General features: G+C 38.9%; 75 protein-coding genes. 45 read left to right on the forward strand and 30 right to left on the reverse strand.

Annotation, left to right across the window (positions count from 1 at the left end; genetic code table 11):
• Positions 1-1,791: 1,791 nt before the first annotated feature.
• From metA to aceK, 4 genes are all read left to right on the forward strand, one after another.
• Positions 1,792-2,721, forward strand: a complete 930-nt coding sequence (metA, locus tag M992_RS04295) for a homoserine O-acetyltransferase MetA (RefSeq protein ID WP_053907462.1) — start codon at positions 1,792-1,794, stop codon at positions 2,719-2,721.
• Positions 2,722-3,075: 354 nt separating this feature from the next.
• A complete protein-coding gene (aceB, locus tag M992_RS04300) occupies positions 3,076-4,674 on the forward strand; it encodes a malate synthase A (RefSeq protein WP_053907463.1) in 1,599 nt (532 codons plus the stop codon).
• 54 nt (positions 4,675-4,728) lie between these two features.
• Positions 4,729-6,036 (forward strand): isocitrate lyase, encoded by a 1,308-nt coding sequence (gene aceA / locus M992_RS04305; RefSeq protein WP_053907464.1) that lies wholly within the window; start codon positions 4,729-4,731, stop codon positions 6,034-6,036.
• Positions 6,037-6,139: 103 nt separating this feature from the next.
• A complete protein-coding gene (gene aceK, locus M992_RS04310) occupies positions 6,140-7,867 on the forward strand; it encodes a bifunctional isocitrate dehydrogenase kinase/phosphatase (protein ID WP_053907465.1) in 1,728 nt (575 codons plus the stop codon).
• Between the two features lie 176 nt (positions 7,868-8,043).
• Here the strand turns inward: aceK and M992_RS04315 are convergent, their stop codons facing one another.
• From M992_RS04315 to iclR, 3 genes are all read right to left on the reverse strand, one after another.
• Positions 8,044-8,685 carry a bifunctional 4-hydroxy-2-oxoglutarate aldolase/2-dehydro-3-deoxy-phosphogluconate aldolase gene (locus M992_RS04315; protein ID WP_053907466.1) on the reverse strand — a complete coding sequence of 214 codons (642 nt, stop codon included), beginning with the start codon at positions 8,683-8,685 and terminating at the stop codon, positions 8,044-8,046.
• 76 nt (positions 8,686-8,761) lie between these two features.
• A complete protein-coding gene (edd, locus tag M992_RS04320) occupies positions 8,762-10,558 on the reverse strand; it encodes a phosphogluconate dehydratase (RefSeq protein WP_390892478.1) in 1,797 nt (598 codons plus the stop codon).
• 415 nt (positions 10,559-10,973) lie between these two features.
• Positions 10,974-11,804, reverse strand: coding sequence for a glyoxylate bypass operon transcriptional repressor IclR (gene iclR, locus M992_RS04325; protein WP_053907468.1), 831 nt, complete (start codon positions 11,802-11,804; stop codon positions 10,974-10,976).
• 268 nt (positions 11,805-12,072) lie between these two features.
• On the opposite strand from iclR, the gene metH reads away from it, so the two are divergent.
• Together metH and M992_RS04335 are read left to right on the forward strand one after the other, a co-directional pair.
• The gene (metH, locus tag M992_RS04330) at positions 12,073-15,756 is read left to right on the forward strand and encodes a methionine synthase (protein WP_053907469.1); all 3,684 of its coding nucleotides are present in this window, start codon (positions 12,073-12,075) and stop codon (positions 15,754-15,756) included.
• 130 nt (positions 15,757-15,886) lie between these two features.
• Positions 15,887-16,474 carry a hypothetical protein gene (locus M992_RS04335; protein ID WP_053907470.1) on the forward strand — a complete coding sequence of 196 codons (588 nt, stop codon included), beginning with the start codon at positions 15,887-15,889 and terminating at the stop codon, positions 16,472-16,474.
• 244 nt (positions 16,475-16,718) lie between these two features.
• Here M992_RS04335 and lysC read toward each other — a convergent pair whose 3' ends face one another.
• A complete protein-coding gene (gene lysC, locus M992_RS04340; protein WP_047257463.1) occupies positions 16,719-18,095 on the reverse strand; it encodes a lysine-sensitive aspartokinase 3 in 1,377 nt (458 codons plus the stop codon).
• Positions 18,096-18,406: 311 nt separating this feature from the next.
• Between lysC and pgi the strand changes: the two genes are divergently transcribed.
• The 3 genes from pgi (at position 18,407) to ubiA (ending at position 21,840) form a co-directional block, all read left to right on the forward strand.
• Positions 18,407-20,053 (forward strand): glucose-6-phosphate isomerase, encoded by a 1,647-nt coding sequence (gene pgi / locus M992_RS04345; RefSeq protein WP_053907471.1) that lies wholly within the window; start codon positions 18,407-18,409, stop codon positions 20,051-20,053.
• 390 nt (positions 20,054-20,443) lie between these two features.
• Entirely contained in the window at positions 20,444-20,950 is a 507-nt protein-coding gene (ubiC, locus tag M992_RS04350) for a chorismate lyase (protein WP_390892476.1), read from the forward strand.
• 35 nt (positions 20,951-20,985) lie between these two features.
• Entirely contained in the window at positions 20,986-21,840 is an 855-nt protein-coding gene (gene ubiA / locus M992_RS04355; protein WP_053907472.1) for a 4-hydroxybenzoate octaprenyltransferase, read from the forward strand.
• A 125-nt stretch (positions 21,841-21,965) separates the two neighbouring features.
• Here ubiA and plsB read toward each other — a convergent pair whose 3' ends face one another.
• On the reverse strand, positions 21,966-24,470 hold the full coding sequence (gene plsB, locus M992_RS04360; RefSeq protein ID WP_053907473.1) for a glycerol-3-phosphate 1-O-acyltransferase PlsB: 2,505 nt from the start codon (positions 24,468-24,470) through the stop codon (positions 21,966-21,968).
• 131 nt (positions 24,471-24,601) lie between these two features.
• Here plsB and M992_RS04365 point away from each other — a divergent pair, with 131 nt between their 5' ends.
• Both M992_RS04365 and lexA read left to right on the forward strand, forming a co-directional pair.
• Positions 24,602-24,979, forward strand: a complete 378-nt coding sequence (locus M992_RS04365) for a diacylglycerol kinase (RefSeq protein WP_053907474.1) — start codon at positions 24,602-24,604, stop codon at positions 24,977-24,979.
• A gap of 148 nt (positions 24,980-25,127) precedes the next feature.
• Positions 25,128-25,745, forward strand: a complete 618-nt coding sequence (gene lexA, locus M992_RS04370; RefSeq protein WP_047257458.1) for a transcriptional repressor LexA — start codon at positions 25,128-25,130, stop codon at positions 25,743-25,745.
• A gap of 154 nt (positions 25,746-25,899) precedes the next feature.
• Here lexA and zur read toward each other — a convergent pair whose 3' ends face one another.
• Complete coding sequence (zur, locus tag M992_RS04375; protein ID WP_053907475.1) at positions 25,900-26,427, reverse strand: zinc uptake transcriptional repressor Zur; 528 nt, start codon at positions 26,425-26,427, stop codon at positions 25,900-25,902.
• A 1,042-nt stretch (positions 26,428-27,469) separates the two neighbouring features.
• Between zur and M992_RS04380 the strand changes: the two genes are divergently transcribed.
• The 7 genes from M992_RS04380 to M992_RS04410 all read left to right on the forward strand — a co-directional run bounded on the left by M992_RS04380 (position 27,470) and on the right by M992_RS04410 (position 33,857).
• The gene (locus M992_RS04380; protein WP_053907476.1) at positions 27,470-28,048 is read left to right on the forward strand and encodes a fimbrial protein; all 579 of its coding nucleotides are present in this window, start codon (positions 27,470-27,472) and stop codon (positions 28,046-28,048) included.
• 93 nt (positions 28,049-28,141) lie between these two features.
• The gene (locus tag M992_RS04385; protein WP_248842487.1) at positions 28,142-30,628 is read left to right on the forward strand and encodes a fimbria/pilus outer membrane usher protein; all 2,487 of its coding nucleotides are present in this window, start codon (positions 28,142-28,144) and stop codon (positions 30,626-30,628) included.
• Between the two features lie 88 nt (positions 30,629-30,716).
• On the forward strand, positions 30,717-31,451 hold the full coding sequence (locus tag M992_RS04390) for a fimbrial biogenesis chaperone (RefSeq protein ID WP_053907478.1): 735 nt from the start codon (positions 30,717-30,719) through the stop codon (positions 31,449-31,451).
• 19 nt (positions 31,452-31,470) lie between these two features.
• The gene (locus M992_RS04395) at positions 31,471-31,959 is read left to right on the forward strand and encodes a fimbrial protein (RefSeq protein ID WP_053907479.1); all 489 of its coding nucleotides are present in this window, start codon (positions 31,471-31,473) and stop codon (positions 31,957-31,959) included.
• An 11-nt stretch (positions 31,960-31,970) separates the two neighbouring features.
• Positions 31,971-32,471, forward strand: a complete 501-nt coding sequence (locus M992_RS04400; protein WP_053907480.1) for a fimbrial protein — start codon at positions 31,971-31,973, stop codon at positions 32,469-32,471.
• Complete coding sequence (locus tag M992_RS04405) at positions 32,471-33,001, forward strand: fimbrial protein (protein WP_053907481.1); 531 nt, start codon at positions 32,471-32,473, stop codon at positions 32,999-33,001. Before M992_RS04400 ends, M992_RS04405 begins: the two co-directional genes overlap by 1 nt.
• A 7-nt stretch (positions 33,002-33,008) precedes the next feature.
• The gene (locus M992_RS04410) at positions 33,009-33,857 is read left to right on the forward strand and encodes an MrpH family fimbial adhesin (RefSeq protein WP_053907482.1); all 849 of its coding nucleotides are present in this window, start codon (positions 33,009-33,011) and stop codon (positions 33,855-33,857) included.
• A 127-nt stretch (positions 33,858-33,984) separates the two neighbouring features.
• Here M992_RS04410 and M992_RS04415 read toward each other — a convergent pair whose 3' ends face one another.
• From M992_RS04415 to M992_RS04425, 3 genes are all read right to left on the reverse strand, one after another.
• On the reverse strand, positions 33,985-34,464 hold the full coding sequence (locus M992_RS04415; protein WP_053907483.1) for a FidL-like protein: 480 nt from the start codon (positions 34,462-34,464) through the stop codon (positions 33,985-33,987).
• A complete protein-coding gene (locus tag M992_RS04420) occupies positions 34,464-35,384 on the reverse strand; it encodes a winged helix-turn-helix domain-containing protein (protein WP_053907484.1) in 921 nt (306 codons plus the stop codon). Before M992_RS04420 ends, M992_RS04415 begins: the two co-directional genes overlap by 1 nt.
• A 1,054-nt stretch (positions 35,385-36,438) precedes the next feature.
• Positions 36,439-37,260, reverse strand: a complete 822-nt coding sequence (locus M992_RS04425; RefSeq protein WP_053907571.1) for a class I SAM-dependent methyltransferase — start codon at positions 37,258-37,260, stop codon at positions 36,439-36,441.
• A 687-nt stretch (positions 37,261-37,947) separates the two neighbouring features.
• Between M992_RS04425 and gntR the strand changes: the two genes are divergently transcribed.
• The 6 genes from gntR (at position 37,948) to fghA (ending at position 44,053) form a co-directional block, all read left to right on the forward strand.
• Positions 37,948-38,943, forward strand: a complete 996-nt coding sequence (gene gntR / locus M992_RS04430) for a gluconate operon transcriptional repressor GntR (RefSeq protein WP_053907485.1) — start codon at positions 37,948-37,950, stop codon at positions 38,941-38,943.
• Between the two features lie 309 nt (positions 38,944-39,252).
• A complete protein-coding gene (gene gntK / locus M992_RS04435) occupies positions 39,253-39,789 on the forward strand; it encodes a gluconokinase (protein WP_053907486.1) in 537 nt (178 codons plus the stop codon).
• A gap of 26 nt (positions 39,790-39,815) precedes the next feature.
• Positions 39,816-41,153, forward strand: a complete 1,338-nt coding sequence (gene gntU, locus M992_RS04440) for a gluconate transporter (protein WP_167308877.1) — start codon at positions 39,816-39,818, stop codon at positions 41,151-41,153.
• A 297-nt stretch (positions 41,154-41,450) separates the two neighbouring features.
• On the forward strand, positions 41,451-41,726 hold the full coding sequence (gene frmR, locus M992_RS04445) for a formaldehyde-responsive transcriptional repressor FrmR (RefSeq protein ID WP_053907487.1): 276 nt from the start codon (positions 41,451-41,453) through the stop codon (positions 41,724-41,726).
• A 243-nt stretch (positions 41,727-41,969) separates the two neighbouring features.
• Complete coding sequence (locus M992_RS04450) at positions 41,970-43,088, forward strand: S-(hydroxymethyl)glutathione dehydrogenase/class III alcohol dehydrogenase (protein WP_053907488.1); 1,119 nt, start codon at positions 41,970-41,972, stop codon at positions 43,086-43,088.
• Positions 43,089-43,219: 131 nt separating this feature from the next.
• Positions 43,220-44,053 carry an S-formylglutathione hydrolase gene (gene fghA, locus M992_RS04455; protein WP_053907489.1) on the forward strand — a complete coding sequence of 278 codons (834 nt, stop codon included), beginning with the start codon at positions 43,220-43,222 and terminating at the stop codon, positions 44,051-44,053.
• 495 nt (positions 44,054-44,548) lie between these two features.
• Here fghA and M992_RS04460 read toward each other — a convergent pair whose 3' ends face one another.
• The 10 genes from M992_RS04460 to M992_RS04505 all read right to left on the reverse strand — a co-directional run bounded on the left by M992_RS04460 (position 44,549) and on the right by M992_RS04505 (position 59,183).
• Positions 44,549-45,916 (reverse strand): GntP family transporter, encoded by a 1,368-nt coding sequence (locus M992_RS04460; RefSeq protein WP_053907490.1) that lies wholly within the window; start codon positions 45,914-45,916, stop codon positions 44,549-44,551.
• A 31-nt stretch (positions 45,917-45,947) separates the two neighbouring features.
• Positions 45,948-46,715, reverse strand: coding sequence for a DeoR/GlpR family DNA-binding transcription regulator (locus M992_RS04465; protein WP_053907491.1), 768 nt, complete (start codon positions 46,713-46,715; stop codon positions 45,948-45,950).
• 8 nt (positions 46,716-46,723) lie between these two features.
• Positions 46,724-47,506, reverse strand: a complete 783-nt coding sequence (gene otnI, locus M992_RS04470) for a 2-oxo-tetronate isomerase (RefSeq protein WP_053907492.1) — start codon at positions 47,504-47,506, stop codon at positions 46,724-46,726.
• Between the two features lie 21 nt (positions 47,507-47,527).
• Positions 47,528-48,169 carry a 3-oxo-tetronate 4-phosphate decarboxylase gene (otnC, locus tag M992_RS04475; protein WP_053907493.1) on the reverse strand — a complete coding sequence of 214 codons (642 nt, stop codon included), beginning with the start codon at positions 48,167-48,169 and terminating at the stop codon, positions 47,528-47,530.
• Positions 48,166-49,440, reverse strand: a complete 1,275-nt coding sequence (gene otnK, locus M992_RS04480; protein WP_053907494.1) for a 3-oxo-tetronate kinase — start codon at positions 49,438-49,440, stop codon at positions 48,166-48,168. The genes otnC and otnK overlap by 4 nt, the downstream gene beginning before the upstream one ends.
• A complete protein-coding gene (ltnD, locus tag M992_RS04485) occupies positions 49,437-50,345 on the reverse strand; it encodes an L-threonate dehydrogenase (RefSeq protein ID WP_053907495.1) in 909 nt (302 codons plus the stop codon). Before ltnD ends, otnK begins: the two co-directional genes overlap by 4 nt.
• Positions 50,346-50,986: 641 nt before the next feature.
• The gene (locus tag M992_RS04490; protein WP_053907496.1) at positions 50,987-54,163 is read right to left on the reverse strand and encodes a type I restriction endonuclease subunit R, EcoR124 family; all 3,177 of its coding nucleotides are present in this window, start codon (positions 54,161-54,163) and stop codon (positions 50,987-50,989) included.
• A 15-nt stretch (positions 54,164-54,178) separates the two neighbouring features.
• Positions 54,179-55,417, reverse strand: a complete 1,239-nt coding sequence (locus M992_RS04495; protein WP_053907497.1) for a restriction endonuclease subunit S — start codon at positions 55,415-55,417, stop codon at positions 54,179-54,181.
• A gap of 1 nt (position 55,418) precedes the next feature.
• The gene (locus tag M992_RS04500) at positions 55,419-58,010 is read right to left on the reverse strand and encodes a type I restriction-modification system subunit M (RefSeq protein ID WP_053907498.1); all 2,592 of its coding nucleotides are present in this window, start codon (positions 58,008-58,010) and stop codon (positions 55,419-55,421) included.
• 258 nt (positions 58,011-58,268) lie between these two features.
• Entirely contained in the window at positions 58,269-59,183 is a 915-nt protein-coding gene (locus tag M992_RS04505) for a restriction endonuclease (RefSeq protein WP_053907499.1), read from the reverse strand.
• A gap of 559 nt (positions 59,184-59,742) precedes the next feature.
• Between M992_RS04505 and M992_RS04510 the strand changes: the two genes are divergently transcribed.
• Positions 59,743-60,708 (forward strand): IS256 family transposase, encoded by a 966-nt coding sequence (locus M992_RS04510; RefSeq protein ID WP_053907500.1) that lies wholly within the window; start codon positions 59,743-59,745, stop codon positions 60,706-60,708.
• Between the two features lie 762 nt (positions 60,709-61,470).
• Here the strand turns inward: M992_RS04510 and M992_RS04515 are convergent.
• From M992_RS04515 to M992_RS04540, 6 genes are all read right to left on the reverse strand, one after another.
• On the reverse strand, positions 61,471-63,120 hold the full coding sequence (locus M992_RS04515; RefSeq protein WP_053907501.1) for a DUF262 domain-containing protein: 1,650 nt from the start codon (positions 63,118-63,120) through the stop codon (positions 61,471-61,473).
• Positions 63,121-63,750: 630 nt separating this feature from the next.
• Entirely contained in the window at positions 63,751-64,974 is a 1,224-nt protein-coding gene (locus tag M992_RS04520; protein ID WP_053907502.1) for an SGNH/GDSL hydrolase family protein, read from the reverse strand.
• Complete coding sequence (locus tag M992_RS04525) at positions 64,946-66,118, reverse strand: SGNH/GDSL hydrolase family protein (RefSeq protein ID WP_053907503.1); 1,173 nt, start codon at positions 66,116-66,118, stop codon at positions 64,946-64,948. The genes M992_RS04520 and M992_RS04525 overlap by 29 nt, the downstream gene beginning before the upstream one ends.
• Positions 66,105-67,523: an MBOAT family O-acyltransferase gene (locus M992_RS04530; RefSeq protein ID WP_053907504.1), complete on the reverse strand. Its 1,419-nt coding sequence runs from the start codon at positions 67,521-67,523 to the stop codon at positions 66,105-66,107. The genes M992_RS04525 and M992_RS04530 overlap by 14 nt, the downstream gene beginning before the upstream one ends.
• Positions 67,524-67,668: 145 nt before the next feature.
• Positions 67,669-68,463: a protein bax gene (locus M992_RS04535; RefSeq protein WP_053907505.1), complete on the reverse strand. Its 795-nt coding sequence runs from the start codon at positions 68,461-68,463 to the stop codon at positions 67,669-67,671.
• A 550-nt stretch (positions 68,464-69,013) separates the two neighbouring features.
• Positions 69,014-69,211 (reverse strand): hypothetical protein, encoded by a 198-nt coding sequence (locus tag M992_RS04540; RefSeq protein WP_053907506.1) that lies wholly within the window; start codon positions 69,209-69,211, stop codon positions 69,014-69,016.
• A gap of 157 nt (positions 69,212-69,368) precedes the next feature.
• Between M992_RS04540 and M992_RS04545 the strand changes: the two genes are divergently transcribed.
• The 9 genes from M992_RS04545 (at position 69,369) to M992_RS04585 (ending at position 82,249) form a co-directional block, all read left to right on the forward strand.
• Positions 69,369-69,839, forward strand: a complete 471-nt coding sequence (locus M992_RS04545; protein ID WP_047256550.1) for a regulatory protein RecX — start codon at positions 69,369-69,371, stop codon at positions 69,837-69,839.
• A 512-nt stretch (positions 69,840-70,351) separates the two neighbouring features.
• Entirely contained in the window at positions 70,352-71,767 is a 1,416-nt protein-coding gene (locus M992_RS04550; RefSeq protein WP_053907507.1) for a carbohydrate porin, read from the forward strand.
• A gap of 427 nt (positions 71,768-72,194) precedes the next feature.
• Entirely contained in the window at positions 72,195-73,553 is a 1,359-nt protein-coding gene (gene dcuC, locus M992_RS04555; protein WP_053907508.1) for an anaerobic C4-dicarboxylate transporter DcuC, read from the forward strand.
• Positions 73,554-74,133: 580 nt separating this feature from the next.
• Positions 74,134-75,408: a bifunctional O-acetylhomoserine aminocarboxypropyltransferase/cysteine synthase gene (locus tag M992_RS04560; protein ID WP_053907509.1), complete on the forward strand. Its 1,275-nt coding sequence runs from the start codon at positions 74,134-74,136 to the stop codon at positions 75,406-75,408.
• Between the two features lie 352 nt (positions 75,409-75,760).
• Entirely contained in the window at positions 75,761-77,395 is a 1,635-nt protein-coding gene (arnT, locus tag M992_RS04565) for a lipid IV(A) 4-amino-4-deoxy-L-arabinosyltransferase (protein ID WP_053907510.1), read from the forward strand.
• A gap of 580 nt (positions 77,396-77,975) precedes the next feature.
• Positions 77,976-80,069 carry a lipase family protein gene (locus tag M992_RS04570; protein ID WP_390892477.1) on the forward strand — a complete coding sequence of 698 codons (2,094 nt, stop codon included), beginning with the start codon at positions 77,976-77,978 and terminating at the stop codon, positions 80,067-80,069.
• Positions 80,050-80,814 carry a hypothetical protein gene (locus M992_RS04575; RefSeq protein ID WP_053907511.1) on the forward strand — a complete coding sequence of 255 codons (765 nt, stop codon included), beginning with the start codon at positions 80,050-80,052 and terminating at the stop codon, positions 80,812-80,814. Before M992_RS04570 ends, M992_RS04575 begins: the two co-directional genes overlap by 20 nt.
• A gap of 237 nt (positions 80,815-81,051) precedes the next feature.
• Positions 81,052-81,270, forward strand: coding sequence for a hypothetical protein (locus M992_RS04580; protein WP_053907512.1), 219 nt, complete (start codon positions 81,052-81,054; stop codon positions 81,268-81,270).
• Between the two features lie 202 nt (positions 81,271-81,472).
• On the forward strand, positions 81,473-82,249 hold the full coding sequence (locus M992_RS04585; RefSeq protein ID WP_053907513.1) for a hypothetical protein: 777 nt from the start codon (positions 81,473-81,475) through the stop codon (positions 82,247-82,249).
• A gap of 88 nt (positions 82,250-82,337) precedes the next feature.
• Here the strand turns inward: M992_RS04585 and M992_RS04590 are convergent, their stop codons facing one another.
• Together M992_RS04590 and M992_RS04595 are read right to left on the reverse strand one after the other, a co-directional pair.
• Positions 82,338-83,417, reverse strand: a complete 1,080-nt coding sequence (locus M992_RS04590) for a T6SS immunity protein Tli4 family protein (RefSeq protein ID WP_053907514.1) — start codon at positions 83,415-83,417, stop codon at positions 82,338-82,340.
• Positions 83,410-85,092, reverse strand: a complete 1,683-nt coding sequence (locus M992_RS04595; protein ID WP_053907515.1) for a lipase family alpha/beta hydrolase — start codon at positions 85,090-85,092, stop codon at positions 83,410-83,412. Before M992_RS04595 ends, M992_RS04590 begins: the two co-directional genes overlap by 8 nt.
• Positions 85,093-85,499: 407 nt before the next feature.
• Between M992_RS04595 and M992_RS04600 the strand changes: the two genes are divergently transcribed.
• Both M992_RS04600 and M992_RS15325 read left to right on the forward strand, forming a co-directional pair.
• Entirely contained in the window at positions 85,500-85,685 is a 186-nt protein-coding gene (locus M992_RS04600; RefSeq protein WP_053907516.1) for a hypothetical protein, read from the forward strand.
• Positions 85,686-86,158: 473 nt separating this feature from the next.
• Complete coding sequence (locus tag M992_RS15325; RefSeq protein ID WP_211257333.1) at positions 86,159-86,386, forward strand: hypothetical protein; 228 nt, start codon at positions 86,159-86,161, stop codon at positions 86,384-86,386.
• 481 nt (positions 86,387-86,867) lie between these two features.
• Here M992_RS15325 and M992_RS04610 read toward each other — a convergent pair whose 3' ends face one another.
• A complete protein-coding gene (locus tag M992_RS04610) occupies positions 86,868-87,584 on the reverse strand; it encodes a hypothetical protein (RefSeq protein WP_053907517.1) in 717 nt (238 codons plus the stop codon).
• Between the two features lie 426 nt (positions 87,585-88,010).
• Here M992_RS04610 and M992_RS04620 point away from each other — a divergent pair, with 426 nt between their 5' ends.
• The 3 genes from M992_RS04620 (at position 88,011) to rnz (ending at position 92,254) form a co-directional block, all read left to right on the forward strand.
• On the forward strand, positions 88,011-89,735 hold the full coding sequence (locus tag M992_RS04620; RefSeq protein ID WP_053907519.1) for a lipase family alpha/beta hydrolase: 1,725 nt from the start codon (positions 88,011-88,013) through the stop codon (positions 89,733-89,735).
• Positions 89,729-90,799, forward strand: a complete 1,071-nt coding sequence (locus tag M992_RS04625) for a T6SS immunity protein Tli4 family protein (RefSeq protein ID WP_082335390.1) — start codon at positions 89,729-89,731, stop codon at positions 90,797-90,799. Before M992_RS04620 ends, M992_RS04625 begins: the two co-directional genes overlap by 7 nt.
• Before the next feature lie 540 nt (positions 90,800-91,339).
• A complete protein-coding gene (gene rnz / locus M992_RS04630; RefSeq protein WP_053907520.1) occupies positions 91,340-92,254 on the forward strand; it encodes a ribonuclease Z in 915 nt (304 codons plus the stop codon).
• A gap of 165 nt (positions 92,255-92,419) precedes the next feature.
• Here rnz and deoR read toward each other — a convergent pair whose 3' ends face one another.
• Entirely contained in the window at positions 92,420-93,199 is a 780-nt protein-coding gene (gene deoR / locus M992_RS04635) for a DNA-binding transcriptional repressor DeoR (protein WP_390892479.1), read from the reverse strand.
• Between the two features lie 49 nt (positions 93,200-93,248).
• Complete coding sequence (deoC, locus tag M992_RS04640) at positions 93,249-93,917, reverse strand: deoxyribose-phosphate aldolase (protein WP_053907521.1); 669 nt, start codon at positions 93,915-93,917, stop codon at positions 93,249-93,251.
• A 322-nt stretch (positions 93,918-94,239) separates the two neighbouring features.
• Between deoC and rbsK the strand changes: the two genes are divergently transcribed.
• The 6 genes from rbsK to M992_RS15550 all read left to right on the forward strand — a co-directional run bounded on the left by rbsK (position 94,240) and on the right by M992_RS15550 (position 115,140).
• Positions 94,240-95,160 (forward strand): ribokinase, encoded by a 921-nt coding sequence (gene rbsK / locus M992_RS04645; RefSeq protein WP_047257113.1) that lies wholly within the window; start codon positions 94,240-94,242, stop codon positions 95,158-95,160.
• A 185-nt stretch (positions 95,161-95,345) separates the two neighbouring features.
• A complete protein-coding gene (gene fucP / locus M992_RS04650; RefSeq protein WP_047257114.1) occupies positions 95,346-96,674 on the forward strand; it encodes an L-fucose:H+ symporter permease in 1,329 nt (442 codons plus the stop codon).
• Positions 96,675-96,791: 117 nt separating this feature from the next.
• Complete coding sequence (locus M992_RS04655) at positions 96,792-97,805, forward strand: aldose 1-epimerase family protein (protein WP_053907522.1); 1,014 nt, start codon at positions 96,792-96,794, stop codon at positions 97,803-97,805.
• A gap of 284 nt (positions 97,806-98,089) precedes the next feature.
• Positions 98,090-107,038: a C80 family cysteine peptidase gene (locus tag M992_RS04660; protein WP_053907523.1), complete on the forward strand. Its 8,949-nt coding sequence runs from the start codon at positions 98,090-98,092 to the stop codon at positions 107,036-107,038.
• Between the two features lie 222 nt (positions 107,039-107,260).
• Entirely contained in the window at positions 107,261-109,183 is a 1,923-nt protein-coding gene (locus M992_RS04665) for a C80 family cysteine peptidase (RefSeq protein WP_053907524.1), read from the forward strand.
• Positions 109,177-115,140, forward strand: a complete 5,964-nt coding sequence (locus M992_RS15550) for a calcium-binding protein (protein ID WP_053907525.1) — start codon at positions 109,177-109,179, stop codon at positions 115,138-115,140. The genes M992_RS04665 and M992_RS15550 overlap by 7 nt, the downstream gene beginning before the upstream one ends.
• Positions 115,141-115,343 lie beyond the last annotated feature (203 nt).

Here is a 115,343-nt window from a genome sequence, read left to right on the forward strand (position 1 = left end):
GATAGAAAAGATAAAAATAAACAACTAGTTAGAGGGATAAAGTGTATTTTCTCTGCCTATTCATAGCCGACTTCATTGAGTGTCTTATAATTTAATTATTAATAAGCCTCTATTGATATCAAATTACTATTGATTCATCAATTAAAATTCTCGCCTATTTTAGATTACTCGGTTTTACCAGTAAATGATCTAATCTTTAATCTCCTATTCATGCGTTCTGCAAGTAAATATTGATAACAGTCATAAGCTATAGATGATTGAATATTGGAGCTTACATATTTGATAAACTTCTTAATATTCACTAGAGTCTATTGCTACCCTAGAACGATAGAATTATAGCGATACATTTTCAATGTGTTCAATAACGCTTTCTTTATAATCTTTATTTTTATATTAAATAATAACTCACTATTTTTTAAACAAGTTTTTGAATAAGTATTAATAATTAAATTCAAATTGATATCAGCTTCAGTACCGTAGATGAATAATAAATAAGTAATATCGGTAATTTAAAACTATTATGGCTAAGAGATTAAAAACTGATTTAACTAGACTTGGATTGCAATAAAAATAATAACAATTGAATATTGTTTAATAATATAATCAGATAAAAATTAATATTCTTTTAGTAATATAAATAATCAATTACGGCTAATAACAATTTATTATAGCTACAGTATGATTAAAATCCATCATCGCTTTTTAATAAAATACATTAGATCTTTATAATAAGTATTAAGTAATATAATTTATTGAAATTATAGATAAAAATAGCTCTGTAATCGGATTATTTATGCCTTATTTTCTGCAATAATGATTAATTATTCTCATAACTAAACTAAACTAAACTAAACTAAATCAAGTTGTTTGGTGTTCAGTTAAATTATCGCCTCAATCTATTACGCTAAGAATTCCTTTTTTTAGATGATTTTTCCTCATATTAAACTAAGTTATTGAAATAATTGAATAAAATAATATCTACTAGTCAATTACTCATAGTTAAGAAATCTATATCAATAAAATAGAACATTACTCTTCGTAATAAAAATATCCTCATACATATAAGTATAAGAAATTAAATTTTAATATTTGATTTGTCTAAGTTAATTCGTTGGTTTTGCGATTAGCTTCATAGGCTGATTTTAAGAATTTATCTGGTACTCAATATACTGCGAAGTGTTTCGCAAAGCTTTAATGATTTATTTAAGATTCATAGTACTGAGTATTAGCTTGATCTATAATTTATTGAGTAAAAAATATCATATAGTTATTTGAAGATTTTACTGATAGGGTAATAATTTGATCTTAATAATATATTATTTATCACTATCACTATCACTATAGATTAGCTAACTCTATAGATAATACTTTCTAGTCAATTTTATTTAAATTAAATAATTATATAAAACTTAGCAGGGAAGAATTATTTGTGATTTAACATAAATGTGTTGTATTTGACTTGCAATATTTTAATATTAATAATTTTTTAGAATAAATATCAATATAATTAATTTATTTTCCTTAATTAGTCATTAAATATAATCAATATTATAAAGATAATTAACACAGATAGCATTTAATCTCAGTTTGTATTCAAGCATATATAAACCTCTAATCTCTATATTTACATAAAATGAGATTATTAACGTAGTGAAATTAATTTGTACTGGAATTCATATGATTGAATAAAATTCATATTGGGATGAATTACTCGACAAATCAAATTAGTTTGGCTAAATTATTTAGCATTCTAGAAGTCTATACGGTTAAAAATAAAAAAGGGGTTTAGTGATGCCGATCCGTTTACCTGATGAATTACCTGCGGTTAATTTTTTGCTCGAAGAGAATGTTTTTGTTATGACATCAACAAGAGCACGATTTCAGGATATTCGACCATTGAAAGTGCTGATCCTAAATCTGATGCCTAAAAAAATTGAAACCGAAAATCAATTGTTACGTTTATTGTCTAATACTCCTTTACAGATTGATATCCAATTATTACGGATCGATCAACGGGAATCTAAAAATACCCCAGCAGAGCATCTAGATACTTTTTACTGTGATTTTGATGATATTAAGCAGCAAAATTTTGACGGTTTGATTATTACGGGCGCACCATTAGGGTTGGTTGAATTTGATGATGTAGCTTATTGGCCGCAAATTGAAAAAATTATTCATTGGGCTAAGGAGCATGTAACATCAACCTTATTCATTTGTTGGGCTGTACAGGCAGGATTAAATATTTTATATGGACTGCCTAAATTAACCCGAAAAGATAAATTATCGGGCGTATACAAGCATAATACTTTGCAGCCTCATGCATTATTGACTCGTGGTTTTGATGCGAGTTTTTTTGCACCTCAATCACGCTATGCAGATTTTCCTGAAGAATATATTCGTGAGAATACAGATCTTGATATTTTAGCATCATCAGAAGAAGCGGGCGTGTATCTCTGTGCAACGAAAGATAAAAGGATGGCATTTGTTACCGGTCATCCCGAGTATGATGCTGGTACGTTAGCTCAAGAATTTTGGCGTGATGAAAAGGCTGGTTTATCTCCGGTTATTCCGTGTAATTACTTTACTGATGATGATCCTAATAAAGATCCTTTATTAACTTGGCGCAGTCATGGGCATCTGTTGTTTTCAAATTGGTTAAACTATTTTGTGTATCAGATCACACCTTATGATCTTAGTGATATGAATCCAACACTTGATTAAGTTCAATTCTTTATTCTATAAATAAATAATATCCAGTCTGTTAATAAAATAATATACTGTAGATATTCTTATTTTTGGTGTTAAATGCTAATATTTACTTGAGAGTAGCCGAATAGACATGGCTATATCGGTGAATCTTATTAGTTCAGTTAAAATCAAGAAAGTATTAGTTAACATTTACTTAACACTATTATTTAAATTCTATATTTCTAACAGTTATTTATCATAATTACATTTATTTATTTAATATCATTGGGTTAAACTAATTTAAGTGCTAAAATGGAAACCGTTTTTGATTTTATTTACTTTTAGGTTAGTCTTAATTTATCGCTCGGGATAAATAAGGATCAACCGATGAATGAACAGCTATTAACATCTCAATTGTTTTTTACTAAAGCCCCCTCAAATCAAGCTAAAGAAATTTTAACCACTGATCTAATTGAATTTATCACATTACTGTCTGAGTGCTTCTCAGTGCGCAGGAGGTTATTATTAGAAAAGCGCAAAGTTTATCAGCAGCGAATTGACAAAGGTATTCTTCCGAATTTTATTTCGGAAACAAATTCCATTAAAAATGATGATTGGAAAATACAAAATATACCTGTTGATTTAGAAGATCGTCGTGTTGAAATTACCGGTCCTGTTGATCGCAAAATGGTAATTAATGCATTGAATTCACGAGCAAAAGTCTTTATGGCTGATTTTGAGGACTCTCTTTCTCCGGCATGGGAAAAATTAATCGATGGTCAAATTAATTTGCGGGATGCAATTAATGGGACTATTTCTTTTCAGAATGAGCAGGGGAAAGTTTATCAATTAAAGTCAGATCCTGCGGTATTAATTGCTCGAGTACGCGGGCTACATCTGGATGAAAAACATGTCTTATTGGATGGCCAACCAATTCCTGGCGGATTGTTTGATTTTGCGGTGTATTTCTTTCTCAATCATCAGGCTTTATTGAAGAAAGGTAGTGGCCCTTATTTTTATCTTCCAAAATTAGAATCATGGCAGGAAGCACAATGGTGGAGTGATGTTTTTAGCTACGCTGAAGATCAATTCTCCCTTCCACGCGGTACGATTAAAGCGACTGTTCTAATTGAAACATTACCGGCTGTTTTTCAAATGGATGAAATCCTTTATTACCTTCGCCATCACATAGTGGGGCTTAATTGCGGGCGTTGGGATTATATATTTAGTTATATCAAGACATTAAAAGAATATCCTGACCGCGTGTTACCCGATCGTCAAAGCGTTACGATGACTCAATCATTCTTGAATGCCTATTCTCGATTATTGATTAAAACCTGCCATAAACGAGGTGCTTTTGCTATGGGAGGAATGTCGGCATTTATTCCAAGTAAAGATACGGCGCTCAATCAGCAGGTGCTGGCAAAAGTGACCGCTGATAAGCAACTGGAAGCTGATAATGGGCATGATGGTACATGGATTGCTCATCCAGGGCTGGCCAGTTGTGTATTAGCCATTTTTGATCAGGCGCTTGGAAAGCGTAAAAATCAGCTAGATATTATGCGTGAGGGAGAGGCTCCGATAACGGCAGAACAACTGCTTGAGCCTTGCGAAGGTGAGATAACTGAAGCGGGCATGCGCGCCAATATTCGTATTGCAGTGCAGTATATCGAGGCTTGGATCGATGGTAATGGGTGTGTTCCTATTTATGGTTTGATGGAGGACGCAGCAACGGCCGAGATATCAAGGACATCTATTTGGCAATGGATCCGTCATGGTAAGACACTGTCTAACGGTCAAAAAATCACTAAATCGCTGTTTATTGAAATGTTGGATGAAGAACTACAAGTGATCCAACAAGAACTTGGCGACGTTCGTTTTCAAAGTGGGCGTTTCAAAGAGGCAGCAGAACTGATGCGCACAATCACGACGCAAGATGAGTTAATCGAATTTTTAACTGTTCCTGGTTATCAATTATTGGATTAGCCCTTTGATGATAGTTATTTGCTAAATCGTTATTTGCTAAAAAGGAACAGAACAATGACAACGTCAAGAGAACAACAAATTGCGCAATTAGAGAAAGAATGGCTGTCAGATCGTTGGGCAGGGATTAAACGTTCTTACAGTGCACAAGAGGTGATTAAGTTACGAGGCTCAGTTCATCCTGAATATACTTTCGCGCGGCATGGAGCTGAAAAGCTGTGGGCATTATTGACGGGGGGAGCGAAGAAAGGTTATGTAAATGGATTGGGGGCATTGACAGGGGGACAAGCCTTACAGCAAGCCAAAGCAGGGATTGAAGCGATTTATTTATCGGGCTGGCAAGTCGCAGCAGATGCTAATACCGCTTCGAGTATGTATCCTGATCAATCGCTATATCCCGTAGATTCTGTCCCTGAAGTAATTAAACGTATTAATAATAGTTTTAGACGCGCAGATCAAATCCAGTGGTCTAATGGAATTGGCCCTGAAAACGAAAAATACATCGATTATTTTTTACCTATTGTTGCTGATGCTGAAGCCGGTTTTGGTGGGGTATTAAATGCGTTTGAATTGATGAAGGCCATGATTGAGGCAGGAGCGGCCGCAGTTCACTTTGAAGATCAGCTAGCAGCAGTAAAAAAATGTGGTCACATGGGGGGGAAAGTTTTAGTTTCGACACAAGAAGCGGTACAGAAATTAACCGCTGCTCGTTTAGCCGCTGATGTGTCAGGTATTCCTACTTTGCTGATTGCACGTACAGATGCTGATGCTGCAGATTTATTAACCTCAGATTGTGATCCGTACGATAAACCATTTATTACCGGCGAACGTACATCTGAAGGATTCTTCCGCGTAAAGGCGGGTATCGATCAAGCGATTAGCCGCGGTTTGGCATATGCCCCGTATGCGGATTTAGTTTGGTGTGAGACTTCGAAACCTGATCTGGATGCTGCACGTCGTTTTGCTGAGGCGATCCATGCGGAATATCCAGGGAAATTATTGGCATACAATTGTTCTCCGTCTTTTAATTGGAAGAAAAATCTGGACGATGCAACCATTGCTCGCTTTCAAGATGAGTTATCAGAAATGGGCTATCGCTTCCAATTTATTACTCTTGCTGGCATTCATAGCATGTGGTTTAACATGTTTGATTTGGCACATGCGTATGCTCGAGGCCAAGGCATGAAGCATTATGTTGAAAAAGTACAGGAACGAGAATTTGCCGCGCAGCAACAAGGCTATACTTTTGCGTCTCATCAGCAAGAAGTCGGTACCGGTTATTTTGATCAAGTGACCAATATTATTCAGGGAGGTAATTCGTCAGTGACGGCGTTAACCGGATCTACGGAAGAAGATCAATTCTAGTTGACTCTTTAGAAAAGCGATTGCGCTCTGTTTATGTACAGAATAATCGATTCATGATGATATCAGGCACTTACTTAGTGCCTATTTTCTGCTGGGGACGACGATGAAATTATCGATACAGCAAATAATCGCACAAACTATTTTGCAAGGATTCGATGCGCAATATGGGCGTTTTCTAGAGATAACATCTGGCGCACAAAAGCGTTTTGAACTCGCAGACTGGCACAATGTACAACATGCAATGAAGCAGCGTATTCAGCTTTATGATCATCATGTCGGTTTAGTCGTAGCGCAATTGCGTTGCATGGGCTTAATTGATGGATTAACACCGCATATTTTAGCTGAGATTAAACAGCTATATTGCCAATTATTGCCTGATTATCCACGATTTGAAATTGCAGAGAGCTTTTTTAATTCGGTGTATTGTCGTTTGTTCCAACACCGTGATCTTACCCCCGATAATTTGTTTATTTTTACCTCTCAGCCAGCAGATAGATTTCGTGATATTCCTCGTCCTTTGGCACGTGACTATCTGATAAAAGATAATATTTCAGCAGTATTAACTCAAATACTTTCTGGGCTTTCTTTACGTTTAGCGTGGCAAAATTTAGCCCGAGATGTGGAATATATTTACCAGCATTTAGCTCATCAATTTATTTTTCAACAGCGTTATCCTACCCAATTACAGATTGCTAATGAGCTGTTTTATCGAAATAAAGCGGCTTGGTTAGTCGGTAAAATTTCTATCGATCAGCAAATTTATCCTTTTTTGTTACCGATACATAGAGATGAACATGGGCAGATGTATGTTGATAGTTGCTTAACTGATTTCGATGAAGCGAGCATTGTATTTGGTTTCGCGCGATCTTATTTTATGGTTTATGCCCCATTTCCTGCCGCTTTAGTCTTTTGGCTACGTGAAATTTTACCCTGTAAGTCAATCGCTGAACTGTATATGGCGATTGGCTGCCAGAAGCATGGGAAAACAGAATATTACCGTGAATATTTAGCATATATTAATTTTTCAAGAGAACAATTCTCGATTGCGCCCGGCGTTAAGGGAATGGTGATGCTTGTATTTACATCCCCATCATTTGATAGGGTTTTTAAGATTATAAAAGATAAATTTTCACCGCAAAAAGAAGTCACCAAAGAGCGGGTATTGGAGTGCTATCGTTTAGTCAAAGAGCATGATCGCGTTGGACGTATGGCGGATACGCAAGAGTTTGAAAATTTTGTGATCGAGAAAAAATTTATTAGCCCATTATTGTTCGATGAATTATTGAATGAAGCCCCCTCTCAGATAGACGATCTAGGCGATCAAATACGGATTAAACATTTGTATATGGAACGTAAGATGATCCCTCTAAATATTTATATGGATCAGGCTGACGATCAGCAATTAAAAAATATTGTTCAGGAATATGGTCAAGCGATCAAACAGTTAGCTGCCGCAAATATTTTCCCTGGCGATATGCTATTTAAAAATTTTGGAGTGACACGGCATTCTCGGGTTATTTTCTATGATTATGATGAAATTAATTATATGACAGCAATGAATTTTCGTCGCATTCCAGAGGCATTATCACCGGAGCAAGAGTTAGCTTCGGAACCTTGGTATAGTGTTGCAGAGAATGATGTTTTTCCTGAAGAACTGGCACTATTTTTATGCTATGACCCGCAAATCCGCGATTATTTTACGCGTTGTCATTGTGAATTATTTACGGTGTCTTATTGGCAAGCATTACAGCAACGTATCCGCGATGGATATATTGAAGATGTATTTGCATATCCACTTGAACGTCGTTTTTGCCAGCAATTTACAGACTAAAATATGCAGTTATTACAATACGTAATAGAGCGGGAAGAAGGGGATAAGTAATAAGGGAGCAAAAAGAAAATCCCAATGGCTGAATTATGATAATAATACTTAAAACAGCCCATTGGGATAATAGATTAGCCAGTTAACTTATTATTTAGAATAATTGATTATGCCAAAGCTATTAATTAAGCAGCCGCACCCGCAACAGCGTCTTTAGCCAATTGAGTGATCCGTGCATAGTCACCTTGTTGTAAGGCATCAGCAGGAACAATCCAAGAACCGCCAATACATAGCACGCTATCGAGTGCTAAATAATCGCGGTAGTTAGCGGGCGAAATTCCCCCCGTTGGGCAAAAACGGACTTGAGAAAAAGGTCCAGCGATAGCTTTGAGGGCTTTAACACCTCCATTCGCTTCAGCAGGGAAAAACTTGAATTCAGTTAATCCATAGTTCATGCCAAGCATTAATTCAGAGACTGAACTGATGCCCGGGATCAATGGAATAGATCCTTTAACCGCGGCATCGAGTAGGTTATCTGTTAAGCCTGGGCTGATAGCAAACTGCGCACCAGCCTCAGTAACTGCTTGTAATTGTTTTGAATTAATAACTGTGCCTGCACCGACGATCGCTTCGGGAACCTCTTGTGCGATTAAGCGAATAGCGTCGATAGCACATTCTGTTCTCAGTGTAACTTCTAACACTTTAACGCCACCGCTAATTAATGCTTTTGCCAGAGGTACGGCTTGAGAGAGTTCATTAATTACAATCACCGGAACAATAGGGCCTGCAGTTAAGATTTGTTCTGGTGTCAATTTCCAATTATTCATCATTTTATCCTATAAAGTATCTGCTAGATATTGCGACATATATACAGTCATATTGCGCTAATTATGTTTTTAGAAACTAAAAGTGAACACTACAGGCTCCCTCTTCAGCGCCGGTTAAATTAGTGCGTAGCGCGGCAAATAGCTCTCGGCCAGAACCCTGTCGTTGTTGGCTCAAATCTATTGGATAAGGCTGTCTCGTCGCAAGCTCTTGTTCATCAACTAATAAAGTGAGTTCGCTCGTTTTTCCATTTACTCGAATAATATCGCCATCGCAGACTTTAGCTAATAAGCCGCCTGAATACGCTTCGGGGGTAACATGGATAGCAGAGGGGACTTTGCCCGAAGCGCCGGATAATCTACCATCAGTGACCAAGGCAACTTTATAGCCGCGATCCATTAACACACCTAAAGGTGGCATCAGTTTGTGTAGCTCAGGCATACCATTTGCGACGGGGCCTTGAAAGCGAACTACAATGACACAGTCGTGATTTAATTCACCGGCTTCAAAACGGGCAGTAATATCATGCTGGCTATTAAATACCACCGCAGGCGCTTCAATGATTTGATTTTCATCAGGAACTGCTGAGGTTTTCATTACGGCACGGCCTAAATTACCGCAAAGCACCCGGGTTCCACCGTGAGCAGAAAACGGCTGGTGGATATCAGCAATAACTTGATTATCTAAGGATGTTTGTGGGCCTTCGCGCCAATCTAGTTGGCCGTCATTCAACCAAGGCTCTAAGGTATAATGTGATAGTCCAAAACCGGCGACGGTGTGCACATCATTATGCAGCAGGCCTTTGGTCAGAAGTTGTTTAACTAATAAAGATACCCCTCCCGCAGCTTGGAATTGATTAATATCTGCTGGGCCATTTGGATAGATTCGGCACATTAATGGAACGATGGACGATAATTCAGAGAAGTCATCCCAGTTGATGATGATACCAGCAGCGCGAGCCATCGCGACTAAGTGCATGGTTAAATTGGTTGAACCGCCTGTTGCAAGTAAGGCAACGATACCGTTGACAATAACTTTTTCGTCGACTAATTTTCCGACAGGCAAATAATTGCCCGATTGTGCGGTGAATCGAGTGACTTGGCGCGCTGCCGCTTTAGTTAATTCATCGCGTAGTTGAGTATCAGGATGGACAAATGATGAGCCGGGTAGATGCAGCCCCATGATTTCCATCACCATTTGGTTGGAATTGGCGGTTCCATAAAAAGTACAGGTCCCGATACCATGATAAGACGCGGCTTCTGCTTCAAGCAGCGCTTGGCGATCGACTTTACCTTCTGCATATAATTGGCGAATACGCACTTTTTCTTTATTAGGCAGACCTGTTGTCATCGGGCCAGCAGGAATAAAAACCGCCGGAAGATGACCAAATGACAGGGCGCCTATCATCAGACCGGGTATAATTTTATCGCATACGCCCAAATATAATGCCCCATCGAACATATTATGAGAAAGACCAATAGCTGTCGCCATTGCAATCACATCACGGCTTAGCAGGGAGAGCTCCATGCCATCTTGCCCTTGAGTCACTCCATCGCACATTGCAGGCACACCGGCTGCCACTTGCCCTACCGAGCCGCTTTCATGTAATGCGGCTTTAATAATTTCGGGATAATTTTCGTAGGGACGATGCGCAGAGAGCATATCGTTATATGAAGTCACGATAGCGATATTGGCGTGAGTCATGCTTTTCAGCGCGGCTTTATCATCAGCTTGGCAGGCGGCAAACCCATGAGCCAGATTTCCGCACGCCAGTTGTGAACGATGCACAGTCTGGCTGCGAGATTGTTCAATCTTAGCGAGATACTGTTCTCGGGTGTGTCTAGAGCGCTCAATAATACGTTTAGTGATCCGCATTATTTCTGAATGTACAGGAACTGTGATGGAAGATTGGTGTTGATTTTTCATTAGAATACCTTCGTTTTGCCGTCTGCCTACGCTTTGAATTATTTAGGGATTATCTAAAAACATAATGGGCACTTGGCCACCCTAAGTATTTTATAGATTGTTATGGCGTATGTTACCGGTAACATTGTTGAATGAAAAACCTCAGGATGCAATAACTGTTGACAAGTATCGTGTTTATCTGTGATCTCGGTCAATCTTCAGCGCTGAAACGTTAAGATTACTGATTTAGAGGATAGAGAGAACAATAAATTGAGGGAGAATTAGCCGAGATATTGGCGATAACCCGCTACACAAGAGAGTGACGATTGTTTTGATTTCAGACCCCCGCTTATTGGTCTGAAATCAATAGGTTAATGGTATAAAATTAACGGATCGCCCCGTATTCACGGCTAATTTCTTTAGCGGCTTTAATGACCATTGCACCTAATTCAGTGATCCTATCATCAGTAATACGTGATAATGGACCGGAGATAGAGATCGCGGCAAAAGGTTCTTTATGCTCATCATAAATACACGCGCCAATACAACGTAATCCTAATGCATGCTCTTCATCATCGTATGAAAAACCTTGTTTTTTAGCTTGTTGCAGATTTTCTTTTAGTGCAGATGGGTTGGTTAAAGTCAGCGGTGTATATGCATGCAATCCTTTTCTACTTAACAGTGGGAATAGCCGTTCTTCAGGTAAAGTGGCCAAAAAAGCTTTTCCGGCACCTGAGGCATGCATCGGAAGTTTGCCTCCGATAGGCGCGGACATACGCATTAACGCGTTACATTGGACTTGATCGACGATCACTGCATCGTATTCGCTATGATCTAAAATCGCTAGATTAACCGTTTCGCCCGATTCTTCCATCAAACGGCGCAAAATAGGATGTACCAAGGCTAATAAATTGCGACTTTCTAAGAAGCTACTGCCAATAATAAAAGCATTGGAAGCGATAACCCATAGACCGAGATCGCCGGTTTGGCGCACAAAACCATGCTGCTCTAATGTCATTAATAGGCGGTGAGTGGTCGAATTGGGCAAACCTGCTTGTAATGCTAAATCTGTTAATGAGACCCCACCAATTGATTCAGAAATATATTCCAACAAGGTCAGGCCTCGGCTGAGGGACTGAACTTGCCCAGCAGCCGGAGCACCACTTGCGGGGCCCTTGGCTTTTTTTATTTTTTTACTGATTGGCGCAGTACTCATTGAGGACTCTCCTAATTGGAAAACGTATTATCGTCTATTATGAATGATATCAGAGTAAAACACTCATCTGATCAGTTGAACGTTCGCTATCCTGCAACCTGAAAAACTCTCAAGTATATAACGCATTTAACTTTAGTCAGTTGTGATAGGATAAATATTTATACACATTTCTCCCCTATAGGCGTCCAGTATTAGCGGTATTCTTAGTTGTTAGAATGATATTCGGGCGGTATTTTATTTACAGATTTTTTAGTTGCTGGAGGCAAGGGTGTCCAATAAAATCAATGCATTAAAACAACAATTACAACAAAGGATTTTAGTGTTAGATGGTGCGATGGGCACGATGATCCAGCATCATAAATTAACGGAACAGCAATATCGCGGGCAACGATTTGCAGATTGGCCTTGCGATGTTAAAGGAAATAATGACCTTTTAGTTTTAACTCAACCAGACATTATTCGTGATATTCATGATCAATATTTTGCGGCGGGCGCAGATATTGTTGAAACTAATACCTTTAATGCAACACCCGTGGCAATGGCCGATTATAAAATGGAAGCACTTTCCGCGGAGATAAACTATACCGCGGCTAAAATAGCCCGTGAATGTGCCGATCAATGGACCGCCAAAACTCCGGATAAACCCCGTTATGTGGCGGGGGTATTAGGCCCGACTAACCGTACTGCATCTATTTCACCCGATGTTAACGACCCTGCCTACCGTAATATTTATTTTGATCAGCTGGTGGAGGCTTATCGAGAATCAACTCGTGCGCTCATTGAGGGCGGGGTTGATCTGATCATGATAGAAACTATTTTTGATACTTTAAATGCTAAAGCCGCGGTATATGCGGTTGAAACTGAATTTGAGCAATTAGGTTATAAGCTGCCGGTCATGATATCAGGTACGATCACCGATGCTTCAGGACGAACATTAACCGGACAAACCACCGAGGCTTTTTACAATTCGTTACGCCATGCAAGACCTATTACGTTTGGCTTAAATTGCGCACTAGGCCCAGATGAATTACGCCAGTATGTGGCTGAATTATCTAGAATAGCTGAATGTTATGTGAGTGCTCACCCCAATGCAGGATTGCCTAATGCCTTTGGTGAATATGATTTAGATGCTCAAAATATGGCTCAGCAAATTGGTGAATGGGCTGACGCGGGATACCTAAATGTGGTGGGAGGATGCTGTGGAACCACACCGCTGCATATTCAAGCGATGGCGCAAGCGGTGAAAGGAAAGGCTCCCCGTAAAATTCCTGAATTAGCTATTGAATGTCGGCTTTCAGGGCTTGAGCCGTTAAATATTGGGCAAAATTCATTATTTGTTAATGTGGGTGAACGTACCAATGTCACCGGCTCGGCCAAATTCAAGCGTCTTATCAAAGAAGAAAACTATCAAGAAGCGCTGGATGTGGCACGCCAACAGGTTGAAAGCGGCGCTCAAATTATTGATATTAATATGGATGAAGGCATGTTAGATGCAGAAGCCGCGATGACGCGGTTTTTGAATCTGATAGCCGGTGAACCCGATATTTCCCGTGTACCAATTATGATCGACTCCTCAAAATGGGACGTGATTGAAAAAGGGCTAAAATGTATTCAAGGCAAAGGAATTGTTAACTCGATTTCGATGAAAGAAGGCGTCGATGTTTTTATTGACCACGCGAAAAAACTGCGAAAATACGGCGCCGCAGTAGTCGTCATGGCATTTGATGAAGACGGACAGGCTGACACTCGTGAACGTAAACTTGAGATTTGCCGCCGAGCGTATCGTATTTTGACCGAACAAGTGGGTTTTCCTGCTGAAGATATTATTTTCGATCCTAATATTTTTGCGGTAGCCACGGGGATCGCTGAACATAATAATTATGCAGTTGATTTTATTGAGGTTTGTAAGGATATAAAACAGCAACTACCGCATGCTTTAATTTCAGGCGGCGTATCGAATGTGTCATTCTCGTTCCGTGGTAATGAGGGAGTTCGCGAAGCTATTCATGCTGTTTTCCTGTATTACGCTATTCGTAATGGCATGGATATGGGGATTGTTAATGCCGGACAATTGGCAATTTATGATGATTTACCACAAGAATTAAAAGACGCAGTCGAAGATGTAGTGCTTAATCGTCACGAAGATAGCACTGAGCGCTTATTAGAGTTAGCAGAAAAATATAAAGGCAATAAAGGCGAAGAACAGCAAAAAATTCAGCAAGCTGAATGGCGCGCCTGGGAAGTAGAAAAACGGCTAGAATATTCTTTAGTCAAAGGGATAACTGAGTTCATTATTGAAGATACGGAAGAAGCACGCCAGCGAGCTGAAAAGCCGATTGATGTCATTGAAGGTTCATTAATGAACGGCATGAACGTGGTGGGGGACTTATTCGGTGAAGGAAAAATGTTTCTCCCTCAGGTGGTTAAATCGGCACGAGTAATGAAACAAGCGGTGGCTTATTTAGAACCTTATATTGAGGCGTCAAAACAGTCGGGCAGAGCCGCGGGAAAAGTACTGCTGGCGACAGTCAAAGGCGATGTTCATGATATTGGCAAAAATATCGTTGGGGTCGTTCTGCAATGCAATAATTATGAAATTATTGATTTGGGCGTAATGGTGCCGTGTGAAACCATCTTGAAAACTGCCAAGGAACAAAACGTTGATATCATTGGCCTATCAGGGCTGATAACCCCATCGTTGGATGAAATGGTGCATGTGGCCAAAGAAATGGAGCGCCAAGGGTTTTCATTGCCCTTATTAATTGGCGGTGCAACCACATCAAAAGCACATACAGCGGTAAAAATAGAGCCTAATTACAGCGGGCCAACAACTTATGTGCAGAATGCTTCACGTACCGTCGGAGTGGTTGCCGCTTTGCTTTCAGATGCGCAAAAAGACGAGTTTGTCGCACGCACTCGGCGCGAATATGACACCGTACGTGAACAGCATGCACGCAAAAGACCACGCACTCCACCGGTCTCTCTAGACGCCGCTAGAGCCAATGGATTGGGCATTGATTGGCAAAATTATACGCCACCGGTACCGCAATTTCTTGGCGTACAACACGTCGAAGCACCCATCAGTATTTTACGTGAATATATCGACTGGACCCCTTTCTTTATGACGTGGTCTCTCTCCGGTAAATACCCAACCATCTTTGATAATCCGGTGGTGGGTGAAGAAGCCCGTAAATTATTCAATGATGCGAATAAATTATTAGATCAACTGGCTGAAAATAAAAAATTAACGCCAAAAGGGATCTTTGGATTATTCCCAGCTAATCGCGTTGATGATGATATCGAAATATATACCTCAGAATCCCGTGATTCAGTGGCACTGTTAGCGTGTCAGTTGCGTCAACAAACCGAGAAAAAAGAATTTCCAAATTATTGTTTGTCTGATTTTGTGGCACCAAAGAGCAGTGGAAAAGCTGATTATATCGGCGCATTTGCGGTGACGGGGGGATTAGAAGAAGACGCACTAGCGGATGCTTATGAACAGCAGCATGATGATTATAATAAAATTATGCTGAAATCTATTTGCGATCGTCTCGCCGAAGCGTTTGCCGAATACTTACATGAGCAAGTTCGTAAACATTATTGGGGATATGCAAAGGATGAAAATCTGCCTAATGAACAGCTTATTCGTGAGAATTATCAAGGGATCCGGCCGGCTCCGGGCTACCCAGCCTGCCCAGAGCATACTGAAAAGGAGAAGATCTGGCAGTTGCTGGATGTTGAGCAGCGTATTGGCATGAAATTGACATCATCCTATGCAATGTGGCCGGGAGCATCGGTATCAGGATGGTATTTCAGTCATCCTGACAGTAAATATTTTGCGGTAGCCCAATTACAACGTGATCAGATTGCTGATTATGCCGCACGAAAAAAGATGTCGATAACCGAACTTGAACGTTGGCTAGCCCCTAATTTAGGGTATGACGCTGATTAGTCAGACCGATAGAGAGTCAACATTATCGCTGGAATAAAAGCCTATTTTGTTTCAGCGATATTTCGGGTGATAGATTGATTTTTGGGGATTAGCCTCCATGTAGTAATAAAGATCTTAATGAGGCAGCAAAATGAGCTACGAATTTATTATTGAAGATGTACTTTCTGCCAATACTCGCTTTCCTTATCAGGTTCAAAATAGTCTGACGCCTGAATGTTTTCAATTAAGTGAAGCCATGGTAAGCGCAATGATTAGCTTATTGCAGATGATGGATAAATTAGATACCGATGATTTTCTTGATGAACATTGTTTTAATCGTATCTGGTTAAGAAGTGAATTAACTCCGGCGCGTGCCGAGGAAATTTATCGTTATCTGGAAGAACAGGCGCAAGTTTGTCCGACGCCTTCAGAGGAAGAAATCGCCTCATTCCATCAAGCTCAACAAGATGAACATGTATTACTTTCGCAGGAAAGTGCTAAACAGGGAATGATCCCAGTACATAAATTTGCGACTAATGACGGCTGGTTAGTGACACCAAAAGAGTGCGAGATTATCGCTGAGGTTTTTGCTGAACAATTAGTTGAAGATAATGGTTTTGTAATTAATAAGATTGCAGAACTTTGCAAAGTGAATAGCCAGCAGTTAGAACAACAATTAATTCAATGGGGTAAATTTAATTACTTTGCGATCACTCATGGCGGATATCGAGTTAATTAAGTGTATTTGTGACTGACTTCGCGATATTAATTAACAGGCAGAGAGGTTTAACTGGCTCTGCCTAATTTTAATGAGTAAGCTGTTTTTACTTTTTATATTAATTAAATATCTCATTTAATGCTTATATTTATTTACTAAAAATTATCCTAATCTTATTAAGATAAAAAACAATAATAGAAAAAATAATAATAGAAAACCCCAATGTGCCATTCTAGCGCATTGGGGTTTTAATAGTCTGAATTATTTATTCGAACAAATTTTTGTGGAGCGTACGCACTATTTCTTCTGCGTCATCACCAGGAACTAATAGACAAATATTATGGGTACTTGCACCATAGCTGATCATGCGAATATTAAATGATTCCAATGCGCCAAAAATTTGTTTACCTAGGCCATTTACCTGAGACAGTGAATTACCAATAATAGCCACCAAAGCTAGATTCTCTTCGACTTCCACTCGGCATAATGCGGACAGTTCAGTCATTAACGCATTGGTTAACAAGCTGCCATTGGTATTTGTCGAGCCAGTGGTATCCAGCGTTAAGGCAATACTGACTTCTGAAGTGGTGATAAGATCGACCGAAATATGATGGCGCGATAAAATAGTAAATATTTCAGCCAAAAAGCCGCGTGCATGCAGCATTTTCAAACTGTGCAGTGTTAACAAGGTTTGTTTACGGCGCAGAGTCAGCGCGCGGAATTGAGGTGGATTTTGGGTTTCGTCACACACTAACGTTCCACCGGCTTCTGGCGCTTTACTTGAGCCAACAAATACGGGAATACCCGCCCGCACTGCCGGTAATAAGGTGGCTGGGTGCAATATTTTTGCACCAAAGGTGGCCATTTCAGCCGCTTCATTAAAGGCGATTTGATCAATACGTTGTGCAGAAGGTACTACGCGAGGATCAGTCGTATAAATGCCGGGTACATCAGTCCAGATATCAACACGATTGAGATTAAGTGATTCACCGAGCAATGCTGCGGTATAATCACTGCCCCCACGCCCTAATGTCGTGGTTCGTCCTTTATTATCTTGCCCGATAAATCCTTGAGTAATCACGATAGCGTTAGCTAATTTAGGTTGAATATGTTCTTTGGCTAGCGCAGATAACTGAATTAAATCCGGTTCAGCCCGACCAAACTGGTCGTTAGTTTTCATCACGCGGCGGATATCCAGCCATTCTGAATTGGCATTGCGTTGGCGCAGCAATTCGACAAACAGTAGCGTTGACATCAGCTCACCATGACTGACCAGTTCATCGGTTAATGCGGCGGACGTCGCCAATGAGGCGGCATCGGCTAGACGGGCAATATTATCGAGCAGTCTATCAATTTCTTCACGAATAATATTAGCATTATCGAGATGATCAACGATAGAGTATTGAATATCACGAACTTGTTGCAGTAATTCGTCTCGTTTATCGATTTCGCAGCCTTCTGCTAGGGCAACGAGTAAATTAGTAATGCCGGCAGAAGCGGATAAAACTACAATGCGTACATTCTCATTGGCGAGAACGACATCGGCGCTTTTATTCATCGCGTGGTAATCGGCGACACTGGTGCCGCCAAATTTAGCGATAACAAATTGATTATCTGACGAGGGCGAGGCAACTGCATTCATGGTATTAATCCCTTTAGGTGACGAGTTCTACCTCTAGAAATATCGGTTTAGTGGTACTTCGTCAATGAAGAATCGATTCAAATCAGTAATATTAATGATGGTGAGATAATTATCGTTTTTAGCAATGACTCACTCGATTAATTGAATGATAAACAAGATTTCTTTGAATTATTTAGCCCAGAGTCATAATTAGCTCTGGAAAAATTGGCTGGAATTGACCAATATCAGCAAAGCACAAAAAAAGAGTCTTTATCTGGTTTTGACAGGTTACAATCTGTCCTCAAATTAAAATTGTCTGGAGAGTATTATCCATGAAGAAAATCAATCCAAGTCAAACAGCTGCCTGGCGTGCATTGGAGCAGCATTTTGCTGAAATGAAAGACGTTCATATGCGCGATTTGTTCAAGCAAGAAACGGATCGTTTTACCCAATTTTCGGCAACGTTCGACAACCAGATTCTGGTGGACTTCTCCAAAAACCGAATTACTGAAGAAACGTTGACCAAATTGCAGGCGTTAGCGCAAGAAACCGACGTAGCCAGTGCAATTAACAGCATGTTCAGCGGTGAAAAAATTAACGGAACGGAAGACCGCGCTGTTTTGCATATTGCTTTGCGCAACCGGGCGAATACGCCAATTTATGTCGATGGGCAAGATGTTATGCCTGACGTGAATGCGGTGCTGGAAAAAATGAAGCATTTTAGTGAGCGTATTATCAGTGGTGAATGGAAAGGATTTACCGGTAAAGCCATTACGGATGTAGTGAATATTGGGATCGGAGGCTCTGATTTAGGGCCATTTATGGTAACAGAAGCATTAAGACCGTATAAAAATCATTTAAATATGCATTTTGTTTCCAATGTTGATGGCACTCAGATTGCTGAAACACTAAAATCTCTAAATCCAGAAACCACGTTATTCCTTATTGCGTCTAAAACATTTACTACCCAAGAAACAATGACTAATGCGCTTTCAGCGCGTGATTGGTTATTAGTAAAAGCAAAAGATGAAGCACATATCGCTAAACATTTTGTGGCTTTATCCACCAATAAAGAACAAGTTGAAAAATTCGGCATCGATGTCGATAACATGTTTGAATTCTGGGATTGGGTCGGCGGACGCTATTCTTTATGGTCAGCGATTGGTTTATCCATTGTTCTGTCGATTGGTTATGACAACTTTGTGCAATTACTCAGTGGCGCACATGCCATGGATAAACATTTTACTAGCACACCGTTTGAAAAAAACATTCCCGTATTACTCGCCTTGATTGGTATTTGGTATAACAATTTCTTTGGTACTGAAACCGAAGCTATCTTGCCTTATGACCAATATATGCATCGTTTTGCCGCCTATTTCCAACAAGGAAACATGGAATCAAACGGTAAATATATCGACCGTAATGGACATAAAGTCAGTTACCAAACGGGCCCAATTATTTGGGGTGAGCCAGGGACTAATGGGCAACATGCGTTTTACCAATTAATTCACCAAGGAACTAAAATAATTCCTTGTGATTTTATTGCACCAGCGGTAAGCCATAATCCATTAGGTGATCATCACAGCAAATTACTCTCTAACTTTTTTGCTCAAACTGAAGCCTTGGCATTTGGTAAAACTCGCGAAGTTGTAGATGCAGAGTTTGCAGCTCAGGGCAAAGATCCGGCAGCGATGGAATACGTTGCACCTTATAAAGTGTTTGAAGGTAATCGCCCAACTAACTCAATTTTGCTCAAGGAAATCACGCCTTATTCACTGGGGGCATTGATTGCTATGTATGAGCATAAAATATTTGTTCAAGGTGCGATCCTCAATATCTTCACCTTTGACCAATGGGGTGTTGAGCTGGGCAAACAATTAGCCAGCCGTATCCTGCCTGAATTAGAAAATGAAGCTAAAATCGACAGTCATGACAGTTCAACTAATGGATTGATTAATAGCTATAAAGCATGGCGTTAATCGATTAAATCATGCCTGATTAAATGGAAACAGCCTGACTCAGTTCAGGCTGTTTTTTTATGGTGTATTCACCATTCCATTTTATTATTTTTTTGAGAACCATATTTCTGTTTACTTTTTTTTAATAAATTGTTTTGTTATCAACTTTTTATATAATTTATTGCCAATCTTTAAGCGTGTGATGAAGCAACGTGATATCCTTTTAGTATTGAAATAATAGAGTTATTAAGCGTTAATTAATTGATCTACGAGAGATAACTTATTCGACAGAGATCCTATTTCATAAAACTTATCAGATGGCATTTTGTCGATTTTTAGTTATTAGTTTTAAATTCAATTAATATTTAGATAGTTATAATGGCCAGACTTATATTGGTAGTGGAATAAATAATGATAGATGAAACGGTTTTGACCTCCCGTCCTATTGCATGGCAGGTAACCGAAGAAATATCCGTACCGGAAAAAATACACGACTGGTTAATGGAATTAGGGTCGATGACTCGCCGCTTTGAGCAATATTGTCAACAAGTGACTGTCGAGCCATACCAAGAAAAATTTATCACTGCGGCTGAATTAAATCCGGGTGAGGCCGATTGTTTATCTGTCAGTCAGCGATACTGGCTGCGAGAAGTTATCCTATATGGTGATAATATTCCTTGGTTATTAGGGCGTACTTTGGTTCCTGAAGAAACATTAGTCGGTGATGAACAGCGATTAGTTGATTTAGGCACGATTCCGTTAGGAAAATATCTTTTTAGCGGCAATAATCTGACACGAGATTATATTCATATAGGCAAACAGTGTGAACGCTGGGCTCGACGTTCTCTGTTACGGCTTTCAAATAAGCCCTTGTTATTAACTGAATTATTTTTACCCGAATCACCTGCGTATAAATAGAATAGATTAAGGAGCGCAATAAATTGGAGGGACGTATGACGCTGAGCAAATGGCAGGCATATAGCCGTTTAATGCGTATTGATAAGCCTATTGGCTCATTATTGCTGTTATGGCCGACTTATTGGGCCTTATGGATGGCAGCCGAAGGAATGCCAAGTTTTCATCTGCTGGTGGTATTTACTGCCGGGGTATTTTTTATGCGGGCTGCGGGCTGCGTTATTAATGATTTTGCAGACAGAAAATTTGATGGTCACGTTGAAAGAACGAAACATCGACCTTTACCTAGCGGGCATGTAACTGAAAAAGAAGCCAAGATATTATTTATCTCGCTGGTGCTGATTTCATTTTTATTAGTTTTAACACTGAATACGATGACCATTTGGCTATCGATTGCAGCGTTGGCATTAGCCTGGTTGTATCCTTTTGTTAAGCGAGTGAGTAACTTACCACAAGTGGTATTAGGCGCCGCTTTTGGTTGGTCAATTCCAATGGCATTTTCTGCCGTTGGTGGAACATTACCGCTCGTTTGCTGGTTGCTGTTTATGGTCAATATTATTTGGTCTGTGATTTATGATACCCAATATGCGATGGTTGATCGTGATGATGATTTAAAAATAGGGGTTAAATCGACGGCTATTTTATTTGGTCAACACGACAAAATTATTATCGGTATTTTGCAATTAATCATGCTAGGGATCCTATGTGTGATTGGTCAGCTTGCTGGGTTAGCGGGGATTTATTATTGGACATTATTATTGGTGATGGCCTTATTTGTTTATCAGCAAAAATTAATGACCGATCGAGAACGAGCTCCGTGTTTTCAAGCATTTAAAAATAATAATTATGTCGGATTAGTTTTGTTAATTGGCATTATATTTAGCTATATCTAAGCTAAGCAAATTTAAGCGCAGTAGCTATTAAGCTAGCTTATCAATAAAAAAAGGTCTGGCATCTGCCAGACCTTTTTTATTCATCAATTAAAATAGAGTTAATGTGATGATATTTTATAATTTAACTATTTTTCGTCTTTATCGCGAGTAGCTATCGAGTCATCCTGAGGGGGAACAGAGAGTTCGCTGGGGGATATCTCTTCAGGTTGACTCACGCTTTCAATAGTTAATCTGATTTCTGGTGACATCAGTTTGGCTATCACGCTGTAGAGCAACTTAGCGTTGGCTGTAAAGATTTCATTATTGGTATTATCAATATAACCTTCGGAGCGCAGTGTTTCGACCAGAGTAGAAAAGACCGCTTTATCGAAGAACTCCGGGGCATTAATTCCATGCAGTACCGATAAACGCTGAGCCAGAATACGGCTCTCTTTTTCCAGCGTATTACGGCTAATCTCCGGCGTGGCATTTAATAACGACAAGGTAATAGCATACCGTTGTAATGTTTCACGAACGCCAGCCGCCAGTAATTGAAGTGGACGAATACGATGCGGATTATGCACCAACATATCGTCTTCTTTTAGAGTAATTAACCGCTGATTAGCTAACTCATCTAGCAGAATATCAATAACTTCAGACAGTGACTGTTTATCATAACGCATAAACAATTCAGCTTTCAGGAATGGATAAATTAACTCAACCTGATAATGAATATCTTCGCGTCCGATCCGCCCATGATGCAGAATAATACAGGCTATCAACGATGGTAAAACCAAGAGATGATGAATATTATTACGATAATAAGTCATCAGAACAGCATTTTCTCGCGGCAGAATAATCAGATCGCCCATGCTGTCTTTTTCGACTTCGAACTTATCCATCTGTAATGCGTGATTTAGCAGTTCATCCGCGGTTTTATTTGGCGTAGTAGCATCTGCGGTATACGGCACGTTACGCAGTAATTGCAGATAACAATCCACCTGTTCAACCAGTTGCTCACGGGTTAATGCGCGTTGTCGTGATGCCAATAATGCGGTTGAACATAAGTTGATCGCATTAGCTGCGGCTGCATTATTGATATTTACCATAATGCTTTCGGCTAAATCACTGACAGCTGGGTTTAACCAACTTGGACGTTGTGGCTCGATAGGATCGATAGATTCACGCCAGTTTGGAACCTGCTGATTTAAATAGTGACTTAAGGAAATGGGCTGACCAAAGTTAACATATCCTTGGCCTAGTTTACGCAGTTTACGCAAACCACGGATCATAGAGAAAAAGCCTTCTTTCTCTTTCTCAGCGCCTTTGAGTTCCTTCGCATAGGTTGCAACTTCCATCACATGCTCATAGCCGATATAAATAGGCACGATAGTGATAGGGCGAGAATCGCCGCGTAACATGGCCTGTAATGTCATCGACAAGGTGCCGGTTTTCGGCTGCAATAATCGACCGGTACGAGAACGGCCGCCTTCGACAAAGTATTCAATCGAATAGCCGCGAGCAAACAGTTCGCTTAGATATTCACGAAAAACAGTCGAATAAAGCTTATTGCCTTTAAAGGTACGGCGAATAAAAAAGGCGCCTAAACGTCTAAAAATAGGACCTGCCGGCCAAAAGTTCAGATTAATCCCCGCGGCGATATGCGGTGGCACAAGCCCTTGATGATAAAGCACATAAGATAATAAAAGGTAATCCATATGGCTACGATGTGAAGGAACATAAACAATTTCATGTCCATCTTGTGCCAATTGCCTAACGCGCTCAGCGTGCTGAACATTAATACCTTGATATAAACGGTTCCATGTCCAACTTAATACCCTATCTGACAGACGAATAGCTTCATAAGAGAAGTTAGCGGCTATTTCTTCCATCATATTTACAGCATTTTGTTGTGCTTTTTTAAGCGGGATTTTCTTGCTGCGAGATTCATCCTCAACGGCTTTTTCAATCGCTTTTGATGTTAGCAATTTATTGAATAAATCTTGGCGCACCGGCAGTTTTGGTCCAACGGCAGCTAACCGTTGACGAGAATAGTGAATACGGGCGACGCGTGCCAATTTATTGGCAATAATCGAATCGGTGCCGTGTTCTTCAGCCATAACGCGCATTGATACTGGTGGGGAGAAGCGTACAAAGCTATCTCGACCTAGCCACAGAGCGGCAAAAAATTTCTGCACTCCATTAAGTAAGCGTAATTGCGGGGCTGAGTTATGTCCTTCTCGACCTGGCGAGCGACCAAACATTACCGAAGCCGGTAGCATTTGAATATCCAGATTTGGATTATTACGATGCAAATCAAGATACGCATGAAAGGTTTTGACCGAGTCTTTGCGAGGGTCTGGGGAATAATAGCGGAACACCCGCGGGCCATCATCAATAAAGACATAAGCCGGTAATTTAGTGCCATTAATATCGACAGAATTTAGTGGATCCGGTAATCCAATAGCCAGACATTGTTGTCTTAACGTCAATAAGTCAGCTTTTGAATGATACGGCAACACATACAGCGTCGGGCTCGTGGTATTGAGTCCTAATTCTGTAATGGGATCTGTCGGAATAAGTTTACTTTTTACCAAAAACTTTAATGGTAAATTCAACATGTTATAATATAGTTTACGCCAAAGTGACATAAATTGTTATAGCCTCTTGTTAGCAATACTGCGCAAGCATACCAGAAATCAACGAGTAGATCTGTTGAACCGAGACAACTTTTTATCACTTAATAGATTTTATTTTCCTTTATTAATGAGAGCGTTTATTGATGGCAAACCAAACAAAAGGGTTAACAAGGGTTATAAAAGCAGCTGGATACTCGATGAAAGGGTTGAAAGCGGCTTGGATTAATGAAGCGGCTTTTCGCCAAGAATCAGTTGCGGCAATTTTAGCCATTATTTTAGCTTTTTACCTCGATATAAATTATCTCGAAAGAATTTTATTGATTAGCGCCGTAGTTTTGGTGGCAATTATTGAGTTGATTAATAGTGCTATAGAAGCCGTTGTTGACCGTGTTGGCAGTGAATACCATCAATTATCCGGTAGAGCCAAAGATATTGGTTCAGCCGCCGTATTTGTGTCGATTGGCTTGGCATTATTTATTTGGGCAATGGTTTTGTGGCAGCGTTATGGCACGAGTTATTAAATCAATAATAATTATTACTGACGCTTATTGTTTATTTATTATATCAATAATGCATAGGAATCCAGAGATTTCACGTATTTAACGGTTTCCAATCGCCATTTACCTGTATATACTCACAGTCAGACTGTATAAACAAACAGGGGGCGAGATGAAAGCATTAACTGCAAGGCAACAGCAGGTTTACCAGCTGGTGCGTGATCACATTTCGCAAACGGGTATGCCACCAACGCGTGCTGAAATAGCGACAAGTTTAGGATTCCGATCGCCGAATGCGGCAGAAGAACACCTTAAGGCATTAGCACGAAAAGGGGTGATAGAAATCGTTTCTGGCGCCTCCCGTGGTATTCGTTTGCTGCTAGAAGAACCAACAGAAACGCCAGGACTACCGCTGATTGGCCGCGTGGCTGCGGGTGAACCATTATTGGCAGAGCAACATATTGAGAGCCATTATCAGGTCGATCCAGTATTGTTTAAGCCACACGCGGATTTTTTACTGCGGGTTAGTGGTATGTCGATGAAAGATATAGGGATTATGGATGGCGATCTGCTAGCTGTGCATAAAACTCAGGATGTTCATAACGGGCAGGTTATTGTTGCGCGTATTGAAGATGAAGTCACTGTAAAACGTTTTAAACAAGTCGGCAATAAAGTTGAACTAATAGCTGAAAATCCTGATTTTGAGCCTATTGTTGTCGATCTGCGTGAACAGAGCTTTACTATCGAAGGATTAGCTGTCGGTGTTATTCGTAACGCAGATTGGTATTAGTTTTTGATAGCAAAAATAACCTAATTAACCGCGATAAATGCATTGTAGTTATTGATGTATAGTTATTGAGGTATAGTTAAGGTTATCACATAGATTATGTTCCGAGGCAGATGCGCTATTTTCCTCAGTGAAAATAAACCATCTGCCAACTATCTTAGATTTTCTTCTTTATATTGGTCTGACGTTGTTGATGGCTATGATCATGCCCACAATGTTCCGGATGAGCACAATTTTCTTTTTCGTAGCACTGATGACATAAACCATGATTTTCAACCACCGTATGGCGGATATGAAAATTAGCGTTTTCTGCAAGGTTAACAATCGCCGCTTCAATGACTGAACAATCACTCTCGGTGACACTGCCACAACCATCACAAATTAACATGACGGAAATATGGCTAGGATTATCCAGATGGTGACAAATAACAAAACTATTTGTTGATTCTATTTTATGGATAAATCCTTGTTCTAGCAGAAACTCTAGCCCTCTATAAACCGTCGGTGGCTTAGCCTGCGGCTCTATTTCACGCAATAAATCCAGAAGATCATAAGCACTAATCGCGCCCGGTTGTTCTGCAATGAGGCGCAATACAGTTGCACGTTGTGGCGTTAGTCTGACGCCTCTTGATTGGCAAATAGTCTCTGCCATGACGAGTAATTTATTGCCGACGATATCTTTCATTACGTGGGTATCCGGAAACAGAAGTCTGCCGATATGCTATCACAGATCTCAGCCAAAACAGATAGTAGGCACAAGAGGACTTAAGTGAGTTAGCAGGGAGTAAAAAGCACGAGAAGTAATAATAAAAAAACAAAAAATTATATTCGTATAGAAATTATGAATATCAATAAAACAAAAAATGAAACACTCATTACTATGTTAATTTTAATATTAACATATATAACAAATGAGTCACACTAAGACTAGAGAATATAGCTTTAACAAGAGGATTAATTAACGTATTGATTAATGCTAATACGATGGCTAGTAAATATACTTAATTTAATATTAGTTTATAACCTATATATTGTAATAAATAAAAAATCTCACCAAATAAGATTTTTCCTACCTCGTGTTTATAACACGCGATTTAAAATTGTCTAATGTTGTTTTATAGGAATTATATGTTTCCATTAGTTAAATTTTAAAATCGTTAATCTAAATAAATCTTTTTTCTTAGATTGTACTTTTAATTAAATCAACATTAATGAAACTAAATATATCTATATTTTACTTTATCGATAAGTGGATATTTATATAATTAGTTGAATATTTAAAATTTTAAAGTCTATAAATAATAATTTTTCAGTATTTAATTCTATATTTTCTTGTTAAATATATTTTTATGTTATAGGTAGTCATTAAACGTGTTTTTTTGACAAATAATTCTAAAGGAATATTATTGATTCCAAGTGAAAGAGAGTATTTCTAAATATTTTATTTTTTTGATGTAGTCATTGAAAACGACTTTTAATCCTAAAAGTGAAAATTAAGAAAGATCTCTTTACTGACTAAATAAGTATTTTAGTAAATATCAAAAATACATAAACCCATAAAAGGCTAGATAGCTTTTTATGGGTAATTATGTCAAGTCTAGTAATGCTCTATTGTATTAAGGAATGTACGAAGAGATTTAATAAGGATATATACCCTCAAATATTGAGATATAGATAACTAGATTAGAATTAATATAATTTTAGATGAGAGAATGAAGGAAATTATTATGAAAACTAAGGCATTAGTATTTGGTCTGTCTGCAATGATGTTGTCTGGTGTAGCATTGGCTGATGAGCCAGTTCCTGAGGCTGGTACTACTTATGGCACAGTGACATTCCAAGGTGCTATTAATGATGTTCCATGCTCTATAGATGAAAATAATAAAAATCAAGTTGTGAGATTTGGTGATATCGCTTTACATGAACTGACTTCTAATAAATTCCGTTCAGACAGTGAGAATTTCGATATTATCCTGAAAAACTGCTCAACTGAAACCTATAAAACCGCAAAAATTACTTTCAGTGGTGCAACTGTTAGTGGTTTCACCGGCTTTACTGGTGATTTATTAGGTTTAGGTGGTCGTGTAGAAAATGCGGGTATCGTTATTACTGACCGTGCAGGTTCAAATATTGAATTTGGTACAGCTTTCCCTGCAGCAGGTAAAGAATATCAACTAAATAACGGTGAAGGCACAGAAACTAAATTAGCATTCTCTGCTTATGTAAAAGGTAATGAGGATTCAGCTAAAAAAGCCACTACTGGTAATTTCGACACTGTAGCTAACTTCAAAATTAATTATCAATAATTATTTTGTATAAAATATATGGCGCTAAGGCGCCATATATTAACTAATTATTTTCTTACTTTGATTGATTTAAGGTGATAATAAGTGATAAGCATGAAATTAAATAAAATAACAAAAATCATGCTAATGCTACTTATACCTACTTTCGTATTGGCTGAAGAATCAGTTGATTTTAATACCGACTTTTTAGATGATATTAATTCACAAAATACCGACTTTAGTAAATTCTCCCGAGCAAACTATGTATTGCCTGGAAGTTATACCCTCACATTACTGGTTAATAAACAGCAAGTTTCTGGTGAACAGTTAATTAATTTCTTTATTCCTACTTATGATAAAGATGCTTCTATTCCTTGTATCACCAAACCGATGTTTAGTTTATTAGGTTTAAAACCTGAGTGGGATACAAAAGTAGCTTGGCTAGAGAATGATACGTGTTTAGACCCTCGTTCAATACCCGAAATGACTTTATTTACAGATTTGGGTAAAAACACATTAAATATTGGTATTGCACAAGCTTATATAGAGTATGACGATCCCAATTGGGATCCGCCTTCGCGTTGGGATGACGGTATTCCTGGTTTTTTTGTTGACTATAATACCAATGGTAAAATCACCAAATTTCAAGGTGATAATACTTCTACGGGTAGTCAATCAGGTTTAACTACCATTGGTACTATGGGATTTAATGCCGGGGCATGGCGGTTACGTGCAGATTGGCAGTCTCAGATTGGTAATGCTAATTCTGGCGATAAATCTTGGGCGTGGAATCAATTTTATTTATACCGGGCAATTCGTTCGCTAAGCGCTAAATTAACATTTGGTGAACAGTTTTTATCATCAACATTATTTGATAGTTTTCGTTATATTGGTGCGAGTTTAGAAACTGATGAATCAATGTTTCCACCACGTTTAATGGGCTATGCACCTGAAGTTGCTGGTGTTGCTAAAACCAATGCAACCGTAGTGGTTAGACAAAATGGCAGTATTATCTTTCAAACTGAAGTATCTCCAGGGCCTTTTAGGATCCAAGATATCAATTCATTTGGGGGAGGTACTATGCATGTTTCAATTAAAGAACAAGATGGTTCAATACAAAAATTTACCGTTGAAACATCGTCACTGGGCACATTAACTCGTCCTGGACAATTTATTTATAAATTGGTGGTTGGTAAATCATCACAAGGTGATCACAAGACTCAGGGGCCGGCATTTAGTCTGGGATCATTCTCATGGGGAGCAACAAATAATACGACCATTTATGGGGGATTAATTGCTTCTGGAGAATATCAAAATATAGCCTTTGGTATAGGGCGTGATTTAGCCCCCTTAGGAGTATTATCAGCAAATATTTCTCATTCTAGAGCACAAATGGGAAGTCTATTTAATGACCAAGTATTATCGGGTAACTCTTATAATATTAACTATTCCAAACGATTCGATTCAATAAATAGCCAGATTACATTTGCGGGTTATCGATTCTCTGAAAAGAATTACATGAATATGAATCAATTTATTGATAAACGTTATAATAGCTATAGTACGGATAATGGTAAGGAACTGTATACGATAATATTTGGTACCGCATTTCCTGACAGTAAAACTAACGTTTATCTTAATTATTCTCATCAGACCTATTGGAATAAACCTACATCTGATCAGTATAATATAACATTATCGCAATTATTTGATCTCGGTCCTCTGAAAAATTTAAGTGCGAATATTTCCGCATATAAAATGAAATCTAAAGATTCTAATAATGATGGCGTTTTCTTAAGTTTAAATGTTCCATTGGAAAATAATAAATCTAGCGTTAGTTACTCTACATCAATAACTGGCGGATCTATGGATAATACGGTGAATTATTATCAGCGCCTTGATGATAGAAATAGTTATTCATTAAGTGGCGGTACTTATGGCGGTGATAAAATAAATACTTCAGGTATTTATAATTATGACGGTGATTCTACCGCACTTTCTCTGAATGGTAGCTATATGCAAGATAATCAGACCTCATTATCGATGCAAGTTAAGGGCGGAATGACAGTAACCGGGGAAGGCGGCGCATTTCATCGAATGATGACCGCAGGTTCTTCTCGTATTTTAGTTGATACCGATGATGTGGCTGATGTTCCTTTTGCTATAGGAGTTAATCCAGTAAGAACCAATCATTTTGGTAAAGCGGTATTAAGTGCTAATGCTGGAAATTATAGCCGAAGTAATATTCGTATAGATCTAGATAATTTGCCTGATAATATAGAGGCGATAAATTCAATGCAATATGCAACGTTAACTGAAGGTGCGATAGGATATAGAAAATTCCAAGTACTTGAAGGACAGAAAGTGATGGCAGTTATTACAGACAAAAATAATCAACACCCTCCTTTTGGGTCAACTGTTGTTAATAAAAATAATATCGAAGTCGGAATTATTGCAGATAATGGATTTGTATATATTTCAGGCGTTAAGCCACAGGAACAATTAAATGTTTTGTGGGGTGATAATAAATGTGATATCTCATTACCTGAGATAATCGATAGTAATTTATCAAATACAATATTACTTCCTTGCAGTAACTAATTTTTTTATTTTTTATTTTTTGTTTTTTGTTTTTTGTTTTTTGTTTTTTGTTTTTTTGTTTTTTACGTCAATAATTATGGTGAATTATATGAATTTAACTAAAATAAGTTTAACATTATTTGTTATTATTTCAGCTGTTTCTGTTCAAGTTTCTTATGGAGCTATTGCATTAGATAGAACCCGAGTTATTTATAATGAGGGTGAAAAATCAGTAAGCATAGGGCTGACTAATGAAAGTAAAGATAAGCCTTATTTATCTCAAGTTTGGCTTGAAGATGATAAAGATCAAAAAATAAATTCACCTTTTATTATTACACCGCCAGTGCAGAGAATTGAAGCAACGTCAAAAAGCCAAATTAAGATTCAGGCAATTGCAAATATTACTGCATTACCAAAAGATAGAGAAAGTGTTTATTATGTGAATGTTAGAGAAATACCACCAAGAAGTACTGATATTAATGTGTTACAAATAGCATTACAGACACGGATTAAATTATTTTATAGACCAAAAGATATTGGTTCAAATGAACGTATGGAAGAAAATCCATTAGCAAAAAAAGTTACATTAACTAAAAGTGGTTCAAATTATATTGTGAATAATCCATCACCTTATCATTTAACTATTACTCGAGTTGATGCTAATGATAAAGAATTAACTAATTTTGAAGCTTTAATGATTTCACCATTTACACAAGAAAATTTAGGTTCTAATGTGACTAACCTTGGCGTCTCTCCATCACTTTATTATCTTAATGACTTTGGTGGTTTAGCTAAATTGACATTTAATTGTCAAGGCCTGCAATGTACAGTGAATTCTAAGTAATTATAAGGTAATTAATATTATGAACATGATAAGAAAATTCTGTGGTGCTATTTTATTGTGTTCACTACCTTCTATTGTGTTCTCCTTTGCTGGTTTTCTCGATGTAAAAATCAGTGGTGAGGTTTTAGCCCGTCCATGCACTATAAATGATGGCGAAATGATCACCGTTGATTTTAAAGATGTACTCTATAATGATATTGAGAATGAGAATTACATCAAAAAAATTGATTATTCTGTAAATTGTAAAGGTGCAGTCAATCCTGCGATGAGAGTCAGTATTAAAGGCGTAGGAACTTTATTTGATGATCAATTATTGAAAACCAGTATGGATGATTTAGGTGTAGCATTTAAAGCGGGAAGTAATCGTTTTTCAATTAAAAATAAAATTAATTTTTATTATAAAAATCCACCTATCCTTTATGCCATATTAGTAAAAAATTCTAATGGGGGAACGCTACCGGGTGGCCCATTTCATGCTAATGCAACTTTACAAGTTGAATATCAGTAAAGGAATAATGCATGCTAAAAATATATAATATGTTTGTTTACTTATTTTTATTAATGAGTGTTTCAGTAACGTTTAACGCTTTTGCTAGAGATAATGAAACTGATTTAAATATAATTGGAAATATTCTTATTCCCCCCCCATGTAAAATAAATCAAGGGGGAAATGTAGACGTTAAATTCGGTCAAGTAGCGATAAAATCAATTAAAGGTACTGAACAAAAGAAAGAAGTTAATTATCAAATTGAATGTGGTAAGAATCAGAATAACTGGAAAATGTACCTAAGTGTAAATGGAACTAAAAGTAATTTTGATACTAATGGATTGAAAACTAACATTAATGATTTAGCGGTCAAGTTCCAACTTGGAAATAATATTATAGACTTAGGAACTAAATATGCCATTGATGAAAAATCCCCAGGAAAACTTTGGGCTATATTAGTTAAAAAAGAAAATAGTACATTACCTACTGGAGATTTTGTAGCTAATGGTACATTGTTAGTGGAGTACCAATAATGGTTAAAAAATCGCTATATTATTTAATTGGAATATTATTTTTTTATTCGTCAATTTCATTAGCTGAAAACTTAAATATATCAGGCTCATTGGTAAATTCACCGTGCAAATTACTACCAAGCGATAGTGAAGTTATGATTAAATTTGAGAACCTAATTTTGCGTGAATTATATGAAAATACTGCCGGTTGGGAAAAGAAAGAATTTATCATTGCATTGTCAGAATGTGATTTATCTGTAGGCTCTAGTTTTAAAATTAAATTTACTGGTGATGATAGCCCGAATTTAAAAGGTTATTTAGCTTTAGATCAGGAACAATTTAAAAATAAATTAGCTATTGGGATTGAGACAGACAGTGGGCTTTTTTTACCACTTAATGAAAAACCTTCTCTTATCCAGATTAAAAATAATGGACGTAATGAAATTAAATTTCGCGCATATCTAAAACCGACAGCAGAAGCTATTGCCAATAAAAATATACCTATCGGTAATTTTACAGCGAAAGTTGTTTTCACTCTTGCCTACGATTGAGGCTATTATGAAACATAATATTAATTTTCTTTTAATATTTATCTCAATATTAATGCTACCCTTTTATAGTGTCGGAAATGCCTATTTTTCGTATGTTACGGATGTTACTCAGACCGGTAGTAATAAATGGCGCTATGATTTTGTCATGGAATACTGGACGATCACAGGACAACAGCCTAATCCTTGTAATAGATTATTACCGGGTAAAAGATGTTATCTTTCGATAAACCATTTACATTCTGCTCCCGATCAAGGAGGCGGTTCAGGATCAACTCGTGTTCCATGGAAATGTAATATTGATTTTTCTAAATATGAAACGTTGAACCAAATCTATTCTGATGCAATTAATCGATGTGGTTTAAGATTACCGTTGTCAGCTTCGAGTACTCATTCTGGTACTATAACAACGGATGAATGTGTTGGTTTCTTCTTGGATACTTCAAGTGCAGGCTCATATGGAAGAATGCTGCCCGGTGGAATTTGTGGAATTGCGCCGCCGCCCGCGGGAAAATGTTATTTTTCTGGTTCAAATGAGCTTAAATTAAACCATGGTAAATTAAATGACTTTGAAGTTAATGATAATTATAAAGTTGATAGTTTTAATGTGATTTGTAATCAATCGATGTCAGTGAAAATTCGCTCAAATATGACGGATAGTATGATAAATTTGAGGCCAGATGGAAGTATTCGTTCTGAAGTTAAAATTGATAATATTCCTGCAAATATAGGTACTACGATTAAATTAATTGCTAATTCTCCAAAGAATGTAACGATTTCATCGTTATTAAAAACAGCGGGTCCAATAAATGCAGGGGCATTTAATGGAACTGTGACATTAATTCTGACTATTCCTTAATTAGATTGTACCGCTATAAGCATTATTAGTACTATAAAAATAAAAATTACCATGTTGACGGTTTGCCTGATTTATCGATATTTATATTGATAATTTCAGGCTTTTTTTTAGGAGCAGATAAAGGTAATTATTCAGAATAGCAAATAAATTTTGATGAATCTTCACTCCTTAATACATAGATACCATCTTCATATTTAAATAGTCGAGCATAATAACTGATATCATTATTGCCAATTTGCATAAATTCGGCTAATACATTATCAGGAATGTTATCATTAGATTTTATGGTTGAATTAATAAATTTTATTTTATAATTTCCTTTTTTATTTATTTCTTCAAATGTTAAATAAATACTTCTATTGATTAAATAATCTTGATCGCCTTGTTTTACGATGCCATGAATACTAAGGATACCCTCTTTATTATCAGATACGATCACTTTACTTGTTGTTGACATAACTACAGGTTTATTATAATTAATTTTTTTATACCAAATACTATTAGTCTCACAGGTATAGACCGTTGGTTTTAAATAATAAAAAGTAAAAGATATTAAGCTTATTGGTATACAAATAGCCATTGTTGTGAGTATACTTTTTTTCATCATTAGAGTCTCTGTTGATTAATAGAGATACAATTCATTTTTTTGTTATTTATTGCATCGCAAATTCCAATAAAATAATCTCTATTTATATCAATACTTGTATTACTGTATGAAAGGAATACAAATTTATCACCTTGAGAACAGGATATATTATTCTCATTAAGTATTTTTTTTATCATTGTGATATCGTAATTATCTAAAGTTCTATTGCGTTGTGGTGATACTTGTAAACTACAATGATCTATTTTTGTAAGTTCATTGTATTCCACCAGTTGAGTGAACGAAAAATGATCTTTTGAAACAAATAAAAATAGACTATATAAAAAAATCATTATTATAATAATAACAGTTAAAGTTTTATTTTTTATACTACGTTTGAATACTCTTATTTTATGTGGATTAAAGGGATTAGTATTTACATCAGGGATCTGGGTAATAATATCCACATGATGGTTGTCAATAATTGGTTGATAGGTTTTTACACTATCATCTGTGTTATTATCATTTGAACTGTTAATTTGAGGAGCAGCTATTGTTTGGTTTTTATCAATAGATAATGAGCTATCCTCTGCCAACAAATATTCGGTTATTTCACCCTCTAATCGAAACCCTTTTTTAGGTATCGTAACTATAATTCTAGGATTCTCACCTAAATTTTCTATTTTTTTCCGAATCTCACTGATATAAGTATTCAGATTATTATTTGAACCGACTAAACCATAATTTTCCCATACATTGATTAATAATTCGTCTCGAGTCGCTAAGTGTCCATTATGATATAATCTAATTAACTCATTAAATAATCTAGCTGCAGGTTTAGATAATAGCTCACTATTCTTTTGATCATCTTTTAGACTTAAGACACCGTCTTCAGGGGAGAATAACAGCGTGTTATTAATTAAGTAGGTTAAATTATTAATCATAGTAATATGCTGTATCTCTGTGGTTAGTTGTAATAAAAAAACAAATTAAAAAAAACAAGATTAGACAAGGTATGTTACTTACCTTATTTAATCTTATTCAAGTGATATTATTTAGTATTGTTACTTAATTATTCGAGCTTTTATGTGCCTAGTTTAATTACAATAATTTACAACTTCAAGTTTTCTAATATGTAATAACTCACTAATTTTGGTTATTAATTTTGATATAGATGATTAAATGTTATTTTTTATACCGAAATGATAGGTTTTTTCAACAATTTTAGCCGACTTATGTGATTTTTAAGGTTTTTTAACTATGTTTGTTGTTGTTTTATGATAATGACACTTTAGCTTAATTAAATTTTAAATAAATGTTTTTAAGTTAAAATGCTTCTTTAAGGTAAATATTTTGATATTTAATTCAAATTGTATTTTTTGTGTTGTAGCTCTCATTTTTTAATTTTATAAAAGTTTAACGATTGGATTTTTATATTTTATTTGTGGGTATTTAAGAGAAAAGTATTGTTTTTCTTATTTTTATGGTTTTTAATAAAACCCCAATCTTGACTAACTCATAACTATAGCTTTATTCAGTATCGTGATAGGGACAATGAATCTAGCTTTTTAATGGATTATTGGCCAAGATATTGTTTGATAAATCAGAGCATCAGTCATAATTTATTTGTAGATCAGTGTTAGTAACCTTTATAACTGTTTTATTTAAATCGATATTTTTATATATCAGTATTTCCACTTATTTTTACTGGAGAAAAATAGATATTCTATTTTATTTTAAGAAAATTAGAATTAATAAATAAAAAAACAGGCTTTATTTAATCTTAGAAGAAACCTTTAGTCTCTGTAATGATAAATAATTAAAATTATTCAGGAGGTAGGTGAACCTTTATATATTGTAGTGCAGCATAGTAGGGCGCAGATGTGATAGATAAAGTTATTCCTGTTTAGCGGTCTATATTCAAGGTGTGAGTGGTGACATCGTCATAACGAATATCCTCGAGCAGTCATTGGTCGATTAATGCATCAGATAGGTAGATCATAAATGTAGCTCCGATTCATCAACAACCTCCCAAGCGACCATCGCCCAATCGCGAGCAGAGTAAGCCACCGGTTGATTTGATTGACAGCATTTTGCGTAATAGTGATGTAATTTTTCCTTCTCTAAAGCGGTTAAATCTTTGAGCGACCGATTTATACTTTCTACAAAATCATCGAAGTTAGCGAATTCAGGGCTATTTTGAGATCCACGAATATAGTTAACTTGTGGATTAATTCCTAATTGCTGCAATATGTTGACGGCATAAATATAGGTTGGTAGGCCGATAACTTCGCGACCAATGGCCTGAAGAATTTTAGTGTCGATAAAGGTTGGGTTGACCCTATGGGTAGTATAAACCCGCGCAAGGGCTTGTCGATTGAGCTTTAATAGCGCGGTTTTTAAATCCATCACTAAGGTCGAACGCGATGCAACGGCAATATCGACTTGAGGTAAATCACTCCAGTCATCTTCCCAGGCTTTGCAATGGAATTCAGCATGATGGATGGCTAAAGAGTCCGCGCGTTTTTGTGCTACATACAGCATACCTTGGCTATAATCGATACCAATTATTTTTTGAAATTTATCCGCAATACTGAGGCATACGGAGCCAGGCCCACAGCCGACATCCAATATCGACTGTGCACCGTTAAAATTCATTAGTGACTGAAAATCCTGCAAATAACAGTCTTGTGGATTGAAAACAGTCGTGGCCATTTTTTCTGCTTTCTGATCCCAATGAATGGGATCTTTACGGCTTCTATTAGCTTGCTTCATATGTTGCTGATACATCTCAGCAAAATTAAGTTGATCAATAATTATCATCGCAATGTTATCCCTGTATCGGCGGCGCAGGTGTAAAAAATATGATGCTGTGTGGGATTATTAATATCAAATAAATATAGTTTTTTAGTGAGCGCTTACATGTATTTATTAAGCCATCTGAGGCGTTAAGTGCTAAATTTGTCATATAATAAAACTGTGTCCGACACGGACTTGAAAATCAATAGGCTATAGCAAGTAGCAATTGCTAACTCAAAGAATATCGACTCTATATTATTGCGGATCGTATTCTATCAATGTGTTAGCGATTGTCTTTGGTTTGGTGGTTTACTCAGTATGTAGGCACTTACTAATATATTGTGAATTTTGAAAATATTTTCAACACAATATTTCAGCACAATATTTCAACACAATATTTTAATACAATACGACCTATAGATAAGTTAAAAGATATTATCGTTATATTTTTATGGATATGGCTCAATAAAATTAACTGAGACGAGTCGCTGAATCAATTAAAAAAACAAGAAAAAACAAGAAATAACAAGGTTATGTGATATAAATCAGCAAGCAAGAATTGCTATCTCATCTATGATCACAGAACATACTCTTCTGTTCTGTGAATAGACTTTCAGCGCACAGAATATAAGCTTAGATAGGACAATCTACTTTCAGATAGCATAACATGCGCCTAAAGGTGTGGTATCAGGATAACTAAAATATTATATGAAGAAAAAAAGACCCTCTTTACAGGATGTTGCTGATCAGGTCGGGATCACCAAAATGACCGTCAGCCGCTTTTTACGTAATCCGGAACAAGTTTCGGCATCATTGCGTACGCGTATCGCTCAAGTGGTTGATGAATTAGGTTATATTCCTAATCGAGCGCCCGATTTACTCTCCAACGCGACCAGCCATGCTATCGGTGTTTTGCTTCCATCACTAACCAACCAAGTATTTGCGGAAGTTATTCGAGGTATTGAATCAGTGACCGACCGTCACGGTTATCAGACCATGCTGGCTCATTATGGCTATCGACCAGAGCAAGAAGAAGAACGCTTATTATCGTTACTGTCTTACAATATAGATGGACTCATTCTGGCGGAAAGAACGCATACCGAGCGCACCTTGAAAATGTTGAAAACCGCCGGTATTCCAGTGGTGGAAATCATGGATAGCGTGTCTCCTTGCCTTGATGTTGCGGTGGGGATCGATAACTTTGCGGCTTCGCAGCAAATGACCACAGCGATGATTAAACGAGGATGTCGGCGGGTAATCTATCTAGGTGCGCGTCAAGATGAACGTACATTGATTCGGCTCGCAGGATATGAAAAGGCGATGCACGATGCCGGATTAGTGGCTGGTAATGTCATGACGCCGGTCAGTTCATCCTATTCATTAGGGGTTGAATTACTGCATACCGCCCGTGAAAAATACCCTGATGTTGACGGTCTATTTTGTACCAATGATGATATTGCGATTGGTGCTATTTTTGAGTGTCAGCGATTGGGGATCAAAATTCCCGCGCAATTAGCTATCGCCGGTTTTCATGGTCACGATGTTGGACAAGTCATGAGCCCAAAACTGGCGAGTATTCTAACGCCCAGGGATAAGTTAGGACGCAAAGCCGCAGAAGTGTTGTTAGCCAGAATAAAAGGGAAATCACTACCCCGTAAATTATTTGACGTCGGTTTTGAGTTGCTGCCAGGGGAAAGTATCTAATTAGTAAGACGGTTATCCGCTGATTAGTGAGATAACCATCACAAATCCATCTCTTTTTTAGGGTCTTTGATTGCCAAACACAGTTTGGCTACTGATAATGTACTCGCTACTGTTACCGGTAACAAAAATAAAAAATTAACTAGAAAAGTATTTATAGCCACCATAATTTGCGCTGTAGAAAGCCAAATAAGACTAACTGCTCCCAGCACTCAGGTTAATTCTTGATGGACTAGCTCTAGTTTTCCCAAGAAAGTGGGCTATCTACAGGCAAAGATTGCTGGATATTAAAAAAATACCAAGGAGTTTTTAATGAGTGATACCCAAAAACAACACTATGCATTTGTCCTGATGGGGGTATCAGGCAGCGGTAAATCAGCGGTTGCAAATGGCGTTGCACAACAGCTGGGGGCCGCATTTTTAGATGGCGATTTTTTACATCCAAGGGCTAACATTCAGAAAATGGCTGCGGGCCATGCACTCAATGACCAAGATCGTACACCGTGGTTAACCGCATTAAACGATGCTATTTTTGCCATGCAACGCACCAATCAAGTGTCTTTAATTGTCTGCTCTGCCTTGAAAAAAGAATATCGAGATAGACTAAGAGACGGCAATAAGAACTTGTTTTTCCTCTATATGCAAGGCGATTTTGACTTGATTGAACGCCGGCTTAAAAGTCGTAAAGGACACTTCTTCAAACCTGAAATGTTAGTTTCTCAATTTCAGACGTTGCAAGAACCTAGCCAGGATGAAACTGATGTCCGCGCAATAGATATTCGTTTACCACTCGATGAAGTGATCGCGAATACGGGTGCTGTCATCCAACATATTGTTTCTGGAGAATAATTATGACAGTCCCCACAGTTGAAGCGCTGAGTACCATGACACTGGTATTAACCGCGGTTGGATCGGTTGTTTTACTCTTATTTTTAGTCATGTATGCCCGTTTACATGCATTTGTGGCGTTGATGATTGTATCGATTGGCGCGGGGTTATTCTCCGGCATGCCAGTACAGCAAATCACTGAAACCATGCAAAAAGGAATGGCAGGTACCTTAGGGTTTTTAGCCATAGTGGTCGCATTAGGCGCTATGTTCGGTAAAATTCTGCATGAAACCGGAGCATTAGACCAAATCGCCGCCAAATTATTGAATACCTTCGGAGAAAAGCGCGCTCACTATGCCGTCGGTATTGCCGGGCTGATTTGTGCATTACCTTTATTCTTTGATGTCGCTGTCGTGCTATTGATTGGCGTGGTTTTTGCGGTGGCAAATCGTACCGGCCATAACGTTGTTCGCTTAGCTATCCCCTTGTTTGCAGGGGTTGCGGCGGCCGCAGCATTCTTATTACCGGGACCAACACCGATGCTGGTTGCCTCACAAATGGGGGCTGATTACGGCTGGATGATCTTGATTGGGGCGTGTGCCGCGATCCCCGGTATGATCCTCGCCGGTCCATTATACGGTAACTTTATTAGTAAATTTGTGACTATTGATATTCCAGCAGATTATCAGGCGCCCAATACAGACCACACTAAAATGCCAAGTTTTGGGTTTAGTTTATCTTTAGTGCTATTCCCATTAGTGTTAGTCGGATTAAAAACCATAGGTACACATTTTGTCACCGCAGGCTCTACGGTTGAACATTGGTTAGAATTTATTGGCCATCCCTTTACCGCTTTATTATTAGCGTGTCTATTAGCGATTTATGGCCTTGGATTCCGCTACGGTATGAGCAAAGATAAAGTGATGGAAGTGTGCTCCTCGGCTATCCAACCGGCAGGTATTATTCTGTTAGTCACTGGGGCGGGTGGGGTATTTAAACAAGTCCTGATTGACTCGGGTGTAGGCCCAGCACTCGGTGATTCATTGATTGGTGCCGGCCTGCCTATTGCATTTGCTTGCTTTATTTTGGCGGGGGCCGTGCGAGTGATCCAAGGCTCTGCGACAGTCGCATGTTTAACCACAGTAGGCTTGGTTCTGCCGGTGATTAGTGAATTAGGTTACTCTGGCGGACAGCTAGCCGCATTAGCCATTTGTATCTCTGGGGGATCTTTAATTCTTAGCCACGTCAATGACTCAGGTTTCTGGCTATTCGGTAAATTTACCGGCGCTACGGAAGCTCAAACCCTGAAAACGTGGACCATGATGGAAACTATTTTGGGCACCACGGGAGCGATTGTCGGCATGATCTTCTTTGCTTTCTTATAAGCTAACTCTCTTATAGGCTAATAAGCTAAGCACTGAAACCAGAGGCTAGATGAGACAGTTATATCCATCTCATTGATTCAATCGAGTTCAAAACATGGCTCTGTTAGGTTAATCACCGGCAGAGCCATTTTTTATATCTAATTTCATGCAGTTCACACATTTCGATGTGAGCCCCATTCAGTACTCTCCCCGTGTTAACTCTGCGCCAATGATGCTCACACCGTGACAGTCGGTAAATCTTATACTATACTGCAAGTAAATATGTATACTCCCCCCGAGTATATTAAAGGGATCACGATGCCACATTCACCGAAAGAAAAAAAAGCGGTTTTGACCCGCGTTCGTAAGATTAAAGGGCAAATGAATGCCTTGGAAGTGGCGTTAGAAGCCCATGCAGACTGCCGTGCAGTATTGCAGCAGATTGCAGCTATTCGTGGGGCGATCAATGGCTTAATGGCGGGAGTATTGGAAAGCCACTTGCGCGAAGAATTAACCAATATTCATCCTGATCCAGCACAGCAACAAGATTCTATTGAAGATGCGGTCGCGTTGATTCGAACATATTTACGTTAAGTTTGGGCTGTTTTTCTAGCGACGTCTGTTCGGATAAACCACCCACAATTCACCCAATAACTCATAGAGAGACTCAACATCGCGCAATATGCCATAGCATACAAACCGTAGCCTATCGGTAGCTTAGCACCGCGCAGTTTTACCAGATAATGGTAACAATCTGCCTATGTGCTTTATATCTATGCGCTTTATGTCTATGCGCTTTATTCATTACCCTGTTGAGCCTCTTTACAAGGAGCATTTATGAAATCACGCGCAGCGGTAGCATTCGGCCCAGGACAACCCCTGAAAATTGTTGAAATTGATGTTATGCCCCCACAAGCCGGCGAAGTGCTGATCAAAGTGAGCCATTCCGGGGTTTGCCATACCGATGCCTTTACATTATCCGGTGACGACCCTGAAGGCGTATTCCCAGCGGTTCTGGGCCATGAAGGTGCCGGCGTCGTGGTTGAAGTCGGCGAAGGCGTGACTAGCGTAAAACCGGGTGACCACGTGATCCCACTATATACCGCAGAATGTGGCGAATGTTTATTCTGTAAATCAGGCAAAACTAACCTGTGTGTCTCGGTACGCGCCACCCAAGGCAAGGGCGTCATGCCTGATGGCACTACTCGTTTTTCTTATAATGGCGAGCCGATTTATCATTATATGGGCTGCTCAACCTTTAGTGAGTACACCGTAGTTGCTGAAGTATCTTTAGCGAAAATTAATCCCGAAGCGAACCATGAACAAGTATGCTTATTAGGCTGCGGTGTAACCACCGGGATTGGTGCGGTACATAATACAGCAAAAGTACAACCGGGAGATTCTGTGGCTGTTTTTGGTCTCGGCGGCATTGGTCTGGCGGTGATCCAAGGTGCGCGCCAAGCGAAAGCCGGCCGTATTTTTGCTATCGATACTAACCCTGAAAAATTTGCGTTAGCCCAGCAATTTGGTGCCACTGACTGTTTGAATCCCAAAGATTACGACAAACCTATTCAACAGGTTCTGATTGAAATGACAGAATGGGGCGTTGATCACACCTTTGAATGCATCGGCAACGTTAATGTCATGCGTGCTGCGCTAGAAAGCGCACATCGCGGCTGGGGACAGTCAATTGTGATTGGAGTGGCGGGCGCGGGACAAGAAATTTCTACCCGGCCTTTCCAGTTAGTGACGGGCCGCTCATGGCGTGGAACCGCGTTCGGTGGCGTAAAAGGCCGTAGCCAGTTACCGCAAATGGTTGAACAGGCGATGAGTGGTGAAATAGAACTTAAGCCATTTGTGACCCATACATTACCTTTAGAGCAAATTAATCACGCTTTTGATCTGATGCACGAAGGTAAATCTATTCGTACAGTTATTCATTTTCAGCCTAAATAATTAGGCTAATAACGGCTATATTGCTTAGGTATTTCTGCGTGAGCTGTGCCGTAACCATCACTTGGCTGGATTAATTAAACCATGACGGCGGGTTGACCTCCGTTATGGTTGATTTTATACCGAGGTAAATAATGGAAAGAATCGAACGCCACGCCTGTTTCGGTGGCTGGCAAGAAGTGCATCAGCATCCTTCGGAAGTATTGGGTTGCACTATGAATGTTGCGGTTTATCTGCCGCCACAAGCAGAGTATCAAGCCTGCCCGGTACTGTATTGGTTATCCGGGCTAACTTGCAACGAACAAAACTTTATTACCAAGGCGGGCGCGCAACAATTTGCGGCTCAATACGGCATGATCATCGTTGCGCCAGATACCAGCCCACGCGGCAGTGACGTAGCTGATAGCGAAAGCTACGATTTAGGCCAAGGGGCGGGATTTTATCTTAACGCCACCGAACAACCTTGGGCGACCCATTACCGTATGTACGATTATGTGGTCACCGAATTGCCAGACTTAATTGAACAGCACTTTGCGGCAAACCAACAGCGAGTGATTTCAGGACACTCAATGGGCGGGCATGGTGCATTAATGATAGCGCTGCGCAATCCTCTGCGTTATCAAAGTGTTTCCGCTTTCTCGCCGATCATTGCTCCCTCACAAGTTCCGTGGGGACAAAAAGCGTTTAGCGCTTATTTAGGGACCGATAAAACAGAGTGGCAGCCCTACGACACTTTGCAACTACTGGCTGATCATGCGCAGGAAATTCCGCTATTAATTGATATCGGCAGTGCTGATCCGTTCTTAAATGAACAATTAAAACCTGAATTGTTACAAGCAATATGTGAGCAAAAACAGTATCCGTACCAGTTAAATATGCGCGCAGGATATGACCACAGCTATTACTTTATCGCCAGTTTTATCGGTGAACATTTTGCCCACCATGCACGGGCATTAAACCGCGCTTAGTCGAAAACATTGAGCGCGATCTCACGGAATGAAGTTAGTTTAGCTTGGGGTAATGAAGACCGAAAAATTCGAGCCATGATAGAAAGCTTCGACGTCTCGGTTAAACAGAAGCATCTGCGGTTATTATCGTGGGTGCTTTTAGACAAGCCGAGCGTGGCGAAGTCGATGTGGAAGATGAAGTTAACCCAGAACGCGGCAGATAACATTAATTACCGGCATGATAACAATAAAAAATTCGAACCAATCTGACGACGGTTTTCTCGTATTAAAATTGGTCCGTTAACGGGTATCGGAAAGCCGTAGTGACTTAGTCATTATCAAGCTCCTACCTTGTATTCCCGCTGTATCGATTCGTGTCATGGTTTAATGTACTTAGCAAGGCCCGTGCTGTGCTCGCTAGCGTAGTGATCTCGGAATAAATGGTTGATTAAATGATGAGGCAATCGGACGAAATAAAGCTCCTTGTATCAAAAAAGGAGCTTTACGTGGGTAGGATTAAATTATCATCCAAATTAATCCGATAAAAAGGAAACCGAGTAACCCTAATAAAGTGGTTAATACTGTCCAGGTTTTTAAACCATCACTGACAGATAAGCCTAAATAACGAGTAACAATCCAGAAACCGGAGTCATTAACGTGGGATAAACCTAACCCACCAAAACAACAGGCCAGAGTCACTAATACCAGCTGTGTACCGTTTAATCCTATTACCGCTTCACTTAATAATCCGCCGGTGGTTAAAATTGCTACGGTGGCAGAGCCTTGAGAAGCGCGCAAAACTAATGAAATAATAAATGCAGCAACAATAATTGGCATATCAATCATAGCTAAAGCATCAGAAAGTGCTTTACCCACGCCAGATTCAACTAAGACTTTACCAAATACGCCACCTGCACCGGTGATCATAATGACTACTGCCGCCGCAGGGATAGCATCGCCAATAATATTATTGGTGTGCTGCATGGTCCAATTACGTCGTAATGCTAAGAAATAAACCGCCAGAATTAATGCAATTAATAAAGCAATAATAGGAGAACCAATAAAGGTAAATAACGTTCTTATTGGATCGCCTTTTTCTAATAAAGTCGATGAAACAGTTCCCAACATAATAATTAAAATTGGGACAAGAATCATTGCAATAACGGTAGCCGGTTTGGGTGGATTAGCTCTATCGGTATAAACAATATTTTCTTTATTGGGTTCATCTTTGGCTAATTGTAATTGCTCTAATACTTCAACAGATAAATGGTAGTTTTTTCTATTAATATATTTTGCGATGTAATAACCAATAATGGCTACCGGAATACAAATAGCAAAACCAATTAAAGTTAATAAACCGACGTCCGCATGTAAAATACCTGCCGCAGCAACGGGGCCAGGATGCGGCGGTAAAGCCACGTGTACCGTTAACATCACACCAGCAATTGGTAATCCATATTTTAACGGTGATATTTTGGCGACTTTGGCAAAGCCATAAATAATTGGTGCTAAAATAATAAATCCAACATCAAAGAAGACTGGAATACCTAAAATGAAGCCGGCAATAGTTAAGGCGGCAATAGTTTTCTTTGCCCCCAGTGATTTTCCAGTTGTTATGGCTAAATTTTCTGCGCCCCCTGATTTTTCAATTAATTGACCGAGCATGGCGCCTAAACCAATAATAATAGCAACGGAGCCGAGGACACCACCCAGCCCATCTGTAACGACTTTAACCACGTTATCTAATGGAATACCTGTTGAAATGGCAACAAATAAACTAACAATTAATAAGGCAACAAAAGGATGAATTTTAAATTTAATTATCATTAATAGGAGTATAAGGATCCCTATTAATGCAATCATTAATAAAGAAAAAGTTGTCATATTGTATTCTCTATCTAGGGTTTATTTTTTTCTAAACGTTAATCGGATAGAAATTTATATTGGTCTCTTCTAATTTTTTAATAATATTTTCAGGTAAATGATTATCACAAATAATGTCATCCAACTGTTCCAACGCACAGACGCGGAACATGCCATATTTTCCAAATTTATTGCTGTCTGAAACTAAAATACTTCGGCGAGATCGCTCTAATAATGTTTGCTTTAATAGAACTTTTTCTTCATGAGGGGTCGAAACGCCATGTTCAAAATCCCATGAACTGGTACTGATAAAAGCAATATCAATATTAAGACTTTTTAGCATCATTACGGCAATATTACCGGCGCTGGAGTGATTACGTTTATCAACTCTTCCTCCCGTGTGGAATAAATTTAATTGTGGCTTATTCATCAGATACTGGACGATTGAAAAATCGTTAGTCACGACAGTTAAATTAAACCGTTCCCCTAGAACGCGGGCTATTTCGAATGTTGTTGTCCCTGCATCAAGGTAAACAACTTGGCCATCTTCCACCAGCGATGCGGCAAAATGCCCAATTTTACGTTTACTTTGACAATGAAGGCGCGCCTTTTCATTCCACGGTAATTCTTGATGCAAGGCATTGTTTAACCTGACACCACCACTAATACTGACGACTTTCCCTTCTTCTTCCAGAGCGCTAATATCACGGCGAACCGTCATATGCGAGACGTTCATTAACTCCACTAAACTGCTAATAGAAACAGTTTGGTATTCATAGAGATAACCATAAATAAAGTCTCTGCGCTCTGATGGGGTCATATTAATTCCTATTCAGTTTGTAGTTTTTTAAACCAACCCAGACCATCTTCTGTTTTTCCTGCGGGAATATATTCACAACCTAACCAACCCGGGTAGCCCATTTCATCTAATTTAGCAAAAATCCATGAATAATTAACTTCTCCCGTATCGGGTTCATGGCGAAATGGTACAGAGGCAATTTGAATATGACTAAATTTACGCCACAGTCGCTCAATCGTTTTCAGTAAATCACCTTCCATTATTTGGCAGTGATACAGATCTAACTGAATGAAAACATTATTACGATTGATTTCTGGTAACAGGGCCTCAGCTTGCTTTTGAGTTGTCAGAAAATAACCGGGCATATCACGAGTATTAATAGGCTCGATTAATACTTTAATGCCATGCTCTGCCATCACATCTGCCGCGTACTGAATATTTTGAATAAAACATGCTTGCTGTTGTGCCGGGGTAAATTTGCTGTCTATTTTTCCTGCCATTGCATGAACTTGCTTACAGTTCAATGCCAAAGCATATTCAAGCGCTTTATGAACGCCTTGTTGAAATTCTTGCTCGCGCCCTGGTATTGACGCCATACCCCGTTCACCCGCAGCCCAATGACCCGCAGGCATATTAAACAACACTTGAGTTAAGTCATGTTTCTTGAGCTGTTCAACAATTGCTTGAGGGGATTCTTCATAAGGAAATAAATATTCAACCCCATGAAAACCCGCATCAGCTGCACGTTCGAAGCGTTGAATAAAGGGAACTTCGTTAAACATCATACTAAGATTTGCTGCAAACTTTGCCATGTTATATTCCTCGTTATAATATTATTTTTGTGGATAACGATTGTTCAGTTCTTGCACATCTGTATCGGTTAATGTTTTAAATCCAAGCGGTAACAGTGTTAGATATAAACGTGCGGTATCTTCAAGCTCTTCGGCATTAAAAAATGCCTGCCTTAAAGTTGTTCCTCCGACAACGGGCCCGTGATTGGACAGTAAAACGGCAGAGTGCTGTTGGGCTAATTTGGCGATCTCTTCACCGATTTTAGGATCCCCTGGGGCAAAATATTCCACCAGAGGTAATCGCCCTACACGCATCACATAATAGGGAGTGATAGGGGGTAAGCAATTGGTTTTATCCACATTTTCTAAACATGACAATGCTGTTAGCCAAGGTGAATGTAAGTGTACAACAGCCTGACAATCAGGGCGCTGCTGGTACATAGCCATGTGCATAGAAACTTCTTTCGTCGGCTCATCGCCATCAATCCAATGCCCTTGTGGATCTAATTTACTTAAACGTTCAGGGACGAGATCACCAAAACTGGAGTTAGTTGGCGTAACAATCAGTGTGCCGTCCGGCAGTTTGGCGCTAATATTTCCGGCGCCACCGCTACTATAGCCCCGCATAAACATCGATTTTGCCCATTCGCATAATTCAACACGCAGTGCTTGCTCTGCACTCATAAATACATCTCCTGCGCCTGTTGAAAGAAGTTTTCCTGGCCAAAATTGCCTGATTTTAACGCTAGCCAATCTCCGCTTAGTCGGTCTTTTACCCACGGTACGCCAGGAACAATCGGAGCACCAATACTCAGTTGTTGTGTCCCAAGGCTTTGTACTACTTTTCCTGAGGTTTCGCCTCCGGCAATAATGAAGGTATTAAAGCCGTGCTGTTTTAACAGAATGACGACTTCACCGAATAATTTTTCAACGCTTTCACTGGATTGTTGTACTCCGTATTGCTGTTGAATTTGCTTTAGTTTATCGGCGGGCAAAGTGGCATACAGCATTGGCGCTAGGCCGGTAGATTGATTTTCTACTGCCCAGGCAGAGAGAACTTTCGCATACTCAGGATGAGATAAGCATTGGCCAATATCAACCTGATGGCTGGGGGCTATGGCCGCGTAAGCATTAACTTGAGCATTGGTCATTTGTGAACAACTGCCTGACAGAATGACCGCTTTGCGCTGCGCTGATGGGGGCTTCTCACCTAATGTAGTATTGCGTTGCCAGGCTATCCCAGTTTTTACTGTCGCTATTGCTGCACCTAAACCAGAGCCTCCGGTTAATAAAGGCAAATCCTTCGTTGCTTGAGCAATGGGCAACAGATTTTCCATGGTTATCGCATCCGTCACGGCATAACGGATCCCTTGATTTTGCAATGCAGACAGCTGCGCTTTTATTGCTTCGGCACCTAATTCTACGGTAACTAAATCTATTAAACCGGCATGGCCTTGGGCTTGTTTTTCCATGACACGTAATAAATTAGCATCGGTCATCGGAGTCACGGGGTGGTCTTGCATTCCGCTTTGATTCAACAATTTGCCATTCACAAATAAGTGACCATGAATTACCGTACGACCATTGACGGGCAAAGCCGGGGTGATCACCGTAATATCAGCCTTCAGCATATGCATTAGTGCATCGGTTACTGGACCAATATTGCCTTTTGCAGTGGAATCAAAGGTTGAGCAATATTTAAAGAAGATTTGTTGGCAGCCTGCGATATTTTTTAGCCAATCGCAGGTAGTTAGTGAAGCATTGACTGCTTCATCCACGGGACAAGAACGGCTTTTTAAACTGACGACAATGGCGTCAACATCTTGCGGAACAGCCGTATTTTCATCAGGTTCATTCAGTAACTGAACAACTTTCCAGCCACTTTGTACCATAAAGCCGGCAATGTCTGTCGCGCCTGTAAAATCATCGGCAATAACGCCTAATTGAATACTCATTCCTTCACCTTCTTAGGCAATTGAATACCTTTAAAGGTTTTGATCACGGCGCTATCGTCTTCGTTACCCAGACCTTCATTACTTGCGGCAGTAAACATTTGGAGCGCAGTTGACGCTAATGGAAGCGGAAAATTCAATGCTTTTGCAGTTTCCATCACTAAGCCAAGGTCTTTAACGAAAATATTGACCGAAGATTTCGGTGAGTAATCGCCCTTTAATACATGCTGCATGCGATCCTCAAACATCCATGAGTTACCCGCCGCATGGGTGACGACATCATACATTAAGTCTAAATTGATCCCTGCTTTTGCCGCAAGCGCCATACTTTCTGCGGCCACCGCAATGTGAACACCGGCTAATAGCTGGTGGATAGTCTTCACGGTTGACCCCATACCAATCTCATCGCCCACTTGGTATAAACGTTCGCTAGTTGCAGCGAAAATCGATTTCAGTGCAACAAATAAGTCAGGGTGGCCTGAAGCCATAATGGTGAGTTTGCCATCGTTGGCTTTAATTGCCCCACCAGAAATCGGCGCATCTAGCATTTTGAGTTGATATTGTTCGAGTTTTTGCTCAATTTGCTTAGCTTGTTCAGCAGCAAGGGTACTGTGCAATACCACCACAGTATTAGGGCGCAGAGCCGCCGCTAGTGGCGTTTCGCCATTAAACAGAATGTGTTCAACTTGTTTGCCGTTAACAACAACCAGTAAAACCGCCTCTAGCTGATCGGCGTATTCAGTCGCATTTTGGCCAACTTGTTTGGCGCCATAGGCTTTTAATTCATCACAGGCGGCAAGATTAATGTCAAAACCGTAAGTTGATACGTTATTTCTAATGAGGGATTTTGCAATCCCCATGCCCATTGAACCGAGTCCAATCACGGCAACCTGATTAATTGATTTCATCGTATTCTCCCGAGGTTGTGAATCTTTGTTATTGTGAGACAGGATCACACGATAGAATTCACATTAAAATGACAGTAATCACATAAAATTTATTTTTAAAATCAGGCGAAATACTTATAATTATTTGTTTTTAAATAATTAAATCGTAATTCATCCTTAAACTGTCTTCACAGCTTAATGTGAAAAATAATGTGATTTTTATCACTATTTTAACAAGGATCAATAATCGATTAGTTTAAGATAATTTGTTTGTGTCTATTTTTCTGATCTAAGAGATGTTTTTTTAACTATCTGATTATTAATAAATAAAATTTATCACTAGCTCATTATTTTTAGTTAAAGAAGCCACGATGAGGGGGGATGCTTAAGGAATAATCACTGTTCTTGCTGATAAAAGCCATTACATTTTAATGGTAATGATGAGGATAAGATCTATCGGAAGGTATCCACGGTGCTTTTTATTGTACTCTTGATGGTACGACTGGAATGTGCGATTGCTCTTGATGATAGAGCCGTCAAACTCATAGATAACGCGTGAGGGTTGATGACTCGCCCCATCACGCTTTCAATATCGCCGGTGCTTAGATTTCAGGCTCTCAGGCTTTTACCATTGACCCACCGAGTATACCCATAATCTCGGGTTACTCATCATCCTGCCGGGCAAGGATCAACTGTTTTAAGTACTGTTCAATGCGAATATTCAGTTTAAATGGCGGCAGAGTTACGCGGTCTTGTGTTTCAAAATAGATCTTGGCTTTGGCTTTATCGACAGAATCTTTTAACGCATCGAAGCGTCCAAAATTGTTGAGATTGCTCTCATTAACGCTGTCCGCCATCAATGCGATAAGCTGTTGTTTATTTAACCCCAAATTATCAACAATCGCCTTTAAGTGGTCATTTTCAGCCTGATCTTTGTAACTGTTGATATAGTCTCTAAACGTATAGCCGTCAATTAATTGTGCATCGCCGCGTTGTAACTCGTGCAAAAATAGCTTGGCATATTTTTGGTCACTTTGGGTAAGCGATGCAAATGATTTATGCAGCTCATTTAAAGTGGCATCCAGGCTGACAGAATTTGGATGGGTATCTAGTTGCTTTAAATATTTATCAAAGCGGCTGTTCATGTAATCGGCATCAATTTTACCGGTATCTATTTCTGTTAAATACCCATTGATATCAAAAGGCACATCGCCACCCCCCGCATCACAGCGCTCACTTTTTCGGGCTAATTCTTTGTAGCGTAAGGCTAGGCTTAAGTAGCTTTGTTGGTCTATCTCTAGCGTCACCTCATGTTGGTTATCATCATCAGTCAATGGAGAGGCCGATTGATCCCAACTCATGCCTTGGATTTTGGCGGCTGCTAAGTGTTGGTTAAAGGTATTGAATAATTTAGCAAATTTAGCGCAGGCGTTGATATCGTCTGGCAGCTTGTCCAAATTCTCAACCCCCGCGCTGACAAACAGCTCGCGGATCTCAGCCTGTAATTTATTCATGGCTTCAAGATTGCTGGCTAATTTATCCACAAATAAGCCGATAGGTCGGTCACCGGAGTAGAGTTTTACCGCCTGATTAATGTGCTGTTCCATGGTGTGTGGGTAGCGATAATAACGAATGATGCCGTGGGGTTTGTCAGGGCCAAACAAGCGATTAGTGCGTGAGAAGGCTTGAATAATATTTTGGTATTTAATGACCTTATCTAAATACAAGGTATTCAGCCATTTAGAGTCAAAGCCAGTGAGCATCTGGTCGACTACAATCAGTAAATCTAATTGTTTTGCAGGCTCAGTATGAATGCGCTCGTAGGGCTTTTTATGTGCCAGGCGGGCGGCGATATCTTTTTTGAACGCTGCATGGCGAGCAAAATCAAAATCTTGACCATATTGCTCATTATAGTCGGTCATAATTTCTTCTAGCCCATCGCCTTTAAAATTGAGGCCACGGTCGCCCGTGCCGTCGTTATCAATGTGCGGATCAAATAGCGCCGAGACTTTAAGCTCAGGTTTAGTAGCTTTTAACCGGCGGTAATAGTCAATGGCTTCGGCAATGCTGTTAGTGGCGAAAATAGCATGGAATTTATGACCTTGGCTGAGGACATCCCATTCAAGCAGAATATCTTCCACCACTTTGTCTTGGTGGGCATCGGTTAGATATTGGCTTTTAGGCACATAATCTTCGATGCCTTTATGATACTTGCCTGTGTCATCTTTATAGCCTGCCATTGGGACTTCATTCATAAAGTAGTTAAATTTTTTCTTTTTGGCAGGGTCATTCATGGCATCTTGCACCGAGCTGGCCTTGGCTTGCTGTAACGCGATCGATTGTTTTATATCACGGTCTTTAAAGGTGACTATTTTATAAGGGTCAAAGCCCAGAACGTTGCCATCGCGGATCCCATCGGCAATGCTATAGCGGTGCAGCTCATTACCAAACACCGTGCTGGTGGTATTGCCGTTTTTTTGGTTTTCTTCTTGGATCGGCGTGCCGGTAAAGCCAAAAAATAAGGCGCGCGGAAAGGTACGTTTAATAATAATCAGCATATCGCCAAAGGTAGAGCGGTGAGCCTCATCAATAATAAACACCAAGCGCTTGGCGCGGATTTTTTCAATATCATTTGAGTTTATTGCCATGCCTTCATCGTCTACAGCTTCAAAAATATTACTCATTTTTTGAATCGAACTAACAATCAAGGTGTCGGCGGGGGCGGTGCTGGTTAATTTGGTGATCAGAACATGGGTATTTTCGGTGGCTTGCACATCTTCGCCATCGTCAGCAAAGTTGCGATATTCTGCCAGCGACTGGGTGCCTAGCTCAATCCTGTCCATTAAAAAAATCACTTTATCGGCATCTTTCGATTGGGCAATTAATTGCGCCGATTTAAAGCTGGTCATGGTTTTGCCTGAGCCAGTGGTATGCCAAATATAGCCACCAAGGCGGTCGGGGTTATTGGCGGCACTGCCCAATTTCTGCCAGTGGGTTTTGGCCACTTTATCCGAGATAGCATTGGCGGCGTAATACTGATAGCTACGCATCACTTTAAGGATGCCGTCAGTATCGTCAGCGACAGTATAAAAGCCAATCAATCGGTGCGCCATCGGGATTGACAATAAGGTTGCTACGATGTCCTTCCAGTAGTTCATCGGTTCATTATTAAAATCTGCCCAGTGAAATTGATAGTCAGAGTTAAATTTACCGTCTAGCCCGGGATTGGCAAAGTATTGGGTCTCTTCTGGCTCCATGGCGACAAATACTTGGATCAGCGAGAACAAGCCGCTAAAGACTCTCTCGCTGCTGTACTTTATAATTTGATTGACCGCTTGGCTCACCGGAATGCCGCTGCGCTTTAGCTCGACATGGATCACCGGCATACCATTAATCAGTAATAACACATCGCCACGGCGGTCATTACGCAGCGGGCTGCCGCGTTCGAATTTGGGTTGCTGTACAATTTGGTAACGGCTTTGCCCGGCGGCGATTTCTTGGCGATCGTATATTTTTAAGCTGATTTCTTTGCCGAGGTGCAAGCTATCAGCCGGATTATCGCGTTTAATTGCCACGGTTTTACCGTTAATTAAACCATTCAGTTTGAGCGGGGTTTTTAGTTCTTTGATTTGCTCAATAATTTGCTGCATTTCGGTGTCGGTTAACGGCACATCGTTTAACCTGTCTTGCTGGCGATTATTTTCAAACAGAATGGCCGCCCAGTTTTGCAGTAACTCGGCTTCAGTTTTATTTTTAAGTATTTTATCTTCCCACCCTTTGTGGGTGAGTAACTGAACAAATGCCTGCTCAAATTGGGCTTCGGTTTTAAAGGTGGTCATTATTTTTGCCCTCGGCTAAACAAACATTTTACTTAAGCAAGCTTGCTTGATGGTATTCAGTTTGCTGATTTGTTGCTGGTGCTGGTTGATTAGGGTATCGAGTTTTTGGAAATAGTTGCCGATGGCGGTTTGTTCTTCTTTATTAGGAATATATAAACATTCTTCTTCTAAAGCACGACCTTTAATATTTCCGATAGCTCCGTTACCACCAGACACGTTTATAGAAAGAAATCTATCGTACCAATATGTACACATTGAGGCATTTAAGAAGTAAGGTTCTTTTGTTTCAACCAATAACATGAAGCCTCCGTGTACGGCATCTACGGTTAAGCTATTCACTACTGCATGTTTTCCTACTAATTGACTAGACCCATTAGCGGATGTTATTAAAATATCGCCATTTTTAGTAGAATTAATATTGATAGCGCTTTTATTAACCCGTATATCGTCTTTTCTTAGTTCAAACTTGTCTATGTTAATATTCGAGGAGCGTAATACAACTGTTCCTTTCTCAGAGATATCATTTGGTTTATAAGTAAGTCCTCTTCTTATTTCAGCTATTTGCTTTAATTGAATCTCCTCCCACGCCCCACTAAACCCCTTAAAGCGAATTTCAGGCACAGTTGCGCCTGGTTTAGGAAACATTTTTTCCAGCATGGCTTTTTTAATGTTGTTCAGCTTGGCATGCTTTTGCTGATGTTGATGGATCAAGCTGTCAAGCTGTTGGAAGTAGTTGGCAATGGCGGTTTGTTCTTCTGATTTCGGTAAAGCCACCAATAGATTTTTTAACGAATCAATTCCAATATTTCTTTGAGAACCAGTGTTTATATCTAATTCTATTTGGTTTTTAGTTCTGTTTGTCTGAAAGAAATAGAATAAATATTTACCATAAGAGGTATTGCTCGTTTTTAAAATTGCACAAGAATAAGAAATTAAGAAATTAATTTCCGTTTCAATATATCGAACAGCCCCAACTGATGCATAACGAGCAAATATTATATCGCCATATTCAGGCTTTATTTTTTTTGATAATTGCTCGTAATCTTCAATGGATATTAACTTAGCACTTTCAAAATTAAGACCGTTAATTCCACAGAAGTCTCCTGTCATAAGGTAGGGAATGCCTGTTGTTTTAGATTCAGGCATACGATGATCTATATCACCAATGAGGCAGAGGCTTCCCAAACATCGACTATCCCACTCCCCACTAAATCCCTTAAAGCGGATCTCTGGCACTTTCTTCTCGACACTCATCTTATTCCCCCTTCAATAAACGGGTGAACTCATGCAAGCCCTGCAGATCAAACTCGTTGCCGGTGAGCTCGCTCATCATCTGCGCTAGTTGTTGCTCGGTGGTTTTGATTTCATTGGCCACTTGCGAATAAGTGACGGCATATTTATCCGCCAGCGCTTGTACTTGGCTAGTGAGCTGGCTAATTACCGCACTTGGCATGCTGGCAAGTTCAGTGCTTAATGGGGTGATCCATTTTAGCTGCAATAGCTTATTTACTTGCTCATCGGTTAAACCTTCAAGGGTGGTTTTGGTTTTTAAGTGCAGCGCCGTGGCGGCGTCTTTGACGGTTTTTTTCAGGGCTTTTTCTTGGTCGATAAGCTCGCTGACACGAATAATTTTAGCCTCGTAGCTGTCTTCGGCAAACTTGATTTTTGTGTCTTTTTGCTCTTTCAATAACGCTTTCGCTGCCTTGTTGACCTCGGCATTGGCAAAGCCGTCTTTGCTCTCTTTGACTGTCTCTTGTTCTTTTTCTTCTTCGTTGAGTGATTCGAAAATTTCTTCCAATTCGCTGGCGATTTCCATCAGGCGATTTTCTTGTTTTGCTAAGGCTTGTAACTCCTCACTCAAATAGGTTTGTTGCACTAAATCAAACGGCAGGATATGGCCTTTCCAACCCTCTTGGACTTCGATATCTTGGCCATTTTTCTTCTTGATAACGATGTTCGCGTCAACTTGTTTGGTCGCGGCAAACTTTTCGGTTTGCATCATTTCCAAATCAGCGCTGATAATTTGCCATTGGTTACTTAGAAATTGATAAGCTTGGTATTTATCGATTAAGGCGATAGGGGCTAAGCGGCTAAATAACTCGGCACTTAATACCGCCTCTTGCTGATGACGGTGGACAGTTTCCCAGTTTGTGATTAATTGGCGGTGCAGAAGGTCATCAAAGCCGTTAAAGGCTTGGTGATAGGCACTGATAAATGCTTGCACTTGAGGGTGCTGACTAATGCAGCCATTAACCGCTTGCTTATCAATCGCCAGCGTACTGTAAGCGGCAGATTTTGGCGTAAATAGCGTATCATGCAATTGCGGGAAAGCTTGCCAATACTCGGCTAACTCCGCAATTTCGCGGTTCGGGATGCCGCCAAGCAGGGTGGCGTGTAAATCCCAGTGTGGTGCTGGCGCAGAGGAATCAACATAGCGCGGTATATTGAGATTGTAGTCGTTGGCTTGCAGCGTTTCTTTACTGACCCGTTGCGAAAATTTATCAATGCTTTCGCGGTTAATCACCGCATCGGTAATCCGTTTGATATCACTGGCTTGCAGTTTGTTGTTTTTGCCTTCTTTGACAAAGTGCTTAGAGGCATCAATCACCAAGACATCGGTATTTTGACGTTTTTGCTTAAGGACCAATATCACCGTAGGAATACCGGTACCAAAAAAGATATTGGCCGGTAAACCGATAATGGTATCAATGTGGTTTTGCTCAATCAATTGCTGGCGAATTTTACCTTCTTCACCGCCACGGAATAATACCCCATGCGGTAACACAATGGTCATAATACCATCCGGTTTTAAGTGGTAGAGGTCATGCAGTAAAAAGGCAAAATCGGCTTTGGTTTTGGGGGCTAGGCCAAAACGGGAATAGCGTGGGTCGTTATCTTTAAAGCTGGGATCCCAGCTTTGCGAGTAAGGTGGATTAGAGACTACCGCATCCAGATACAAGGTATGGTAGGAGCCTTGAGGATCGTTTTCGTCAAAATAGGGCCAATCCTCTGCTAGGGTATCGCCATTGCGAGTTTTAATATTGCTGGCTTTAATCCCGCGCATGATCAGGTTCATTCGGGTGAGGTTGTAGGTGTTAGCTTTTAACTCTTGAGCGTAATAGGTGATGCTGTCTTTGTTTTTAGCGTATTTTTCTACCGCTTCACCGATGTTGATCAGCAACGACCCGGAGCCAGACGTGGGGTCGTAGATTTCGAGAGTCTCTTTGTGTTGTAACTCGTGAGCGACGATATTGGACATCAATACCGAAACTTCATGGGGGGTATAAAACTCACCGGCTTTTTTACCGGCATTGGCGGCAAATTTTTCAATTAGGTATTCATAAATATAGCCCAGCACATCATAGCCATGGTTTCCTTGCATGGGGATGCTTTTGATCAGGTGCAGTAAGTCGCTGATGGCTTTGGTGCGTTTGCCGGCACTTTCCCCCAGTTTACTTAATCCGGTTTCTAAGGTGGTAAAAATGCCTTCAAACAGTTTTTTGTAGGTGGGCGAAATTAAACGGCTAAATGCCGAAAGGGCATCGCGTACGTTAGATTCATCAAAATCAGACGTTGGGTCAACCCAGGTAGAAAACAGGTTATCGTAGGCAATAAAATAGCCCAAATTGCTTTGGATATATTCAACGGTGTCGGCGTCTGTTTCATTGAGTGCTTGGATATCGGCAGCCGTCATTCCAGCTTTGGTCACAAACTGCACCAGTTGATCGCTAAGGTACTTATAGAAAATAAAGCCTAAAATATAATCTTTATAGTCGTTGGCTTCAATTTTAGATCGCATTTGATTAGCCGATTCCCAAATCTTGGCGGCCAGTTGTTGTTTGTTCATATTTTACTCTAATAATGTTCCATGGGTAACTAAGCAATAGATGTAAATCCGGCAATGCCGCGATCAACAGCGCAGACCCGCTATTAAACCCCATTGGGGTCATAAAGTCTGTCAACTTGGTCGGTTAGTCGGGTCGCGCGGTGATTAATTGATCAACAGACGGTTATTAAGCGACTGTATATTAAGGTCATAGGTGATTAACCGCCTCTTTTAAAAAGAGTGTATTTTCTACCGCCAGCAGTTAACTCCTTTTAGGGGCTACTCGAAATAATCAGTATCCAGCTTCGGTAATTTAATCAACTGTGAGCTAACGCCAATTTCATTATCCATCATCAGGTTAACTAAGCGGTTACCATCAATAAGCACTAATCCCTCAACCGATTTGGCGAATTCAATCGCATGAGCAGTATAACCCGAGGTGGTAATAAAAATCCCACGTTTGGCTTTTTGTCCTGCCAGTGCGCCGTAAAATGCTTGTAAATCAGGACGTCCTACGGTGCCTTGCCAGCGTTTTGCCTGAACATAAATCCGTTCTAAACCGAGTTTATCTAACGAGATGATCCCATCGATCCCTCCATCTCCGGTGCCGCCGACGCGTTGTAGATCATCGCGATGGCTGCCATAACCCAGTTTGTGCAGAACATCCAATACAATGAATTCGAAGCGAGTGGGCGAGACTTGAAGTAAATTAGCCAGTAAATCAATGGCAACAGATTCACGGATTTCTTTCAGTGCATCATTTAGCCGATCATCTGGGCTGCGAGCTTGCGAAGGGGTATCTGAATCTATGGGCGTATCTTCATCTAGTAGAACTGCATCAGGATCAGTTTTGAGTTTTACGTTCATAAAATCAAAGGCTAAGTGATCAACTTGTTCTTTGGCCAGCGGAAAAGAGTTATTTTTAATCCAGGCTAACCCTTTTTCTGTTAAGCACCATTTGCCGCGTGATAAGCTTTGTGAAAGCCCAGCGCGTTTCAACCGGTCATGCGCCCAACCCGCACGATTTTTATACACTAATTGACCGCTTGAAAGCACCTCCGCCCGTTGAGTATCATCTAAGCCTAAAATATCTGCTGCGCTTTCATGGACGGCTTTAGCTGCCAGGCCTTTAGGGTGAGGAGCTAAACAGCGTAATACTGGTTCAATAAATTTATCGTAGGTTGGGACGGCCATATAAATCCTCTATAAGCGATACTTAACATGAAGTTACATACTATGGCATTTAACCCTGCAGATGTTAAGTTGGATTTAGTTATAATCATGTTGATCGCCTGCCTAATCATGGATACGTTTTTCTCTGACTCACTTTTAATACTGCTATTTATGGATATCTATTATAGATAGCTATTTTTAGTCAGCTACTTATCAATGCCTATCTTTAAATACTTATCTATAGGCAATTATTGATAGACCTATTGCTAGAAAATGTCTTAATTTAAAAAAATATAATTATTTATTTAAATGATGATAGCTTAGTTTGACTAAGTTCTTTATGAATATATGATTAAATATAAAAGTTATAATTGCGTGGTGAACTACAAAGATAATTTTTATATGGGTAATTAATAAATAATAAAAAATATCCTATATTACTGAATTAATATATTAACTTACTATTTTAAAAATAAATTTAATTATTAAATCTTATATAATTAGCTGGCGACTCGTATTTATGAGAGATCTCCGTAAGATAATAATTCGACAATCTATAAACGGAGAAAATTATTATATTATGCAATTAGAAGATATAGATAGTGAATTAATTGAGCCACAAGATATAACTTTTGAGAATATAACTGAAAAGATTATTCGATTATTTATGCACAATCCCGATTACGAGATTATCCAACGAGAGATGAATAAGAAGTATGGGATGAGTGTTAGTACCAAACAGATCAGTGTAATTATGTCTAAGTTAATGCCCGTGATGCACCAGTGGCAAATTCGGCCACTGAACCAGATCTATCCTTTTGTTTGGCTGTATGGGGTGAGCTACAAAACCCGTGAAGCCAGGCGTTATGTGAATAAAATGTTTTATTGTGTTTTAGCGTTAGATCTTAAAGGCAAAAAAGAGGTTTTGGGGGTATATTTTAGCGAAAAGCCGCAAATGACTTTTTGGCGATCGGTTTTTAGTGATCTAAAAAGTCGTGGAGTTGAGGATATTTTAATTGTTAATCAGAACGGCAGTGAGGGGATCTCTGAAGGTATTAATGCCGTCTATCCCCAGTCAAAAATGCCTCTTTGTATTATGGATCAGCTGCATATTTCGCTAAAGAACATCGCTATTGCTCAGCGTCAATCCTTTATGATTGATGTGAATCAGATGCTTTGTGCGCCCTCGCGCAGTGAAATAGACGAGGCATGGGGGATTGTTGAGCAGCAATGGGAAGAAATTTATCCTTCAATTATTCAATCGTGGCGTCGTAAATGGTCGCAGTTTGAGGAGTATTTCGATTATCCTTTGCGGATCCGTCAAGGGATCTATAACACCAATATGATTGAGTCTTTTCATAAAAAATTAAGTTTTTTAGTTAATTCAAGGATGATTTTTCCTAATGAAAAGAATCTGATGAAGTTGGTCTATCTTGGGATTATGAAAATAGAGAAATCTTCGAGAGTCTCGGTTAAAGAGTGGCATCCGGTATTATCCCAATTGGTGCTTCATTTTGAAGGGCGTTTGGATAAAGCGCTCTTTTAAGGCGATGCATTAAGATCATGGTTTAAGGTCATAGTTTAAGAACCGAGTTTAAAGACAGAGTTTAAAGACAGTGTTTAAAGACATGGCTACCAGAAATATAATTATTCTTTGAGGATTGTGTGGCACAGGCGGCACAATCCTTTTTTTATTATTCATATTTTTATTTAGGTAGGGGGCTGAGCTAGTCGATTTTAAGCATATGTAATGCCGGATCTTAACGATGGAGGTTAATTATGGCAGATAGTATGAAACGAGGATTAAAAAATAGGTGAATACAGCCGGTGGGGATTAAAATCGGGAGCAAATAGCGGATAATCTCACTATATTGGTGCTTGATCGGCTTGAAATGAGGGGGTTCGCGAGAGGTGCTTTTAACATTATGATTTTATAGGGTTTTATTTTATTTTTGTTCGCCTCGATTCGCCTCGATTCGCCTCGATTCGCCTCGTTTCACCTCGTTTCACCTCGTTTCACCTCGTTTTGCCTCGTTTCGCCTCGTTTCACCTCGTTTCGCCTCGTTTCGCCTCGTTTCACCTCGATTCGCCTCGATTCGCCTCGATTCGCCTCGATTCGCCTCGATTTACCTCGATTTTCCTCGATTTACCTCAATTTTTATTTCAATTTATTTGGTATTAAATCGCTATTATACTGAGGGGTAAGCTATATTAATTATCTATGTGGATTTTTCAATGATATTATAATAAAATAATTAATATATGGATTGGTCGGATGTAATTTTAGATAATATTACATCCGATTTATTTAAATTATATTTAGTATTTTATTTAATTTTGATAATAGATATATTTTTCTTTCTTTTAATTGCGTAGTTGTCCATTCATCATAATCAAGTATTTCTTGTGTTATAAGGAAAGAAGTAATTTGATTATCTTTTGTTTTGTATGCTTTTTTCTTTTCAATAAATGAAGCATTTGTTGCCTGACAATTTTTTCTTAATGATAATAAGGTTAAATTAGCTAGAGAATTACACCATAAATCTTTTTGTTCTTTATTGAAAATAGTGTCCCAGTATTCATTTCCTGTTCTGGGTAATATATGTTCTATTTGCAGCTTATTATTTATCGAGATAAAAGTAGGTTTACTTTCATCTGATGAGTAATATTCAATTAAAAGGAGTACGGGTTTATCCCAGCTCAGCCCATAAACCTCACTATTATTTAATGATTTCTCATAGTCCTCATTGGTTTTATAACGAGAGATGTTATTTCTCATTTCTTTTAAAATAGACTCAATAGGTTTTTTTTCTTTTACTAATCTTAATATATTAAAAGATGTTTGCTTTATTCTTGCAACTGTAGCACCTGCAATCCAATTCTGATAATAATAAGATAATAAATATTCTTTTAGTTTTTTTATCTCTGGGTAATTATTATAAATTGCACATGTGAGTATGCTGCTCCAATAAACTCGGTGTCGTAAATACCTTAAGCAATAAATTATTTTATCTTGGCTAGTCATTAACTCGATATAGCTTACTGAAAAATCTTTAATTTCTTTTATTATTTCTAAAGGACTCTTGCTTTCTAAATTAAAAATATTTAATAATTCTTTATCTAATCTTGATTTTGGATTGGTCGTAATTTTATAATACATGTAAATGGTTAACATGAACTCTAAATCTAATTTTATCTCTGATGTTGTAAGTGAAATATTTATTGATTCCCAATGAGCTTTGAAAATTTTCCTGTCTTCTTTTGATAATTTTTGCATTAAAGATGATTTAAGTATATCTGTTGAACTTAATGGCATTCCTCTATTATTTAAAACATTAAATATCTGAATTGCAGTATCTTGATTTGGACAGGTGATTACAGTTAGTACTACACTTTCATATAACCAAAGTACAAAATAATTAATATTAATATTGAGTTCATTTACTTTATCTATGAGTATATTTTTCATAGTAATAGCATTTTTCAAATAACGATTTTTATTTAATGTTTTGGTTGAATTTTGTTCAAAATCTATTTTTTTTAATACCGTATGTTCAAAGTCAATTTGCTCATATTCTGATGTTAGGAATTTTAATTTTCGTTTGCTTTTTTCATACTCATCTTGAATTGATGTGATAATGTATTTGGAATTTTTTTCATTTAAAGCTTCACCATAATAATCTCTTATGACACAGGCTAAAATTGTAAAGGTTGTAATTCGTTGTTGTCCATCGATAATATCAAGTCGATTATCTGATTTATTTTTAACTAAAACTAATGAACCACAGAAATATTTTTCATCGATAGAATTCTCAAATGCTGTTACTAGATCATCGATTAATGCTTCAACATTATCATTATCCCATGAATAGGGTCTTTGATAATCAGGTATTTGATAAAATAATTCATCATCAGTAAGAATTTTTTTCAAACTTTTAATTTCAGCTTCTATTTGCACCGTTCTATCCTCTTTATTTGTATTACTTTATAATTAAGTTACTTTTCTAGTTTATGAAATTTAATAACTCAATATAATGTTTGAAGTCATGATATATTGAATATAATAATTTAAAATATTTTATTTGATGATTTCTTATGAATTTAGAGTAATAAGTTGTGTTTTTTATGTGGTAAATAGTGAATTATTTATATACCACTATAGTCATTTAAAATATCTTATATAAGATGCCATCAATAGATAACTCAATAATATGTATGGTGTAACGCGATAAAATAACGCATCTATTCTTATGCTGAAAAATTCACGTTTAGCAAGGCTTTTCTCGCGAATATCAGAAAACGTTAGGCTGTTTAGTTTATCTGTATTGGATAACTAAAATTGTCTAGTATATAGATCAGTTGTGAAATCTTTCACTATTAAACTAATAGCAATATATTGGCAACTTCGGCGGAGATAGACTGTACGCCATAAATCGGCGATTAAAGGAGCAGTAATTTTCTTTTAATCCATCATGTGCTACCCAGATAGCGATCACCTGCATTTTGTGACACCGCCGGAAAAATCCAAACGGTGGCGGTATTTTTAGTTATTTCATCGATGCGAATCGGTTTAAACGCGTGGGTTAACTCAGCGTAATAATTGATTTAATTGAGAATAAAGCGCTTGGGCACTTTTTTCATATCCAGAGGCGGATAAATGAACCCCATCCGGACGGGCTAACTCTTGGGCTGACCAGGTTTTAATCGAGCATGATCCGCCCATAAATTCGCGCCAATCCCAAAATAATGTCCGTTCTTCACTGGCGACGGCTTTTTGTGCGGCAATCACATTATTAAGATGTACCGGTTGCTGGGCGGCGCAGCCGTTGGCGGTTTTAAACTTCAGTGAATCATTGGGACCGACTAATAAAATCACTGCGTTAGGCATTTGTTGGCGAATTAAACGGATTTTATCTTTCAGTCCTTGACGATAGGCACTGATCTCTAAATTATCGTTAAACGCTTCATTGGTACCATAGGCTAAAATCACCATGTCGGGGGATAATTGCGCTAAGGTTTGTTCCCAGCCGGTTTGCCATTTATCCAGCATATTAATGGTGGCCCCATTAATGCCTAAGGCGGATAAAATGACGCCGGGATGTTGGGATTTGATAAACCATCCACCCAGTTTAATCTCATTATATTGAGAAAACGTAGCCATTGCAGGGAGTTGAGTACTTACAGGGGCAGAAAAACGCCACTCAGCGCCAGTGGCCGGTAAAGAAACCGCGCCATTAGGGGAAGGTTGTACGCTTAGCTTCGCGTTTAGTGGTGATTGATAAAGAGCTTGTAATTGATAGCGATCACCGGTCGGTTTAAACTCTTTGAGCTGAACTTCAGCGTTCTTGGTGCGGGGCTGAGCAACCGATCCTCCGAGGGGATAATCACTGCGATTGTCTTTACGGCTGGTAAATAGGGTCCATTTTTTATCGGCGGTGATGCGATTAATGGTGGCAGTGCGTTGCCCAGGGATAGACACCGGGGGCACAAAACCGGGGCCGGCATTGCCATAACGTTGCTGAAACAGCGTTCTTAATGTTCCGCTAAAAAAATCAGCGGCGGTATGTGAATCGCCGATTTGTACAATATGAACTTGCTGATGGCCTTGATGTAGCTTAGTGGCGAGCCGGCGTAAATTGGGTTCAGCGTAGTTGATCAGTTGCTGATTTTTATCACCGTGGACTGTTTTTTCAGGCAGAATAGGGGTATTAATGCGCTCTTTCTGGCAAGAAAGTAACCCCAGAGACATAACAGAAATAATCACTGCTGCCCCTAGACGGTATTTAGTGCGAGGCTGTCTGTTCAGTTTCATTGGATCCTTCAGCTTGCGGTTTAAATTTGATGAATGAGAAGACTTGGTCTGAAATGGCTTGTTGCCCTTTCAAACTGAAATGGATGCCATCGCCACTGCGTAATTTGATTTGGCTGCTGCCATCACCAAAGTAGTCTGAATATGAATCATCTTGGTATTTGAATATATCATTTGTCGAGAGATAGATATCGCCGTTTTGTTCAACTTCAGATTGATACAATGCACGCAGATATTTCATTCCCTCAGAGAGAGAGTTTTTCTTCATATTCGGTGGGCCAATCCAGATAACATCTACATTATGCAGGCGAGCAGTCGATAGAATAGCATTAATGCGTTGCCTATACATTAACTCCCAAGCTTCACTTTTAAATTTGACATATTTGCCGCCGGTGTCTGGCGGCATATCCCACGGGTCATTGGGGCCCAAAAATATGACTAATAATCGAATATCTGGATTGTTTTCTAAGGCATCATTAATGGTTTGTGGCCAATTGAAAAAACGCGGATAAGCCAGCCCTGTACTTTGTTTGCTGAGGTTCAGGCTATCAATACCGTAGTTTTTAAATAGAATGCGCTTTAAATGTGGTGCCACACCCTGCATCATCGAATCCCCAGCAAACAGGACTTTATCTCCCGGGGCCAATACTACCTGTGTTTTTGGTTCAATCGGCCGTGTGTGTGCGGGGCTGTCGGTAAGCAAAATATTTGTTGCGGGTAATGAGGTTTTTCGATTAAGCAATTCAGGAAAGGTTAACGATAGGCTGGTTGCCGGGCGTGTATAGCCATTAATAAAGTGTAACCCAGTGATAAAGGCCGCAGGAAAGGTAAATGATTGATGCGTTGCGGTTTCGGCTATTTGATCTTGTTGTTTTTGATCGACGGCTTGTTGCCCTGAAGCATGATAGACAAAAGCCTCACCTGCGGCTAATGCGCCCTCTTGCAAGTAGGCGCCATAATCCCAGACGGGATGACCGGATAAGCTGATCCAAGGCGCACTACGGTGATATTGTTGTTGCCAAAAACGTTCTAATGAACTTTGGTTCAACCAGATAAGCAATAGCCCCGCGATGACAACAATAACCAGTATTTGTCCGGCTTTTATACAGTTTTTAGAAAACTCAGACGTTGTCTCAGAAATTGGCATAAATGAATCCTGGCATTCCAGAGGGAGATAACATAAAGACGATAGTCAAGATAAGGGCTAAAGGAACAGGGTAGAAGTACCACGCCACTTTTTGATGATATTTAGCGATAAAATGATAGCCGCGAACGCAATAGGGATAGCCAATAAACAGTAACCAGAATCCACTCAGCGCCACGATACTTGTGCTTAACGCCTCAAGGAAACCCGGTGCCCCAATCTGGCGTAATAACATTAATGCATCGTCAGAGGTTTGGCTACGGAAGAAAATCCACGCGAAGCAAACAAAATGAAAAGTGATGACGCGTGAAGTTATTACAGATATCGAGGGAGAAATAAACCGCCCAGTCAGTTTGAGCTTATTCAGACAGAAATGCTTAATATTCAGCAATACCATGCCTAATCCGTGGATAGCTCCCCAAATAATAAAAGTCATCGCTGCGCCGTGCCATAATCCGGAAATAACCATGGCTAGTAATAGATTGATATTTGTTCGGGAAAATCCTTTGCGACTCCCACCTAACGGAATATAAATATAATCGCGAATAAAGGTCGATAAACTAATATGCCAGCGCCCCCAAAAATCTTTCAAACTGGAAGCCATATAAGGCGCATTAAAATTGATTGGTACTTTAAAGCCCAATAATAAGGCGATACCGGTGACGAGATTGGTATACCCGGAGAAATTAAAATAGATGTGCCATGCATATGCATAAACGGCGACAATTATCTCTCCCGCATTAAAACTGGAGGGGGCATCAAATACTGGCGTAACAAAATTATCCGATAACCACGAGCTAAATAGAAATAATTTAGTGATTGCTAGTGTGATGAATAAAATCGCTTTGCGAGCCGTTAAAATAGTGCGGGTTTCGACCTGTATTTGAGGAATAAAAACTTTGGCGCGATTAATCGGCCCAGCCACAATACTAGGGAAAAAACTCAAATAGAGAACGACATCAAAAAAGTCGGCCTTGGGCATTTCTTTACGGCAGACCGAAACAACATAGCTTACTGAATGAAAAGCATAAAATGACAATCCTAACGGAGCCAGCAGGTCGATGACTGGCAGCTCTACGCTTAAACCAAATTTGGTCAGTGTCTGTAATAGCGTTTCCTGAAAGAATGAATAATATTTAAAAACAGTAAAACAGCCGATAATAGCGATGGCTAGTAATGTATAAATCCATTTTGTGGGTAATCTATCAGTGAGCCAATGAGTTAAAATATAAATAAATAGTGTATAGCCGAATAAAATATATGCATAGTCAGGGCTAAAGGAATAAACAAAAAAATAGCTGGCGGTAATTAACAGGCCATTTTGTAATTTGGCACTGGGTTGGCATCCCCAATACAGTAGAAAGAAGATCAGAAAACAGCCAAGAAACTCAAAAGAGAAAAAATTCATATCAGACTCTGGTTGTTGAGCATCGTACTAAAAAGTTTCCACCATATTATGAATAATCAACATAGTTGCAATAAGGTAAAAGAAAAAATCCACTTTAATTTCTCAAAGTGGATTTCTAATCAGATTTCCGCGGATATTTTGGCGGTTAAATGCGATTTAATGCAATTTTTTGTGCTTGTGTAATCAATTTTTCGTTACTCGAATAGATTTCTTGTAAGTAGCGATTATAAGATGTACCTAATTGAGAATAACCTTTTAGATCGCGGATTAATTTTTCAGTATCCAAAGAATCTAATGTTTCTCGCTGTTTTGCTCTCGATGTTCTCAGTGACTCGTAGGCATTATGGGTGTTCATGTTTTTCATATAGGCTGAGACAGATTCATACACTGATCCGTAAGCCGAATAACCTTTTAGTTTGCCCGGGGTAGCTTTACAACCGCGACCGCAACGCATACCAAACAAGTTATTATTTTGTATTGCTAATTTAGAGGTTCCCCAACCTGATTCTGTCGCTGCCTGTGTGACGACAAAATGAGTGGGCATGATATCTACACGGCTTAACAGTTTATTCCAATTGATCTTTTTTGGGGAATGACACGTGAGTCCGTAGCTTTGGCACACTTGCGCTAAGCGCTTTAGCTCTCGAGCACTCCATTTTTTATTCTTACGCACGGAAAGTAACCAATTACGATCTTGCATAATTTCGCGATTGACCATTTCAATCACGGGAACAATAGCTTTTAAAAACGCTTTCTTACGCGGTGTACCTGATGGGTATTGTCGTAAATCCGGCAAGGCAGTTTGTGCCACTGTGGTTTTCGTCGAATACTCTTTAGTTAATCGTGTACTTGTGCTGGTTGAGCCATAACTGGCTCCCGCAAAAAACAGTAAAATCAAGAAAGCGAAGACGGCATTTGTCCCCATCGTTCGAGAGGGCATAGCTTCTCCTCGGTTGCTCTGAACAAAAATCGAGCGAATGGTAGCAGATAAAATTTTTCTGAGCTACTTTTATCCCTCTCGCTTAAGGTAAACTTCTGTATAATTTTATTATCTATGTAAATTAACTTTAATTATGTTAAAAATTAGTTGTTTATTTTTATGTGTATATAATAACTTAATTAAACTTATTATTTTTATTTGATTATTTCAGGCGTTACCATGGTGACTTAAGGTAAATTTGGTGAGTTATTAGGCAGGTAACCCCAGCTATAAAGTGGTTAATATGCGTTTTTTTTAATCAGTTATATGATTTTATTTTTATTTAACCTACTATTTTTTATAATTTATGCAACTTTAGCGATATAAGATAATCCAATAAAGATCGTGGCTTGTATTTTTGTTGTGCCTATTTATTTAATTGATTTAGGGACTGTTTTTTATCGCGAGATAGTTGGAGTCGATTTTTGCCGTGTAAAAGGAATGTGGTTAGGCTGAAATAATGGGGAGCCAGTCCCCATTATTGAATAATCTCGGGTAGATAGATTATTTTTTATTTTGTTGATGAATTATTTTTATTTTGTCGATGAAAGTGCAGTCGCTGATGAAAATATTCTTTTACATGGGTTTCCATCTCATTGACTTTTTGTTCGACGGCATGAATAAACACATCATCGTTATTCATGGAATTCACTTGCTGCATAGCCAAATCATCAACAAATTCTTTCTGTTTCTCAGTCAAGTCAGACATATTTATTACCTCGAATTACGTTATTAATATGATGTCATTTTAATTCTCGTAATATAACTTAGTTAACGGCATTATTGAATTGCTAAGACAGTACCGGCTACTTTGATAGGGGGTTAGCTGTTATGGTGATCAATATGGATATCTACAGAGTGTTGTCATGAAAGAAAACGAGCTTTATCAATATGCATTATTTTTACTTTCTCGGCGTGATTATGCGACCGGCGAATTACGTACCCGGATCAGGCAACGTGTTTATGAAAAAAATGACGGTAAAGTTGACGATCTAATTATTGATAATGTGATTCAGCGCCTAATGGAATTAAATTATCTGGATGATCAGCGCGTTATCGAGGTGTATTTACGCAGTTATGCCCGTAAGCCTTATGGGCCCAACCGTATCAAACAAACTTTACGCCAAAAAGGGTTTGCGGCAGAGTTGATTGATCATGTTTTTCTGCATTGTGATATCGACTGGTTTGCGCTTGCAGAAGAAAGCCGTATCAAGAAATTTGGAACTGATATCCCTAAAGATTTTAAAGAGAAAGCTAAACAGATCCGTTATTTGCAGTATAAGGGATTTTCTGGTGATATGATTTTTGAACAATTTAATGCTAATTCAGCGGATTAACTCAGCAGATAAAACATCAATTTTGTCTGTATTCTATTATCTAAAATTGATGTTTTACTTTATTTATATCTATATTACCCATACGAGAGGCAATTTTTTGCCAATAAGTAGGTTTGTACCTTACACCCTAAAATAGTGATCGTCATTATTTTGTATAAACATGTTTATGTTATAAATCCCTCCAAGAATTATTAATCTATATATCTATATTATTTTAATATTAATAATTAGTTATCCTGCCTAAGAAATAATGCGTAAGTTTGTAAGCTTTGTCAAAAATTGTAATTTTTTATCTTGAAAAGCATTAAAAATAGGCTAATCTGCCTTTGGCTTTTAGTGCTGTTATCGTTAACATGCTTTTATATGTACGGCTGATTTCTCTATTGGAACAAATAAAAGCATGTATCCGACGAGTCTGAGTCTACTGGTTATAATCGCATGATGCTATGGCATCATAACATTATGGCATCATAATAATTTGATATATATGTAATTAAACATAGGGACGTATCATGAAGGCGATTGGTTTAACTATGGTAGCCGGGAGTGTACTGGCTGCGTTATCTATGTCTGCAACTGCAGATACCGATTTAAGTCGTATTGAAGCTAGATTGCAAGTATTAGAGCAGCGCGCCGCTCAGGCCGAGGCTCGTGCAACGGCCGCAGAGCAGAAAGCCCAGCGATTAGAGCAGATGATGATGGCCGCGCCTGCCCCTGCGGCTCCTGCGACCGTCGCCGCTTCTGCCCCTGTATTGGCAAGTCACGATCAACAGCCCGCGCAAGGCATGGTGCTGCATGACGATAAACTTGGCGAACTAAAATTATACGGTGATGTTGAGTTTAATATGGACGGCGCTAGTAAACAGGGTCAAATTAGCTCGGTTAGAACGGCATTAGGTAAAAATTCTGACGCTGGAAAAAGTGATAATTGGGATATTAATGGGCGCATTTTGATTGGTTTAGATGGTGAGCGTGAATTACATAACGGTAATTATGCCGGCTTTACCGTTCAGCCATTAGCCGATTTATCCGGTTCAATGAATCTTGATGATGCCGCCTTTTATTTTGGTCAAAAAGATAACTGGGAAGTTAAATTAGGCCGCTATGAAGCCTATGACATGTTCCCATTAGGCCAAGATACGTTTGTTGAATATTCCGGGAATACCTCAAACGATTTGTATGAGGATGGCTTCGGTTATATTTATATGATGAAAGAAGGCCGCGGTCGTTCTGGTGACGGCGGGAGCGTTCAGATTACTAAATCGCTTGATAATTGGTATTTTGAGTTAAATGCGTTAGTTGAAGAAGGGACGTCGCTATTTGGCGGTGATACAACTTATCATGGCTATGATTTGAAAAATAAGAAAAATGTCATTTATATGCGTCCAGTTATTGCATGGCAACAAGACAGCTTTAAAGTGGCGGCGGGTATGGAATCACAAGTCATCAATAATGCCTATGGCGCTTATGGAAATAATGGCGAAGGCAAATGGAAAGATATGTCCAAGCGTAATGGTTATGGTTTAACCTTGGCATGGGACACGTTGGAGAACGATCCTGAAAACGGTATAGTTGCGACCTTGAGTACAGCATATATGGATGCCACCGGTGAAAAAGATTTCACTGCGGGAGGAAATATTTTATGGCGTAAAGCACAGTTAGGTTATATTTACGCGCATAATGATATCCGTACATTTAATACCGATGTACTTAATAGCGATAACTCATCGCTGAATGCGGTTCCTGGCAAATATGATCTGCATACCGTGTTTGTTTCGTATGAAATTCCTAAAATCCTAGATTTGGATAACTATAAAATTTATCTGGGCGGATATTACTCGAAAATTGATGCCGATCAGAAAGATATGGTTTCTGGCCGAGATGATGACCGCTACGGAGTGCGTGCACGCTTTAAATACTTCTTTTAATTCGTCATTTATCTAATTATTGATAGATTGTGTTTTCATATTAGCTCTCTTTAGTTAGCATTATGTGGCTGAAGAGAGTTTTTTTATAGGTTTAATCGCGTTATTTTTCATGCCTTATTTCCCAACCCGTTATGTCTAACGGACTATCTATTTACCATTGTCTATTTTACATTACTTATCAATAAATTATATTTAAAAAACCTGTCTTTATATGCATGTAATATGCACATAGCCTAACCTTAGCAAACGGACTAAAACTAAATTAAGTTAAATTAATTTATAGGATAATCGGATTGAATGACCTATTTAGTGATTTACCGCAGCAACACACCGCGGATATGATCAATATCATTAAGCGCAATTGATTTATTAGGCACATTAAGTACCAATTTATTTATTATAAAAAATTTATGGGCAGGAGACAGGAATGATCGATCTATTAATAGGCGTGATTGTCGCGATAGGGGTTGGGCGATACATCATTAAAGGCTATTCGGCTACCGGTGTATTGATGACCGGTGGGATTTTGTTATTAATTATCAGTGCGTTTCTTGGCAAAGATATTTTACCGGCCAAAGCCGCCGCGACAGGCTGGAAAGCGACTGATATCTTAGAATACATCAAGTTCTTATTGATGAGCCGAGGCGGCGATCTCGGAATGATGATCATGGTGCTATGTGGTTTTGCATCTTACATGACCCATATAGGCGCCAATGATGTAGTGGTTAAAATCGCTTCAAAACCGCTAAGAATGATCAACTCACCGTACATTTTGATGATTGCGGCTTATATTATCGCTTGTTTGATGTCATTAGCGGTTTCATCCGCGACAGGGTTAGGCGTGTTATTAATGGCCACCTTATTCCCAATTATGGTGAATGTGGGCATTAGCCGCGGCGCGGCGGCGGCAATATGTGCTTCACCGGCGGCGATCATTTTAGCCCCGACGTCTGGGGACGTTATCCTTGCGGCCGAAGCCTCTAAAATGCCACTGATTGATTTTGCCTTTAAGACCACGTTACCGATATCTATCGTAGCGATTATCGCAATGGCGATCGCCCATTTCTTTTGGCAGCGCTTTCTGGATAGACGCGAGCATATCGAAACAGAAATGCTGGATGTTAAAGATATAACAACTAATGCACCTAAATTTTATGCCATTTTACCTTTTACCCCCATTATTGGTGTATTAGTTTTTGATGGTAAATGGGCGCCTGAACTGCATATTGTCACTATTATCATTGGGTGCATTATTCTGACGGCATTAATAGAATTTGTGCGGAGTTTCAGTGCTAAGCACGTTTATGGCGGCTTAGATGTCTGTTACCGCGGCATGGCGGATGCATTTGCTACCGTGGTCATATTATTGGTGGCTGCTGGAGTTTTTGCCCAAGGATTAAGTACCGTGGGCTTTATTAGCGGCCTGATTGATATGGCTCAGTCATTTGGCTCCGGCGCTATCGTAATGATGATTGCATTGGTTATTATTACTATGCTGGCCGCGATGACTACGGGCTCAGGCAATGCACCATTTTATGCTTTTGTCGAATTAATCCCGCGTTTAGCTACCCAAATGAATATTAATCCGGCTTATTTAGTCATCCCTATGCTACAAGCTTCCAATCTTGGACGTACTATGTCGCCGGTGTCTGGTGTGGTGGTTGCGGTATCTGGTATGGCTAAAATTTCCCCGTTTGAAGTGGTGAAAAGAACGTCGGTGCCTGTTTTAGTTGGGCTGGTGGTAGTGATTATCGCGACGGAAATATTAGTACCAATAGCGTTATAATCTACTGATATGTAGAAACAACAGTAGAAACGACAGTAAAAATAACAGTAAAAATAACAGTACAACAAAGAACAGTACAAAAAAGAACAGTCTATTTATAGGCTGTTCTTTTTTTGCGCTAAATGTTATCCCCAGCGAGGATAAATATTGTTAATGGCTAATGGTTAATGGTTAATTTTTTAGTCAGGGGGAGGAAATAGCCTAGCGGGCTAAAAATAAGCGGCAACGTTGATATTATAAATATGACATCAATTTAAAGTGAAATAATTTCAACATGTTTTAGGATTGCGCCCCAGACAGTCTCCGGTAATATCAATTAACCGGCTTATCTTAGATTCTATTCTCTTCGATTAGCTATTTGACTGATTGAAAAATCATCTGGCTATTTATTTAGCTATTTATTTAGCTATTTATTTAGCTATTTATTTAGCTATTCATGTAGCTATTTATTAATGAAAAAATAATTATTTAAACTGCACTTTTCCGGTTTATTCGCTTATTTTCTTTAATTTTAGTCTCTGAGAACAGCATAAATATTATCAATAAAAATAACGAATATGGGTAATTAAAGGACATCGTAATGAAATTAGAAACACTCTCTATTCATGCAGGTTATTCGCCAGACCCGACCACTAAAGCTGTTGCCGTCCCGATTTATCAGACCACCTCGTATGCATTTGATGATACCCAGCACGGGGCTGATTTATTTGATTTAAAAGTAGCTGGCAATATTTATTCTCGTATTATGAATCCCACCAATGATGTACTGGAGAAACGCGTCGCTGCACTCGAAGGCGGAATTGCTGGATTAGCGGTAGCTTCGGGCATGGCAGCAATTACCTATGCTATTCAAACTGTTGCTCAAGCGGGTGATAATATTGTTTCTGTGGCTAAATTATACGGTGGAACCTACAACTTATTGGCGCATACCCTGCCACGTTTTGGTATTGAAACACGCTTTGCTGAACATGATGATATCGCGGCGTTAGAAGCTTTAATCGATGATAAAACTAAAGCAGTTTTTTGTGAATCAATCACTAATCCAGCCGGTTTTATTGTGGATATTCAAGCCCTCGCCGAAGCTGCTCATCGCCATGGTGTTCCGTTGATTGTTGATAATACCGTGGCGACGCCATGCTTATGCCGTCCATTTGAATTTGGCGCAGATATCGTGGTGCATTCATTAACCAAATATATAGGCGGTCATGGAACCTCTATTGGTGGCATGGTCGTTGATTCGGGTAAATTCCCATGGGCGCAGCATAAACAGCGTTTTGCTATTTTAAACGAGCCTGATATTTCGTATCACGGTGTGAGTTATACCGAACATTTTGGCGCGGCGGCATTTATTGCTCGTTGCCGAGTAGCGCCCTTACGCGGAACAGGTGCGGCGTTATCGCCGTTTAATGCGTTTTTAATTCTCCAAGGATTAGAAACTTTAGCCTTGCGGATGGAACGTCATACTGAAAATGCGCGAAAAGTCGCCGAATTTTTGGGAACACATCCACAAGTTTCGTGGGTTAAATATGCGGGACTGCCAAATCATCCTGAGCATGCATTGGCGATGAAATACATGGGTGGCAAACCTGCATCAATCATGTCGTTTGGAATTAAAGGTGGTGTAGCCGCGGGAAGTCGATTTATTGATGCGCTAAAATTAATCGTACGATTAGTTAATATCGGTGATGCTAAATCTTTAGCCTGTCATCCTGCTTCCACCACACATCGTCAACTGAATGATCAAGAATTAGCTCAGGCTGGCGTTTCACGCGATATGATCCGTCTATCGATTGGTATCGAACATATCGATGATATTTTAGAAGATCTTAAGCAAGCCCTTGATGCAACAATCTAATATTTCTCTCGCCGCTTTTTATTCTGAAGGCGGCTAATCCTGTTTATTACTATTTTGAGGCTGGTTTAGGTGTACTCTATTTCTCAATATATCGTATTGTCATGCGATTAATACCCACAGATTAAGTTAATATTTGCTCAATATTTGCCGTTATTGGTTCTAATAAGCTAAGCCTAATTTAAAATTAATTATGGTTTAGCAAAAATTTATTTCTATTATTTATAATCAGGTTATGCTTAGCAAAAAATGCCTTTATGTTTAATCGACGTTTCCTTTTGATGTCACTCATCGTCAAGTCGTATGCGGTATTTCATATTTTTATTCTTCAAAATAAGAAGGGTTTAGAGAGAGTATGCAACAAAGAACATTTGAATGGAGTAAATGGTTATTATTACTGATCTTTGTCATTTTAACTTATTTCTTACCGCTTAATGGGCGCTTACTTTGGCAACCCGATGAGCTTCGTTATGCTGAAATTAGCCGGGAATTAATTTCAAGCCATAATTGGGTTATTCCACAATTACTCGATATTCGTTATTTTGAGAAGCCAGTAATGGGCTACTGGATTAATGCTATTTTCCAAGTGTTATTCGGTGAAAGTAATCTTTCTGTTCGCCTCGGGGTGGTATTTAGTACATTAATTAGTGGATTATTTATTTATTTGTCGGCAATGTTGGCTTGGAATAATCGTCGATTAGCCTATAACGCCGTATTTATTTATTTATCCACCTTTATTGTATTTACGATTGGTACTTATAATGTACTGGATCCTATTCTTACCGCATTTGTCACCATGATGATGTTCTGCTTTCAATGGGGGCTTGCAGCACGCAGTATTAAGCACAAGCTGGCTGCATATCTATTGTTAGGGGTCGCTTGTGGTGGCGGTTTCTTGACCAAAGGCTTTTTAGCCTTTTTACTTCCTGCATTAATTATGGGGATTGCGGCTATTTATTACCGGCAGTTTAAACAGGTAATTTTATTTTCTTTGGTCTCATTATTTTCGGCGTGTTTGGTCTGTTTACCCTGGGTTTGGTTAATAGCTAAACAAGAGCCTGATTACTGGAATTATTTTTTCTGGGTTGAGCATATTCAGCGTTTTATGTCGGATAATGCACAAAATAAATCTCCTTTTTGGTTTTATATTCCAATATTATTAGTGGGTTTATTGCCGTGGTTAGGGTATTTTTTCAATGCGTTATATAGAGCTTTTAAGAATAAAGGCATAAATTATTATTATCTTCTTTGGTTTATTTTACCCTTTATATTTTTTAGTATTACTAAAGGCAAACTATTAACTTATATTCTGCCGTGTATTGCGCCTGTTTCTATTTTAATTGCTTCATATTTAGAGAGCTATTTATCCCAACATAAAACCACGCTGATTAAATTAAATGGAATAATTAATTTACTGATTGGTTTAGCGGGAGCCACCGCGATTATCCTCTCTAATTACTTTACACAATGGCGAGTTTATGGTGCCGAAGAAAGTGATAAAATATTATTAGCCGTCGGTTCATTCTTATTCTGGGCCATTGTGGCGTTGTTTACATTCAAGAAACGTTTTTGGTATCTCGCGGGAGCGTGTACTTTAGTGCTAAGTTTAACCGTGGGCTATGCTATCCCTCAAAAAATTGCCAGTAATAATACACCTCAGCAAGTCATTGAAAAATATCAGTATCAGTTAGCAGATAAACAGTATTTGATGACTAATAATGTAGGGTTAGGTACTAGCTTAGCGTGGGTATTAAAACGTTCAGATATTACTATGCTGCACCAAAAAGGCGAGTTAGCTTATGGATTAGCATATCCTGATGTCAATGATCGCTTTTATTCATTATCACAACTGAATGAATTATTAGCTAAAAATGATTATCGCCATGTTGCTATTGTGATTGATGCCAGCCAGAAGACGATATTAGCCGCATTACCTCATCAGCCACGAGTGATCCGCGAAGGGGATTTAATGCTGATATTTTATGATTAATAACGTGATAGTCAGTGACTGAGATGTATTACATAGCCTGCTTTTGCAGGCTATCCTCTTACTGGTTACTATATGGCCATCTCTCACTAAAATTCAGGTATCTAATGTCTGTTAAACTCGCGGGATATTACCTCGCTATTATATTCAAATACTAATATTTTCATGTTCTTCATACTCAAAACACATTCAAAATACACTCCAAAAAAGAAATATTAACAAGCCATCAAACGCCACAGAAACCGTTTTAAACTTTCAGCATGGATTTGGGGGTTTGATAGGGTGATCGTGTCTTAAAATCGATTTGAGGGGCTTTAATGCGGATGAATGGGCTGTTTTGTCTATCTAACTCGCCCGTTTAACATAAAAGGGATATCCCGAACGAAAAAAGTTGCAAATATGAATAAAGACTCGGAGAATCACCTTAAAATAACTTAAGGTAAATTTATGGCTATCGGATATTTTTTGCGAGTCGGAGATAAAACAACGTGCGGTGGTCAAATTCTAACGGGCGATCAGAGCATGCAATGGCGTTGCGGGCGCTCGAGAAGGGGATTTGGTCAGTTGCGGTAAACACTCAGGAATGTATCGTATTCTCGGTGGTATTAGCAGCATGTGGCTTGAAGATAGGAAACATGCGGGTTCATTAGAAAGCTTTAGCTTTTGTCCATGCAAATCTCGTTTTATCCCTTCAATCTCTGATAGTTATTCCCCGTTGTCTTCCAGTGAGTCTGTACCTTATTCCGAATACGAGAATTCCTCTTCAGACAAAGATAATGACAAACTAAGCCATTGGATTGAATGCGTACTCCTTGACGAATGCGGCATGCCTTTATCTGAAATTCCCTACACCTTAAAGGTGGGCGACCGCATTATAAAACACGGAGCAACAAGCACTACTGGATATTTTCGTGAAGAAAACCTCCCACGAACACAAGCAACATTAACGCTTTCAGCCCAAAAACTCACGGATGAAATGGAAAATAGACCCTTGCGAGTATTACGTGGTGAAGCGCATTCGTCCGTCAAACCGCAAGCAGAATCCAACGGCTATCATTATCACTACGCCGTCATTGGCGAATTGTGTGACCGCGCTCCAGATATCGCCCAATGGGAACAATCAAAATTTGGGTTACCTTATTACCATTTCCCAAAAGACAATGACTTTAGCGGATTCGCCTTTAGTCATGACCATTTTAATCAGTGCAATGTCATTGAAGTTTGCCCCTTTAGAGCGTGGTCTTTAGTCCTTAATCATACCCCCGAGTACGATATGATTAATGCCTATAACTTAGGGTTAATGTCATTGCTCGTGTATAAAAATGAAGTCATGATTGACCCTGATGAAATCGAAGACATGCGTGAATTTATCCGCACACCGGATACCACGACGTCGTTTTTCTATCAGCAGTGTTTTGATTTATCCAAAGCCCCCGAAATTAACGACGCGTCCGTGTATCCGGCGATTGTCACTGATGTTCCATTTAGTGCACGCTATCAACCGGCTATTTACTTAGATATAGCTCAAGTCGACTCGCCCGAGAAATTCGAACATGACACGCAAATGTTTTTTGTGGAAAACGACACGCAAATTATTGCCGCATGGCGAGGAACTGCCAGTGCGAGAGATGCACTCACCGACGGAACTTATCGGCCGATCCCTTGCCCGAAAAATATTCTGTCCGCTGACAAAGCTAAAGTTCATAAAGGCTTCTTAGAAGCGTATCAGTGTATTGAAAAATATTTTCAAACTAAAATTACAGATGCTAAAAATAAATCAGCATATAAAAAATTATTTATCACTGGACACAGCTTAGGCGGCGCTCTTGCGTTATTGCACGCCACCGAATTAAGGAACAATAATCCACTCTTATACACCTATGGCAGCCCGCGCGTTTTCACAGGGAGCGGTGTCAAAGCCTTATTGTCACTCATCCACTTTCGGCACATCAACGATGCCGATACGGTCACCAGTGTTCCCTTTGATACCAACATGGATAACTGGTTATTTGAAGCCTATGGGTTACTGGGTACCATTTTTGGGTTTAGCTGGACATTAGCAACGCTACCGACCATGCCACTGCAAAAAGTCCTTCCCGATATCGGGGAAGTCTATTACCACCACGGCAAGACGGTCAGTTTCTTTGAAGCCCGGCAAATTGGTGAGGAAATACAATATACCCACACAGGGGTAACGGTGGGTAAAAAACGCTGGCGCATGAATGGGGCTTATAAGTTTTATTTAGTGCCGAGTCTCGCTAACGCATTAGAACGAGGACTGGAAAAAGAACAGCATGCCTATGTGCAATCCATCCGAGGGAACGCCACTATCCTCGATGAAATTTTCCCTCAAGGAAATAACCCGACATTAGATACCATCATGACGATGGCAACTGACCATTTCATGGGCAGTAAGTATCAAGCGATTATCAGTAACCAATTACTCAGTGTCTTAGCGCCGACAAAAACCCCACTACAAGTCACATCAAGACAACGATTTGATGGGTTAGTCCATCATGACGATGCCTATAAATTGAATGCGCAACGAAATATCACGTTCATGGCACTCGAAAGCAAGTTGCACGAAAATTTTGCGCAAAACGTCAATCAAAATGAATCATTAAAGCGCGCCCTTTTGCGCTATAGGGAGAGTGTCCGTGAAATTTCCGTGTCCTAAATCAGCGCTAACATCGCTATTCAGTCTGTTTTTTTTATCCGGATGCGCTCAAAGTGAGGTCTTTTCACCGCCAGTGAGTGGTGAAAATCTTCATTTCAGTGCCACTGTTCCAAGTGAACTGGAAGCGTTACCCATTTCTGCTATGTACCGTTCTGAAATTTGCCGAAAAGCCCGACGAACCGCCAATATGGAGTCGAATAGCGTCCCTGGTTTTCATCGAGCGACGTATACACTGTTAACGGGGCAGTTAAATCAAGTGAAAGCCAATATACCCAAATATGGGGGAGGTAAATGCGATTGGAAACTCAGTAATATAACGTTTGAAGTTAAACTCAAAGATCCGTCTAAGATAGATCCTTTAATTACTGAAAACTTTGGCGCGGAAGCCACCTTTGTGCTGGACAATAACGCTCCAGCGACTTTTGATGGAGGTTTCGAAAAAAAGACAGGGGATATCAATGAAACATTGATTCTATTTCCTCTACTAGTTAAGGATTTTATGAATGGAAATATTTTCAAATCATATCTTATAGGTAAAAGTGATCCTTTAACGTATAAAATTAATATGAGTCAACGCATTCATTTAAACGTAATTTATAAAAAACAAGAGCTTTCAGTTTGGACTGGTAGAAAAAATGAGAATAGACCATTTATGACCTACCCCAATGGCGATATCGTTTATGGAGAAGTTAGACCCGAATACAAAAAACTGATCGAGATATCAGAATCAAGCAATATTAAATAATATAGTATCCGAATGGTTTGTATCCCGCATTTTTGTGGGGCATGCCCATTAACTTAAAATATTCATTACATATAATTACGGCCTCACGATTTCGTGTGTGTTAAAAGAAATGATAAATGTTCTATAATCAAAAAAGAAAACATTTAAGATTGGGAAATATATTGCCAGTGCAATATGAGCATAAATTACAAAAAAACTGCCTAAAACAATCTCCAATTTTAGTTGCCCCTTACAAAAATGAGTATCGCACAGATTAAACAAGCACTTGCGAAATGTGGTCAATTAGAGCCTCATCAAAATGATGATGAACGTGCTCAACTTGCTGCTAAAGCCGTTGGGCTGTATTTGAACCAAGGTGTCTATAATCCCCCGATAACCTTTGGTGGCTATCGTCTATCGATTGTTAAAACACCCGAATTGGAATACAACATTGTCGCAGGTGGTGCGTTTGGTTAGTCTGCCGATGATGTTGTCTACGAGTGTCGCGAGCATGTTTTATCACTGATGGGGAATGAAACAGAGAAAACGGCAATGCGTGAAGTTATTCCTCCGTTGTTGTCCGTGCTAGTCGAAAGCAAGTTGCACGAAAATTTTGCGCAAAACGTCAATCAAAATGAATCATTAAAGCGCGCCCTTTTGCGCTATAGGGAGAGTGTCCGTGAAATTTCCGTGTCCTAAATCTGCGCTAACATCGCTATTCAGTCTGTTTTTTTTATCCGGATGTGCACAAAATGAGGTCTTTTCACCGCCAGTGAGTGGTGAAAATCTTCATTTCAGTGCCACTGTTCCCACTGAATTGGAAGCGTTACCCATTTCCGCCATGTACCGTTCTGAAATTTGCCGAAAAGCGCGACGAACCGCCAATATGGAGTCGAATAGCGTCCCTGGTTTTCATCGCGTCACTTATGTACTATCAATGGGACAGTCAAATCAAATGAAAACCAATATTCCCAAATCAGGGGGAGGTAAATGCGATTGGAAACTCAGTAATATAACGTTTGAAGTTAAACTCAAAGATCCGTCTAAGATAGATCCTTTAATTACTGAAAACTTTGGCGCGGAAGCCACTTTTGTGGTTGATCATAATGCCCCTCAAGTTTTTGATGGGGGGTTCGAAAAAAAGACAGGAAATATCAATGAAGTATTAACATTATTCCCATTGATTACAGAAGATTTTATTGGTGGTCACAATAAATCATTTTGGCTAATAGCAAAATATGAAACGATGACTTATAAAGTGAAAAATGCTCAAAATATCAATATTACTATTGATTATAAATCAAATATAAAAACTTACAGTATTGGACCAAAACAGAAAAATAAAGATTCAATGGCAACCTTTTTTTACTCTAATGGGGAACAAGAAGTAACTAGAGAACGATTTCCTCAATACAAAAAACTGATCGAAATATCAGAATCGATGTCGCCTAAATAAAATCAGGACACCTATTTTCAAGTTCCCATAAGCATTCTTATGTTAAATAAGAGCGATAACAACACAATCATTACCGCTCAGAAAAACATTAAAACGCATTCGGTTTATAACGTAGCGAACCGACAATTCGATCCCAAATTTCAACCATTTGCCATTGGCTGTATTGTGTATTTTTGTCTGCATTGTTTAACCCAATGTATAGCAAAGGTTTCTGTGAATCAGCAATCTTTTCATTTGAATACAAAATAAATTCAAACATGTCATTATCTTCTTGCTTATTTTGTTTTCCTACCATTAGCCATTCTAGGGATGGAATTCCATTTGGTGATAACTTTTCTTTTTTAATAGTATTTTTCTTAGCTAATGACATTGCTTCATTGATTTGTGGGCTACGATTAAACAACGTATCATCAGAACCAATAGCCGTATTATCGGATCTAAATCCCAAGATAAAATCATCATTTTCATAAGTAAATGAAATAATTTCTTTATGTTTATTTCCATCATCCGCAATAAACCCGTTAGGAATACAAACACCATTATTGACGGGAATCTCTTCGTTTTTTCGTCCTGATAATCGAGATATGAGGGATTGCATAGCTGCTAATTTAGTTGGTTTCTCATTCATTTCATATTCAGAGAACCCAGCATTTTCATACGTTTTCTTTCTATTAAAATATTTTGGGTTGGATAAGTCCAATATATCAACAGCTATAATAAAGGCTATATGATCAACATATACATGAGCCTCAAGAGTTCGACTAAGATCATCTTGCCCTGAATTATTTCTATCGAAAATAACACCTTTACCATCGGGTAGTTGGATAATCTCTTTTAATACAGGTGCATTTTTTTCACTGGTTTTTCCATTGCGAAGTTCTTGCTCTCGTAACTCAATTCGTTGTTTAAAAGCAGGTGGATAGATAAATTTACTTTCAATTTTAAAATCATCAATAAACACTTGATTATCATTCATATTGTTAAATGGAATAGGAATATCCACGACAAATCGACCAACACATTGAGGTTTTACGTTTTCAAATAATGCATCTATCAAAATATAATCCTTTTCAGTTAAACGGCTTTCTTTGTCATAAACGACCAAGCCTAAAAAAATTAATGAGAATAAAAATAAGCCCATCAGTAAACCAAGATGCTTATTAATCATTTAATGGTACATCCTTAACCATTTTAATAATTGCTCTTAACGTAAATTGAATTGCCGGTCTCTTTTTTATGTCAGCAACATCATCAACTTTGTAAGCGTCTTGATGGTCAACATTCGTTGCTAAAATACTTTTGATTGACGGGTGGGAGTAGATAGTTGAAAACGACTCGATAGGCACCGTACCATCACCAGCCGTCTTTGATGAATTTAATTTAAACTCTTTAGCCAACTGACCTGTTTCTCGTTTTTGCCGATTTGTTGGCGGTAAATGAGATTCTCCTTGAGAAAATACATATGGGCTTACGGTTAACTTTGTTGGTACCCACTCAAGAGAACCATCCGAATCAACTTGATCACCATAAAAAACATAAGTATTTGGATGATATAATTTACTTTCTTGGTGATACATAAATTGACGAACTTTAATTTCCATCATCTTTACATAGTTTTTCCAATTATTATCTACTACCTTGTTTTCCTTATCTAAAATATCCGGTTTATAAAGTTTCCACCAAACATCATTTCTAAGATAAATATCCTTAAACGGATCAGGTTTTCCTGTTTGAGGGTCTTTTGTTTGAGGATAACTACCTTCCTCTGGAATAGATAACCATGGTGACTTATAGGAAGGGTAAGGAAGCAATTGTAAAGGAGCTGGAGATTGAGCTAAAACTGGCATTAATTCTTTAGCGGACCACCCTAAAATTCGCCCTGCAGTATAGCCTTCTTCACTTGCCCCTGTTCCCATCCGCCTATACGCTGCAGGAGACCCTAAATCAGGAATAACACCATGAACAACACCTAATACTTTATTCTGGCATCCCTCAAACGTTGATTCTAGGGTTGGATTCATCGCATATCGAGCCACTAACCCCCCCATGGAATGAGTTACTAAAATGACTTTCTCTACCGCTAAACCATATCCATAACAACTGTATAAATTAATTACTTTATCGATATACTCCACAAGTTTAGATGCGGATTCAGCATTATCAGCAAGCCAATTATAGCCAAAAACATGCAATGGAAATAAAAAGCGATTGAAATGGTCGAGTTCTTTTTGGGTTAATGTTTGCTCATTCTCTTTTTCTTTCGTTCCTAATGGTTTATCGACAAATTCATTTAGAATACTGACATATGGTAGATTAATATTACCTTTACTTATAAGTTCGAAGTTAAGGATATTACTCTGCCAGTCATTAATTAATGCAGCCTGAAAAACACTCAGGAAACGCCCATAACTATAATTAAGAGCTTCTCCCCAACCTCTATCGTGACGTTTAGAAAATAGATATCCATCATCAGAAAAAGGCGTATATATTTCTTTATCTACTAAACCTCTATTATCAACTCTTGTTGATTCAGGGTTTAATATATTTTTTCTTTCATGCCCTGTTCTTTCAGCCCATTTTAGAAAAATTTCATACCCTGCATCCCCTCGCCACATTTCTTTTTTATCATCTCCTTTTGACATTAAATTCGTTCCCATTATCCCAGGGATAAAAATAACGGGGATAATTTTTCTGGGCGGCAAAATACACTTTGCTTCGGCATTGAAGGACTTAGGTTGAAGTTGAACATCATCCCAATGGCATTTTCCATCTTCTGTCCATTTAGGGATGTGATACGAAACATGTTGGCATTCACCGGCTTCTGGAGTGTCTTTTTCTGACATGACGCTAATCCTTTTAACTAATCCTTAAGGTAAATAGAATAGCGTAGTTTTATTTAAGTGTCAGTTTGGTTAAATCTGTTTTCGTTTCTTATAAGACCCATTATGTTAAACGGGCGAGTTAGTTTACTAAAACCGCCCGTTCATCCACATAAAAGCCCCTCAAAACGATTTTAAGACACGATCACCCTATCAAATACCTAAATCCATGCTGAAAGTTTAGAACGATTCTGGTAGCGTTTGAGTGCGTTTTTAACAAATTTTTATTTCAGGTGAAATTCTTCCTGTAAGTCTTAAAATAGTCCACATTTGCGGTGGATAAATCGGGTAATGTCGTTTGATATTGTGATTTACTCTTTGATAATCAAAAGCAAGAATAACCTGTTCGTTTATTAGTCGATGGCAATTGAATGAAAACGAAACCAGAAACAGAAATGCGAAAATGGAAAAGATTGAATCAAATCGTTTCAAGGAAAAGAAAGTTTAGGCAAGAAGACCTTGATAAGTGGCGTAAAGAGCGAGAGGAAGAAGAGCGGATTAAAGAATGGCAGGATGAAAATGAAGGTTCGATAAAACGCCACATGAACGACCTGTAGCGTTTAACATAAAAGGGATTAGTTGAATCAGAAATTGATAGAGTCAAATGGGGATATTTTTTTGTAAAGTTAACAAATAAGGGCATTAATGTAGCGATAAGTTATTGGTGTTATTGTTGTTGTTATTATTTTATTTGTAGTAGGACCTATAATTATCAGTTCATTAGCTAATCTGATTGGAGATCTTATTGGATTAGTTATGGTATTGGCAGTCGTTGCTCTAGGGGTTGCCTTTCCTCCGTTAGGTTTGGTGATGCTTGTTGGGGTAATCTTTTATGTTGTTTTTTCTAAAAAATAACATAAGTAACAAGGTGTTGAGATAATATAATGGAAATAACAACAGAGAAAGAGTTAGCGGAAGCATTAAAAAAAATGAAGATACGATCTTTATTGAAGGAAGTTTAGCTAGTAAAACTTTAAGAATAAAAGCTACAGGACGTGTAGCATGGGCTGTTGCTATAGGAGCTATTGGTGTGGCTGCTATTTTGGCTACTGCTGGAACTGGTGGGGCTGTAGCTCCAATTTCTGGTGTTGCTGGGCTAGGAGCATCAGGTGCAGCTGTTGGAATCTTAGGGGCATCTACTACTTATAGTGCCATAACAATAGCTGTTGCTGCAGGAGGTGTTGGTGTTTTAAATAAATTACGCGGGTACGATGTAATTAAAAGATCTGAAAACTCAATCATTTTAAAACGCAAATAACTCCTATATGTCCCAATGTGGTACTAATCAAAATGGAGCGAAGCGACGACATCATCTTGTCTTTGCCTTTCTCCATGATTAGTTATTGGGTCATGGTTTCTTAGCTTGTTCTATTAGCTAAGTCTTGTACATCTGGTTAGGTTGGGCTTCTTTCGACACTTCGCAATCCAAGAAATCTCTAGTCCGTTGATTGGTGCTCTTATCAGGTACGCACTGTAATCTTTCGATACCGCAGCGTGATTCGGAGGCAGAGCCGGAATTTCGTGTTCCGGTACACAATTTGCCTGTTTATCCTTTCAGAGACTAGGCTACAGGACGTTTTCTAACGCGGAGCAAGCCTTTTGTTCAATCCTGAAATGGAATCAAGATTTTTCTGAATCCATTTCAGGATTGAATTTTATTAATGAATGAGTTAATTATTGATAAACATTTAATTACCCTCTTACGGTATTAATCTAAAATGCCATTTACTCAGTTTATTTTATGGTCCCAATAACTTAATTTGTTTGCATTTATATATCTTTTTTTCTTTTGTTAGAAAAGTAATAACAACGTCACTTTCGCGTATGTAAGAAGTCTTTAATTCATTGATGTATTTTTCATCCTTCAACAGAGTACGCTGTTTGCTTTCGCAATACTTCATGAGGTCATTTTTATTACATAAATTATTGAGACATGGGCCTTCTACAATCTTATCATTTCCATTTCCATTTCCATCTCCATCTCCATCTCCATCTCCATCTCCATCTCCATCTGAAGTAAAGTCTCCTTTTATCCTAGAAGAAAATGGTTTGTCTCTGTCCTTAATTAGCTGAAGCACTGCTGACTGCGAGCCAGTATAATCGATTGGTACAGTAAGAAATCTCCCCCCAATTTCACTGGTGACCTCACTCTTAACGTGCATAGTTTCAAAAATAATATCATGTGTACCAAGCTTAGAGCATAAGGTTTCGGCAATATCATAATCTTCATTAATAAAACCCTTAGCGTACTCATCTGCTTGTTTTAATAGTTTATTTCTGGCTTGACGCGATAACTCTTTTCCTTTTGCATCTTGGTAAATAGGATTGTCATAGTTAGTGTAATTTTCATACCGACTTTCTATACCGAAAATACACAGTTCATTCCCCTTTGTAGAGCAACCAGTAGAAGTAATGGCTAAAACCATTAGGAAGGCAACACGCTTTAATTTACACACTTTTATTCCTTCTAAGGTTTAATGCTTCAGTCGAAAGTAAAAGACATTGTTATTAATTTTATATTTAATCTCAAGCATAACCTAAATTTAGGCTTTTTGTTATTGTGGCAACAATATCTTACTGAGTTAAATGGGAATACGCCTGTAAAATCAAAAGAGTTACCCCCGGAGCAACAGCGCATACAAGAATTAGAAGTTCAACTCAAGCGTGCTCAGAGGGATAATGACATATTAAAAATCCGCTGCTTACTTCATCCTCGACAATCAAAACTAAAAATAGTGAAACAAATGAAAATCCTATTGTTATCGCTCAGATTTAATATAAAGGGACTTATCGACATCGAAAAATGATAACTGATAAGCAGCACCTTAAGCCAAACTGCGCTATTGTATTTACCTTACGGGTAAATCAATAGGATGAGCGTCATGTCAGAGAAAGATCTTCCAGAAGCCGACGAATGCCAATACGTTTCCTATCACCACCCTCAATGGGATGAAAAAGGAAAATGCCATTGGAAAGGGCTTGGACTTCAACATCAATCCTTCAATGCTGAAGCTAAATGCGTTGTGCCACCAACCAAAATTATTCCAGTTATTTTTTTACCTGGGGTGATGGGGAGTAATTTGAAATCGTCAGGTGGTCAGATAAAAGAAGGGGAACCGATTTGGCGAGGTGATAGTAGTCTAGGAGTCTATGTAGCTTGGGCTGACTTAAAAGGTCCGACACGGCAAGAACTATTGAACCCTAAAACAACAACTATCGATAATCAAGGGAAAATTAATTCAAAAGTTTATTCGTTAATTACGGATGATGGCCAAGGGGATTATGGAACCTTACTTCAACCGAGAAAAGAACGGGGTTGGGGGGAAATTCTTAATTTTAGCTATGGGAATACATTGAGCGTACTTCAAGGCGCTTTGTTAGATGATTGGCAAAAAGCCGCCAAACGACGTGCTGATGGTAAAGCGGGCATCAGCGACAATCCGAAAGAGAACGGTATTGTTCGTCAGTTATGCAATAAATTATTAGGCACCGAAGATAAAAATGAAAATTGTCTAACCGAAAAAGAAGCCAGTCATTTTTTGAATTTTCTCTATCCCTTGCATGTGTTTGGCTATAACTGGTTGGAAGACAATGCGGTCTCTGCCGCTAAGCTGGCTAAATATATTGATAAAGTTCTTCGAGACTATGGAAGTGAAAAAAAACATGGTCATGGACTTGCCGTTGAAAAAGTGATTTTAGTGACCCACTCGATGGGGGGACTGGTGGCTCGATATGCGATGAATCCACCCGAAGATGCAGAATTTAACGGGTGTCAGGATAAAGTCTTAGGGGTAGTTCATGGTGTAATCCCCGATTTAGGATCGCCCGCAGCCTATCGGCGAATGAAAGTCGGTGCAAAACAAGAAGGTTTTGCGGGAGCGGTGATGGGTAACTCGGCGAAAGAGCTGATGTCTGTGTTAGCGCGTGCGCCCGCACCTTTACAGTTATTACCTGGCTCAAACTACATCAGTAATACCCATGGTATGGCATGGTTTAGTATTGAAAAAGGGAATGCCGATGGCAGTGATTTAGTTTTACCTAAAAAAGGCGATCCGTTTGGGGAGATTTATCTTAACAAAACCTTATGGTGGCGACTTTATGAGTCCGACATTATCGATAAAGAGGAGTCGGTGAGTCGGGACAATTGGGTGGCTTATTTTAACTTAATGGATAAACCTGTAAGACGTTTTATTTCGTCTTTGAATGAAGCCGGTTATCATCCCAATACCTATGTGTTTTATGGGCACAAGAAACCTTCCGATGGCTCCGTGAAATGGCATATTACGTCAATCACGTACCCTAAAGATACGCATGATAGCGATAAAAAAATCCCCAATAACTACCGTGAAGTGCCTTTACCGTTTAACCGCTCCCGTCTTTATCAGTTAAAATATTCAAATTCTGCGGGGGATGGTACGGTTCCTGTTGAGTCCTTTAAAACCATACAGCGTCAGAATGGGCAGTCGATTAAAAGTGTGTTAGCAACGGATGTTGACCATCAAGGCGCGTATGAAGTCAAAAACCTCGAGGATATTCATCAACGTCCTGCGTTAAAATTTACCCTTCGAGCAATCGCTAAAATGGTACAAGAGGTGCCAGCATGTTGATGAAAGCTTCGCTGCGCTCAAAATGGTTTTCTTTAGGCATGATGTTTTTTATTCCTACTTTGTATGCCACTCCCATGGTTAAAAAGGATACCGTTATGGTTGAATCTCTATTTTCTAAAACTAAGCCGCAATGTGTGGGAATTTATGTGGTGGAAGTCCCTGAGTCATTTAATAATGGAACGCATAAAGCAACCTACGATGATTTTGATATCGAAAGTCAATTTATTTACCCGCCTGCATTCAAGCAACGTGTTGAATTACGAGAGCAGGCACTCAGAAACCAAAAGTCGAGTCAAAAAAATGCGCCTGTATTAAAGGAAATAATTCAGCTTCCCGATAATCAAGGCGTGATCTTTGATAGAAATATTTCGGGGCAAGATGATTTAGGTCGAATATTGGAAGCGCATGTATATATAAATCATATCGCTTTTATTATTACAGCCGAAATACTTGATCTATCTTCTCCTAAATATTCGGAAAGAAAAAAAACATATGTTGATGCTGGATTTACAGAAGTGGAAATGAACAATAAACCCACTAAATTAGCGGCAATGCGCTCATTAATTTCGCGATTAAGTGGTCGATCAGATCATGAAGTTCCAACGACTAAAGGGGTGTGCATTCCAAACGGCTTTATTGCTGACAATGGTGAATATCACAAAGTTGTTGTGGGATTTAGTTATAAAAACGATGATTTTCAGTTCGATGTAAATACATATAATACTTTTATTGCTAATGGTGACTCATTATTTAAGCGTAGCACTGCTGTGAATGACGAAATAAAAAATTTTCACATGAAAATATTTAAAAAAGAAGCATTAGAGATCAATGGAATACCCATTGAAGCTTTGTTTTCTAACGGTATTCAGGCATATAACAAAAAAAACTTACACGTTTATGATTTTTTTCTCATCGGAAATGAAAAAATTGCAAGTAAAATCAAACCTATTATAAAGCTTGAAATTGATAGTCAATATAAACAAACCCGCTACAGTGAAGCTCAGATGGTCGAAATTTGGGATCGGATTGTCGGTTCGCTACGTTATAAACCGAATGCGTTTTAATTCACGCTAGAGCGATAATCCTGTTGTTATCGCTCTGATTTAATATAAATAGGTATGCCTGAATATTAGAACGTTTAGCTCCAGCCCCTGTCATTTTAAGTTTATCTCTTCGCTCCCAGATTGTTGTAGTGGTGGCTATAAATCATTAACTGATAATAAGAATGAATTAATAAAAATATAATCACTGCACCTCTTGCTACATATGAAATTCTAGATACCAAAAACAAACCTAAAGAAGCAATCAAACAAAGCAATCAAACAAAGCATGACAGTGGCGGCGGATAGTCTTAATGATGAAATAGAAGAGGTCACGAAATGGGGTCTACAGTAGAAGATAAGATTTTTTGTGAAGCCTTATCACATGCATTTCTTGAGACTAAAATTGATTATATATAGTTTCGGGCTAACACTAGGTTGGCGATTTTTCCGATGAGTTAGCGCAGCTCGATTGCGTAAGTATTTGGCACGTTTTTCGTTAGATTGGGAAACGATTAAACAGCCTAGTGAGTAGTAACATAGAATATTAAGGTAGGAAAATCAATGCAACTGACTTTTTTGGGAACGAGTGCCGGCGTGCCAACTAAACGGCGCAATGTGACTAGCATGGTATTAAATTTAGCCGGGATCCGTAAAGCCTACTGGATGTTTGATTGTGGGGAAGCCACCCAGCATCGCATTCTTGATACACCGATAAAAACCCCAAAAATTGAGAAGATTTTTATTACTCATCTGCATGGTGATCATATTTTTGGATTACCGGGGCTGTTGTGTAGCCGCTCGATGGGGGGGTCTACCGATCCTTTGATTGTGTATGGCCCGAAAGGATTAAAAAACTATCTTGAAACGGTATTAGCGCTAAGTGCATCCTATATGACTTACCCGTTAGAAATTATTGAAATTGAGGCGGGACAACTTTTCGATGATGGTGATTTGATAGTTAGCGCTTACCCTTTAACTCATCGTGTTGAATGTTTCGGTTATCGGATCCAACAACATGATAAGCCTGGTCCATTAGATGCACAAAAATTAGCTGCGGAAAATATTCCCAGAGGGCCGTGGATGCAGGCATTAAAGCAAGGTAAAAGTGTCACGTTAACCGATGGGCGTACCATTGATGGGCGAGATTATTTAGGCGCATCGCAAGCGGGGAAAATCTTGGCTATTTTTGGTGATACGCAGCCCACAGGCGAGGCGATACATTTAGCGGCAGACGCTGATGTCATGATCCATGAAACGACGTTAGAAACAGCGATGGAAGAAAAAGCCAATCATAATGGGCATTCATCGACGCGGCAGGCGGCTGAGTTAGCTCGAGATGCTGGGGTTAAACGTTTTATCGCGACCCATATTAGCGGGCGTTATGGACCTGAGGATATTGGCCGACTGCTGGTGGAGTGTCAGGCTATTTTCCCCGCCACGGAAATAGCCGAAGATTTTTTAACTATTGATATCTAAGCGAGAGATATCTAATAGTTTTATATTTAAGCAATGGCTATTTAAGCGATAGCTATTTAAGTAATGGCTATTTAAGCAATAAATAGATTTATTGTTTTAATCTATCGATATTAGCGTGATAAGTGATCAATACCGCTTATAAAAAAGAGTCGAATGATCAAGTTTTCAATAAATGATTTTTACGAAACCGTTCCGGCAATATTCTTCATATTCATCGCTCAATTTACGATTGGTTATCACGACATCAAATTGTGCGAGATCGCCCATATTCGCGGTGGCAACTTCATCGAATTGATTATATTGCGCTAGCAGGATCTTCCTGATCGATTTTTCCATGGCTTTGTTTTTCATCGGTAAATCATCCAAATTATAGCAGGTTACCCCATAGCTGGTATGAATGCCGGAGGCGGAAATAAAAGCTTTTTTAGGATTGATCGAGTCGAGTAAGCTGGGTTGGGTAGGACTGTAAAAAGAATCACTTTTAGGTCGATATTCACCGCCACACAGTAAGGTAGTGGCATTTTTCTTCTGTCTGAGGGCTAAAAATACGTTATGTGAGTAACAAATTCCTGTGAAATTTATTTCATCGGGGATCAGGGCGATCAGCGTTGCCATCTCCAGACCATTGTCAAAAAAGATCACATCACCTTCACGTACCATGCCGGCGGCTAAATTGGGAATATGTAATTGCGCGGTTTTATCGGGGGTAAAAACATGAGTTATTGGTTGTCCATCAGCGGGGGGGATAGGTGGTTGAGCAACAGAAACAATATATCCGCCAAGTAATGACATGGGGATAGGGCCTTCAGTTTCCGCATTTAAATCGCGACGAATGGTCATTTCAGAGACTTCTAAAATTCGTGCGGCTTCTTTTAAATGAATTCTGCCCGAACGTTTTAAACATTCACTTAAGCGGCGAAGGCGTTCTTTTTGTTTTGTTTCTATCACCGAGTCATCCTTTTTAAGGGGGCGCGGACGAGCCGCGCCCGGTTGTTTAGTAGTCACTCTGGGCGGTATTTTCTCCGGAAACGATAGATATGCTGGCACTTGCACCGATCCGGTTAGCACCTGCTTTAACCATTTTTATGGCTGTTTCGCGATCACGTACTCCACCAGAAGCTTTAACCCCGATTTTGTCACCGACAATGCTACGCATTAAAGCAACATGCTGTTCTGTTGCGCCCATTGTACTGAATCCTGTTGAAGTTTTCACAAAATCGACATTAATTGTGCGGCAAATTTCACAAACTTGAACAATTTCTTCGTCAGTCAGTAAGCAAGTTTCTAAAATAACTTTCAGCGTAGTATCACCACAAGCGGTAGATACGGCAGCGATATCTTGCTTAACGAAGTCTAATTCTCCAGCTTTTAGCATGCCGATATTGATAACCATATCAACTTCATTGGCACCACGACGAATAGCTTCAGCTGCTTCAAAGGCTTTAACTTCTGTCAGGCAAGCTCCCAGAGGGAAGCCAACAACACAACAAACATTGACGTCACTGTTGATTAAACATTCGCTTGCCAAGGGTACATAACAGGTATTGACACAAACAGAGGCAAAGTGATATTGCGCCGCTTCAGCGCACAGGGTTTTTATTTGCGCGGGCGTGGTATCGGCAGCTAAAAGAGTATGGTCAATATATTTCGCTAAATCTTGCATGTTAAACCGTCCTATAAACAAGTGAGATAACCCGTCATACTTCAAGTTGCAGTCTTTTTACTGAGATAGCTGGCTTCGTTCAGTCACTTAATCAATTACCTGTTTGGCTATTGCAGCGTAAGTCGATGTAAATGGCTTGATTTCCGTCTTCCTGCCCTTCGAATTATTGTCGGGGATAGATAAGTTAATTAGGAATGTAAAAATGTGTCGTATATAACACTTCAACATTCGGTATTCGAGATCCTAATCACAAATGATATTTTTGCAACATGATAATGTTATTATTATATCATTATGTGATTTATTTAACACGAGGGATAAAATGGATATAGCAGTTATAGGTTCAAACATGGTTGATCTGATCACTTATACCAATCAGATGCCAAAAGAGGGCGAAACCTTAGAAGCGCCGTCATTTAAAATTGGTTGCGGTGGTAAAGGGGCGAATCAGGCGGTTGCTGCGGCAAAATTGAATTCAAAAGTTATTATGCTGACCAAAGTTGGCGATGATATTTTTGCTGATAATACCATTCGTAATTTGGAATCTTATGGCATTAATACTCGATATGTTGAGAAAGTTCCTTGTACTTCAAGTGGTGTCGCCCCGATTTTTGTTAATCAAAACTCGGCCAACAGTATTTTGATCATCAAAGGGGCCAATAAATTCCTGTCTCCGGAAGATATTGATCGTGCGGCTGAAGATCTCAAAAAATGTAAACTGATCGTGTTGCAACTTGAAGTTCAATTAGAAACAGTTTATCACGCCATTGCTTTTGGTAATAAAAACAAGATCCCTGTTTTATTGAATCCGGCACCAGCTCAACGTTCGTTAGATTTAGAGTACGCTTGTCGTTGTGATTTCTTTGTGCCTAACGAAACTGAGTTAGAAATTCTGACCAATATGCCGGTTAATTCAATTGATGATGTTCGTCGAGCATCCCAATCTTTGTTGGATAAAGGATTGAAAAACGTCATCGTCACTCTGGGGGAAAAAGGGGTGTTGTGGATGACCAAAGACAGTGAAGTTCATGTTCCGGCTATCAAAGTAAATGCGATTGATACCAGTGGTGCAGGTGATGCCTTTATTGGCTGTTTCTCACATTATTATGTCCATACTGGTGATATCGAAGAGGCTTTGAAAAAAGCGTCACTATTTGCCGCATTAAGTGTGACAGGCAAAGGAACACAATCTTCATATCCAAGTATTGAGCAATTTACCGAGTTTGTTCAGCTCAATAGTTAAAATAGTTAAAATAGTTAAAATAGTTAATAACCCTATACCCTAATATTTAGGTAAGCAGAAGAATGGCAGCAATATCCCGAAATAATTCGGGATGGGTGCCTGTACCCATAATAAATAAATCTGCTCCCATATATATTCTCGAATATAAATAGATAGGGTAATAAATTATAAATATAAGGTTTGCTATGAACATTAAAAATATCACTCAATTACCTGACGGTTATTTGAGTAGAACACCTCTGTTTCAATTTATCCTACTCTCGTGTTTATTTCCGCTGTGGGGCTGCGCTGCGGCACTTAATGATATTTTAATCACACAGTTTAAAAGTGTTTTTGAACTCAGCAACTTCGCTTCTGCATTAGTCCAGAGTGCGTTTTATGGCGGTTATTTTTTAATTGCCATTCCTGCTTCGTTAGTAATTAAAAAGAGCAGTTATAAAACGGCAATTTTAATTGGATTAATATTGTATATTGCGGGTTGTTCTCTGTTTTTCCCTGCATCACACATGGCGACCTACACCATGTTTTTAGCGGCGATATTTTCAATTGCCATTGGGTTGAGTTTCTTAGAAACCGCCGCTAATACCTACAGTTCCATGATTGGCCCTAAACAATATGCAATATTGCGCCTTAATGTCAGTCAAACGTTTTATCCTCTTGGTGCCGCGGGCGGTATTTTATTAGGAAAATATTTGGTTTTCTCTGAAGGTGAAAGTTTACAAAATCAAATGGCGGGGATGTCTGCGGAACAAATTCATAATTTCCGTCTGATGATGCTGGAAAATACTCTAGAACCGTATCGTTATATGATTTTTGTTTTAATCGTGGTAATGGCGCTGTTCTTATTAACTAAATTCCCTAAATGTAAAGTGGCAGAAACTACCCATCATAAAGGTCCTTCTGCGTCTGAAACCTTAAAATATTTGGCTAAAAATAGCCGTTTCAAAAAAGGTATTATTGCTCAGTTCTTATATGTTGGTATGCAAGTTTCTGTATGGTCATTTACTATTCGCTTGGCATTAGAAATGGGCGATATTAACGAACGTGATGCATCAAACTTTATGGTGTATAGCTTTGGGTGTTTCTTTATTGGTAAATTTGTGGCCAATATTCTGATGACCCGTTTTAATCCTAATAAAGTGTTAATGATGTATTCGGTCATTGGTGCGGCTGTATTGGCTTATGTTGCCTTTACTCCTAGTTTCACGGCGGTATATGCCGCGGTTGCTGTCAGTATTTTGTTTGGTCCTTGCTGGGCAACGATTTATGCCGGCACATTAGATACTGTGGATAATGAACATACTGAAATGGCGGGAGCGGTTATTGTGATGGCGATTGTCGGGGCTGCGGTTATTCCTGCAATTCAAGGTTATGTTGCTGACGCATTGCACTCGTTACAATTATCGTTCTTAGTCACTATGGCGTGCTTTATTTATGTTGGATTCTATTTCTTTGGTGAACATAAATATAAAGTGGCTAATCCGATTGACGCGGTTGTTCCTGCAATAAAATAGTTCGCTAAAGTGATTAATCTAGCTATTAATGAATAAAAGTACGGGGAGAAAACATCACTCCCCGTCAAAAACTTAGTCAGCAGTATGAACTTACCTTACTCTTGATGGACATATAAAATGAAAACTATAATCGCTCTACATAAAACGGTTTTTACTGAAAATCCTACCTCTGTTCTATATAACGATGATTTTAAAGTCACTGCCTTTAAATATTCTTCAGGTGTTGAAGGCTTAAGAATTGAAAATAATAAAGGCTATCTGACAATTTTACCTTTTTTAGGCCAGATGATTTGGGATGCTGAATTTTGTGGCAAAAATCTTAAAATGGAAAATATGTTTGCTGAGCCAAAAGCAGTGAAAACTGTGGTGGAAACCTATGGCTGTTTTGCATTTCATTCTGGCTTAATTAGTAATGGTTGCCCATCTCCTGAAGATACCCATCCATTGCACGGTGAAATGCCTTGCGCGGAGATGAACTCGGCATGGTTAGTATTGGATAAAGACAGTATTGCTATTCATGGTGAATATGAATATGTGATGGGTTTTGGGCACCATTATTGTGCCTCTCCATCGGTTACGTTACAGGCTAATAGTGCTTTATTTGATATAAAAATGTCGGTGACTAATTTGGCGTCGGTGGCGATGCCGTTACAATATATGTGCCATATGAATTATGCCTATATTGATAATGCTCAATTACGCCAAAATATTCCGTCTGAAGCTATTAGTTTACGCGAATCAATCCCGGGTCATGTTCAACCGACTGAGCAGTGGTTAGCCTTTAATCAGGCGATTAAAACCGGTGCCGTTAAGCTGGATGTATTGGATCAAGCGGCGTTATGCGATCCTGAAATTGTGTTCTTTATGGATGCGTTGGCGCAATATACTGAGCAACCTGAATTTATCATGCAAGCACCTGATGGTACTGAGTTTATGACGCGTTTTAATTCAGCGGAACTGAATTATGCGACGCGTTGGCTGCTGTATAATGGAGATCAAAAAGTCGCTGCTTTTGTTTTACCTGCTACCTGCCGACCAGAAGGTTTTTTAGTGGCAAAGCGCAATAATAGCTTAATTATGCTGGCTGCGGGAGAAACCAAGAGTTTTACCGTAACTACTGGTATAAAGTGATATTTTCAATGCATTATTAATTGAGATGAAACAAAATGGGAGCTGATAGGCTCCTTTTTTGTTTTTTAATATTACTTTATGTTAATGCTTAAGTTATTTCATATGTAAATTTAATTGATGTGTATAATAATTCAAATTAAATATGCTTGGTATGATTCAATCTAATTTAAATCGTAATAAATATTATATCTTAATTGTTAATTAGCTAATTTTATTTTTATTAATTGTTTGGTAATTTAAATGAGACAATATTTAAATTATCACTCTAATTATAAGGATATAATATGCCCGTTAATAATAAATCTGTTAAGCAAATAGGTTTTGATCAATTAGATGCTATTATGTATATACAAGCAAATAATCAATCTGCTTATGTAAAAAAATTAATGACTGAACATGGTCAAAACAATGCAGCTCATGGCGGGTTTTGTTATGGTTTTTCTACATCCTATTTGTTATATGCTGCTAATGGACAGGGTGAGGAATATTTAAAGTTATTAGGTGATTTATATACAATAACCCATAAAAAAGAAGTGTATTTTGGTGATCTTTATAGGATTCGAGAAGAAGCCAAAGAAATGCATGCTAAATCATTATTTGTAAAGTTAATTAATGAAGTGGTTTCAATTCAAACAAATCATTCGAATACGGTTAAAATGGCCAATTATTATATAGATATAGATAACTCTGAAAATATAATAATTACTCATGATAATTTTGAAAAGCATTTAGTTACTGTATTAGATAAATATCAAAGTATTTATAGTGATGAAGGGAATTTACTTTATAAATCTTTTATCGAACAAATGAAAGTATCATTGAAAAAGTATTATCCTGTATTGTTAGCTAAAAAAGATTCTGATTTAACCAATGAAGGTAGAGAATTACGATTGGATCCTTTATTAATTGAACTTCAGACTCATTTTGGTGAACGGTTAAGTAGCTTAGAAAAAAACTTTACTATGGATGATACTAAAACACTTCTTAAAGTTTTGATTATAGACACGCAAAAAGAAATTGTTAATAGAATGATATCATCAAATAAAACCAATGGGATTATATTTGATAGTAAAGAATATCCTCATCAAATAAGCAATGATTATGAGATAAGAGTTAAACTTAGTGAATTTACAAGAAAAATAGCCAGTTATACTAATAAAGAAAAACCTATTTTATATCAATTCTTTAGTGATAATCATGTTATGGCGATTAAAGTTGATTATAATAAAGGATTATGGAAATACAGTTTTTTTGATCCAAATACTGGATTAAAGAATTTTAGTAGCAAGAAAAATTTCATCTCTTATATAAAAGATTTTGTAAAATTAAACAGTGAGAATTATAAGTTTCCTGATTTAGGCAATGGTGACTACTCAATCACTTATTCTAGTTATGAATTAGACACTAAAATCAGCACCAGAAAAAAGCTAACTCAATTAAATGAATTAGATATTAAGATTACTGAGAATACATTGTTAGCGGAAAGAAAAATCAAGGTTAACCTTAATGGTGATAAGACTAAAATATTAACCTATGAAAGTTTCAACCCTGAAACTAAAATTGCCCAGTTAATACTTACTCAAGATAATAAAAAAACCACTATTTATACGGATATTTTAGATAGTGTTGATTTTAAATCCAGTATTCAAGCAAATTTAGAGACATTAAAAAAAACAAAAAATAAGATATTTATTAGTAAAAATGATGCTTTAGTTTATAACGTTAATAAAAAGTCACTGATCAACAAAATTGATCCTACTAATACCTCTCAATTATTTGGAAAACCAGTTGCCCAGTTAGATAGAGGGTTTAGTGATATTTATCAAGCTGATTTATCATCTCATCACCCCGGTTCTTTTGCCGGCGAGCATACACCTTCCACTGAGAATATAAATAACTGGCATAATCCGCTGGATTATATAAAGGGTTTAAATGCACATTTACCCCAAGCGGAGCGGGTGATTAATCCCACTGAATATGCACATAATGTTTTTATCCAAATCGCGGGTGATCAGGATGTGGCATTAGGTACACTTAAAGCTATGTCGAAGCATCCAGATAACTCAACGGTTATTCAATATGATATCCCAACTAAGCAGTGGAAGGTTTTACAGGGGGCACTAGATACCCCAGTGGTAGGAAAGATACGATGGGTGGTTATTGGCCATGGTAATCGTACTGGAAAAAAAACACCCACGCTTTTTCAAGGCAATACAGCATTAGAATTTGTTGAGGGGATCAAACATTTAAACACCACGCTATTATCCAATTATAAGCCTAATAAAATGGTGTTATTAGGTTGTCATTTGGCACGTGGTGGTATTGTTGAAAATTTTGCACTTAAAGCAGCTCAGTTATTTTCACAACAAGGAATGGAGATACCGATAGTCGCGTATAACCGAGCGGTAGGAAACTATGCTTCAGGACATAAAATTTTTTGGAGTCATGATAGCTCAGATATAACCACACAAACTAAAGAACATAAATATATTTATCAATACGATAAAGTCAGCGGGCAAGTATCTATCAATAATAAGCCAGCGGCTTTACATTTTATCGATGAATTAAGACGTGGTGAAATTGAATTATGGCAATTAGTGGGGGCTGATGAGACCAACTCATTAAAGTTATTTAAAAAGTCCAATACTCAGTTAGATTTTGACTTAATTAAAAAAGTGGCATTTCATAATGAGGGATATAAAAAATTCTTGCAGGTGATTACGCAGCCGCAATTTCCAACCGCCCAAGAATTACAGCAGCAATTATTGACTCAACTAGAGCCGCTTAATATTGAGCACATACCGTTGTGGAGAATGATCGACCCGCAGCCTCTATCAGACGGTAATCAGGCCGTGACTACGAAAGATAATAAAAAATTATATCTGGTGATCCGTACTGGTGATGGTGATATCTCACGCTCGCAAGCAGAACGTGTGGCTGCGGCTTTCCCTGAAAATACGTTAGTTATTCAACTAAATACCAATAATCAGCAAATGATGGTGGAGTATGGTGATGTGCATAAACTGGCATTATTACCAGAACAACAATGGTTATTGTTGCAAAATTCTTCATCAGCGGAAAATTCAGCTCAACTGATGGCCGACAGCTTAAAAAAACTGCAACAACACTATTTGCTGAGTAATCCGGAGAAAATCGTTTTTGCACCAATAACTGAAAAAAGTTCACCCGCTAACATTGATCAAGGGCCATTTACCCAACAATTAGCCGAGTTACTGGAGCAAAAAGGCTTCAATACACTGATTGAAGTGCAGCACATCATTGATAGCCCTCCTGATTTAGCGGTGGATGAACATGGCAAGGTTCAGGATAATCAAACACCACATCAACAGGTGGATAGTTTACTAAAAAAATTAGCTTTAGATGATATATTGCCGTCTAAAATGACTCTGGAGAGTCACCCTTACCTTAAACACTATTTTACGGATGCTGAAGGTCAGCTAGATAATCACAAATTACAGGTGGCTTTTAATGATCCGCTGCTTAGTTCGCGTATACATCAGTTTCTTAATCAGAATATCGATGATGCTGGTTTAGCCCAGGGTCGCTGGGATGCATTATTTGCGGTCGATACAGCGGGAACATTACAACAACATGCCGCTGATATTACTAAAATTATTACGGCAATTAGTGATAATCCGGGCATATTGCCAGTACTCAGTGAAACCTCGATTCAACGCCTGAGTTTATTATTTCCTGCCAATAATGGTGTTAATCATGGAGATATTATCGATTTAATTAATCATCCCAAGAAATTATCCTTGTTTAAACATAATTTAGCTACTTTCGCTGAGTTGAGTGCAGATAATTTTACCGGTGAACAGGGCGCCTTGAAAAATCTGACTTTATTTCAAGCGCTAGAAAAGCATGCGGTGAGCCTTGGGGCTCGATTAAATGATTTTTCTCAGTTGGTTAATATCGCCAAGAAATATGCGCCTGGTAGCCAGATTCGCTTGATTAATCACGGGATTTATCAAAAAACTGGTGCAACGCCTCATAGTGATCATCAATTAGGGGTAATTTACAGTCTGTTGCGTCAGGGGGTGACGCCTGATCACACCTTAGCCTACTTGGAACGCATGACTCAACTAGAGCAGCAGCAACGTCGAGGAATATTATCGACGACAGAAAATGATTTACTGACCAAGATGCAACAATTAAATTTATCAGCCACAACGTACTTAGATAAATTATCCATTACAACAGAAAATCAATCAATTACCCGTCAATTATTAGCAATGACTCGTAACAGCACCTTACTATTAAAAGGTAAATCGACCACTTATACCGTAAGTTATCATTCTGAATCTGGTGAGTATGATTTAAGCTTTTTTGATCCCAGTGGTGTGGAGTTACGTCTCAATATTCTTCAGCAAGGCGCATCACAGCATAAATTTGCTGAAATGGTGATGAGCTATCTCAATGAAGAGATTGTACAAGCCGATAAAAGTCTGATTTCACGCGGTAAGCTCGCGGGCTTTGATATGGATGAAAATAAAGATTTCAGAACAGATATTCAGCAGATGGATCATGACCGTTTGGATGATGAATATTTTAAGCTAATTGATCCTTTCTTAGATAAAAGTGATCGTATTATTACTCATTCTCATTTTGATGAGCCACAGAACCGATTCATTGATTTTCATAATGAGAAAATTTCATTACATACTTTACAACATCTAGGTGCAACAATTGCCGGTAATCCGTTGACGGGTGACAATATTTATACGGTTGATGGTCTGAAAAATATACGTTTTAATGCCGGAAAGTTGGCGGCGGCATTAACGCTGATGGACGGCAGTGAACAGGATATCACTCTGTTAAAAATTATACGTAAGCAAATTGACGATCTGGGAATTAGCCGAATAGTTGATAATTATGCTGATTTTATAGACAGTGCGGTGATTGGTAAGCAATTGAGTTATATTCAGAAAAATATTGAAGTAGACAGTGTTACTGTCAGTGCGACAACTCTAGAACATTTACGCAGTTCGGGGATTAAACTTCCTCGGTATTCTCGAATCGCTAATCGTGCGGGGCAAGTGATGGGCGGCGTAGGGGCTATTATGTCCTTGATTTCATTATCTAGCCAACTAAAGCATTTGGATAATCCAGATATAACCCCCGAAGAACTGGCTGAAGTTGAAAAGAACATTTATCTGACCTGTGCTTCGGCTTTCTTTAATTATGGCGATATGATTTTACAGCCGATGTTATTAGAACTGGCATACGCTAAGACCAGCTCTTTTAATATTGCGAGTACGATCGCCGCCAAAGTGGTGATTTTATTTAATTTAGTGGGTATCGGGTTAGATATTTATCAGGCGTATGATGCTTTATCTAAGTTAGATGGTGTGACTGATGTTAAAGCCCGCCAGGATTTATTCGTTAGCGCTGGTTTATCCATAGGCAGTGCGGTTGTGGGTGGTCTCACCGTGGTGGGTATTTTAGCCGGCTCCGCCGTTATTCCCGTCGTGGGGTTAGTGATTGGTGGCGCACTGTTAGTCGGGGGGATGATTTATAATGGTGTGCGTGCAGTCGAACGTATTACTGATGAAATTAATATTTCACTGGAGCGCCAAATTGAAGAAGGATTCCGTGGTATGTTGGGTTTCGATCCAACCCTGCGCTCACAACAAGAAATGAGCTTAAAACGTTATAGCGAAGGATCCCAAAAGGCCTATTGGGAACATGAATTAGCCTATTTCAAGACAGCGATTTATCCCTCTGGATTTGTAAGCCACCTCAGTGTCATTGAAACACCACGATTAATTGATGCACCGCGGTATTATTTAATTGATAAATTAGGCAATTATTTTGGGGGGAAATTAGGTCGGCATGCAACACCTAGCCACGGTGTTCAAATTGGATATACCAAGCATGAAGCCCCCACATTTAGCCAACAAGAAGCCGATCTTTTATTGGCGGATTATCATTTATGGGGAGATGGTAATGCCCGTTTAACGCTTGCTGTCGATAAAGATTGCGATCATAAATTTACTAAGCTGAAAAAAGATTTAATTGATTATCAATGGGATGGCGGTCAGGCAAGTGATGATATTTTAGTCTTAAATTCGGCGTATAACAATCCATTATTAACTGAGTTTATGCAGCGCCAAGGGCTGAGCCAATCTCAGCTTGAACAACCTATTGAGCGCCAATTAGCCTCATCAAAGGCACTGGCATGGAATATATTTTCCTTAAGAGATAAATACGCTACTGTCCTTGGCCCTAATTTATCCATGGACGAAATTCTTCGCCATTATTTTAAACAAATTAAGAATGATATCCCTAATGTCGCGCGCTATTTAACGAGCCAGCGTTTGAAAGGGCTGAGTATTAATACCGCGACCGGTAATGATGTAGTCATAGGGAAAATGAATGAAATAAATGCGGTGCAAGTTTTTGCCGGGCAAAAATTTGTGGTTGGGGGTAACCGGAACGATTATTTCTATTTAAGAGATCATTCGCTGATTTCATTATCTGCCCGCGGTGAGAATAGACCGACTAAATATTTTGATGGTCAAGGTGGCAGTGATAGCCTGATTATCAATGAACGCCCAGAGGCTTATTCAGTCGAGGTTGATTTGGACAATAACCGAGTGATTTATCACAGTGAAAATCGAGAAAAATCGCTCGATGCTGCACATATCCAACATATTGAAAATATTATTATCCGCGGTAATAGCGATGATATTGTTCGAGGTAATGAGCAAAATAATGTTATTGATGGTTCGTTAGGAGACGATAAGCTTTATGGCTATAACGGTGATGATAAATTAATTCTGGCAACCGGTTATGCGAATGGCGGCGAAGGGAATGACAGTTATCATTTACGTCGCTATGAATGGCATCGCCAATTAAATAATTTTTCTCGTATCGAGAAACGTTATGACGCTAAAACTAAACGTTTTAGCGAACATAAGGTAATAAATTCCCAATATCGTGATTTGAATTCCACTGAATATATGAGACAGGTGGTGTTAGATGAAGATACACTCTCTGAAAGTACCGTTGATTTAGAATATTCATTGAATGAAATTACTGAGATGTCAGTTAATGGCACCAGTCTATTTATTACCTTTAATATGCCATCTTCCACTATTGAAGGTGTTGATTTTTCAAAAGTAACTAGTAAATTACGGCTTGAATTGAAAAATGTTTATATCAATACCGGTGATGGACGAAAAGTTCGTCATCGGTATATGCTTAGAACGCGCGATGGATTTTTATTAACCAGCCAGTTAGGTGATTTAGCTAAGGATAATACGGCTAATATTGACCGTGATTTATTCAGTATTACCTACTTGCAAAATAATGATCAGCTGTCAGTTGACCCAGATAAATCTATCCAGTTTGATGAATCTCTCGGCAAATTAACCATTGATAACAAGCGGACGTATACCACGCCAAGCTGGGGGAAATTTAATCCTATCGGGCAGGGAATGAATGTTGTTTACACCGGGAATGACGATAATAATCAAATGAGCCATCTTGGTGCAGGAAATAAAATTTACGTTAGCCATGGGCAAGATATTTATCAGCTTAATCAAGCCTTTGATCGCGGAGAAATTATTTTTGATTTTTATCGAGTCAAAGATTGCTATACCGCTAAAGATACTATCGTATTGATACTACCGAATGAGAATGGCTATATGCTCTCAATGTCTGGTCAGACACTGCGATTAATCGATGCCTTTGGTGAGCAAAGATTGGCGGTTCGCTTTGCTAATTTTGATGATAAAATAGCCAAAAAAGTAATTATTCAGGATAAATATAGCAACGTATTTAAGGTTAATTTACACCCTGAAGGGAGTAATGTAACGCCATTATATTCACCAAATCAAAGTACTGAGCATGGCGATGTGATTACCTTACCGCAAGGTTATCAAGATATTAGTGGTGTTATTGATGGCATGGAAGGGAATGATGTTATTAGCGATAATAGTCAGCAAGGGCGAATTATTCGCGGCGGTGCTGGCAATGACATTATTAAGGTCTTGGGAGGCTATAACGTTATCTATGGTGGGCAAGACAATGATTTTCTGTATGGCGGCGCTCAATCAGACTTTTTACTCTCAGATGACGGTGATGAGCTACTGGCGGGTGGAGGCGGTGATGATCATTATCTGGTTGACGGCCGCGGTAAGGGGACGGTTGAAATAGACGATGATATTGGCGATAACTACATACATTTGCTTAATTTCACCGAGGGTTATACCACCGAAGTGCTGAAAAATGGCGCCCTGATGCATTGTTATACCTCCACGACTGGACGTACAGTCAAAATTAAACAGCCTACAGTTTCTCAATTATCGGAAGCTAAAAATGCCCATAATCAAGTCCATCATTATGCACAGCTCCCTGAGAAATTCCAAACGTTAGTCGAGGTTAATTTATCGCCGCTGGTTAATTATCTAACTGAAAAGTCACAACAAAAGAAAATCAGTAGTGAATTCTTGTTATGGAAACCCGCGAATGGAATGGACGGAGTATTAATCGGCAGCGATAAGTTATTAACTACTTATGCTGTTGATAATAAACTGACTTTAACTCAAGATCATCGTCGCAGCGACTGGCTTGTTGAGTTTGATAATCATCCTATGCCCATTGTCGATAACAGTGCTCAAGGTCGAGTTTTTAAAGGCAGTGACGCAGACGATCAATTACAAATTACGGGCAACGCAAATAATTTGCTATACAGTGGGGCAGGGAATGATCACTTCACGGCGGGGGACGGTGATGATCTGTTCATTTCGCTTCAAGGGCAAGATACATTCAATGGTGGTGCAGGGAATGATAGCTATTTAGTCGATGGTAATGGTCAAGGCGATGTTATTATTGAAGATACCTTGGGCAGAAATCATCTGCATTTAATTAATTTTAAATCTGAGCCTGTCGGTAGAACGAAATCATTATCCGGTAATCGGATAGAACAGATGTATCAGTCAAACAGTGGACGGAAAGTTTTTATTCGTAAAAGTCGAGGTTTTGTGGCGGTAGTTAGTGATATCGAGATTCATCATTATCAGCAAATGCCCGACAGTATTCCCGACAGTAAAGGACAGACCACCGACGAGGTGATAGATAAATTGATCAGTAATATGGTCAGTTTACGTGAAGCAGTAGAAATTAGTCATGCCGCAGCATCTGAAGCAGAAAAGAAAGTTTGGTCTCCTGCAGCGGTCTTTGAGCATAGAATGAATGCAGGCTAACAAATTAATTTAAAGCTTGATCATTAAATTATCACTATATTTTTCATAAACGATTGAATTTCAATTAATTCAGTCGTTTTTTTTATTTTATATCGAGTAAATAGTATTTTTTATTGTATTATATTAAATTAACATAAGACAGCGCATTGGTATTAATAATATTTATCGATATGGTTTTTGTTGTTAACTTTTAATTAAGTAATAATTCATAAGGATATGATTATGCTATTTAATAAATATAATTCTAATATAGTTAATAAAAAAGAAAAAATATATTTTATCCCTCATGCACGAAAAAATCTATTATTAGACGATGCTAAGTCTATAAGTAACCCGCCAGTAGAAGTCACGCATTTACCGACAGCGATAAATGAAAATATCACCTTATCAACATTAGTCTTAAATAATAAAGAAATTAATATTTACAGTGATATTCTTCAGGATATGAGTTTTAAGCGTTTACTTAGAGATAATTTTACGACATTAAGTATACTCGGCGAGGCTTTATTTATTAGTAAAAATAATTATTTAATTTATCCGATGGTTAATAAAGATGATTTAATATCTATTGATACTAATAATATTGCTCCAACACTTGGAGAGCCTATTGCTAAATTAGATACGGATTTTAGTGATATTTATTTATCTGATTTTGGCCTTCAGACTGCGGAACCTTTGGCGGGAGAGCAATCCACATCAACGGATAAATTAGACCACTGGAATAACCCTTTAGATGATCTTGATGCTTTAAATCAATTACTGCGATTAGAAAGATATACTATAACATCCACCGAGTATGAGCATAATATTATCGTACAAATTGCCGGTGATTTAAGTTCATCGCGAGCCGCATTAAAAGCTATGTCTAAGCATCCAGATAAATCAATTATTATTCAGTATGATATTGATAGCCAACAGTGGCAAGTATTATACGGTGAGCTAAATACTCAAATTACAGGGAAAATTAGATGGGTGGTGATTGGGCATGGAAATAGATTTGATAATAGAAAAGAAATACGTTTTCAAGGAAATACCGCCGTTGAATTTGTTAAGGGTATGCATGATTTAAGAAATAATTTATTAATCAATTACACCCCGGATAAAATAGTGCTGATGGGATGTCATTTATCCCGCGGTGGTATTATTGAAAACTTCGCGCTAAAAGCGACCAAAAGATTTGCTAATTATGGCATGAATATGCCTATCGTGGCATATAATCGAACGGTAGGGCATAAAATTACTGGGCACCGCGTCTTTTGGGAAAGTGATTACGAGCCAGAAATGACAAGTAGTAAAGAATATAAATTTACTTATCAATATGATCTAGCAACAGAACAAGTTTATATAAATAATAAACTGGCTATATTACACTTTATTGATGAATTAAGGCGAGGTGAAATTAAAATATGGCAACTGATTGGTGATACAGAATTAGATCCTTTATTTTTATTAAAAAAACCTGATGCGACATTAGATTTTGATTTAATCAAAAAAATCTCATTTAATAATAAAGGCTATCAATGTTTCTTGGATTTAATTAATGAAAATAAACAACTTTCAAATGATATATTTCAACAGAAATTATTAGAGAAATTAAATATTGCTGGAGTCATAGAGACGCCAATATGGCCGATGATAGAACCTTTAGTTATTCAGCGCGATATTCATGCAATCCCCCCGAAGGAAGTTTATGTTGTTATTCGTGCAGGTAATGGAAATTTCTCTCGGCTCGCTGCCGAATACTTTACCTCAGATTATCCAGATAACACTTTAATTATTCAATTGAATGCTAATTCTCAGCAAATGGCTGTGGAATATGGCGATATAGAAAAGTTAGCTGGGTTACCTCAAAAATGGCTGTTATTACATAGTTTGCATGAGAACAGCCAATTTAAGCACAATTTAGCGAGTAGTTTCAACGCATTAAAACAGCAGTATGCTTTAAGCGAACCGAAGGATATTTCGGTATGGTTTACTGACCAGCATGGGTTATTGCCTTTAGCGCAAAAGGAACGCTTTACCCAGCAATTCTCGACTTTACTCGAACAACAGGGAATGAAACAGCCGGTGGGATTGATCGATATTCCTGCAATATCACCGCCGCTCGGCGGGGGGAGGATTTTGCGACGGTCGAAGGAGTGGTAGCTCAAACTAAAACTGTTCGTCAGCAGATTGATAGTTTGCTCAGAAAGCTGGTGTTAAATAAGATTAATCTTTCGGAAGTTACTTTGGCTAAATACCTGTTTCTTAAACTCTATTTTACCGATGCTGACGGCCTATTAGATCAGTATAAATTAAATATTGTGCTTAGTGATCCCTTGATTAGTCCGCAAGCTCATCAATTTTTTAATGATAAATCCCGTAATCCGGTGGATGTTCTTGCTCAGTGGGCAAGCCTATTTGAGGTTGATTATCGGGGTACCTTGCAACAGCATGCGCGTGAAATAAGTCGAGTGATGGTGGCTATTCGGGATAATCCGATGATATTACGCTCATTAAGTAAAACCTCACTTCAACGTCTCGGGCTATTATTTCCTGCATTGAATGGCGTTAATTATGGGGAGGTGCTAGCTCTCATGAATCAACCGCAGGTATTTTTATTATTTGAAGATATTTTACATCATTTTGCTAAATTAAATGATCATCACTTTATTGGCGAAAACGCGTCATTAAAAGATCTGACTTTATCTCAAGCAATAGAAAAATATACCAGCAGTCGCCAGTTACAATTAAATAATTTTGGTCAGTTAGTCCGCGCTACCGATAATCATGCCCCGGATTCACAAATTCGTAGACTTAATCATCAATTATATTATGGCGAGGCTTCTTTTTCCTCATTAGATAATAAATTTAAATTTTTATATGGCGCGTTACGTCGTTATCTAACCCCAGAATATACCGTCGATTATATTGAGCGAATGTCCGTGCTGCTTCAACAGCAACGGCAAGGCGCATTATTACCGGCGGAGGCTGAGTTATTGGCTCAGATGCAAGCGTTTTATCAACATTCGGTTGAGATGTCAGAAAAACGAATGATTACCCGTTTAGACCAATCGATTAAATACGCCATGATGACCATAGATCCCCAGCAAACATTATTATTAAAGGGAAAATCGATTACCTATAGCGTAAATTATTCCTGGCAAAACGGTCAACATGATATCAGTTTTTTCGATCCTACCGGGGTGGAGTTACGGGTTAGAAATAATAACTTAGCCTTTGCTTGGCATGGTTTTGTCGATAGCGTACTCAATTATTTTAATCAGCAGATTGAGCAGCCGGATGGGCGTTTTATTTCACGCGGTAAACTAGCCGGTTTTGAACCTGGCGAGGGCAACGATTTTAGAGCAGATATTCAGCAAGTTAATTATGACTATACCGATCAAACAGACTTTTCATTGTTTTTAGAGCCATCTCATCGCCCTGATATCATCCCCCAGTCATCCGAGTTTGACCCCTTATCTCATCGATTGATTGATTTTAATGGCGAGCCAATCACGCTGAACACATTACAGCGTTTAGGGGCATCAATAGCCCGAAAACCTGTGACTATTCATGATCTTCAATCGGCAGATAATTTAAAAAATGTACGTTTTGATGCTGAAAAACTCGCGGCAGCCTTGACGCTAATGGACGGTGGAAAACACGATATAACCCTATTGCGAATGATTAGACGTCAGATTAATCAGGTGGGTGTAGGTCAAATTATCGATTCTACGACTGATTTTCAGCAAGCCGCGATTGCTATCCAGCAGCTTAATTATATTGAGCGCCATGTTGATGCTGATGCGTGCATAATCGCTGCTGCAACGTTGGAAAATTTGCACCACATGGGGCTAAAATTACCACGTTATTTACGTGTCGCTAATCGTGCCGGACAAGTTATGGGCGGCGCCGGCGTTATTTTGTCGCTGATAACATTATCCACCTTACTTAAGCAACTCGATAATCCCGATTTAACGCGCCATGAGCAGGCAGAGATAGAGAAAAATATTTATATCACTTGCGCGTCTGCTTTTTTTAATTATGGCGACATGATGATACAGCCGATGTTATTAGAATTCGCATATGCAAAAACGGGTTCATTTAATATAGCGCATACTCTTGCGGCTAAAGTGGTGATTTTATTTAATTTGGTGGGCATAGGATTAGATATTTATCAGGCGTACGATGCACTGTCTAAGTTAGACGGGATTACCGACGTTAAAATGCGTCAGGATATATTTGTTAGCGCCGGATTATCTCTCGGTAGCGCGATGGTTGGCGGCGTGACTATCGTCGGAATTTTAGCCGGTTCGGCAGTGATCCCGGTCGCTGGATTGGCTCTCGGTGGTGCGATATTAGTCGGGGGAATGATTTATAACGGTGTTCGTGCCGTTGAACGATTGAATGATGAAATTAATTTGTCGCTTGGGCGTAAAATCGAAGAGGGATTCCGCGGGGCGGTAGGATTAGCTCCCACCGAGCGATCGCAGCATGAATTAAGTCTTCATCGTTATAGTGAGGCGTTTAAAAATGCCGCGTGGGAAACCGATTTAGCCCGTTTTCAAGCGCTGATTTTCCCCGCGGGATTTGATAGGCATCTCAGTGTGGTTGAAACGCCGACGCTGGCAGAAATGCGGCGTTATTATTTGGTTGATGCTAAAGGAAACTATTTTGCCGGCCAAATAGGCAAACATTTCATTCCGCATTTTGGTTATCAGCTCGGATATACCCAGCGCGGCGCTCCCTCATTTACTGAACAAGAAGCCGATATCTTATTAGAAAATTATCATTTATGGGTTGATGGTTCAGTGCGTATTGCGGATCAGCATGATAGTGATTGCGATTATAAATTGACTAAACGATTAAAAAGGCCGATCAATTACTATCGAGCGGGAAGTCTTGGAAGTCATGAAGCCCTCATTTTTGATGCTAATTATCAACATCCTTTATTGGCAGAATTTAAGCAACGACACAGTTGGAGTACAGCCCAATTCACCGAGTCAGTAGCTAATCAGCTTTCATTGTCAGCGACGATTGACTGGAACCTATTTAGTCTACAGTCAAAATTTGCGGCAAATCGTCATCCTAATTTATTGGCTAATATTCAGCGTTATAGCCAAGTGATTGAACACGATTTACCCACGATTGCCGACTATCTGCAAAATCGTGTGTTAACCGGTCAGAGTGTTAATTTGGCTAATGGCAATGATATATTTATTGGCAATAAAGATGAATTTTATGCTTTTCAAATTTTATCGGGACAGAAATTTTTTGTCGGTGGCGACAAAATGGATTATTTCTATTTAACCGACTGCGATATTGAGAATTTATTGGCGCAGGATCCTGATATACCGTCTAAATATTTAGACGGTCAGGGGGGCAACGATAGTTTGATTATTGTTGATCGCCCGCTAGGATATTCGGCACAGATAGATTTAAAAAATAAGTCGGTAATTTATCACCACGCTGATCAAAACCGGTCTATTAATTTTGCCCATATTGAAAATATTCAAAATATTGTTGTGCGCGGAAATTATGCCGATATTGTCCGCGGCGATGAACAGCATAATTTGCTTGATGGCGCCTACGGAAATTATCAATTGTATGGCGAGGCTGGCGACGATCGATTAATGTTAGCCACCGGTTATGCCAACGGCGGTGAAGGTAATGATAGCTATTATTTGCGCCGTTTTGAGTGGCATAAACAGCGTGATGATTTCTATCAGATAGAAAAACGCTATGATTTTCAAACGCATAAATTCAGCGATCATCAAATTATTAATGCCGATTATATACAGCGCTCCCCCACGATATATAGCTGCCAGATAGTGATTGATGAACGCAGTAAATCGGCTAGTCGCGTGGATTTAGGATATTCACTGAATGAAATTACCCAAATATCTATTGATGGTAGCGATTTATTAATCACACTTTCTATTTCTACTCCAGAGATTGACGGCATTGATTTTTCATCGATAAGCAGTCGCATCCAAATTAGATTAAAAAATGTTTATATCACTCGCAGTAATGGGCGGGTGCTGTGTCATGACTATACTCTGCGTACGCGGGATGGATTTTTACTAACCAGCCAATTAGTCGATTTAGCGCCAGACAGCAGTCAGCCGCTCTCGACGGGATTGTTCAACATTACCTATTTACAAAATAATGATCAGTTATCGCTTGGCGAGGTTAAATGTATTGATTTTGATCAGCAGCGTGGCACGTTGATCATTGATGAGACGCGAACTTACACTCCACCGAGTTGGGGACGGTTTAACCTCGTCGGTCAGGGCGAAAATGTGTTTTATTCCGGCGATGATTCTAATAATCAAATCAGTTATCTCAGTGCGGGCAATAAGATTTATGTTAGCCGTGGTCAAGATATTTATCAATTTAATCAACCGGTGGAAAACGGCGAAGTCGTGTTTGATTTTTCTACCGTTAGTGACCGTTATTCTGAAAACGATAAAGTCATTTTGCTACTGCCTAATATGAATGGCTATAAACTGTCGATGCAGGATCATACGTTGCAGTTAATGGATCGATTTGGGCAGCAAAAGTTAGCGGTTCGTTTTGCGCATTTTGAGGCTTCCATGGCCAAAAATGTACTTATTCAGGATCAATACAGCAATGTATTTCAGGTTAATTTAAGTTCGACGGGTAGCCATGTCGCCCCCTTATTTTCGCTTAATCTGGGCACCGAAGATGATGATGTGATCCTCTTGCCGCAAGGCTATTTGAGTTCTCATGACGCGATTAATAGTCAATCAGGTCATGATGTCGTCACCGATAATAGCCGAATAGGGCGAGTAATCAATGCCAGTGAGGGGGATGATATCGTTAAGGTGCTTGCCGGTTATAATTCGTTGTACGGTGGTCAGGGCAATGATTTTCTGTATGGTGGTGAACATCAAGATTTTCTATTATCTGATAATGGCAATGACCATCTTGTTGGCGGCGGTGGTAACGATCACTATTTGATTGATGGCCGAGGGCAAGGTGAGGTCAACATTGATGATGAAAAGGGACATAATCGGATCCATTTGCTCTATTTTTCTGACATATTTACCACGGAAACAACCCCTAAAGGTGAGCGATTACACTGCTATACTTCATCCACGGGGCGTACAGTCAAAATTAAACAGCCTACGCTGTCTGATTCTGTGCCTAGCGAACAGCCGCATAATCAACAGCCGCGTAATCAAGTGCATCACTATGCACAATTATCCGCAGCGCTATCTCGATTAACCGAGGTTAATTTTGCCCCATTGGTCGATGATTTACGGGATAAATCCTCTCAAGCCAAAATGAGCGGAGAGTTTGCATCTTGGAAGCCGGTAGACAGTTTACAAGGTGCGTTGATTGGTACCGAGCGCTCACCTCTATTTAATCAGTTAAATAACAGCATGATATTAAGCCATACTCATCGATGGGGAGACTGGCTGATTAACACTCAAGCGGGAAATAATACCGTGACCGATAATAGTGGCCATGGGCGCGTTTTTAAAGGCGGAGCGGGAAATGATCACCTGTTCACTTTTGGTGATGGAAATAATGTGCTGTATGGCGGGGCGGGGGACGATAAGCTGGTGGCGGTTACCGGGAAAGGCAATGATTTATTAATTTCGCTTGATGGACGCGATTTGCTCAATGGGGGAGAAGGCGATGACAGCTATTTGGTTGATGGTCAGGGGATGGGCGATGTCACTATTATCGATTTTTGGGGCAGAAACCAGCTGCATTTAATTAATTTTAAGCCGGGAATATCAGGTAATGTCATCCAATTATCAGCGACCCAGATTGAAGAAACCTATGAATCTTATCACGGGCGAAAAGTATTTTTACGTAAAAGTATTGCCCCCGTGATCAATGGCGTCAATCTGCATTATCATTCGGCTATGCCAGCTAATTTAACCGCGGCTATTAAAAATAGCGCTGAGAATACGATTGATAATGCAACAGAGAATACGATTGATAATGTCACCGAGAATACGATCGATCAATTGATCAGTGATATGGTCAGCTGGCGGATTGAAACTGCCTCGGGAACCGCTGAATTATCCAGAGCTGCGGCGGCAGATTGGCAGCCAACGGTTATGTTTGAGCGCCTATTTTGATCGCTATTTTTTTGATCGTTATTTCAACTGTTAATCATCGATTGGCTATCAAGTGAGCTGATAATCTCGTTAGTTAGCCGAAACAACGCTTATGGTTTACTGTCCTTAAGCGTTATTTATCTTGGTTTTTCAATTTATGGCCTACTTTTTACTTGATTCAAGAGTAATCAGTCTATGCAATCGAGCCATAGAGAAAATCAACA

It is taken from the genome of Moellerella wisconsensis ATCC 35017, assembly GCF_001294465.1.
In the GTDB taxonomy this organism is placed as follows: Bacteria; Pseudomonadota; Gammaproteobacteria; order Enterobacterales; family Enterobacteriaceae; genus Moellerella; species Moellerella wisconsensis.

Coding starts and splice junctions, on each gene's coding strand:
- M992_RS04505 (WP_053907499.1), bottom strand. CDS start 59,183: ATGGCCGTCCCAACCTACGATAAATTTATTGAACCAGTATTACGCTGT.
- otnK (WP_053907494.1), bottom strand. CDS start 49,440: ATGAGTATTCAATTAGGCGTTATTGCCGATGATTTTACAGGCGCGACA.
- M992_RS04460 (WP_053907490.1), bottom strand. CDS start 45,916: ATGACAACTTTTTCTTTATTAATGATTGCATTAATAGGGATCCTTATA.
- ltnD (WP_053907495.1), bottom strand. CDS start 50,345: ATGAAATCAATTAATCAGGTTGCCGTGATTGGACTCGGTTCAATGGGC.
- rnz (WP_053907520.1), top strand. CDS start 91,340: ATGCAACTGACTTTTTTGGGAACGAGTGCCGGCGTGCCAACTAAACGG.
- gntK (WP_053907486.1), top strand. CDS start 39,253: ATGAGTGATACCCAAAAACAACACTATGCATTTGTCCTGATGGGGGTA.
- M992_RS04595 (WP_053907515.1), bottom strand. CDS start 85,092: ATGTCAGAAAAAGACACTCCAGAAGCCGGTGAATGCCAACATGTTTCG.
- lysC (WP_047257463.1), bottom strand. CDS start 18,095: ATGAATGCAGTTGCCTCGCCCTCGTCAGATAATCAATTTGTTATCGCT.
- M992_RS04405 (WP_053907481.1), top strand. CDS start 32,471: ATGGTTAAAAAATCGCTATATTATTTAATTGGAATATTATTTTTTTAT.
- otnI (WP_053907492.1), bottom strand. CDS start 47,506: ATGGCAAAGTTTGCAGCAAATCTTAGTATGATGTTTAACGAAGTTCCC.
- arnT (WP_053907510.1), top strand. CDS start 75,761: ATGCAACAAAGAACATTTGAATGGAGTAAATGGTTATTATTACTGATC.
- M992_RS04600 (WP_053907516.1), top strand. CDS start 85,500: ATGAAAACGAAACCAGAAACAGAAATGCGAAAATGGAAAAGATTGAAT.
- M992_RS04620 (WP_053907519.1), top strand. CDS start 88,011: ATGTCAGAGAAAGATCTTCCAGAAGCCGACGAATGCCAATACGTTTCC.
- M992_RS04385 (WP_248842487.1), top strand. CDS start 28,142: ATGAAATTAAATAAAATAACAAAAATCATGCTAATGCTACTTATACCT.
- M992_RS04380 (WP_053907476.1), top strand. CDS start 27,470: ATGAAAACTAAGGCATTAGTATTTGGTCTGTCTGCAATGATGTTGTCT.
- ubiC (WP_390892476.1), top strand. CDS start 20,444: ATGATAGATGAAACGGTTTTGACCTCCCGTCCTATTGCATGGCAGGTA.
- M992_RS04520 (WP_053907502.1), bottom strand. CDS start 64,974: ATGAAACTGAACAGACAGCCTCGCACTAAATACCGTCTAGGGGCAGCA.
- zur (WP_053907475.1), bottom strand. CDS start 26,427: ATGAAAGATATCGTCGGCAATAAATTACTCGTCATGGCAGAGACTATT.
- M992_RS04590 (WP_053907514.1), bottom strand. CDS start 83,417: ATGATTAATAAGCATCTTGGTTTACTGATGGGCTTATTTTTATTCTCA.
- edd (WP_390892478.1), bottom strand. CDS start 10,558: ATGCGGATCACTAAACGTATTATTGAGCGCTCTAGACACACCCGAGAA.
- M992_RS04525 (WP_053907503.1), bottom strand. CDS start 66,118: ATGCCAATTTCTGAGACAACGTCTGAGTTTTCTAAAAACTGTATAAAA.
- M992_RS04530 (WP_053907504.1), bottom strand. CDS start 67,523: ATGAATTTTTTCTCTTTTGAGTTTCTTGGCTGTTTTCTGATCTTCTTT.
- M992_RS04665 (WP_053907524.1), top strand. CDS start 107,261: ATGCTATTTAATAAATATAATTCTAATATAGTTAATAAAAAAGAAAAA.
- deoC (WP_053907521.1), bottom strand. CDS start 93,917: ATGCAAGATTTAGCGAAATATATTGACCATACTCTTTTAGCTGCCGAT.
- M992_RS04500 (WP_053907498.1), bottom strand. CDS start 58,010: ATGAACAAACAACAACTGGCCGCCAAGATTTGGGAATCGGCTAATCAA.
- frmR (WP_053907487.1), top strand. CDS start 41,451: ATGCCACATTCACCGAAAGAAAAAAAAGCGGTTTTGACCCGCGTTCGT.
- ubiA (WP_053907472.1), top strand. CDS start 20,986: ATGACGCTGAGCAAATGGCAGGCATATAGCCGTTTAATGCGTATTGAT.
- M992_RS04655 (WP_053907522.1), top strand. CDS start 96,792: ATGAAAACTATAATCGCTCTACATAAAACGGTTTTTACTGAAAATCCT.
- aceK (WP_053907465.1), top strand. CDS start 6,140: ATGAAATTATCGATACAGCAAATAATCGCACAAACTATTTTGCAAGGA.
- M992_RS04400 (WP_053907480.1), top strand. CDS start 31,971: ATGCTAAAAATATATAATATGTTTGTTTACTTATTTTTATTAATGAGT.
- M992_RS04315 (WP_053907466.1), bottom strand. CDS start 8,685: ATGAATAATTGGAAATTGACACCAGAACAAATCTTAACTGCAGGCCCT.
- M992_RS04580 (WP_053907512.1), top strand. CDS start 81,052: ATGAGTATCGCACAGATTAAACAAGCACTTGCGAAATGTGGTCAATTA.
- M992_RS04390 (WP_053907478.1), top strand. CDS start 30,717: ATGAATTTAACTAAAATAAGTTTAACATTATTTGTTATTATTTCAGCT.
- M992_RS04420 (WP_053907484.1), bottom strand. CDS start 35,384: ATGATTAATAATTTAACCTACTTAATTAATAACACGCTGTTATTCTCC.
- M992_RS04450 (WP_053907488.1), top strand. CDS start 41,970: ATGAAATCACGCGCAGCGGTAGCATTCGGCCCAGGACAACCCCTGAAA.
- M992_RS04545 (WP_047256550.1), top strand. CDS start 69,369: ATGAAAGAAAACGAGCTTTATCAATATGCATTATTTTTACTTTCTCGG.
- M992_RS04510 (WP_053907500.1), top strand. CDS start 59,743: ATGCAATTAGAAGATATAGATAGTGAATTAATTGAGCCACAAGATATA.
- M992_RS04415 (WP_053907483.1), bottom strand. CDS start 34,464: ATGATGAAAAAAAGTATACTCACAACAATGGCTATTTGTATACCAATA.
- M992_RS04550 (WP_053907507.1), top strand. CDS start 70,352: ATGAAGGCGATTGGTTTAACTATGGTAGCCGGGAGTGTACTGGCTGCG.
- lexA (WP_047257458.1), top strand. CDS start 25,128: ATGAAAGCATTAACTGCAAGGCAACAGCAGGTTTACCAGCTGGTGCGT.
- M992_RS04540 (WP_053907506.1), bottom strand. CDS start 69,211: ATGTCTGACTTGACTGAGAAACAGAAAGAATTTGTTGATGATTTGGCT.
- aceB (WP_053907463.1), top strand. CDS start 3,076: ATGAATGAACAGCTATTAACATCTCAATTGTTTTTTACTAAAGCCCCC.
- M992_RS04490 (WP_053907496.1), bottom strand. CDS start 54,163: ATGACCACCTTTAAAACCGAAGCCCAATTTGAGCAGGCATTTGTTCAG.
- M992_RS04535 (WP_053907505.1), bottom strand. CDS start 68,463: ATGCCCTCTCGAACGATGGGGACAAATGCCGTCTTCGCTTTCTTGATT.
- dcuC (WP_053907508.1), top strand. CDS start 72,195: ATGATCGATCTATTAATAGGCGTGATTGTCGCGATAGGGGTTGGGCGA.
- rbsK (WP_047257113.1), top strand. CDS start 94,240: ATGGATATAGCAGTTATAGGTTCAAACATGGTTGATCTGATCACTTAT.
- aceA (WP_053907464.1), top strand. CDS start 4,729: ATGACAACGTCAAGAGAACAACAAATTGCGCAATTAGAGAAAGAATGG.
- M992_RS04660 (WP_053907523.1), top strand. CDS start 98,090: ATGCCCGTTAATAATAAATCTGTTAAGCAAATAGGTTTTGATCAATTA.
- fghA (WP_053907489.1), top strand. CDS start 43,220: ATGGAAAGAATCGAACGCCACGCCTGTTTCGGTGGCTGGCAAGAAGTG.
- iclR (WP_053907468.1), bottom strand. CDS start 11,804: ATGAGTACTGCGCCAATCAGTAAAAAAATAAAAAAAGCCAAGGGCCCC.
- plsB (WP_053907473.1), bottom strand. CDS start 24,470: ATGTCACTTTGGCGTAAACTATATTATAACATGTTGAATTTACCATTA.
- M992_RS04560 (WP_053907509.1), top strand. CDS start 74,134: ATGAAATTAGAAACACTCTCTATTCATGCAGGTTATTCGCCAGACCCG.
- otnC (WP_053907493.1), bottom strand. CDS start 48,169: ATGAGTGCAGAGCAAGCACTGCGTGTTGAATTATGCGAATGGGCAAAA.
- pgi (WP_053907471.1), top strand. CDS start 18,407: ATGAAGAAAATCAATCCAAGTCAAACAGCTGCCTGGCGTGCATTGGAG.
- M992_RS04335 (WP_053907470.1), top strand. CDS start 15,887: ATGAGCTACGAATTTATTATTGAAGATGTACTTTCTGCCAATACTCGC.
- gntR (WP_053907485.1), top strand. CDS start 37,948: ATGAAGAAAAAAAGACCCTCTTTACAGGATGTTGCTGATCAGGTCGGG.
- M992_RS04465 (WP_053907491.1), bottom strand. CDS start 46,715: ATGACCCCATCAGAGCGCAGAGACTTTATTTATGGTTATCTCTATGAA.
- M992_RS04570 (WP_390892477.1), top strand. CDS start 77,976: ATGTATCGTATTCTCGGTGGTATTAGCAGCATGTGGCTTGAAGATAGG.
- M992_RS04395 (WP_053907479.1), top strand. CDS start 31,471: ATGAACATGATAAGAAAATTCTGTGGTGCTATTTTATTGTGTTCACTA.
- fucP (WP_047257114.1), top strand. CDS start 95,346: ATGAACATTAAAAATATCACTCAATTACCTGACGGTTATTTGAGTAGA.
- M992_RS04625 (WP_082335390.1), top strand. CDS start 89,729: ATGTTGATGAAAGCTTCGCTGCGCTCAAAATGGTTTTCTTTAGGCATG.
- metA (WP_053907462.1), top strand. CDS start 1,792: ATGCCGATCCGTTTACCTGATGAATTACCTGCGGTTAATTTTTTGCTC.
- M992_RS04365 (WP_053907474.1), top strand. CDS start 24,602: ATGGCAAACCAAACAAAAGGGTTAACAAGGGTTATAAAAGCAGCTGGA.
- M992_RS04495 (WP_053907497.1), bottom strand. CDS start 55,417: ATGAGTGTCGAGAAGAAAGTGCCAGAGATCCGCTTTAAGGGATTTAGT.
- M992_RS04410 (WP_053907482.1), top strand. CDS start 33,009: ATGAAACATAATATTAATTTTCTTTTAATATTTATCTCAATATTAATG.